This is a genomic window from Deinococcus ficus (assembly GCF_003444775.1).
GTDB lineage: Bacteria > Deinococcota > Deinococci > Deinococcales > Deinococcaceae > Deinococcus > Deinococcus ficus.
On record NZ_CP021081.1, the window covers coordinates 1,193,127 to 1,305,978 of the forward strand.

The following is a 112,852-nucleotide window of genomic DNA, read 5'->3' on the forward strand; positions in this document are numbered from 1 at the left end:
TTGCGCTCGAAGTAGTTCTGCGCCAGGCGGCCCAGTGCGAACGTCCAGCCGTACACGGCGGGCGCGGTGATCAGGCCGCCCACCAGCGGCAGGGCCAGTTTCGCCACGCCGCGCATCACCTGCCGGGCCGCGAGCCCGTACGCGAAGGTGGCGCCCAGTTCCTTGGCGATCTCCAGGGCGCGGTCGGCGGTGAGTTCGTACCCGTAGATCTTGCCGATGTGCAGCACCATCTTCGCCTGCACGGGCGTGATCAGCAGCATGTCCGCAAAGGGAATGGGTTCCACGGCGATCGCGCCGGACAGCAGCGCGGCGCCCTTGATGACCTCATCCACGTTCTCGTCGCGGCTGAGGTCCGGGTCGATGTCGAAATTGAAGTTGTCAAGCACCTGCTTGATCAGGGGGGGCAGCATACGGTCACTGTAGCCGCCGCCCGGCGGCGTGCGTGAGGGAGGGCTGATGTTCGGTTCATGCCGCCCCCACGCCCGGCCGGGCACTCAGCGTTTCCAGCGCACCCCGTCCTTGGTGTCCTCCACGGTCACGCCCACGCGGGTCAGGGTGTCGCGCAGTTCGTCGGCCTGCGCGTACTGCTTTTGCAGGCGGTAGTTCTGCCGGGCCTTCAGGACCAGGTCCATCAGGGCGTCCACGACCTCCGAGTCGTCCTGCGCCGCGGCGCCCGTCTCCGCGAACAGGCCCAGCACGCCGCCGCCCAGCGTGCGGTAGGCGTCCAGCGCCGCTTCCAGACTGGCCCGGCCCACCCGGCCCTGGTTCAGGTTCAGCGCGGCGTTCACGTCCCCGGTCAGGCCAAACAGCGCCGCGACGGCCTTGGGCGTGTTGAAGTCGTCGCGCATGGCGTCCTCGAACGCCCGCACGTGCGCGGCCACCCGGGCGTCCAGCGCGGCGTCCGTGCCCTCCGGGGCGTCCTTCAGGGCGCGTTCCAGGTTGCCCAGCGCCTCGGTGATGCGGCGGTAACCGTTCTTCGCGGACTCGAAGGGTTCCTCGCCGAACTCGGTGACGCTGCGGTAGTGGCTGCTCACCAGCAGGAATCGCACCACCATCGGGTCGTATTTTTTCAGCACGTCCTGAATGGTCGTGAAGTTGCCCTTGCTCTTGCTCATCTTCTCGCCGTTCACGGTGAGCATGTTGTTGTGCATCCAGTACCGTGCGAACGCGTGCCCGGCCGCCTCGGCCTGCGCGATCTCGGCCTCGTGATGCGGGAACTGCAGGTCCAGCCCGCCGCCGTGAATGTCGAAGCCCTCACCCAGGTACTTCAGGCTCATGGCGCTGCACTCGATGTGCCACCCGGGGAAGCCCACGCCCCACGGGGAGTCCCAGCGCATCAGGTGCTCGGGCTCGGCGCGTTTCCACAGCGCGAAGTCGCGCGGGTCGCGTTTCTCCTCGCGGACCGTTTCCCGGGTGCCTTCCTCCTGGTCGTCCAGTTTCCGGCCGGACAGCTTGCCGTACTCCGGCCAGGACCGCACGTCGAAGTACACGCTGCCGCCGGACTCGTACGCGTGCCCGCGCTCGATCAGCTCCTGAATCAGCGCGATCTGCTCCTGGATGTGCCCGGTCGCGCGGGGGTTGATGCTGGGCCGGCGCACGTTCAGGTCGTCCATGTCCTTGAAGAACGACCAGAAGTACTTGTCGGCGACCTCCATGGGCTCCAGTTTCTCCAGCCGGGCGCGGGCGAGCATCTTGTCCTCGCCGTCGTCGCTGTCGTCCTGCAGGTGGCCCACGTCGGTGATGTTCGCCACGAACCGCACCCGGTACCCGAAGTGCTCGAAGGTGCGCCGCACCACGTCGAACGCCACCTCCTTCTTCGCGTGCCCCAGGTGCGCGTCGCTGTACACCGTCGGGCCGCACAGGTACATGCCGACGTGGCCGGGCGTGGACGGCGTGAACGGCACCTTCTGGCGCTGCATGGTGTCGTACAGGACGATGTGCGGATCGGGGGTGCGTGCGGGCTGGCTCATGGAACTCCTTTGAGGGGCAATGAAAAACCGCGCCACTGTCCACAGGGGAAGGGCGCGGCAGGCGTGAAGCGTCGCTTACCGCGGGGGTGGGCAACACAGGGCCGTCATGCGCGCAGCATAGCAGGCCGCGCGCATGACCGGCGACCCTAGTGCAGCTGCGCCGGGTCGGCCGCCCGGCCCGCCGGCTGCGGCAGGGGCGGCCCGCCCGCGCCCGCCGGGGCGTTCAGTGTGCGGATCAGCGTGTCCGTGAACGCCCGGATCACCGGCAGCTGCGCCCGCTGCGGCTGCACCGCCAGCGCCAGCGGCCGCAGCAGCGGGACCGGCAGCGGCAAGGTCAGCAGGCCCGGCGGGAGCGGCAGCAGCGCCAGCCGCGGCATGATCGTGACCCCCAGTCCGTGCGCCACCATGCTCAGAATCACGCTGTCCTGACCGTTTTCTACCAGGTTCGTCAGCGACAGCCCGTGCCCGTTCAGGTACGCCCGGATGCGCAGGTGGCAGGTGTCGCGGCTGGGCGGCAGGAACAGCGTCTGCTGCCCGATCTCCTCGATCACCACCGGGTGCTCCCCCCGCGACTGCGGCGCCACGAACAGGTACTCGTCGTGCGCCAGGGGTTGCAGCGTCAGGTCGCTCAGGTCGTCCCGCACGACCACCGCCACGTCCACCACGCCGCTGCGCACCGCGTGCTCGCCGCCACCGCAGGCGTCCGCCTCGCTGTCCAGCAGCTGCACCCGCACCCCGGGATGCCGCGCGCGGAACGCCACCAGCGCCGGCGGCAGCAGGTGCGTGGCCGCCGACCGGTACGACGCGATCCGCAGGGTGCCGCGCAACTCGTCGGGCTCCTGTGCGGCGAGCATCACGTCCGCCGCCGCCTGCAGGGCCGCCCGGGCGTGCCCCAGTACGCGAGCGCCCGCCCCGGTGGGCACGGTGCCCGCCGGGCCCCGCCGCAGCAGGGGCCGGCCCGCGAGGTCCTCCAGCTTGCCCACCGCCTCGCTCAACGTGGACTGAGACACGCCCAGTTCCGCGGCGGCCTCGCTGAAACCGCCCGCGTCGGTCACGGCGACCAGCGCGCGCAGCTGCGCCAGGGTCGGGGTGGGGGAGACCGCGTCGGGCCTTGGGGAGCGCGCCATGACCCAGTGTACGCATCACTCACCCGGCTGCGCATCGGGAAAACCGATGGGCTCCGGGGTCCGTTCCAGCCGCACCCGATGGTCAGCCGGGCACCCCGCGCGGCACCATGCATCCCATCAGCCCGCCCCGGCCCGACACCCACTCACCCCCAGGAGGCCCCACATGACCTGCCCCGCCCTTGACCTCCACACCGTCCCGGCCGCCCCCACCCTGCCTGCCCTGCGCCTCCAGGCGCCGCACGCCCAAGCCGCCCAGGCCGTTTACGTCATGGAAATCACCACGCCGGACGGCCAGCCCGCCGCGCCTACGCTGCCCGGCTGGACCCTGCGCGTCTGGCCGGTCGCCCGCCTCGGCGACGCCACGCTGGAAGCCGCCGGCCCCGGCAGCCCCGACAGCCTGCGCCTCGCCCTGACCGCCAGCGGGTACGGTGTGCTCGGCCCGATTCGCGCCCGAAGCGCCTAAGAAACCTCCACGCCCGCGCCTGAGTCCCTACAGGGCCGGCGCGGGCTCCACCTTGCCGTTCAGGCCGATCACCTCGGCCACGCCCGCCGCGTCCAGCCGCGCGACGAACCCCGCCTCCTCCCGGTACGCCATGCCGCTGTCCAGGCCCAGGCACGCCCCCCCGGCGTACGGCACTGGCGCGCCCACGTTCGCCTCCGGCAGGAAGTCCTCCCGCAGGATGTACACCGGCGTGTGCCCGTGCGCCAGCCGCTGCCCGCCGAACACCATCAGCGTCCGCGCCGCGATCTCCACGCCGTCCGGCCGCACGAACGCGAACCGGTCCGAGAAGGCGTTCGCAAAGTCCCCCCACACGTCCGGGTCGGCCGAGCGCAGCATCCCCGTGACCTGCGCGTTCACCTCCCGGATGCTGCGCCCCAGCCGCAGGTACATCGAGCTGTCCGCGTGCATCAGCAGCCACGGGCCCGCCAGCACCATCGCCGGCCGGTCTGCCAGCCAAGCCCGGTCCGCGGCGTCCATCCGCTCCGCATCCGCCTCCAGGCCCCCGTTGCGCAGCCAGTACTCCCGGAACCCCAGCCCGTCATGCGGGTCCAGCGGCCGGAACCGCTGCGCCGCCAGGAACATCACCTCATGGTTCCCCAGCAGCGCCGTGACCCGGCCCCCCGCGTCCTCCGCCTGCAACTCCAGCGCCCGGATGAATGCCACCACCCGTGCTCCGTCCGGCCCGCGGTCCAGGTAATCCCCCAGGAACACCAGGTGTGAGTCCTCCGCCGCCCAGCGGCCCCCCAGGTCGATCAGGCCCGCCTGCAACAGCAGGGACCGCAGCTTGTTCAGGGCGCCGTGCACGTCCCCCACCACCCACAGGTCGCGGTCGGCCGCCGCACGCATGGGCGTGCTCGCGGGCCGGACGGGCCGGGCACGGCGGTCGGTCACCCCTCCTCCTGCTCCCGTGCCGCATTGTCCTGCTGTTCCTCGCTGCCGGGGGCGGGCAGGGTGCGCCAGGCGGTCATGCGTTCGGTGATGTCCTCCTGAAGCCGGCGCACGTTGCGTTCCAGGTGCCCCTTGGCGCCGTCCAGTTCGTGCCGCAGGCGCATGATCTCCTCGACCCCGGCGAGGTTCACGCCGAGTTCCTGCGTGAGGCGGCGAATCTCGCGGAGGTGCTCGATGTCGCGCTCGGAATACAGCCGCGTCTTGCCGCTGCTGCGCCCGGGGCGGATCAGCTGCTTGCGTTCGTACAGCCGCAGCGTCTGGGGGTGCATGTCCACCAGTTCCGCCGCGATGCTGATCACGTACACGGGCCGGTCCTTGGGGTCCACGCTGCCGTCCGGGGCGGGCAGCGCCTGCGGCCGCGACTGCTGCTCCCGCAGTTCTCCCTCGATGCGCTGGATCTCGGCCTCGAACTCGCCCTGCAGGTCGTCCAGCTCGTGTTGCAGGCGCATGACCTCCTCGACCCCGGCGAGGTTCACGCCGAGTTCCTGCGTCAGGCGGCGAATCTCGCGAAGGTGCTCGATGTCGCGCTCGGAGTACAGGCGCGTCTTGCCGCTGCTGCGCCCGGGGCGGATGAGGCCCTTGCGTTCGTAGAGTCTGAGGGTCTGGGGGTGCATGTCCACCAGTTCCGCCGCCACCGAGATGACGTACACCGGGCGCTGCTTGGAATCGGAGGGCATAAGCAAGGCTGAGTATACCGGAAGCAGGTAATTGAGCCGGCCCCCCACGAACGCCTCATGCGTCGTCCAGCCCACCGGCCTCCACCCGGCCGCCTGCAAGGGGGCAGCCTCTATCATTCAGGGCGTGACCACTGACCTTTCCAGCCGCCTGAACCGCGAAGAGGCCAACCAGGAACTGTTCGAGCTGCTGCGCATCCCCAGCGTCAGCAGCGACTCCACCCGCAAGGCCGACATGCACGCCGCCGCCGACTTCCTGCGCGCCAAACTCGCCGCGATCGGCTTCACGGCCCGCGTGGACGCCACCCAGGGCCACCCCGTCGTGTACGCCGAACACCTCCAGGCACCCGGTCAGCCCACCGTGCTGATCTACGGCCACTACGACGTGCAGCCCGAAGCCCCACTGGAAGAGTGGGTCACGCCGCCCTTCGAACCCACCGTCCGCGACGGCCGCATCTACGCCCGCGGCAGCACCGACGACAAGGGCCAGGCCTACGCGCACGTGAAAGGCGTGGAACTGCTGCTTCAGCAGGGCCCCCTGCCCGTGAACGTGAAATTCCTGCTGGAAGGGGAGGAGGAGGTCGGCAGCCCCAACCTCGAACCGTACCTGCGCGACCACGCCCAGGAACTCGCCTGCGACGTGATCGTGATCAGCGACGGCAGCCGCTTCGCCGCGGACGTGCCCACCGTCACCTACGGCCTGCGCGGCCTGAGCTACGTGGAAATTCACGTGCAGGGCGCCAACCGCGACCTGCACAGCGGCAGCTACGGCGGCGCGGCACCCAACCCCATCAACGCCCTGTGCGAGATCATCGCCAAATTGAAGGACGAGCAGGGCCGCGTCACCATCCCCGGCTTCTACGACGGCGTGGAAGACCTCACCCCCGAGGAACGCGAGATGTGGGCCAAACTCCCCCACGACGACGCCGAGTTCGCCGCCAGCATCGGCGTGCCCGCCCTGCCCGGCGAGGCCGGGTACAGCACCCTGGAACGCATCTGGGCCCGCCCGACCCTGGACGTGAACGGCATCTGGGGCGGCTTCCAGGGCGAAGGCAGCAAAACCGTGATCGCCGCCAAGGCCGGCGCGAAGGTCAGCATGCGCCTCGTCCCCGGGCAGAACCCCGCCCGCATCACCCGCCTGATCCAGGAGTACGTCCCGCAGATCGCCCCGCAGGGCGTGCACGCCGAAGTCCGCGAGCACCACGGCGGGCAGCCCGTGAAGTTCGACCTGAGCAGTCCCTACATCAAGGCCGCCGACCGCGCCCTGAAACGCGTGTTCGGCCGCGAGGCCGCGTTCGCCCGCACCGGCGGGAGCATCCCGATCGTCGCGGCGTTCAGCGCCATCCTGAAAGCCCCCGTGCTGCTGGTGGACATGGGCCTGAACGAGGACGCCCCCCACAGCCCCAACGAGAGCTTCGCGATCAGCGACTACCACAACGGCATCCTGACCAGCGCCTACCTGCTGGAAGAACTCGCGCAGTAAGGTGCCGCGCCTGAACCTCGGCTTTCTCGCCTCGCACGGCGGAAGCGCCGCGAAGCACCTGGTCGCCGCCTGCCACGCCGGCACGCTGAACGCCACGCCCCTGGCCCTGGTCAGCAACAACAGCCGCTCCCCCGCGCTCGCCTGGGCGCGGGAGGCTGGCCTGCAGACCGCGCACCTCAGCAGCGCCAAACATCCCGACCCCGCCACCCTCGACCACGCCATCCTCGCCTTCCTCACCACCGCCGGCGTGGACACCCTGGTCCTCAGCGGGTACATGCGCGAACTCGGCCCGCAGGTCCTCACGCACTACGCCGGGCGGATCATCAACATCCACCCCAGCCTGCTGCCCCGCCACGGCGGCCGCGGCATGTACGGCGACCGCGTGCACGAGGCGGTGCTTACCGCCGGGGACACCGAGAGCGGCGCGTCCGTGCACCTCGTCACCCAGGGCATCGACGAGGGCCCCGTCCTCGCCCAGACCCGCGTGCCCGTCCTGCCCGGCGATACGCTGGACACCCTGAAAGCCCGCGTGCAGGCCGTGGAAGGCGACCTTATGCTCCGGGCGCTGCAGGACCTGGCGCGGGGGTAAATCACGAGCGGTTTGACCGGAAGACCTGCGCCCAGGCGACGAACGGTAAGGAATGCGTCTGGGAGACGGACGCCGGCTCCTGCGCCGATATCCGCGCCGGGCCGGTCACTCGGCCGCTGGATGTACCGTTCCAGGGGCAGCCCCTGCGTATCCGGGACACCAGCTACCGCTGACTGTCTTTGTACCCGGCCGGTACAGCTGTAAATAGATATCTGCGCAGGCGGTGGCCTGAACCCGGACGTGTACGCCGTGTGTGACGTTCTCCCCAGGGGAACGTGGCCGATTACGGACACTGAGACCATAGACGCTGCTGAGATGGGGGCTGTCCTCCGGCCGGGAGCTTTAGCGTCGGGCAGGCGGCGACTGAGGCCCGGAAGGTGCAGCCGGCCGGTTCTGGGGGCGTGGCCTGGAGGGCCTTGGCAGCGACAACTTGAACCGCGTTCAACAATCTGGTCTTGTGGGGCGCATGACCCCACCCGAGCTCCCCGCCTTCGCCGCCGCCGCCGTGAAGGCGGCCCTGCATGCCATCCCCATGAACGCCACCGTGGGCGTGCGCATCACGGGGGTCGGGGTGGGCTGGGCGGCCGGCGAATGCCCGGACACGCCGCCCTTTCGCAACCACCTGGGCACCATTCATGCCGGGGCGCAGTTCCTGCTGGCCGAGGCGGTAAGCGGCGCGGCCTTCGCGGGCGCGTTCGCGCAGTACCTGAGCACCGCCGTGCCCCTGATCGAGAAACTGGACACGCATTACGTCGGCCGCGCCGTGGGCGACCTGACCGCCCGCGCCGAGTGCGACCCCGGGGACCTGCCGGCCGCGCACGCCGCGTTCGCCGCCGAGGGGCGCGCCCGCCTGACCGTGAAGGTCACCGTCCGGGACGGCGAGGACAAGCCTGTCATGGAAGCCCTGGCCCACTGGTACCTGCGGGACCGGCCGGCCGCCCCGGCGCCGCAGGACTGAAGCGTTCCGCCCGTCCCGACCGGCTGACCTCCCCCCGCGCGGGCCGGCGGGGGAGGTCACACGCCCCCACGCCCCGGCGTAGTCTGCGGGCATGAGCGTCATGCTTCTCGACCACATGGGCATCGCCACCCCCGACCTGGACCAGGGAAGCGCCCCGTACCTCGCGCTGGGCCTCACGCCGGACGGCCCGGACGAACTGGTGCAGTCGCAGGGCGTGAACGTCCGCGTGTTCCGGGTGGGGCAGAGCATGATCGAACTGCTCGCCCCGGCCCGCCCGGACAGCGCCATCGCGCGGTACCTGGAGAAGAACCGGCCCGGGCTGCATCACACCGCGTACCGCGTGGCGCACCTGGATGCCGAGGTGGAGCGCCTGCGGGGCCTGGGCGCCACGTTCCTGAGCGAGCAGCCCGGCCCGGGCCTGCACGGCACGCGGGTGATCTTCCTGCACCCGAAGTGGGGCCAGGGCACCCTGATCGAGCTGGTGGAACACCCGGCCGGCGGGACCGGGCATTGAGTCAGGGCCGCCGGGGCCGCTGGTGGCTGACCAGCGGCCTGATCGCTGCCGGCATCTGGGTCGTGAGCGGCATGAGCGACACGCCCGGCCCGGGCCTCGCGCACCCGTGGGACTGGGCGGCGCACGGCGTGACGTACCTCGCGCTGGCGTTCAGCCTGACCCGGGCGACCGGGAGTGCCGGGGCGGCGCTGGCGTTGGCCGCGTGGTACGGCGCGCTGGACGAGGTGCACCAGTCCTTCGTGCCCGGCCGGGAGGCGGGCCTGCCGGACTGGCTGGCGGACGTGACCGGCGCGTGGCTGGGCGTGACGCTGGCCGGGTGGCGCCGCACTCCCGCGCCCCAGCCGGCCACCCCTGACTGACCCGGGCGGGCCAAGGCGGGTCGGAATTCTGTGCGGCGCGGCCCGCTAGTCTGCTCGCATGTCGTTCTCTCTGTCCGCCGCGTCTGCCCGGCCCCCCGGCACCCCGCCCGACCTGCAGGCCGCCCTGACCCAGTTGGACGGCGTGATCCTGGGCAAGGGCACGCAGGTGCGGCTGGCGGTGGCGTGCCTGCTGGCGCGCGGTCACCTGCTGATCGAGGACCAGCCCGGCGTGGGCAAGACCACCCTGGCGCACGCCCTGGCCCGCACCTTCGGGCTGGACTTCCGGCGGGTGCAGTTCACGTCCGACCTGCTCCCGGCTGACCTGCTGGGGGTGAGCATCTGGGACGCGGCGAGCAGCACCTTCCGCTTCCAGCCGGGCCCGGTGTTCAGCGAGGTGCTGCTCGCCGACGAGATCAACCGCGCCACGCCCCGCACGCAGGGCGCGCTGCTGGAGGCCATGGAGGAGCGGCAGGTGTCCGAGGGCGGCACCACCCGCCTGCTGCCGGACCCGTTCTTCGTGATCGCCACGCAGAACCCGGCGGCGTTCGTGGGCACCTCGCCGCTGCCGGAAGCGCAGCTGGACCGCTTCCTGCTCACGGTGACGCTGGGTTACCCGGACGTCCGGGCCGAGCGGCAGCTGCTGGAAACGGGCGGCCGCGGGCAGCGCGTGCGTGACCTCCCGGCGCTGCTGGGCGCCCCGGACCTGACCCGCATGGCCCGCGAGGTGGACGCCGTGCACGCCGCGCCGCCCCTGCTGGACTACGTGCAGGTGCTGGCCCGCGCCACCCGGGAACACCCGGCGCTGGAGGCCGGCCTGAGCCCCCGCGCGCTGCTGGCCCTGCTGTCCGTGTCGCGGGCGTGGGCGTATCTGCACGGGCGGGCCATGGTGCTCCCGGAGGACATCCAGGCGGTGTTCGCCCCGCTATGCGCGCACCGCCTGCCCCTGCGGGACGCGGGCGTGCGCGTGCAGGACGTCATCGACCGCGTGCTCGCGGACACGCCGATTCCCTGAGATGCGGCCGGCGCTCGGCGGTGTCCGCCCCACCCCGTTCGGGCTGTGGTTCCTGCTGCTGGTGCTGCTCACGCTGGTGGGCTGCATCAACTACAGCCTCAGCCTGGGTTACGGCCTGACCTTCCTGCTGCTGGGCGCATGGATGCTCGCGGGCCTGCACCTGGACCGCACCGCCCGGCTCGTCCGGGGCACCCTCCAGGCGGCCGGACCGGTCACCGCCGGACAGGTCGCGCCATTCACGCTGCAGCTGGCCGGCCTGTCCACCCGCGTGCCGTTGACCCTGACCGTGCGCGGCAGCCAGGGCCAGCGCGCCCGGCTGCGGCAGTCGGCGGGCGGCCCGGACCAGCCCGTCCTCCCCCTCAGGCTGTCCGCTCCGCTGCGCGGCCCGCTGACCGTGACCTCCGCCCGCCTGGTCCTGAGTGACGCTTTCGGGCTGTGGCACGTGGCGCGGCCCGTCACGCTGCCCGGCCCGGTCACCGTGTCCCCGGCCCCCACCCCCTCGGCCCTGCCGCCTGCCACCCCACACGCCGCCGGGGACGGCCAGCTCCGCCGCGTGCCCGGCCCGGACGAGTTCGCAGGCCTGCGGCCGTACCAGCCGGGGGACTCGCCAAGGCAGGTCTCCTGGCGGCACGCGGCCCGCACCGGGCAGCTCCTCACCCGTGAGACGGATGCCCCCGCCGGGCAGGCCCGCGTGCTGGACTGGGCCGACACGCGCGGCCCCACCGAGGCGCGCGTGTCGCAGCTGGCCGGCTGGGTGGAGGCCGCCCGAGTGACCGGCACGCCCTTCGCCCTGCGCGTCCCCGGTCACCCGGGGGCCTTCGGGGCGGGGGAGGCGCACGCGCAGGCGGCCCGCGCGATTCTGGCGCACCTGGACCCCCTGCCCGACCCGCCGAAGGTCGCGCCCGCCTCCACCGACGACCTCCCGGACGCGGGCGCGTGGACGACCACCCTGGCCGCTCTGGCGTTCGCGCTGGCACCACTGGTCCTGCGTCAGCCGCTGCTGATGAGCGTGCTCACGTTCGGGCTGCTGGGGTACACCTTCGCCCGTCTTCGGCGGTCCCTGCCGGCCCCGGGGCTCGCGGTGCTGGCGGGCGCGGCCGTGCTGGGCGGGGCATACCTGAACAGTGTGTACGGCACGCTGCTCGGCGTGGACGCCGGCACGGCCATGCTGGGCCTGCTGCTGGTCCTGAAGGCCGCCGAATCCCGCACCGGCCGGGACGCGCGGCTGCTGATCCTGCTGGGCCTGTTTCAGACCAGTACGCATTTCTTCGCCGGTCAGGGGCCGCTCACGGCGCTGCACACCGTGCTGGCCGCCGCGGGCCTGCTCGGCGCCGCGGCGCGTCTGACCTCGCCCGACGCCGCCTCCGGGCAGCCCGGGCTGCGGGTGGCCGGGCGGATGCTGGCGCTGGCCGTGCCGCTCGCCGCGCTGCTGTTCCTGCTGTTCCCCCGCCCGGACGGCCCGCTGTGGCGCCTTCCGCTGAGCGCCTCGGCGCAGACGGGCCTGGCGAACGAGATCACCGCCGGGGAGTACAGCGCCCTGGCACAGAACGACGCCGTGGCCTTCCGCGCCGATTTCGGCGGCACGCCCCCAGCGCCGGCTGAGCGGTACTGGCGCGGCCCGGTGTACGAGGCGTACGACGGGGTGCGCTGGACCCAGGTGCGCCTGAACGGCCCGAACCCCACGCTCACTCAGACCGGCCCGGCCGTGGGGTACACGCTCACGCTAGAACCGAACGGCACTCCGTGGCTGCCGGCGCTCGACACCCCCGTGGCGGTGCCGGCCGGTGCAGTCCTCACCACCGCTTTCCAGGCGGCCACGCGCCCCACCGGCGCCCGGTCCCGGTACCGCCTGAGCAGCGCGCCCGCCCGGCGAGGCGAACGGGAGGACCCGTTCCGGCTGGACCTGAATCTGCGCCGGCCGGCCGGGGAGAGCCCCCGCGCGGCGCAGTTCGGGGCGTCCTGGGCGGCGCTGCCCGCGCCGGAGCGGGTGCAGGCGGGCCTGGCCTTCCTCCGGCAGGGCGACTTCACCTACACGCTCACGCCGCCCACCCTGCCGGAACGGAACCGCGTGGACGCCTTCCTGTACGGCACCCGCCGCGGCTTCTGCGAGCATTACGCCTCGGCCTTCGCGTTCCTGATGCGCGCGGCTGGCGTGCCGGCGCGGATCGTGGGCGGATACCTGGGCGGGCAGGTGAACCCGGCCGGCAACTACCTGATCGTGCGCCAGCAGGACGCGCACGCCTGGGTGGAAGTCTGGCTGGCCGGACAGGGATGGGTGCGGGTGGATCCCACGGCCGCCATCGCGCCCGCCCGCGTGAACGCGAACGTCGGCACGGCCCTGACCCGCCCGCAGGCGAGCGCCGCGCCGGAACCGACCGCCCTGGCCCGCGCGCGGCTGGGGCTGGACGCCCTGCAGAACCGCTGGAACGACCTGGTCGTCGGGTACGACGGCGAGCAGCAGCGCAGCGCCCTGGCCCGCATCGGCGTGCAGGGCGCCGCCGCGCAGGTGGGCGCGCTGGCGGTGGGCCTGGTGCTGGCAGGCGCGATGGCGCTGTTTTTCCTGCGCCGGCAGACCGCGCCCCGCGACCCCATGCAGCGCACGCTGGACGACCTGACCCGCCGCACCGGGGAACCCCTGGGCCCCGGGGAGACGCTCAGCGCGTACGCGGAGCGGGTGGGGGCCCTGCGCCCGGACATGCGCCCCGGTTTGAGGCAGGTGCGGGACCTGTACCACGCGGCCCGCTACGCCCCGCAGCCGGGCGAGGCGGCCCTGCGCGCCCTGCGGGAGGCGGTGCGAAAGCTCCGCTGACTCCATTCGGGCGGGGACGCTCCGGTAGGATGGGCGGGTGAACGTTCAGCGGCTTCTCCTCTCGTCCGTCGCGGGCCTGTCGTCCGCCCTGATTGCGTACAGCGCGTTTTTCACGGGTGGGAACCTCGCGGGCGTCATGGCGTACCTGCGGCAGCGCGGCGCGGCCCGCCGACTGGAGGCGTCCGGGGCGGACGCCGCGCAGGTGCAGGCGGCCCGGGACCGGCTGCACGACCTGGGCCTGAGCATCGCCGACCCCGCTTACGCCGCGCAGATGATTCCCGTGGCCCTGCTGATCGGCTTGGCGGTGGGCCTGCTGATGTGGTGGCTGTTCGCCGGTCGCGTGAGCGGCGCGGCGCGCCCGGACGTGGAGGAACGCATGGTGCTGCGCCTCGCTCACCGACTTGGGGGGCAGTTCACGCTGACGCAGCTCACGGAGATCAGCCCCCTCAGTGCCGATCAGGCGCACGTGGTGACCGCGCGCATGCTTCAGGAGGGCCACCTGCGCCGCACCGAGGGCGGGTTCACGCTCGCATGAGCGCCTGGACGGCCGATCAGCTCGCGCAGCTGCTGCACGAGGCGAACGCGCATCCCTGGGAGAGCGTGCAGGCGGCCCTGGACGGCATCGAGGGCCAGCCGCACCCGCGCGTGGCGTGGCTCACCACGCACCTGTCCGTCACGAAACGCGAGTACGCCGCCCTGATCGCCGCCGCGGCCGGCGCCCCCACCCCGCCGGACGACGCGGGCCTGAGCGCCCTGATGGCCTGGGAGGTGGAGGCCGTGCGTGCCCTTACCTCCGCGCAGCTGGGCGCCCGCCTCACCCATGCGGGCGCGGACCTGAGCGTCGCGGACCTGATCCGCCTGAACGCCCGGCACACCGCGTGGCACGCCGGGCAGATCGCGGCGCTCAAGCCCCGCACCCGGATGGCCTGAGCGTGCCGGACGACCGCCCGTTCCTCACGCCGCCCAGCGCCGCGGGCCAGGAGGCCGGCGGGGCCAGTCCGGCCCCGCTGTTCGACCTGGCAGTGAACCGAGCGTGGCGCATCGTGCAGACGACCGGCCCGGCTGCCCTGGACGCTTGGCACGCCCGCACGCGGTTCGCGCGCCGGGTGCCGCTCAGCGTGATCCGCGCGCACCTCGCGTCCCGCCCGGCCGAGGGCGAGTGGCACTGGGAGGGCGGGGAGCACGGGGGCTGGGCGCCGGGCCGCTCCCTGTTCCCCTGACCAGCCTCAGCGCATCAGCGTCTGCGCGGCGACCTGCACCGCCCGGGTGATCTCCGCCTGGGGCAGATAGGGGAGACGGGTGTCCTCGGCGGCCAGGAACGCGTTGGCCGGCAGGTGCAGGAACCCGCACGGCACGGCCGCCCGGCCGCTGCGGTGCAGATGGTGCAGCGCGTGGAACATCACGGCGTTGCACACGTACAGGCCCGCGCTGTTGCTGATGCTGCCGGGAACCTCGGCGTCCCGCCACGCCGCCAGGAGGTCCCGCAGCGGAAGGGTGCTCAGGTAGGCGGCCGGCACGGCGGCCCCCTCCTCGCCGGGCGCGCACACGGGCGCGTCCCGGTAGGTCTGCCCGGTGTTGTCCGGAATGGGGAAGTCCATGACGTTCACCGCCACGCGTTCCAGCGTCACCTGCGGCCGGCCCGCTGCGAGCCCCGTGAGCAGCACCGCGCCGGGCTGGAGGCTGTCCAGCAGGGGCGTGAGTGCGGCCGCGGCGCCGCCCGGGTCCACCGGCAGCAGCGCCGCGTGCACCTGCCAGTCCCCCACGGTCAGGCCGTGCAGGGCCTCGGCGGCCTGGGCGCTGGGGTTCACGGGGTGCGTGTGAAACGGCTCGAAACCGGTGAGGAGCAGCGTGGGCATACGGGCCGCAGCATACGCCCACGTTCGCCGGGGCGCGCGCCCGGTATGCTCCCTCCATGCCGGAACTGCCGGAAGTGGAAACCACCCGCCGCAAGATCGAACCGCTGCTCAAGGGCCGCACCATCCTGCGCGTGCAGCACGACGCCCCGCACCGCTACGCGAACACGCACCTCGCGGAGGGCCGGCGCGTGCAGGGCCTGTCCCGTCGCGGCAAGTACCTGCTGCTGCAGCTCGCGGCCGCCGACGCCGCCGAGGACGACCCGCACGACCTGGAATTCATCGTGCACCTGGGCATGACCGGCGGATTCCGGCTGGAGAGCACCCCGCACACCCGCGTGACCCTCACCACCGACGGCGGCGAGCTGTACTTTCACGACCCGCGCCGGTTCGGGAAGATGGCGGTCGTGACGCCCGGCGCGTACGCCGGGATGCCCACCCTGGCCGGCATGGGCCCCGAACCCCTCTCCGACGACTTCCGCGAGGCCGATTTCGTGAAGGCCGCCGCGACCTGCGGCGCGGTGAAGCCCTGGCTGCTGTCCCAGAAGCCGGTGAGCGGCGTGGGGAACATCTACGCCGACGAGGCCCTCTGGGAAGCGAGGATTCACCCCGCGCAGACCCGCCTGAAGCCCGCCGAGGCGAAACGGCTGTACCACGCCATCCGCAGGGTCATGGGGGACGCCGTGAACGCGGGCGGCAGCAGCCTGGGGGACGGGCTGGGCAACTACCGCCAGCACGACGGTGAACCGGGCGGCTTCCAGGACCGCCACCACGCCTACGGCAAGGACGGCACCCCCTGCCCCCGCTGCGGCACGGACATCGCCAAGACGGTGCTCGCGCAGCGCGGCACGCACTACTGCCCGACCTGCCAGGTCCTGCGCCCCTAAACCCATCACCACGAAGAAGGCAGAGGACCAAAGCGGCGCCTCTGCCTTCTTTCTCGCGTCGTCTTAGCCCTGCTGGTGTTCCAGCGCGGCCTTCACGAAGCCCGCGAAGGGCGGGCTGGGCCGCATGGGCCGGCTCTTGAATTCCGGGTGGGCCTGCAACGCCACGAAGTACGGGTGCCCGGGAATCTCGATGCTCTCCACCAGGCCCGCGCCGCGGCCCTCCACCCCCGGGGTCACGCCGCTGATGTTCAGCCCGGCCTGCTTGAGTTCGCCCACGTAGGCGGGGTTCACCTCGAAGCGGTGGCGGTGGCGTTCCTTGACGGTGCCGCCCTGCGGAACGCCGTACAGCTCGGCGATCTTCGTGCCGGCGTTCAGCTGCATGGGCCAGTCGCCCAGGCGCATGGTGCCGCCCATGCCCTCGACTTCCAGCTGTTCGGGCATCAGGTCGATGACCTTGTGCGGGGCGTACTCGTCGAATTCGGCGCTGTTCGCGCCGGCGAGGCCGGCCACGTTGCGGGCGTACTCGATCACGGCGATCTGCATGCCCAGGCAGATGCCCAGGTACGGCACGCCGCGCGTGCGGGCGTACTCGGCCGCCCGGATCTTGCCCTCGATGCCGCGAATCCCGAAGCCGCCCGGAACGAGGATGCCGTCAGCGTCCCCGAGCTGTTTTTCCAGTTCGCCCTCGCCGGCCTCGGCGAGTTCCTCGGCGTTCACCCACTTGATGGTCACGCGGGCGTCGTTGGCGATCCCGGCGTGCGTGAGGGACTCCATCAGGCTCAGGTACGCGTCGGGCATGGCGGTGTACTTCCCGGCGATGGCGATCTTCACCTCGTTCGCGGGCTGCTTGATGGTGCGGACCGCGTGCGTCCACACGCCCAGGTTCGGCAGGGTGCGTTCCAGGCCCAGCAGGTCCTCCACGGCCTTCCCGAGGCCCTGCTCCTCCAGCGCCAGCGGCACCTCGTACACGTGCGCGACGTCGTAGCTGGAAAAGACCCGGTTCTCGCGCACGCTGGTGAACAGCGCGATCTTCTTCGTGATTTCCGGCGGGAGCTTTTCCTTGCTGCGGACCATCACGATGTCCGGCGCGATGCCGTATGAGCGCAGGGCCGCCACGCTGTGCTGCGTGGGCTTGGTCTTGAACTCGTGGCTGGTGCCCAGGTAAGGCACCAGCGTCAGGTGCAGGAACAGGACGTTCTCGTCGCCCTCGTCGAACTTGAACTGCCGGATCGCTTCCAGGAAGGGCAGGGACTCGATGTCGCCCACGGTGCCGCCCACCTCGATCAGCACGATCTCCGCCCCGGCGGTCTCGCCGGCGGCGCGGATGCGGCGCTTGATCTCGTCGGTGACGTGCGGGATGACCTGCACGGTCTGGGAGAGGTAGTCCCCGGCGCGTTCCTTGCGGATCACTTCCTGGTACACCTGCCCGGTGGTGATGTTGCTGCCCGGCGGAATGTCCAGGTCCAGGAAGCGTTCGTAGTTGCCGATGTCCAGGTCCGTCTCGGCGCCCGAGGCGGTCACGAAGCACTCGCCGTGCTCGTAGGGCCGCATGGTGCCCGCGTCGATGTTGATGTAGGGGTCGATCTTGACGGCCGTGACCTTATACCCGCGCGCCCGCAGGAGCGCGCCCAGGGAAGCGCTTGCCACGCCCTTCCCGAGACTGCTGACCACGCCGCCCGTAACGAAGATGTATTTCATGCCTGACCCGAAAGCGCCTGACCCCCGAGCCGGAAACGAGTGGGGCCAAAAACAAAAACCGGGGCGCTTCGGCCTCCGGGATTACAGGATACCACGCCCGCTCACCGATCCGGCTGCGGCACCCACACCACCGCCTCGTCCGCGTCCAGCGGCTCGTAGCGGGGCCACAACCGGTCGTAGGCCTCCGCGGGCAGATGCAGCGCGCCCGGCTCCCGGTTGCGCCGGGCGATGCGCGCCCGCGCCACGTCGGCCGGCACGCTCAGGGCGTACAGGGTCAGGGGAACCCCCAGCGCCGCCGCCTGCGCCCGCAGCGCGTCCCGGTGCCGGCGCGCCCAGAAGCCGTAATCCAGCACGACGTGCAGGCCCAGCGAGGCCGCGCGCGGCCACAGGCGGTCCAGCTCCGCCGTGACGCGGCGGGCCGCCCCGGGAAACTCCTCCGGCCCCAGGTCCGGGCCGTGCAGGGCGACCACCCACTCGTCCGTGTTGAACCGCAGGCCCGGCAGGTCCCGTTCCAGTTGCCGGGCGAAAGTCGTCTTGCCCGCGGCGAGAAAGCCGTGCACTGCGTGGATGTGCCCGGGCGCACTCACCGCGGCCAGAAGTGCCACAGGCCGTACGCGCCCAGCAGCAGGTGCAGCGCGAACTTCGCGCCCAGCCCCGTGAACAGGCCCACCACGGTGCCCCAGGTGGAGGCCAGCGCCTCGTTCACGGGCCGGCGCACCAGCAGCAGTTCCGCCAGGAACGCCCCGGCGGGCGGGCCCAGGAACAGGCCCAGCGGCGGCAGCAGCAGCCCGCCCACGATCCCGCCGGCCAGCGCGCCCCACATCGCCTGCCGGCTCCCGCCGTACTTCCGGGCGCCCCACGCGGACGCGGCATTGTCCACCACCATCGCCAGGACCGTCAGCAGCAGGAAGACCAGCAGGAACAGCCCGTCGGCGCCCCACTGGAAGCCGTCCAGCAACGCGGCCGTGGCCGCCCCCGCGAAGATGATCAGGGTGGCGGGCACCACCGGCAGGAAGGTGGAGCCCAGGCCGACCAGCCACACGATCAGGAACACCCAGAAGGGGAGACTCATACGGCGCAGAGTACGCGGCGCCGGCCCACTAGGTTCCCCACCCAGGGCACAACAGAAACCCCCACCGGGAAGGTGGGGGACTTTGGTTGCAGGGACAGGATTTGAACCTGCGACCTCCGGGTTATGAGCCCGACGAGCTACCAGACTGCTCTACCCTGCGTTACTCTGGTTCCTGTTTTCCGCGTGCCAGAGGCCGTTGGTCTCTTTCGCGCTCAGGAATAGTACCTCGACTTTCCCGGGCTGTCAACTTTGTGTCACGTGCCACCCTGCCCCCACCCGCCCCCGCCCTTACCCTGACCCCATGCCCGACGCCGCGCCCCCCGCGCCCAGCCCCCTGAGCACCCGGAAACTGCGGCACATCGAGGCCTGCCTGCTCCCCGAAAGCCAGTACCAGCACGTCACCACCGGCCTCGAACGCGTGCCCTGGCTGTACCGCGCGCTGCCCGAAACGGACCTGGACGACGTGGACCTCCGCACCACCTTCCTGGGCCGGGCCCTCGCGGCCCCCGTGCTGATCGGCGCGATGACCGGCGGCGCCGAGAAGGCCCGCATCATCAACCGCCACCTCGCCACCGCCGCTGCGCGGCTGGGGATCGGCATGATGCTCGGCTCGCAGCGCGTCATGCTCGAACACCCGGACGCCGCCCCCACCTTCCAGGTCCGCGAGCACGCCCCCGACATCCTGCTCGTGGGCAACCTGGGCGCCGCGCAGTTCCTCCAGGGGTACGGTGCCGCCCAGGCCACCCGCGCCGTGCAGGAGGTAGGCGCCGACGCCCTCGCCATCCACGTCAACCCCCTCCAGGAAGCCCTGCAACCCGGCGGCGACACCCACTGGCAGGGCCTCACCGAACGCCTGAACAGCCTGGTGCCCCACCTGCCCTTCCCGGTCATCCTCAAGGAGGTCGGGCACGGCCTGGACCCCGCCACCATCCACGCCGTGCGCCCCGCCGGGTTCGCCGCGCTGGACGTGGCCGGCGCCGGCGGCACCAGCTGGGCCCGGGTGGAACAGCTCGTGCACCACGGCCAGGTGCTCAGTCCTGACCTGTGCGAACTCGGCCACCCCACTGCCGATGCCCTGCGCGCCGCCCGTCTGGCGGCCCCCGGCACGCCCCTGATCGCCTCCGGCGGCATCCGCACCGGCCTGGACGCCGCCCGCGCCCTCAGTCTGGGCGCCGGGGCGGTCGCGGTCGCCCGGCCCCTCCTGGCCCCCGCCCTGGACAGCGCGGACGCCGTGGAAGCGTGGCTGCGGACCTTCCTTCAGGACCTGCGGGTCGCGCTGTTCGTCGGCGGATTCCCCGACGTGCCCTCCGCGCGCGCGGCGTCCGGCTCGTCCTGAAGCGCCTCCACCACCTCCGGCTCCAGGGAATCCGGCGCGCTCCCTTCCTCCAGCCGGTCCGCCACCACCTCCTCCAGCCGGCCCAGGCGCGTCGTGACCGGGTCCGTCGCCACCAGGAACGCCGCCAGCAGTGTTATGCCGGCCGCCAGCAGGTGCAGCTGCACCGTGTCCAGGTCCAGCGCCGCCAGCCCCGCCGCGGCGCCCGCCGCGAGCAGCATCACCCAGATACTGCGGTCCCGCAGCCGCGCCCGGTGCGTCACGATCAGCGAATTCGCCCGCAGGCCCACCAGCGCGATCAACGCGCCCGCCAGCGGCCACGCGACCCACTGCTGACTCACCGCGTCCTTCTTCGCGTCCACGTCACTGATGCCGTGCCCCAGGCCCACGCCCACCATCACCACCGCCAGCGTGAACGGCAGGTGCCCGTACAGCCACGACAGCATCCGCCCCACCTGCCCCTCCACGTGCGCCGCCAGCAGCGGCAGCGCCCGCGCCTGATCGAAGTACAGCCGCCACAACCCCACCACCGTCAGGATTGCCGCCAGCGCCGGCACGAGGGTCGCCCACGTCAGCGCCTGCTTGCGCCCCCCGGTCACCACCTCCGTCACGATGGCGCCCAGCGCGATGATCTGCAGCAGCCCCACCCGCTCCGGCAGGTGCCCCTCATGCGGCAGCCGCGCATGCGCATGTGCGCGCGTGAACACCGGCGTGAGCACCTCCACGGCCAGCGCTGCCCCCCACAGCCCCAATTGCCCGCCCGAGCCGCCCGGCAACGCCGCCGACGCCAGCCACATCCCGCCCGCCAGCCCCTGCGACCCCGCCAGCCGCCACGGGAACGCCTCGCCCTCCTCCCGCGCCGCATGCAACGACTGCAGCGCCTGCAACACGCGGTTCACGCCGAACGCCAGCGCGAACGCCCGGCCCGTGTCCACCAGATCCCCGCGCAGCGTCAGGGCAATCATGCTCATCGTCACCAGCTGCGCCAGCGTGCCCCACCGATACGCCCGCGACTCGTTCCCATACCGCGAGGCGTACACCGCATTGCTCGCCCACGCCCACCACACCGCCCCGAACAGCAGCGTGAACACCCCCAGCTGCGCCAGCTGCGGTGCGTCCCCCAGCCGCTTCGCCAGCTGATCGAACGCCACCACGAAAATCAGGTCATAGAACAGCTCCAGCCACGTGACCTTCTGCTCCCCATGCCCCCCCTGCTCCTGCGAGGGCGGAACCTGCCCCTCCTGAAGGGTGACGTCGTCCGGCTGGCCGGCCGTCACCTCAGCCGCCCCAGCCCCTTGCGGATCAGCGCGTCCGCACTCGCCTCCGGTTCCGCTGCCACCAGCTCCGACACCAAGGCCCGCACCTGCGCCTCCCGGAACCCCAGCGCCAGCAGCGCCTCCACCGCGTCCCGGCCCGCCGTGCTCGCCACCGGCCGCGCCTTCCCGCCCGCGGCCACGCCCGCCACAGCCAGATGCTCCGGCACCTTGCCCTGCAATTCCAGCACCAGCCGCTCCGCGGTCTTCTTGCCCACCCCGGACACGCTGGACAGCAGCTTCGCGTCCCCGCTCAGCAGCCCCTGCGCCAGCGCCGACACCGGCATCGCCGACAACAGCGCCAGCCCCAGCTTCGGCCCCACCCCGCTCACCCCCGTCAGCAGATCAAACAGTTTCACGCTGTCCGCATCCAGAAACCCGAACAGCAACTGCGCGTCCTCCCGCACCACAAACCGCGTGTTCAGCTCCGCGCTCTCGCCCACCACCAGCTTCGAGAGCGTCCCCGCCGGGCACTGCACCTCATACCCCACGCCGCCCGCCACGACCACGGCACTCTGCTCCCTCACTTCACGCACCACGCCGGACAGGTAAGCAATCACCCGCCGATTCTAAAGGCCCACCCACACGCCCGCCGTGTCCAGCCACCCCAAAGGTCACGCTGCCAGAAGCCACGGTGCTCCAGGCCCTGGCCGGGGAACGTGCGCCGTAACAGTTCAGGCGGACATACGCGGGCGGTGAACCCTCCGCGACAGGTGCCAGGGGAGATCATCAAGTGAGGCAATCCGCGCTTCCCCGCCAGCCTAGACTCGTCCCATGCGACCCGTCCTGCTCGCCCTGCTTATCGCCTCCACAGCGGCCGCACAGACCATCCCAGGCACGCAGGCGGCCACAGCAGTCCAGAAGATGTCCATCAGCCGCAACGCGAAACTCTTCACTGGCCGGACCTGCGCCGCGTGGGGAATCACCACCACTCTCGTCCCAGACGACGTCCCCGACGCCCTTCGCAGGCAGACGACCACCGCCGCCGTGAAGGACATCCTCAACCAGTACGCTTAGGCTGGCGTAAAGGTCACGACCCTGCGCTGGACGGCCGACGGCGGGGTAGAGGTGTACGTGAAAGAGGAAGGCCGTTACCGGCACATCGCCGCCCTGAACGACAGAGGCCGGTGGTACACCGTAACATTCAGCTGCCTGCTCAAGTAACAGATTATCGGAGTTCAGGTTCGTGGTTGCCAAATGGTTGATGTCCTACCCGACCCATCAGCTAGAGGCACGCCGAAGCTGTATGGTGAAAGTCCAGCGCCCATATCGGAAACTCCATACCCCATAGAACTGGAGTATGGGCCGGGCATTGTCCACTTTCGACATCCAGCGGAATCACGAGCGCAAGCATCTAGCACTCGGCTTCCCAGGAATGGCTCATATCTGCCCGCAGACACACAAGAGACAGCTGCGCACTGCGGAAGGCGGCATCATTCACGGCATCACCGTATTGCTGCTTCGCGTTGTTGAGGCTCGTGCCGTCCAGCTCGATGGCGATGACGGCCCGAAAGTCAGGCAGACGGACCACCAGGAAATCCATGTGTTTGTTCCGGAGGCGGGCCTTTGCTCCCTGTTTTTCTCCGTATCGCCGGGTTTTGATGGCGAAGATATCGTTCAGGCGAACATTCGGGAGAACCCTGTAACCTTCCGGCAGGGCCAACTCCAGCACCGTGAAAAACGCCAGCTCACCTCGGTCAGGAAGTACGCTTTTGGTTTGATCGGCAGTGACAGGGGCATGCCCGCAGGAACTGATGTGGCCGGTACGCCCCTAGGAATGGTCAGTAGGGATTACCGCACGAGGTTTTGTTGATGGTAACGAACCTATAGGAGATGATCGAGGCTGCCGCCTGTCCGCCACATGAGACTTGTACTTTCGGGACATAGACCTGGGAGACAATCCTCTACCACGGCTGCGAAACACAAATGTAACCCCCTCACCTTGCGGGCGGGGGGTTACATTTGCCGGAACGTCCCGGCCACTTGAGGGCACCGTCTCTGTCCCTTCAGCGCACCACGATGTTGATGATGCGGCCGGGAACGTAGATTTCTTTGATGACGTCTTTACCTTCGATGTAGCGGGCAACGTCGGGGTTGGCGCGGGCGGCGCTCAGGGCTTCTTCCTGCGTGGCGGTTTTGCTGATGTTCACTTCGCCGCGGACTTTGCCGCTGACCTGCACGCCGATGGTGACGGTGTCGCGGGTGGCGGCCTGTTCGTCCACCTGCGGCCAGGGTTGCGTGTGGACGCTGCCGGATTTGCTCTGCGCGGTCCAGATTTCCTCGGCGATGTGAGGGGCGATGGGGGCCAGCATGCGGTTGAAGATGTCCAGCGCCTCGGTCCAGGCGGGGGTACCGTGCGCGGGGCTGCGTTTGGCTTTGACCAGGGTGTTGGTCAGTTCCATCAGGGCGGCGATGATGGTGTTGAAGCTCAGGCGTTCGAAGTCGCCGCTGATTTTCTTCAGGGTGCTGTGCACGGCGTAGCGCAGGTCGGCTTCGGTGATCTTCTCCTCGGGGCCACTGGTCTTGTCGTCGAAGTACAGGTTCCAGACGCGGGACAGCCATTTGGCGGGGCCGTTGATGCCCTGGGAGTCCCAGGGGCCGCCCAGTTCCCAGGGGGCGATGAACATCAGGAAGGTGCGGACGGTGTCGGCGCCGTACTCGCGGACCAGGTCGTCGGGGTCGACGACGTTGCCGCGGGATTTGCTCATCTTCTCGTTGTCTTCCCCCAGAATCATGCCCTGGTTGCGCAGGCGCGCGAAGGGCTCGTGCTGGGTGGTCAGGCCCATGTCGCGCATGACTTTCGTCCAGAAGCGGCTGTACAGCAGGTGCAGGATGGCGTGCTCGATGCCGCCGGTGTACAGGTCCACGGGCAGCAGGCCGGCCTTGCTGGGGTCGAAGGGGCCTTCGTGGTAGTCGGGGCTCAGGTAGCGGTACATGTACCAGGACGAGTCCACGAAGGTGTCCATGGTGTCCGTGTCGCGTTCGGCGGGGCCGCCGCAGCAGGGGCAGGTGGTGGCCTTCCACGCCTCGTCCAGTTTCAGGGGGCTCTGGCCGGTGGGCGTGAATTCCACGTTCTCGGGCAGTTTCACGGGCAGCTGATCTTCGGGGACGGGCTGCATGCCGCACTTCTCGCAGTGCACGAAGGGGATGGGGGTGCCCCAGTAGCGCTGGCGGGCGAACAGCCAGTCACGCAGGCGGTAGGTGGTCTTGGCAGTGGCGACGCCGCGCGCCTCCAGTCTCTCGATGATGGTGGCGATGCTGGCCTTGCCGCCGGGCAGGCCGTCGAACTCGCCGCTGTTCACGATGACGCCGTCGCCGCTGTAAGGCGCTTCGGCGTCATCGGGCATGGGGTCGGCCCCCTCGGCGCGGATCACCTCGCGGATGGGCAGGCCGAACTTCCGGGCGAACGCGAAGTCGCGCTCGTCGTGGGCGGGAACGGCCATGATGGACCCGGTGCCGTACGTGACCAGCACGTAATCCGCAACCCAGATGGGCAGCTGTTCGCCGCTCAGGGGGTGGGTGGCGTAGCTCCCGGTCCACACGCCGGTCTTCTCGCCTTCCTGCTGGCGTTCCACGTCCGTCTTGCGCCCGGCGGCGGCCACGTACGCCTCGACGGCGCCGCGCTGGGCGTCGGTGGTCAGGGCGGCGACCTTGGCGTGCTCGGGGGCCAGGACCATGAAGGTGGCGCCCATCAGGGTGTCGGGGCGGGTGGTGAACACGGTTTCCGGCCCGGCGGGCGTGGCGAAGGTCACCTCGGCGCCCACGGATTTGCCGATCCAGTTGGTCTGCATCAGCCGGACCTTCTCGGGCATGTCGGTGTGCGTGAAGTCCAGCAGTTCGTCGGCGTAGTCGGTGATCTTCAGGTACCACTGGCTCAGGTTGCGTTTCTCGACGGGCGTGCCGCAGCGTTCGCAGGCGCCGTTCACGACCTGTTCGTTGGCCAGGACCGTCTGGTCTTTCGGGCACCAGTTCACCAGGCCGCCTTTCTTGTACGCCAGGCCGCGCTTGTAGAACTGGATGAAGAACCACTGGTTCCAGCGGTAGTACTCGGGGTCGCTGGTGGCGAACTGCCGGGACCAGTCGATCATGGTGCCCATGCGCCGGAACTGCCCGGTCATGTACTCGATGTTCTTGTACGTCCAGATGGCGGGGTCGGTGCGGTTCTTGATGGCGGCGTTCTCGGCGGGCAGGCCGAACGCGTCGAAGCCCATGGGGAACAGCACGTTGTACCCGCGCATGCGCATCCAGCGGGCCCGGGCGTCCGGGGCGACGTTCGCGTACCAGTGTCCGATGTGCAGGTTCCCGCTGGGGTACGGGAACATGGTCAGGGCGTAGTGCTTCTCGCCGGGGGCGTGCTCGTCGAAGGTGTACAGGCCGCTCTGTTCCCAGGCGTCCTGCCATTTCTGCTCGATGGCGTGCGGGTTGTACCGCTCCGCGCGGGGTTCCTGAATGTCGGGTCTGGTGGATTCGGTGGTCATGGTCGTCACTCCTTGAGAAAGAAAAGCCCCGGCTGACACGCAGCCGGGGACGCACGCACAAGCTGGAGGCTAGGCGAGGCGTCCCCGGGTGAGAAGCGCAGAGCGGATCATGGCTCAGAGTGTACCGGATCACGGCCGGGCGTGCATCCACCGCATGGCGGGGCCCGTACACTGGGGGCACATGCCATCCCGATCCCGCCCGCACTGGCTTCCCCGCCTGCTGACCGGCCTGCTCCTGCTTGTGGGCGTGCTGGCGGGCCTGGTGTACGCCCTGACCGACCACCCGAAACCCGTGCAGGCCGCCGATCTGACCTGCCCCGCCTCGGCCCCCACCCTGAAGGCCGGGCAGGCCGTGAAGGTGCTGAACTGGAACGTGCAGTACCTCGCGGGCCGCGGGTACGTCTTCTTCTACGACACGCTGGCCGGCGACGGCCCCGACACCCGCCCCAGCGCCGAGTCGGTGGCCCGCACGCTGGACGAGGTGGTCGGGGTGATCCGGGAGGAGAACCCGGACCTGATCCTGTTGCAGGAGGTGGACCGGGACAGCGACCGCACCGGCAACGCCGACCAGCTGCAACTGATCCAGGCTGCCCTGGGAGGCGCGTACCCCTGCGCGGCGACCACGTACTACCACCGCGCGACCTTCGTGCCGCACCCGAAGATCATGGGCCGCGTAGGCCTGAGCCTGAGCACCCTCAGCCGCTACCGCCTGGATTCCGCCACCCGGTACGCCCTGCCGCGCATCTGCGGGGACCCGGTCACGGTCGCCTTCAACTTCAAGCGCGCGGTGCTGGGCGTGACCCTGCCCGTGCAGGGGGGCGAGCGGTTGACCGCGTACAGCACGCACATGGACGCCTTCGCGCAGGGCTGCGACACCATGCGCCGGCAGGTTGCGGCCGTGCAGACCCTGCTGGACGGCACGGCCCGGCCCTGGGTGATGGGCGGGGACTTCAACCTGCTCGCCACCCGCGCCGCCTACGACCGCCTGCGGCCCCGCGAGCAGGCGTACTTCAATCCGAACACCGAACTCGCGCCGCTGCTGGACCGTTTCGAGACCTTCCCCAGCCGCGCCCAGGTGGACAGCGGCGACCCGGCGTTCATCACGCACTACCCGAACGACCCGCAGGTGGGCAAGCCCGACCGGACCATCGACTACTTCGTGTACTCCCCGGGCCTGACCCGCCGCGGCGAGCGCGTGCGGCAGGACGACCCGAAGATCAGCGACCATTACGCCCTGGTCACCACCGTTCAGCTGCCGTGAAGGTAAGAAAGGGGCCGGCTGAGTTGCTTCCCGCCGGCCCCAAGCCCTGCCGGTTCAGTGTTCGCCGCGAGCCGTGATGGTCACCAGCGTGTTCCCGTCCAGCCGGTCGGCGACGTACGTGAGCTGCTCGCCGTGGCCGTTCAGCACGGCCGCTTCCTGAATGCCGTCGTCGGGGATGCGGCTCAGGACCGCGTACCCGCCGGCCGTCAGGGCGTCCAGCACGGGGGCCGGCTGCCAGCCGCTCAGCTCGTACTGTTCCACGCGGGTCACGCCGCGCCGCACCTCGCCCCGCACCGTCTGCGAGGCGGGGCAGGTGGCGGTCGCGCCGGCCGGCACGGGTGCCAAGCCCCACACCTGCCCCGGCGTTTCCAGGCAGTAGTCCGCGCGGCTCCAGCGGGCCTCGCGCGACCACAGCACACCCAGCAGCGCCGTGACGGCCAGCAGGGCCGCCAGCAGCGCCCACAGCCACCGCTTCACGCCCTTACTCCTGGCTGGTGATGAACGGCAGGTTCCGGTCGTACTGCGCGCGGTCCAGGCCGTAGCCGTACACGTACGCGTCGGGGATGGTGAACCCCAGGTACTCCACGGGGATCTCCACCTTGCGGCGGCTGGGTTTGCTGAGCAGCGCCGCGATCTTCAGGCTGGCCGGGCCGCGGCCCTGCAGGTAGTGCAGCAGGTAGTTCATGGTGATGCCGGTGTCCACGATGTCCTCCACCAGGATCACGTGCCGGTCGCTGATGGGGAACTGCAGGTCCTTGACGAGCTTCACCTCGCCGCTGCTCTGCTTGGCGTTGCCGTAGCTGCTGGCCTGCAGGAAGTCGATGGTGCACGGCACCCCGAGGGCCCGCACGAGGTCGGTGTGGAACATGAACGCGCCGTTCAGCACGCAGATCAGGTGGGGGTCACGTCCGGCGTAGTCCTGGCGGATCTTCGCGGCGAGTTCCTGAATGCGCGCGCCGATCTGTTCCTGGGTGATCTGAACGGGGCCGTTGCCGGGCGTGAGACTCATAGATCACAAGGCTAACACGCCCCCGAAAGGCCGCCTATACTCCCCCCGTGACCGCGCCCGCCTTCCCACCGCCCCTGGCCCTGGAGCGCGTGCCCGGCGTCCTGGGCCGCATCGTGCATGAGCGCGCCGCCGATTACGCGCACGCCGACCCTGATCCCGGCCCGGCCCGCCCGGCGGCCCGGCGGTTCGAGGCGGCCCTGAGCGGCCCGGCCCTCGCGCTGATCGCGGAGGTGAAACGCGCCAGCCCCAGCCAGGGCGCCATCGCCCCGCTGGACCCGGTGGACGCCGCCCGCGCGTACGAGGCCGGCGGCGCGCACGCCCTGAGCGTCCTGACCGAGCCGCGGCACTTTGACGGCACACTGGACTTCCTGCACCGCATCACCGCCGCTCAGAGCCTGCCGGCGCTGCGCAAGGACTTCGTGGTGCACGCCGCCATGCTGCGCGAGGCCGCCGAGGCCGGCGCGGCCGCCGCCCTGCTGATGGTGAGCGTGCTGGGCGAGGCGACCGGGGCGTACCTGGCGGTGGCCGAGCATCTGGGTCTGGACGCCCTGGTCGAGGTGCACGACGAGGCGGAACTGGACATCGCCCTGGCGACGGAGGCGCGGATCATCGGCGTGAACAACCGTGACCTGAAAACCCTGCACATCGACCTGGACGTGAGTCCCCGCCTGATCGCCCGCGCCCGGGCGGCGGGGTTTACGGGCGTGCTTGTCGCCGAGAGCGGGTACCGCACCCCCGCCGACCTGCGCACCGTGCGCGGGCTGGCGGACGCGGTGCTGGTCGGCACGAGTCTCGCGGCCAGCGGCGACCTCGCCCAGGCCGCCCGCGACCTGATGCGGCCTTGAGCGCCCCAGCAGCCCCACCGGCCACCCTGGCCTTCCTGGGCACCGCCGACAGCAAGGGCGTGCCGCGCTTCTGGTGCGCCTGCCCGGTGTGCCAGGAAGCGCGCCAGGGCGGCGTGAACCGCCGCACCCGCACCAGCCTGCTGCTGCGCGGGGTGGGGGAGAGCGGCCGAGAGGAGGCGGTCCTGCTGGACGCCAGTCAGGACCTGCACGGCCAGCTCGCCCCGCTGGGGCCGCTGGTGCCGGACGCGGCACTCCTCAGCCACGCGCACAACGACCACATCCTGGGCCTCGCGGACCTGCTGGACTACCTGACCTACGCGAAGGGCGCCCTGCCTCTTTACGCCCCCGAGCCGGTCATCCCGGACCTGGAGCGGCGCTTCCACTACGCCTTCCGGCGGCAGGCGCCCGTGCAGCCCGTACCGGCGCAGGGCGTGCCGGCCGCCGGGTTCCGGGTGCGGACCTTCGAGGTGCCGCACGGCGCGAACGGCGTCAGCCACGCCTTCCGCCTGGACCGCCCCGGCTGGGCGGGTGTGGTCATGACCGACGCCCTGGACGTCCCGGACAACGTGGCCCAAATGTGGCTGACCGGCCTGGACCTGCTGGTGCTGGGCACGTCGTTTACCGACGAGTCCGCCCAGCCGCGCACCGGCCGCAGCGTCTATGACGTGCAGGAAGCCCTGGCCGTGCCGTGGGCCCGCGCGGCCCGCCGGGTGGTGCTCACGCACCTGTCGCACGGCGTGGACATCCGGTCCCTGAGCTTGCCCGCGCACTGGCAGGCGGCGCGGGACGGGCTCACCATCCCGCTCTGACGGGCGGACGGGCTGGACAGTCGGGTGCCGGCCCGGCGCGCCGCCCGGAGCACTCGGGTAAACTCGGGAGGCTGCGCGCCGGACGTCACGTCCACCCCGGGGCTTCACGGGCTTTCGCGCGCCACGACTTCAGACATTCATGTCACGCAGGACGCCAATCAGGAGGATCATGACCGACAACACACACGCCGCGCATGCCGGGGCGACCGCACAGCAAGGCAGCGCCTCGGCGTACGAACGCGCCGGGGTGAGCATCGAGGCCGGCCACCGCGCCGTGAACCTCATGAAGGGCGCCGTGGCCCGCACGCACGGCCCCCAGGTGCTGGGCGGAATCGGCGGGTTCGGCGGGCTGTTCCGCCCCGAGTTCACGGGCATGACCGACCCCGTCCTGGTCGCCAGCACCGACGGCGTGGGCACCAAGACCAAGGTCGCCTCCCGCGTCGGCCGTTACGGGGGGCTGGGCGCGGACATCGTGAACCACTGCGTGAACGACATTCTGGTGCAGGGCGCCCGTCCGCTGTTCTTCCTGGACTACGTGGCGATGGGTAAGCTCAGCCCGGAACTCGTCGCGGACGTCGTGACCGGCGCGGCCCAGGCCTGCGAGGCGCTGGGCGTGGCCCTGCTGGGCGGCGAGACCGCCGAGATGCCCGGCGTGTACGTCGAGGGCGAACTGGACATCGTGGGCACCATCGTGGGTGTGGTGGACCGCCCCAAACTCATCGACGGCACGCGCATCCAGGCCGGGGACCGCGTGATCGCCCTGCCCAGCGCCGGCCTGCACACGAACGGCTACTCCCTGGCCCGCATGGCCCTGGACGGCCTGGACTGGAACGAGGCCAGAAGTGACCTGAACGGCGAGCGTCTCGCGGACCTGCTGACTGTCCCGCACCGCGCGTACGTGCCCGCCTTTGACGCCCTGGAAGCGGCCGGGGTGGACGTGCGCGGCATGGCGCACATCACCGGCGGCGGCCTGGTGGACAACCCGCCCCGCGTGTTCCCTGCCGGCATCGGCATGCAGGTGAACACCGCCTCCTGGACCGTCCCGCCCGTCTTCGAGCTGATCGTGAAGCAGGCGCAGGTGGACCGCCACGAGGCCTTCCGTGCCCTGAACATGGGCGTGGGGTTCCTGTTCATCGTGCCGGCCGCGCAGGAGGCTCAGGCCCTGGCCGCCCTGAGCGCCGCCGGGCAGCAGCCCTGGGTGATCGGGGAGATGATCGCCGGACAGGGCGTCACCTTCTCCGGCGGTCAGGGCAGTTGAAACGCCGCCTCGCCCCCTTCGGCTTCACCGCCCCGGATCGCGCCACCGCGACGGAATTCTGGGTGGTGCGCCACGGGGAAAGCACCTGGAACGTGGACGGCCGCTACCAGGGCCAGACGGACGTGCCCCTCAGCCACGTGGGCGTGCTGCAGGCCGCCAGCCTCGCCGAGCGCCTGACGGGTTTGCACTTCGACGCGGTGTACAGCAGTGACCTCGCCCGCGCCATGCAGACCGCCGAGATGGTCACCGAGCGCCTCAGCGGGCACCCGGCGGTGCAGCCCGCCCCGGACCTGCGCGAGATCGACGTCGGGGAACTGTCCGGCCTGACCGTGGCCGACATCCGCCAGCAGTACCCGCAGTACCTTCAGGACCTCTCGGCGGATTCCTGGGGCACCCGCCGGCCCGGCGGGGAGAGCATGGAAGACCTCTTCTCCCGCTGTGGCGTGGCGTTTCACCGCATCCGCGCGCTGCACCCCGGGCACCGGGTGCTGGTGTTCACGCACGGCGGCGTGGTCCGCGTGGCGGTCGGGCTGGCGCTGGGCGGCGTGCCCGCGCATTCCTGGGCGCGTCTGAGCGTCACGAACACCAGCATCACCCGCGTGCTGCTGTCCGAGCAGAGCGGCACCCTGTTGGGCTTCAACGACGACGCGCACCTGGAAAACCTCGCGGAGGCCACCGAGGCCGACGATGTGCTGGGGCAGTCCCCGTGACTGCGCCCGCCGCCTCTTTGCTGGACCGGTACCTCGCCAGCGACCCCCGCGCTCTGGCCCGCGCCCTCACGCTGGCCGAGGCGGGTCTGCCGGCCGCGCGGCCCCTGCTGCGCGCCGCGCGCACCCGAGCGCACCGCGCCACCGTGCTCGGCGTGACCGGCAGCCCTGGCAGCGGCAAGAGCACCCTGACCGGAGCGCTGATCGCCACGCTGCGCGCCGAGGGCAAGCGCGTCGCGGTGCTGGCCGTGGACCCCAGCAGCCCGTACAGCGGCGGCGCGATCCTCGGGGACCGCATCCGCATGCTGCGCCACCACGCCGACCCGGGCGTGTTCGTCCGCTCCCTCGCCACGCGCGGCGCGCTGGGTGGCCTGTCCGCCCGGACCATGCAGGTCCTCGCGCTGCTGGAAGGCGCGGGGTTTGACTGGGTGATCCTGGAAACCGTGGGCGTCGGCCAGTCCGAGGTGGACGTGGCCGCCGTGTGCGACCACACCCTGCTCGTCCTCACGCCGGCCGGCGGGGACGGCGTGCAAGCCTTCAAGGCCGGCATCATGGAGATCGCGGACGTGATCGCCGTGAACAAGGCCGACCTGCCCGGCGCCGACCGCACCGTGCGGGAACTCATGGCCGCGCAGGGCCTCGGCGCCCACGACGAGCACACCTGGTTCGCTCCGATCCGCCGCACCATCGCCAGCCAGGACCAGGGCATGGAGAAACTCGTGGAGGCCGTCCTGAAACACCGCGAGCACCTGGGTGAACCCGGCCTGAACGCCCGCCGCGCCGCCCGCGCCGAGTACGAGGTCCGGTCCCTGGTGCAGGAACGCCTGATGGAACGCGCCCGGGTGCAGAGCCGCGACCTGTACGCCCGCGTCGCCCGCGGGGAACTGGATGCGGACGACGTGGCCGACGCCCTGGTGCAGGGTGACGGCCTGCCCGGCCGCGGCCGCGGGGCCCAGGGGTGAGGGCCCGCACGCTGGCCCCGCTGCTGCTGGCGTTCCTGACCGCGCAGCGCCTCGTGGAACTGCGCCGCGCCCGCGCGAACGAACGCTGGGCACGCGCGCAGGGCGCCGCGGAGTACGGCCGGGCGCATTACCCGCTGTTTTTCGTCCTGCACCCCACCTGGATGCTGTTCACGCTGCTCGAGGGCCGCGCCAGCCGAGGCCGCGTGAACCTGCCCGCCCTGCTGGTGTTCCTCGCCGCGCAGCCGCTGCGCGCCTGGGTGATGCGCAGCCTGGGCCGCTACTGGAACACGAAGATCCTGATCGTGCCCGGCGGGCAGCGCGTCACCGCCGGCCCCTTCCGGTACCTGAAGCACCCCAACTACGCCGTGGTCGCCCTGGAGATCGCCTCGGCGCCGCTGGCGGTGGGCGCGTGGCGCACCGCGCTGGCCTACACCGTCCTGAACGCCGCGCTGCTCCTGCTCGTCCGCATTCCCGCCGAGGAACGGGCCCTGGCGCACTACGCCGCCACGCAGGGCGACCCGGCCGGCCACTGAACGCCCTGCTCCTGGCTCAGTGCAGGCCGTGGGTCCGGGTGTCGCGCCGCTCGAACAGCAGACCCTCGGGCGTGTCGGCCACCTCCAGCACCGGCAGCACCTCCGTGCCCTGAAGTTCCAGGCGGGACCGGCCGCCCGCCCCGGTGCGCTCCACCAGCGCCGCCACGGCCCGCACCCGCACCCCGGAGTGCGCCGCGCGCAGGCACAGGTCCAGTTCCGCCACGCCGTCCGACAGCTGCGTCGTCACGAGGGCCGCGTCCGCCGATCCCGTCAGGGCGTCCACGCCCGAGGCCCGCACGACCGGCAGGCCCCGCCAGGCGCCGAGCTGCTCGGCCACCCCCTCGGCGCCCGGCAGGGGAATCAGCACCCCCACCGGCGGCAGCAGCGCGTCCAGGTGCGCGGCCACCTCCACGACCTCCTCCTGCGGGAGCCGCCGCAGGTGCCCCAGCAGCCCCTCCTCGGAGCTGAGCAGCTGTTTGGTCCGCTGGCGGAAGAGGTGCAGGCCCATAATGCAGTGTAGGGCCGCGTCTGGCACGCCCGCGCGGCGCGTTCCAAGCGCATCGGACGCTCATCGCGCAAGGGGAGTGGGCGGCGCATCTGCACCGGCCCCTGGGCAACCGCGCGCCCCGGGAGTAGGGTAGCGGGCATGTCGGTTCCCCACGCCCACGCGGCCGTGACCAGCGTCTCCCGCCACTCGGCGGCGATTGCCCTCGCCATGACCGCCGGGCACTTCATCAACGACGCCTACGGCGCCATGCTCACCCCCCTGACCCCCGCCCTGCAGAGCAAATTTGGGGTGAGCATCGCCGCCGTGACCCTGCTCTCCAGCGTGTACAGCCTGACCAGCAGCGTCCTTCAGCCCCTGCTGGGCATTCTGGGCGAACGCCTGGACCGCCGGTACGCCGCGGCGCTGGGCCCCCTGCTGACGGGCCTGGGCCTCACCCTGATGGGCTTCGTGCCGTGGTTCGGGGCGCTGATGCTGCTGGTCGCCGTGGCAGGTTTCGGCAGCGGATTCTTCCATCCGGCCGGAGCGGCGTACGTGGCGCAGCACAGCCCCCAGGACAAACGCGGCCTGTGGGCCAGCCTGTTCAGCGCCGGCGGGACCGGCGGCATGGCCCTGGGCCCGGTGTTCGCCGGCGTGGGCCTCACTCACCTCCCGTGGTTCGCCCTGATCGGCGCGGTGATCGCCGCCGTCACGTTCGCGGTCACGCCCAGCGGCACCCAGAAGGCCAGGCGGGTCAGCCTCGCCGAGTACGCCGGGATCTTCAAGGGTCCCCTGGTGTGGCTGTGGGGCATGGCGGTGCTGCGCAGCCTCGCCAGCATGGGGTACAACGCCATGCTGCCCTTCATCCTTCCGCTGCGCGGCTACGGCGCGCGGGAGGTCGGCATCACGCTCGCGGTGTACGCGGTCGCCAGCGCCGCCGGCGGCATCCTCGGCGGGCGGGCCAGCGACCGCTACGGCCGCACCCCGGTCCTGCGCTCCGCCATCCTGACCAGCATTCCCTTCTTCGCGCTGCTGATCCTCAGCCACCCCGGGCAGTGGTGGTTCTACCCCCTGACCTTCCTGGTGGGTGCCGCCGTGAACGCCAGCATCCCGGTCGGCGTGGTCACCGCGCAGGAGTACGCGCCGCAGCACGTCGCGGTCGCCAGCAGCATCATGATGGGCTTCTCCTGGGGCTTCGCGGGCCTGCTGGTGTTCCTGGTCGGCGCGCTCGCCGACGTCACCACCCCCATCATTGCCGCGCTCGCCTCGCTGGCCCTGCTGGTCCCCAGCGCCCTGATCGCCTACCGCCTGCCGGAACCCGGCAAGACCGAGTTCCAGCCCTGAGGCCTCCCATGAACGACCACACCAAAGTCTGGCTCCGCAAATGGCTTCCCGTCATCATGTTCGTGTTCTTCGGCCTGCTCACGCTGGCGCAGCTGTGGCTGGCCGCCAACCCCGGCTGAGGCCACGCGCCCGATCTTTGAATTGCACCCTGCTCGGCTGACCGGGCTCCCCCGGGCGCGTACACTCGTCCGGTGACCCGCAGTTCCGCCCCCACCTCCAAGACCGGCCCCCCGAACCTGAACGCCCTGATGCCCGCGGCGCCCGCAGGAAACCTGCTGCTGCTGCCGCAGGTGGCGCGCGCGGCGCTGTTCGCGGCGCACCCGGGCCCGGCGGTGCTGCTCACCACCCCGGACCGGATCGGCAGTTACGCGTCCGCCGGGGCGCTGGGGGCGCCCGTCAGCGTGAACCCCGGCCTGCGTGACTGGGACGCCAGGCACGAGCACGTCGTGCTGGACGTGAACACCGCTATCGACCTGTTCCCCGCCCGCCCGGAAGACCACGCCCTGAGCCTGAAGGTCGGCGCGAGCTACCCGCGCGAGGCGCTGCTGGCCCGGCTGGAAGCCTTCGGGTACGAGCGGGGCGAGGAACCCGGCTACGAACTGCGCGGCGACACACTGGAACTGCGCCTGACGCCCGGCGCCGGCCTGCCTGCCGAGGCCGAGGAGGACCTGTGGGTGCGCGCCGAGTTCTTCGGGGATGAACTGGACACCCTCCGCACCCTGAGACCCGGCGAGGTGAGCGGCGTGAAGACGCAGGCGTTCACGCTGGAGCCCACCGCCGAGTACCTCACGGAAACGAGGTGGGACGCCACGCGGCTGGACCTGCTGCCCGGGCGGGTGTTCCTGGACTCCCCGGAGTTCTATGCCAGCAGCCTGGGCGTCCTGATCGACACCCTCTGGCCGAAACTGGAGGGCCGGGACGTGACCAGTTTCGGCCGGGCGCCGCTGGACCTCCCGGACCTGGACACCGGCCTGACCGCCCTGCCGTTTTACCGCGCGCGCCTCAGCGACCTGGACCGCGACGTGCAGGAGTGGCGCGGCGCCGGGTACCGCGTGTTCATCCTGGTACGCCACGACCGCACCGCCGCCTACCTGGCGGACAAGCTGCTGAACACCCACGAGATCCCCTGGCTGACCGTGCCGCGCCTTCCGGAAGGCGGCCTGGGCTTCCTGCGCGCCAGCGGCGAGGGCGGCTTCGTCATTCCCGAGTTCAACACGGTCGTCCTGACCGAGGACCTGATCTACGGCTTCCAGGGCGGCAGCGCCCTGCGCGGCAAGAAGCTCACCGGGCGGCCCGTCACGGACGCGCTGGGCCTGCACGTCGGCGACTACCTGATTCACCCGGAGCACGGCATCGGGCAGTTCGAGGGCCTGGAAACCCGCAAGGTGCTGGGCGTCACCCGCGACTACCTGAACCTCCAGTACCGGAACGGCGCGCGCCTGAGCGTGCCCATCGAGCAGCTGCCCGTCCTGCGCCGCCACCCCGGCACCACCGACGATCCGCCGGTGCTGAGCAGCTTCGACAAGAAAGACTGGGCGCGCGCCAAGGAAAAAGCCCGCAAGAACGCCGAGGAAGTCGCCGGGAAGCTCCTCATCCAGTACGCGGCGCGGCAGGTTACGCCCGGCAACGCCTTCCCCCCCAACCCCGAATGGGACGAGCAGGTGGAGAAGAACTTCAAGTTCGACCTCACCAGCGACCAGCGCATCTCCCTGAAAGAAACCCTGCGGGACCTCGAAAAACCCAACCCCGCCGACCGCCTGATCTCGGGCGACGTGGGCTTCGGGAAGACCGAGGTGGCCCTGCGCGCCGCGCACCGCGTCGTCGGGCACGGCAAGCAGGTCGCCATCCTGGTGCCCACCACCCTGCTCGCCGAGCAGCACACCACCACCTTCGTCGAGCGCTTCAAGGACCTGCCCGTGCGTGTGGAGGGCCTGTCGCGCTTCACCACGCCGCAGCAGTCCAAACGCATCCTCGCGGACGTCCGCGCCGGCAAGGTGGACATCTTGATCGGCACGCACCGCCTGCTGTCCGGCGACATCGAGTTCAAGGACCTGGGCCTGATCATCGTGGACGAAGAACACCGCTTCGGGGTGGGCCAGAAAGAAAAGCTCCGCGCGCTGCGCGGCCTGCCCGCCCTCGAAGGCGGCAAGCTGGACCTCCCGGAAGGGCAGAAGGCGGTGGACACCCTGGCCCTGTCCGCCACGCCCATCCCCCGCACGCTGTACATGAGCATGGTCGGCCTGCGCGACATGAGCAGCATCCAGACCCCACCCAAGGGCCGCAAACCCATCCAGACGATCCTGGCGCCCTTCGACCCCAGCACCGTGCGCGACGCGATCATGACCGAGATCGACCGCGGCGGCAAGGTCTTCTACATCCACGACCGCATCGCCAGCATCGGCGCCCGCAGCCTGTACCTGCGCAACCTCGTGCCCGAAGCGCGCATCGGCGTCGCGCACGGCCGCATGAACGAGGAAGAACTCGAGGAGATCATGCTCGGCTTCGAACAGGGCGCCTTCGACGTGCTGCTCGCCACCACCATCGTCGAAACCGGCCTGGACATCCCCGAGGCGAACACCATCCTGATCGAACGCGCCGATCGGCTCGGCCTCGCGCAGCTCTACCAGCTGCGTGGCCGCGTCGGCCGCCGCCAGCAGACCGCGTACGCCTACCTCTTCTACCCCCCACGCATGACCGAGAACGCCCAGCGGCGCCTGTGGGCCATCGCCGACCTCCAGGACCTCGGCAGCGGCCACCTGCTCGCCGAAAAGGACATGGAGATCCGCGGCGTGGGCAACATCCTCGGCGAGGAACAGCACGGGCACGTGCAGGCCGTCAGCATCGACGTGTACACCGAGATGCTCGCCGAGGCCGTCGCCCGCCTCAAGGGCGAGAAACGCGAGGAGCCCGTCAGCATCAGCATCGATCTGCCCGTCAACGCCCGCCTCAGCCCCGAGTACTTCAGCGCCGACGGCCCCGAAAAAGGCGAGGAAGCCCGCATCGCCACCTACGGCCGCCTCAGCGAAGCCCGCACCCTCCAGGCGATCAGCCGCGTGGAACGCGACCTGCGCAAGAAGTACGGCCCGCCCAGCCCCGAAGTGCAGAACTTCATCGACCTCGCCAAACTCCGCCTCACCGCCGCCGCCAAACGCGTGCTGAGCATCGGCGAGACCATGACCCACCTCCAGATCACCTTCGCGTACAAGGCCCTGGACTACGACGCCCCCGGCCTCAAACGCTTCCCCCACCGCACGGAAGTGCAGACCTTCCCGCCCAGCGTGAAACTGGAAAAACGCGGCCTGAAACCCGACGATTACGCCCGCACCCTGATCGATCTGCTCGGCTACTTCGGGTAAGGGGAAAAAGAGGAGGGGATGAAGGGTAAACCGCGCCGGCAGGCCTCATGGTTCAGTCAAGCTGGCCGGCCTGCTGCTGAGCTTTCGTTTCGTTTGAGGGCGGCTAAGCAGCCTTCGGGCTGCACGGCCTGTGTGACTTCCAGGTTCATGCTGCGCTGTGCACCCTCCTGACCGCCGCGACTTGCTCGCCGCCTGCAGGAACACACCGCCAGCGCGGATGGCGGACTCACCGATAACCTCGCTGTCTTTCGGCAGATCGCGCAGCCGCTGTGCCGGTCCGGATCGATCGGTGCATGGGGTAAGTGTTCTTGTTGAGGACCGTCTACCGCAGGTTGAGGACGTGCGTGGAGAGCATCGGCATGCATAGGTTGCAGCCCCTGCTGAAGCCGACGCTACCCTTTCCGAAGAATCTGTTTCTTGCCCCTCGTGCACGCTGGGCTCCGTGGCCCTACATCCATTCGTCCCGCATGACTAGGCCTAACGGGAGCCGCTCGCCGGGCAGGTCCTCCGGCAGGTCCCGCAACACGACTGGAGTGGCGGTCACGTACTGCACGGGGAGGCCTGTGAGCTCACTCACCTGCCGGGTCAGGTCGCAGCCGTTCAGGACGTCCTGCGCGGTAGTGTCGTGGATGGCGTGCGTGTTGCTGATCAACCCCGTGAACCGGAGGCCGGTGGTCAGTTCGATGGCGTGCAGGTGCCCGACCACGCCGTCCACGGTGTTCGTGTCCGGGCGGTAGGCGTTCACGACCAGCAGCAGGTCGTATCCGCGCTGCACGATGTCGCTGGCGAGGGCTGTCAGCGCCCGGGCGCCCACGTTGTCGCCGCCCACGTCCAGGATCACGTCCACGGCCGGGTCGTGCAGCGGTCCGCGCACCTCGGCCGAGATGGCCGGCAGATCGATGGCCGCGCCGTGCCCGGGGGAACTGCTGATTATGCGAATGCTGCGCGCTTCCATCAGGGCCGCCCGTTCACGCGACCGGAAGGAGGGGTTCACCACGTCCAGGTCGGCCAGCGCCACGCGGCGCCCGGCGGCGGCCAGGTGCAGGGCGAGGCTCACGGCCACCTCGGTCTTGCCGCTGCCGGAATGCCCCGCGATGATCCGCACAGTGGACGGCGCGGTCATAGTGTCCTTCCGGGTGGCCCGCGGCGCAGGGCCAGGTGGGGGAGACGGGCTCGGCGGACTTCGGAACCGGGTCGGGTCGTCATGGATGGCCTTCCTTGGGCGCCGCGGCCCGCTCAACCACACATTCGCCTGCGGGTTCCCGGCACTGCCGCCAGCGTAGGAGTGCCGCCGCCTGCGTCTGTCCCTGCCTTTCTGCTCGGCATCAGGTCCGTTCCGACATCGCAGACGGCTAAGATGGGCGTTTCGTGAGCTGGCCTTCATGCGCCCTGTCATGGTCAGCCTTACACTGCCCGCACCATGTCAATTCAGCCGCGCCGCGCGGGCCTGCTGGCCCTCATGACCGTGACCCTGCTCAGCGCCTGCGGACAGCCGCAGCCCGGCCCCAGCTTGACCGTGCAGGGCGGCGCCGGCAAACCCCCCACCGGGCAGAGCACGGCCGCCGCGCGGGTGTTCATGCCCAACCCCCTCCAGACGACCGGAGACCAGACCCTCAGCGACCAGAAGGACAGCGCCGCGGCCGTGCCCGCCAGCGCCTACTACCCGGTCACCCTCACGAACCTGGACGGCAGCGGGTATCTCCGCGGCGACTGGGCGCAGGTGATCACCGAGACCGGCACGCCCGTGTACGGCAGTGGCCCGTTCAACTTCACGCGCGATCAGGACGAGTTCGAGCAGGTCATGGCCTACTACTGGGTGACCGAGGGCCAGAAGTACCTCCAGAGCCTCGGGTTCGGCAGCGAGCTGGGCGCCGTGAACCGCCAGCAGCAGCTCATCAAGGTCAGCCAGCAGGGCATCGACAACAGCTACATGTGGGACAAGCACAACTGGCTGCGCTTCGGGAAGGGCGGCGTGGACGACGCCGAGGACGGCGAGGTGATCCTGCACGAGTACGGGCACGCCATCCACGCCTCGCAGGTGCCGGGCTTCGGGACCAGCGTGGAGGCCGGCGCGATCGGGGAGGCGTTCGGGGACTACTTCGCCATGACCGTCGGGTACGCCGTCTCCCAGCGCGAGGGCGCGCCCATGAACGCCCCGCTGGGCTGCATCATGGACTGGGACGCCACCAGCTACACGACCGCCACGCCCCACTGCCTGCGCCGGGTGGACACCGACCGCCACTACCCGGAGGACCTCACCGGCCGCATTCACACGGACGGCATGATCTGGTCCTGCGCGCTGTTCGATATCTGGACTGCCCTGGGGGCCCGCACCGCCGACCGGATCATCATCAACGCCCAGTTCCGCTTCACGCCCGACACGACCTTCGCGGCCGCCGCGGAGGCCACCGTCGCCACCGCGCAGGACATGTACGGCCGGGCCGCGGCTGGCACGGTCCGCCGCGCCTTCGAGTCCCGCGGCATCCTTTAAGGCTTTCCCGGAGTGTTCCGGCCATCCGGGCCGGGGGGCCGCGCCACAATGCAGGCATGGCGCGCCCCCTGGCCCGACGGCTGCAAGAGGAAGCGACCCGGCGCGGCCTGCGCGCGGGCACGGCCCTCCCGGACGCCCAGGAACTGTTCGAACTGGTGCGCGACTTCCCGTACGCCCGCGCCAGCGCCCATGATCCGGACACCGTCATCCGCGAGTGGCGCGGCACGTGCAGCACCAAGCATGAGCTGCTGGCCGCGCTGTACGCCGAACTGGGCCTGCGCACCACCCTGTACGCCTGCACGCAGGAGATCCGCCTGCCTCCGGGCGCCCCGCCCGAACTGGCCGGCTGGCAGGGCGAAACCGTCATCGACGTGCACAATTACCTCGTGCTGCACGATCCTGGCGGGGACCGCGTGCTGGACGCCACCTGGCCCCTGAGCACCCGCGCCCTGGGGCTGGTGGCGAACGAGTGGGGCCCGGACATGCGGGTGGCCTGCACGCCGCTGGACACCTGGGCGCTGGCCCCCGGGGAGGACGTCGCCGCGTTCAAGGAGGCCCGGCTGCGTGAACGGTACACGCCCGAACAGCGGGCCCGGCGGGACGCCTTTATCCGCGCGGTGGGCGAACTGTTCCTGCGGCCGTAGGCGGCCCGGCGCTCAGCGCAGGTAACCCACGGCAGGCGGGTGCGCGACCTTCAGGTTGAACCGCTCCGCGTAGCGCACGCCGCCCAGGCGCCCCATCTGCGCGTGCATCTCGCGGTAGTGTTCCGGCGTCCAGGTCCACTGGTAGAAGTCGTGATAGTACCGCACCACGCGCTCCCCGGTGTCCAGGGTGTCGGTCACGTCCACCAGCACTTCCGGGTACGGGCTCGCCTGTGAGAAGTACTGGTAGAACCGCACTGGCTCCCGCCACGCCTCCAGGCGCCGCACGTCCTCTCCGCTGGTTACGGTGTCCCCGCCTTCCATGTCCGGGGCGGGGGGCATGGCCTCCGGGGCGCCTGACTCGTTCACGATCTTCGGAATGCGCGCCAGGGTGATCGCGTCGTAGGCGATCTTTGCGGTCATGCGGTGGTCCGGGTGGGGGTGGTCGTCACTCCAGGTGATCACGGCGTTCGGGCGGAACTGTGCGTACAGCCGCGCCAGTTGCAGCGCCTCGGCGCGGCTGCCGGTCATGCGGCTGTCCCCCATGTCGAAGAAGTGATGGAAGGCGCCGATCTGTTCGGCCACCCAGGCGCCGTGCTCGCGGCGCACGCGGGTGACCTCCTCGTGCGTGGCGTCGCCGAACTGGCTGGCAAGTTCTCCCAGTGTGGTCCACACGAGCATCACCTCGTCGCCGCGCGCGGCGTGTTTCGCCAGGGTGGCGGCGCAGCCGATCTCGTCATCCGGGTGGGCAAACACGGCCATGATTCGCATGTGCTCAGCATAGGCGAACACCCCGCCCGGCCGGGGCGTGCCTGTCCTTTGCGGCCGGGCCGGGCGGGGCGAATACTGAACCATGTCCCTGCTCAAGGTGAAGCTGCCCAGTGACCTGGAAATCGCCAGTCAGGCCCCCCTCGTGCCCATCGCGGACATCGCCCGGGCCGCCGGCATTCCCGAGGAGCACCTGGAACCGTACGGCCGCTTCGTCGCCAAGGTGAACGTGAAGGCCCGCGGCGACCTCGCCCGGCAGCCGCGCGGGAAGTACGTGGTCGTCACCGCCGTGACCCCCACGCCCCTCGGGGAGGGCAAGACCGCCACCAGCGTGGGCCTCGCGCAGGGCATCGCGAAGATCGGGAAGAGGAGCATGCTGGCCCTGCGCCAGCCCAGCATGGGCCCCACCTTCGGCATCAAGGGCGGCGCGGCCGGCGCGGGCTACGCGCAGGTGATTCCCATGGAGTCCCTGAACCTGCACCTGACCGGCGACTTCCACGCCGTGACCGCCGCGCACAACCTGCTGGCCGCCATGGTGGACAACCACATCTACCAGGGCAACGCCCTGAACCTGGACCCGCAGACGGTCGCGTGGCGCCGGGTGATGGACGTGAACGACCGCGCCCTGCGCAACGTCATCGTGGGCCTCGGCGAGGCCGCCGACGGCGTCCCCCGCCAAACCGGGTTTGACATCACGGCCGCCAGCGAGGTCATGGTGATCCTGATGCTCGCCACCGGCCTGAAGGACCTCCGCGGGCGCCTGGGCCGCATCGTGGTCGGCTACACCCGCAGCGGCGAGGCCGTGACGGCCGAACAGCTCCGGGCCGCCGGCGCGATGGCGGTCATCCTGAAAGACGCCATCAACCCCAACCTGATGCAGACCCTGGAGCACACCCCGGCCCTGATCCACGCCGGGCCGTTCGGGAACATCGCCACCGGGAACAGCAGCGTGCTCGCCTGCCAGCTCGGCATTCACGCCGCCGAATACCTGATCACCGAGGCCGGCTTCGGCGCGGACATGGGCTTCGAACGCTTCGTGAACGTCAAGTGCCGCGTGTCCGGCATGCAGCCCGACGCGGCCGTGCTGGTCGTCACGGTCCGCGCCCTGAAGATGAACAGCGGACGGCACCGGGTGGTGCCCGGCAGGCCCCTGCCGCCCGCCATGCTGGAGGAGAACCCCGCGGACGTGCTGGCCGGCGCCGACAACCTCCGCGCGCACATCGCGATCGTGCGCAGCGTGGGCGTGTCCCCGGTCGTCGCCATCAACGCCTTCCCCGGCGACCACGACTCCGAGCACGAGGTCATCCGGCAGATCGCCCGCGAGGCCGGCGCCCGCGTGGCCGTGTACCGTGGTGTGGCCGGCGGCGGCGAGGGCGCCCGCGAACTCGCGCAGGCCGTCGTGGAGGCCGCCGACGAACCCCAGGACTTCCGGTACACCTACGACCTGGCCCTGCCCCTCAAGGCCAAGATCGAGGCGGTCGCCACGAAGATCTACGGCGCAGACGGCGTGGACTACACCCCGGAAGCCAGCCGGGCCCTGAAAAACTTCGAGGCGCTCGGGTACGGCGAGTTCCCCGTGGTGATCGCCAAGACGCACCTGAGCATCTCCAGCAACCCCAAACTGCGCGGCGCTCCGAAAGGTTGGCGCCTGCCGGTCCGCGAGGTGCGGCTGGCGGCCGGGGCCGGGTACGTGTACGCCATCTGCGGCGACATGCGCACCATGCCGGGCCTGCCCAGCCACCCCGCCGCCGAGAACATCGACCTGGACGAGGACGGCAACGTGACCGGGCTGTTCTGAACCCGGCCCCGGTCAGCCGGGGAGGTACCGTTCGCGCAGCAGGGCGCGGTGGTGCCGCTCGTGCCCGGCGATCAGGTACGCCAGCGCCCGCACCGTGAACACGCCCCCGTTGGCGGTCACCGTGCGGTCCCACGCGGCCCCGTTCAGGTGCCGCACCAGCTGCACCGATGCGGTCCGCACCGCCCGGAACTCGCCCAGCAGCTCCGGCACGCTCAGGCCGGACACGTCCCACGCCGCTGCCCAGGCCTCGTCGTCGTACCCGGGCAGCGGCGTGCCGTCCCCACGGGCCGCGCGCATCAGGCGGTAGGCGAACACGCGCTCGCTGTCGCAGAGGTGCCCCAGCACCTGCTTCACGGTCCATTTGCCTGGGGCGTAGGAGACGTCGCCCAGGGTCGGCGGCCCGCCGGCCAGCAGCGCCTCCAGGGCGTCCGGGCCACCGGTCAGGGCCGCCAGCAGGTCGTCCGTGCCCACCAGGGCCACGTACCGCGCGTAGTGCGGGGGAAACTCGGTCGCTTCAGGAGGGGTCGCTTGCATGCGCATAGTGTGACGCCCCGCGCCGCCCGGGGGCGGGCGACTACTTCCCGGCGCTCAGCGTGAACCCCGACTTGCGGAACACGAGGTTCACGGCCCGGCCGTCTGCCTTGAACTTCAGCGACAGCGACTGCGTGAACTTCGTGGACGCGATGCATGAGCCCGTGAACTCGTACGTCCGCCCGGCCACCAGCACCGGCAGGTTCGCGTAGTCCTGCCCGCGTTTCACCATGCCGCTCGACTGCACGCTGAACGCCCCCAGCGCCCGGCCGTTCTCCGTGATGTTCAGGAACACCGCCACGCACGGCGAGTCGCCCGCCATGGCGATCACCACCTCACTCGCCTTTGCCGCCCGTGCCCCGCCACTCACGGCCAGGGCGCCTGCCAGCCCGGCCACAGACGCCCACCACGCCCAGCCCCCACGTTGTCCCATGCCCCAGGATGCCACGACCCCCACCCGCCCCGCCCGGCCGTTCCAGGTGCCCGCTGGGGGGGGTGGGGGCATTTCCACTGGGGAATGATGCAGGCATGTCATGTGTGCTGCGGGCCGCCGGAACCGACTTCGACGTGGACGGGTACCTTGCCAGAGTTCAGCTACCGGACATCTTCCGGATTTATAGGAAGGGAACGCGGGACCGGCCCAGCCAGCCGGGGCCCCACGCCTTCAGACCAGCTTTCCCGGGGTGTTGGACGTGGTTCTGGACTTCGGCATCGAGGACCGGGATGTGGGCGCGCAGGCCGACTACTTTCCGCCGGATCTGCTGCGGGCGCTCGGAGACCTCAACATCGGGCTGGTGGTGTCCCGCTACCCACGCTCCGACGCAGAAGACGACGTGCCCGGCCAGGGCACCCTGGCCTGATCCCTGCCCGGCAGGGCCGCCGGTTACGGCTCGGCGTGGGCCGGTTCAGGCTGGGCGGCGTCGCCCTCCGCGGTCACGTGGTCCAGTTCCTCCTCGGTCAGGAGGCGCTGTTGCGGCAGCGTGAAGCTGAAGGTCGCACCGCGGCCCTCCTCGCCCTGCGCGGTGACCTGACCGCCGTGCCGGACGATGATGCGCTTGACGTGCGCGAGCCCCACGCCGTGCCCGTCGAACTCGTCGTGGGTGTGCAGGCGCTGGAACACGTTGAACAGCTTGTGGCGGTACTCCATGTTGAACCCGATGCCGTTGTCCTGCACGTGAATGCGGTGGTCGCCGCCGCAGTCGTCCGCCCAGATGCGGATCTGCGGCCCGCCCTGCGCGTCCCGGGAGTACTTCACGGCGTTCGTGAGCAGGTTCGTGACCACCTGCCGCAGGCTGACCAGGTCCGCCTGCACGGTCGGAAGGGGTTCCACGTTCCAGCGGGTGGGCGGGGCGTCCGGGTCGCGTTCCAGGTCCGCGATGACCTCCTGCACCAGCGTGTTCAGGTTCAGGGCCTGCGGTTTGAGGTCGTGCCGGCCCGTGCGGGCGAAGTCCAGCAGCCCGTCGATCAGGTGGGACATGCGCAGCGCGCCGGTCTGGATGTACTTCAGGTGTTTTTTCGCGTCGGCCGGCAGGTCGTTCACGGTGCGGCGCTCCAGCAGGTCCGCGAAGCTCAGGATGTGCCGCAGCGGCGTGCGCAGGTCGTGACTGATGGAGTAGGCGTACGCCTCGAGTTCCTCGTTCATGTCGCGCAGCTGCGCGGTGCGCTCGCGCACGCGGTCTTCCAGGTGGGCGTTCAGCGCCTGGAGTTCGGCCTCCATGCGCTTGCGTTCGGTGACGTCCTTGCCGGTGGACACGAAGTGCGTGATCTCCCCGGCGTCACTCTGGATGGGCGTGATGGTGCGCTCTTCGTGGTACAGCGTGCCGTCCTTGCGGCGGTTCACGAACTCCCCGCGGTACACCTCGCCGCGCCGGATGGTCGCCCACAGCTGCGCGCGGAAGCCCTCCGGGTGCTCGCCGGACTCCAGCAGGTCCAGAGGCTGCCCGGCCGCTTCCTCCCGCGTGAAACCGCTCACGGCCGTGAAGGCGGCGTTCACGTACTCGATCCGGCCGTCCCGGTCGGTGATGACCACCGGGTCCGCAGACTGCTCGATGGCGCCCGACAGTTTGCTCAGCTCGTGCTGCGCCTGCCGGGCCTCCAGTTCCCGCAGCCGGCGTTCGTGCGCCTGCACGGTCAGGGCGTGACGGTGCAGGTCCACGAACACCTGCACCTTGGCCCGCAGGATCTCCGGCTGGATGGGGGAGTAGATGAAGTCCACCGCGCCGATGCTGTACCCGCCCACCATGTCCGCCTCGGCGCGGTCGTGCGCGGTCACGAAGATGATGGGCGTCTTCTCCGACTGCTTGCGCGCGCGGATCAGGCTGGCCGTCTCGAAGCCGTCCATGTCCGGCATGCGCACGTCCAGCAGGATCACCGCGAAGTCGTCGTTCAGCAGCTGCCGCAGCGCCTCGCGGCCTGAGGCGACCATCACGATCTCCTGCCCGAGCGGTTCCAGGGCCGCGGCCAGGGCCAGGCGTTTGCTGTCCTGGTCGTCCACGATCAGGACCTTGGCGGGCGGAATGACGATGGTGTGCGGCATCAGCCGATCCTCCGGTACAGCTTGTCCGACAGGTTCAGGGTCTCGAAGCGGGGCGCGTGCTCGCTGAACTCCATGCTCTCGTGCAGGCCCAGGCCCAGCACCCCGAACGGCACCAGGCTGTGCCACAGCAGCGCCTTGACCTGCTCCTGGAGGGGCTTGGTGAAGTAGATCAGCACGTTCCGGCACAGGATCAGGTGGAACTCGTTGAAGCTGCTGTCGGTCGCCAGGTTGTGCTGGCCCCAGATGATGTTCTGCCGCAGGTCCGCGCGGACGAGCGCGTGGTCGTACTGCGTGGTGAAGTACTCGCTGAAGTTCGCCGTGCCGCCCGCTTCGCGGTAGTTGCGTTCGTACGCCGCGATCTTCTCCAGCGGGTAGATGCCCTGCCGGGCCGCCTGGAGCGCCGGGGCGTGCATGTCCGTGGCGTACAGCCGCGCGCGGTCCAGCAGCCCGGCCTCGTGCAGCAGGATCGCCAGGGAGTACACCTCCTCACCCGTCGAGCACCCGGCGTGCCACACCCGGATGAACGGGTGCGTGCGCAGCACCGGCAGCACCTGCTCCCGCAGCGCCCGGAAGAAACTCGGGTCGCGGAACATCTCGGTCACGTTGATGCTCAGCGTCTCGCGCAGGCGGGTCATGGCGGCCGGGTCGTGCAGCACCCGGTTCTGCAACTCGCTGATGGTGCCCAGCCCCTCCACCGCCACGGCGTGCTGCACCCGTCTCCGGATGGTGGCGGCCGTGTACTGCCGGAAGTCGTGCCCGGACAGGCGGTACACGCCTTCGAGCAGCAGAGACAGTTCGATGTCCTCCACCGCCTCGGGGGCGTGCGGGGCCAGCGGGCGCGGACTGCTCATCACTTCGACAGCCACACCCGCAGCAGGGACAGGAGCTGCGCGGTGTTCACCGGTTTGCTGATGTAGTCGCTGGCGCCCGACTCGATGGACAGCTCACGGTCGCCGGGCATGGCCTTGGCGGTCAGGGAGATGATCGGCAGCGCCCGGAAGGCCGGGTTGCGGCGGATCAGGCGGGTGGTTTCGTACCCGTCGAGCTCCGGCATCATCACGTCCATCAGGATCAGGTCCAGGTCCGGGTGCTCCTCGAGCGTGCTGATCGCCTCGCGACCGTTCTCGGCGGTCAGGATCTGCACCTGGTGGCGTTCCAGCACGGCCGTCAGCGCGAAGATGTTGCGGATGTCGTCGTCCACGATCAGGATCTTCTTGCCGTGCAGCGCGGGCTCCTGCTGGCGGGCGGCGTCCAGCACCTGCCGCTTGCTTTCCGGCAGGTTGGCCTCCACGCGGTGCAGGAACAGCGTCACCTCGTCCAGCAGCCGTTCGGGCGAGCGGACGTCCTTGAGGATGATGGACTTGGCGGCCTTGCGCAGCTCGGTTTCCTGCGCGCGGGTCAGGTCCTGCGCGGTGTACACGATGATCGGAATGGCGCGGTAGGCGGGCGTGTCGTGCAGTGTCGCCATGAGCTCGAAGCCGCTCATGTCCGGCAGGTGCAGGTCCAGGACCACGCAGTCGAACGCCGTCTGCTCCAACGCGGCCAGCGCCTCGGCGCCGGTGGTCACGGCGGTCGTCTCCACGTCCGTGTCGGCGATCAGGTCCACGATGCTGCCCCGTTGCACCTCGTCGTCCTCCACGATCAGCACGTGCTTCACGCGCCGCGCCAGGAACGCCTCGAGGTTCGTGAACACCTGCGTGAGGTCCTGCCGGTCCCCGGACTTGGTGGTGTGGTCCAGCGCGCCCAGCTTGCGGCTCACGATGCTCGGCTCCTGCCCGCTGATCACGTGCACCGGGATGTGCCGGGTGTGCGGGTCGTGCTTCAGGCGGTCCAGCACCGCCCAGCCGTTCGTGTCCGGCAGCGCCAGATCCAGCGTGACCGCCAGGGGCCGGTACGTCTGCGCCAGGTGCAGCGCCTCGTCCCCGCGGGCGGCCACCAGGCCCATGAAGCCCCGCTCGTGCGCGAGGTCCAGCAGGATCGCGGCGTACGTGGGGTCGTCCTCCACGATCAGCAGCGTCCGGTCGCCGGGCTGCAGGTTCGCGCGGTCGTCCAGCACGCCCGGGGTGGCGTCCGGTTCCTCGGCCGGGAAGGCCAGGGCGGGCGCCGGGGCCGGCGCGCTGACCGGGGTGGCGGGCGTGTTCCAGCTGGTCATCTGGGGCAGCTGGGGTGCCGCGTCGCTCAGTGGGGCGACCGGGGCGGGCGCGCTGTCGGGCTGATACCGCACGGGCAGGAACAGCGTGAAGGTGCTGCCGCGCCCGGGGGTGCTGCTCAGCGTGATCTCGCCGCCCAGAATGCGCGCCAGTTCCCGGCTGATCGCCAGTCCCAGGCCGGTGCCGCCGTACTTGCGGCTGGTGGAGCCGTCGGCCTGCTGGAACGCCTCGAAGATCAGGCGCTGCTTGTCCTCGGGAATGCCGATGCCGGTGTCGGTGACGCGGAAGGCGACCACGTGCCCGGCGCGGTTCAGGACGTGCTGGTCCGGGCTCCAGCCCTGCTGGGCGGGCGCGACCTGCAGCGTCACGCTGCCCTGCTCCGTGAACTTGAACGCGTTGGACAGCAGGTTTTTCAGGATCTGCATCAGGCGCGTGTCGTCGGTCAGGATGGTGCGCGGCAGCGCCGGGTCGAAGTCCAGTTCCAGGCCCACGCCCTTGTCGGCCGCCAGCGGGCTGAAGGTCGTCTCGACCGCCTCGCGGATGTGCGTGAAGGGCACGTTGGTGGGGTCGGCGCTGACGGTGCCGGACTCGATCTTGCTGAGGTCCAGGATGTCGTTGATGAGGTTCAGCAGGTCGTTGCCGGCACCGTAGATGGTCTTGGCGTACATCTTCTGCTGGTCGGTCATGTTCCCTTCCGGGTTGTCGCGCAGCTGGTTGGCGAGCAGCAGCAGGCTGTTCAGCGGCGTGCGCAGCTCGTGGCTCATATTTGCCAGGAATTCGCTCTTGTACTTGCTGGTCAGCGCGAGCTGCGCGGCCTTTTCCTCCAGGGCGTGGCGGGCGGCCTCGACCTGCTGGTTCTTGTGCTCGACCTCGCGGTTCTGGTCGGCGAGCAGGCGGGCTTTTTCCTCCAGTTCCTCGTTCGTCTGCCGCAGTTCTTCCTGCTGGCTCTGGAGTTCCTGCGCCATGCTCTGCGACTGCCGCAGCAGCGTCTCGGTGCGCATGGTCGCCTGAATGGTGTTCAGCACGATGCCCACCGACTCCGTGAACTGTTCCAGGAAGCTCATGTGCGTGGCGCTGAAGCGCTCGAAGGACGCCAGTTCGATCACGGCCTTCGTCTGGCCCTCGAACACCACCGGCAGCACCACGATGGTGGTGGGCGTGGCCGCGCCCAGACCGCTGTTGATCTGCACGTAGTCGGTGGGCACGTCCGTCAGCACGATGGGTTCCTGCTCCAGCGCCGCCTGCCCGACCAGGCCCTCACCCAGCCTGAAGCGGTTGCCCAGACCCTTGCGCTCCCGGTAGGCGTAACTGGCCTGGAGTTGCAGTGCGGGCGGGCTGGCCTCCTCGTCCAGGGTGTAGAACACGCCGTGCTTGGCGCGCACCAGCGGCGCGAGTTCCGAGAGGATCAGGCGGCTCACGGTCAGCAGGTCGCGCTGGCCCTGGAGCATCCCGGTGAACTTCGCCAGGTTAGTCTTCAGCCAGTCCTGCTCGGTGTTCTTCTCGGTGGTCTCGCGCAGGTTCACGATCATCTCGTTGATGTTGTTCTTCAGCGCGTCCAGCTCCCCGCTGGCCTCCACGGAGATGCTGCGGGTCAGGTCGCCCTTGGTCACGGCGGTCGCCACCTCGGCGATGGCGCGCACCTGCGTGGTCAGGTTGGCGGCCAGGCCGTTCACGTTGTCGGTCAAGTCCTTCCAGGTGCCGCTGGCGCCGGGCACGTTCGCCTGGCCGCCCAGTTTCCCTTCGGTGCCCACCTCGCGCGCCACGGTGGTCACCTGCTGCGCGAACGTGGCCAGCGTGTCGATCATGGAGTTGATCGTCTCGGCCAGTTCGGCGATCTCGCCCTGGGCCTTCACGTTCAGCTTGCGGTTCAGTTCCCCGCCGGCGACGGCCGTCACGACCCGCGCGATGCCGCGCACCTGATCGGTGAGGTTGTTCGCCATGCTGTTCACGTTGTCGGTCAGGTCCTTCCAGGTCCCGCCGACGCCGGCCACCTGCGCCTGGCCGCCCAGCTTCCCTTCGGTGCCCACCTCGCGCGCCACACGCGTGACTTCCCCGGCGAAGGCGTTCAGCTGGTCCACCATCACGTTGATGGTGTTCTTCAGGTCCAGCAGCTCACCCTTGACGTCCACGGTGATCTTCTTCGACAGGTCCCCGTTCGCTACCGCGGTCGTGACGAACGCGATGTTGCGTACCTGATCGGTGAGGTTGTTCGCCATGGAGTTCACGTTGTCGGTCAGGTCCTTCCAGGTGCCGCCCACACCGCGCACGTCGGCCTGCCCGCCCAGACGCCCTTCGGTGCCCACCTCGCGCGCCACGCGGGTCACTTCCCCCGCGAAGGCATTGAGCTGGTCCACCATGGTGTTGATGGTGTTCTTCAGATCCAGGATCTCCCCGCGGGCGTCCACCGTGATCTTCTTGCTCAGGTCCCCGTTCGCCACCGCGGTGGTCACATCCGCGATGTTGCGCACCTGACCGGTCAGGTTGTTCGCCATGGAGTTCACGTTGTCGGTCAGGTCCTTCCAGGTCCCTGCGACGCCACGCACGTCCGCCTGCCCGCCCAGCTGGCCCTCGGTGCCCACCTCGCGCGCCACGCGGGTCACTTCCCCGGCAAAGGCGTTGAGCTGGTCCACCATGATGTTGATGGTGTTCTTCAGCTCCAGGATCTCGCCCTGCGCGGCCACGGTGATCTTCTTGCTCAGGTCCCCGTTCGCCACCGCGGTGGTCACCTCGGCGATGTTGCGCACCTGACCAGTCAGGTTGTTCGCCATGAAGTTCACGTTGTCCGTGAGGTCCTTCCAGGTGCCGCCCACGCCGCGCACGTCGGCCTGCCCGCCCAGGCGCCCTTCGGTGCCCACCTCGCGCGCCACACGGGTCACTTCCTCCGCGAAGGCGTTGAGCTGGTCCACCATGGTGTTGATGGTGTTCTTCAGGTCCAGGATCTCCCCGCGGGCGTCCACGGTGATCTTGCGGCTCAGGTCCCCGTTCGCCACGGCGGTGGTCACGTCCGCGATGTTGCGCACCTGACCGGTCAGGTTGTTCGCCATGGAGTTCACGTTCTCGGTGAGGTCACGCCAGACGCCGCCCACGCCTTCCACCTGCGCCTGCCCGCCCAGTTTGCCTTCTGTCCCCACCTCGCGGGCCACGCGCGTCACCTCGGACGCGAAGGCGTTGAGCTGCGCGACCATGGTGTTCACGGTCGTCACGATCTGCAGGAACTGCCCCTGCATCGGCTGGCCGTTCACCTCGGTCGCCATGGTCTGCGACAGGTCCCCGTGCGCCACGGCCGTCACCACGCGCGTCATCTCGGTGGTGGGCCACACCAAGTCGTCCACCAGTTCGTTCACGCCCTCGATCAGGGCCGCCCAGCTGCCGGTGGTGGTGCCCAGCGGGATGCGCTGCTTGACGTTCCCTTCCTTGCCGACCGTGCGGCCCACCCGCGCGGCGTCCTGCGCGATGCGGGCGGATTCCTCCACGACCTCGTTGAAGGTGTCGGCGATCTTGCCTCCCACGCCCTCCCAGGTGACGGGCAGGCGCACGCTGAAATCGCCGCGCCGGTACCCGTTCAGGGCCTGGAGCAGCAGCTGGGGATCGAAGGTTTCGGGATAGGCGGGGGCGGTCACAGCGCGCTCCCGGTCAGGCCGGTGCGGAACGGGCAGTCAAGGGGCGTCACAACCGAGCCAGAATAGCGATCACGGCGACCTCAATCCATGCGCCGAGTTCTCGCGTCCCGAACCCTGGTCCCGGGCCCCCAACCAGCTTTCGGGCGTCCAGAACAACGATTTTTCGGGTTACCCCTGGTGAGCGCCACCTTCAGCAGCCCCCATCTGCCCTTAAGTCTTCATAAAGAAATGGGGTGGAGCCGGGGGAGGGCGGGCCTCAGCTCAGCAGGCGCAGCGTGAGCGGGTAGCGGTACGGCTCGCCGCGGCTCACGCTCACGGCCGCCAGCACCATGAACACCAGCGGCACTACGTTCAGCACCAGCAGCAGTGGCAGCACCAGTCCCAGGAACACCCCGAAGGTCCCCACGAGCGCCACGCCCCCCGCCTCCGGGCGGCCCAGCATGGACCCCGCCACGCCGCCCAGCAGCCCCAGGGCGAACAGCCCGAACAGCAGCACCCCCAGCGCCAGGTTGTACAGCCACACGCTGATCTGGAAGTTCACGGCCTCCTTGCCCTGCTCGTCCAGCATGCGACTGCGGTCCCGGAACAGCAGCCACGCGGCCACCGGCCCGATCAATGCGCCCGCCCCGGGAATCAGCAGGCCCAGCAGCGGCGACAGGTGCACGGCCAGGGCCGGCGTCCGCTCGGGTTCCGGCAGGGTGACGGGCAGGAAGGCGCGGGTCGCGGTCATGCTTGACAGTACGGGCCGGCCCCACCTACAGTTCCCCGGATGACCGGGAACCCCCGCTACCGCCCGGCGAACAGCGCCCAGAAAGCCCAGCAGGCCGCCCGGGACCGCCTGCCCATCCAGGCCGGCATCCAGCCCGCCCAGCCGGTCGCCGGGAACGTCGTGGAACTGTACAGCGACGGCGCCTGCGACACCACCAAGGGGCACGGCGGCTGGGCCACCATCCTGAAAAGCGGCGACCGGGAACTGGTGCTCAGCGGCAACGAGGAAGGCACCACCAACAACCGCATGGAACTCCGCGGCCTGCTCGAGGGCCTCAAGGTCCTCAAGCGGCCCTGCCAGGTACGCGTGATCACGGACAGCCAGTACCTGCGCAAGGCCTTCACCGACGGCTGGATTCTGAAATGGCAGCGCAACGGCTGGAAAACTGCCGGCGGCGACCCCGTGAAAAACCGCGAACTGTGGGAGGAACTGATCGCGCAGGCCCAGATTCACGCGCTGACTTTCCTGTGGGTCAAGGGCCACGCCGGGCACGGCGAGAACGAACGCGTGGACGAACTGGCCGTGCAGGAACGCAAGAAACTGCGCTGAACCGCACGGGCGGCCGGGTACACTGGCCCATGGCACCCCGGCGCCCCCTGATGCCCCTGATGGTTCTCCTGACCGCCGCGGCCGCGCGGGCCGGCGGCCTGGACGCGCCGCCCCCGGTCCCGCCTCCCACCGACCCCGCCCCGGTGCGCTCGGTGGCCGCCGGGACGGACGGCGCGGGCCGCTTCGTGGTCGCCTGGGTTTCCCGGGACCGGGACCTGCCGGAGGGGGGCGGGGACCATCTGCACGCTGCCCGCTGGGACGACACCCGCTGGACCCCGCTGGGGGACGTGGTGAACGAGAAACCCGCCTACAACGCCGCGCAGCCGCACGTGCACGCCGGCCCGGACGGCAGCGTGTGGCTGGACTGGGAGGAAGGCACCGGGCTCGCGCACATCGATTCCTTCCTGATGTCCAACTGGACCGGGGCGCGCTGGACCAGTGCCAGCCCGTACGCCCTGCGCCGCAACCTCTCGGACGCTGGGCGCTCCCGCTCCCTGGCCCTCAGCGCCGCCAACACCCCGCTGGTCGGCTGGACCGACATCGGCACCGGGACGCGCAGCGCCTACCCCAGCGTCGTCTCCCTGTGGCGTTGGCAGGGCAGCGGGTGGCAGACCACGCCCTACGCGAACCTGAACGTGCAGACGCCCGCCTTCATGCCCAGCGTCGCGCAGACCGGCGGCCGGACCTTCATGTCGTTCGTGGAGGGCCCCACCACCCGCTCGGACCTGTGGGTGCGCGAGTGGACGCCCGCCGGGTGGCGCACCCTGGGCGGCCGCGTGAACCGCCGCGCCCGCACGTACCTGTTCAAACCCCAGCTGCTCGTGGACCCGCAGGGCCGCCTGACCCTCGCGTGGCTGGAGGACGCCGGCGGCCAGGACGCCCTGTACGTCAGCCGCTGGGACGGCGCCCGCTGGCAGCCGCTCGGCGCCGGGCCCGCCAGCACGCCCGGGCGGCACGCGTCCTCGCACGCGCTGGGCTTCGGGCCGGACGGGCAGCCGGTCACCGCCTGGAACGAGGGCCCCGACGGCAGCCGCAGCGTGCGTGCCGCCCGCTGGGACGGCGCCCGCTGGCTCCCCCTGGGCGGCACCCTGAACCGCGACCCTAGCGCGGATACCGACCACGCGAGCCTCGCCGCCGGGCCGCGCGGCGTGCTGGTCGCTTGGCGGGAACTCAGCGCTGGCCGCTGGACCGTGCAGACCCGCCGGGTGCAGTAGTCCCCGTGCGCCATTGTGCGTATCGCGCGGTGCGGGCGGCGCGCCTACGCTGAACCGATGACGACTCCCCAACCGGCCCCCGCGCCGGACGCCGGGCACTGGCGCACCTTCCTGTGGCTGTGGGGCTCCCAGGCCCTGAGCGTGCTGGGGGGTGGCCTGACCGGCTTCGCCCTGAACATCTACCTCACGCAGACGCGCTTCCCGCTGGACTCCCAGCGGGCCGAACTGGCCCAGGCGCTGTCCCTGACCGCGCTCGGCTGGACGCTCGCGGCCCTGGCGGGCGGCCCGCTGGCCGGCGCGCTCGCCGACCGCTGGAACCGCCGGCGCATGATGCTCACCTGCGACCTCCTCAGCGCCGTACTGCTGCTCGCCCTGACCGCCGTGATCGTGCTGTCCACCCCGCCCGTGTGGCTGCTGGTGGTGTTCACGGTCCTGCAGGGCCTGGTGGGCACCTTCCACTCCTCGGCCTTCGACACCAGTTACTCCGCGCTGGTTCCGCGCGACCGGCTGCCCCGCGCGAACGGCATGATGCAGACCATCTGGAGTCTCTCCGGCCTGCTCAGCCCCGCCCTGGCGGCCCTGCTGATCGGCCTGCCCGCCCTGGCCCGCCGCGGCGACCCGGGCGGCCTGACCGCCTGGCTGGCCGGCTGGACCGACGGCGTGCCGCTGGCCCTGCTGCTGGACGCCGGGTCGTTCGTGATCGCCGCGGCGGTCGTGTGGCGCCTGAGCCTGCCCAACCCGCCTCGCGCGGACCTGAATGCCGCGCGGCGCCCCAGCCTGCTGGCCGACATGACCTTCGGCTGGACGTACATCCTCGCCCGGCGGCCCCTGCTGAACCTGCTGCTGACCTTCGCGGTGGTGAACCTGATGACCAGCGCCCTGGGCGTGCTGCACCCCCTGCTGGTGCGCTTCACGCTGGCCGGGGACCTGAGGGCGCACGGCATCGGCACCGAGACGGCCCTGGCGACCCTGTGGACCGCCATGAGCGCCGGCGGCCTGATCGGCGGCCTGCTGGTCAGCACGACCGGCGGCCTGAAACGCCGCCGGGTGCTGGGCGTGCTGGGCCCCATGGTGCTGGCCGGCGCCCTGCATGCCCTGAGCGGCGTGGCCGGCACCCTCACCCTGACCGCGCTGTGCATCGCCGGCTTCGGGATCATGACGCCCATCATGAACGCGCACTCGCAGAGCATCTGGCAGTCGCAGGTGCCCACCCACATGCAGGGCCGGGTGTTCAGCGTCCGGCGTCTGATCGCGCAGTTCACCTCGCCGCTCTCCACCGCCGCCGCCGGGCTGCTGGCCGCCACGTACTCCCCGGGCGCCCTGCTGCTGTGGACGGGCGTGGTCATGCTGATCGTGTCGGCCGCGCAGCTGCTCAACCCGGTGCTGCGCCGCCTGGACGACCCCGCCGAGCCCGCCCCCGCGCCCGGCGACGCCCGCCCCGCCATGACGCCGTAGGCTGAGGCGTGGCCCGCAAGAAGAAAGCGAAACCCAAGGACCAGGACGCCCCACCGGTCATCCGCAGCACCCTGCACCTCGTGCTGGCCGGCCGCAAACCCGCCCGGCACCGCCGACGGGACGAGAAACGCGCCGCGCAGAAACTCCGGCGCGACCTGGACCAGGACTGAACAGGGGAGAGCCCGGGCGAATGGCCCGGGCTCCCTGCCTGACCGCGGGTTACGCCTGCCGGTCCGCCGTCTGGTTCTCCTGGCGGTCCAGCCACCCGGCCAGCCAGGGCAGTTTCACCTGCACCTTTGCCCGCAGGCCGCCCCAGTAGCGCCGGGACCAGCCGTCCAGGTTCCGCTGCTTGCCGCGCGCGACCGCCATGGCACCCTCGGGCACGTCGTCGTGCACGGCGCTGCCGGCCGCGATGAACGCCGCGTCGCCCACCACGCGCGGCGCGATGATGGTGCTGTTGCTGCCCACGAACACCCCGGCGCCCAGCCGGGACGGGTGCTTGTTCACCCCGTCGAAGTTCGCCACGATGGTGCCCGCCCCAATGTTCGACTCCGCGCCGATGCTCACGTCGCCCAGGTACGCGAGGTGTCCGGCCTTCACGCCAGCGTCCAGGCGGGCGTTTTTCGTCTCCACGAAGTTCCCGATGTGCACGCCCTCACCCAGGTCCGTGCCGGGCCGCAGGCGCGCGAAGGGCCCCACGTCCGCCCCGGCGCCCACCGAGGCGCCCTCCAGCACACTGTGCGCCTTGACGACGACCCGTTCGGCGAGCACGCTGTCCGTCACGACGCTGTACGCGCCCACGGTCACGCCGTCCGCCACCCGCGTCTGCCCGCGCAGGATCACGCCCGGCTCGATCACCACGTCACGGCCGAGCTGCACGGTGTCCTCGATGAACACCGTCTCCGGCGCGGGAATGCTCACGCCGGCCCGCATGTGCGCCTCGTTGATGCGCCGCTGCACGATACGCTCCAGTTCCGCCAGCCCCAGCCGGTCGTTCGCGCCGAGCACCTCGTCCGCGTCGTCCAGCTTGAACGCGGCGGCCTTCGCGCCCTCCGAGCGGTACAGGCCCAGGAGGTCCGTGAGGTAGTACTCGCCGGCGCGGTTCTCGTTCGTGATGCGCTGCGCCAGTCCGAACGCCCGGGCGTCCATGACGTACACGCCACTGTTGAACTCCCGCACGGCGGCTTCCTCGGGCGTGGCGTCCTTCTGCTCCACGATGCGCTCCACGCCACCCGCCGCACCCCGGATGATCCGGCCGTAGCCGGTCGCGTCCTCCAGCTCGCCGCTCAGGATCGTGAACGCACTCGCTTCCTGGCGGTGGTCGGCGATCAGGGCGGCCAGGGTGCCAGTGCGCAGCAGCGGCGTGTCGCCGTACAGCACCAGGATGTCCGCGTCCCCGTGAGAACCCAGCGCCGCGGCGCCCTGCAGGAAGGCGTGCCCGGTTCCCAACTGCTGCTCCTGCCGGGCAAAGCGCACGCCGCTGCCGGCCAGTTCCTGCTCCACCCGCTCGGCGCCGTGCCCGGTGACCACCACGATCTCCCGCGCGCCCAGCTCCCGGGCGGCCTTCACCGCCCAACTCACCATGGGCCGGCCCGCCACGCGGTGCAGCACCTTCGGCAGGGCGGACTTCATGCGGGTGCCCTGACCCGCCGCGAGAATCACCACGTCCAGCGGACGGTTCTGTTCAGTCATTCGTGTCACCGCCGCCCAGTGTACCCGCCGCGCGCCCCGCAGGCGCGCGGCAACTGAAAAATGACCTTCCGAAGAAGGCCATTCAGGGTGCAGGCGGCGGCGGGGTCACGCGGTGCCGGGGGTGGCGCGGTCCGTGACCAGCGGCGCCGGGTCCACGCGCGAGGCCGCCACGCGGCGCAGCTTCGCCAGCTGAATCAGGCTCACCACGATCAGCACGATGCTGATCAGGTGCGTCTCGGTCAGCAGGCCGATCCCGGGCGCGTCCAGGCCCTGGTTCAGGTACACCTTCGGCAGCAGCGGGTTGAGGCGGAAGGTCTCCTCCCAGCCGGCGCGCAGGATCGAGTACCACAGCCAGAACTGCCAGAACGCCCACCCGGGCTTGCGGGACCGCAACCAGAAGTACGCGGCGACCGCCAGGATGATCCCGATGATCACGCCGTACAGCTGCGTGAAGTGCACGGGCGCGGTCATCACGGCCTGCCCGCCGATCTGCTGGCAGTACTGCGAGAGGTCCATATCGGGGTTCGCGGCCTTGATGCACGCACCCTCGTGGAACGCACGGGCGCTGTCCGGCCAGCGGAACCCGATGGGCCAGCCGGTCACGCGGCCCACGGTGTCCGTGCCGTTCATGATGTTCCCCAGCCGCCCGCCGATGATCCCGAACGCCACGCCCGGCACCGCCAGGTCGGCGTACTCGAAGAAGTTCATCTTGTACTTCCGGGCGTAGTACAGCATGACCAGAATGCCGCCGATCAGGCCGCCGTGAATGCTGATGCCGCCGCCGCGGATGTTGATGATGTCCAGCAGCACCTTCGGGAAGGGCGTGCCCTCGAACTGGTGCCAGGAGGTCGCCACGAACACGGCCCGCGCGCCGATCACGCCCCAGACCATCATCCAGGTGATCATGTCGCTGAAGCGGTCCACGTCCAGGCCCCGCTGCCGCGCCATGCGCAGCGCCAGCCAGATTCCGGCCGCGACTCCCAGCGTGATCAGCACGCCGTACCAGGCGATGGTAAACCCACCGATATTCAGGAAAACAGGATTCATAACGTCCGGGCCAGTCTACCCGCTTCCCGGCCCCCCCCGCGCCGGACGCTGCGGCCAACGCGGGGCTTTGCCCAGGCAAAGCAGACCGGCCCGCGCCAGCACGGCACGGACCGGTGTCCAGGGAAGCACTCATGGGGTCAGGGCGGACTCCTCCGGCTCGGGCAGCGGCTGCACGCGGAAGATGCGCGAGAGCAGCACGCCCAGCTCGTACAGCACGTACAGCGGCACCGCCACCAGCAGCATGCTGCCCGGGTCCGGCGTGGGTGTGAGCACCGCCGCGAACACCATGATCGCCACCAGCGCGATTCGCCAGCCGCGGCGCAGCAGTTCGTGGTTCACCAGCCCGATCCGGGTCAGGATCACCGTCAGGATCGGCAGCTCGAACGCCAGTCCGAACGCCACCAGGAACGTGGTCACCGTGCCGATGTAACTGCCTAGGCTCTGGTTCAGTTCCACCGCGCCGCCCATGAAGTCCGCCATGAAGCGCACCATGGTGGGCAGCACCAGCCGGTACCCGAACACGATGCCCAGCACGAACGCCACCCCGGCCCCCACCACGAACGGCAGCGCCCAGCGCCGCTCCTGCGGGTACAGGCCCGGCGCGATGAACGCCCACACCTGCCACAGAATGAAGGGCAGCGCCAGCGCCAGCCCCGCCCAGAACGAGAGGTTCAGGCTCAGCATGAACTGCTCGGTCAGGTGCAGCGTCACCAGCTGCACCTTGCCGTCCTGGTACGCCTGCGAGTAGGTGAGCGGCACCTTGATCAGTTCGATCAGTCCCATGCGGAACTGAAAGGCCACCACCATGCCCAGCGCCAGGAAAATCAGCGCGAAGATGATGCGCCGCCGCAGTTCCTCCAGGTGATCGAACAGCGGCGCGCTCTGTAGTTCCGGGGTGGAGGTTCGGGTCATGCGGCAGGCTTCCTTCTAGACGCGGAATGCACGCGGCCGCTCAGCGGCGCTCGGTGGTCTGCGTGGTGTGGGTGTGCGTGGTCACCGGCTGCCCGGTCACCGGGTCCAGCTGCCGGGAGGCGACGTCCGTGACCTCGGTGGTCTTGGTGCTGCCGTCCGCATGGACTTCCTTCTTGAACTCGCGGATGCCCTGACCCGCGCCCTTCATCAGTTCCGGGAGTTTCTTCGCGCCGAACAGCAGCGCAATCAGGACGACGATCAGCAGAATTTCAAGGGGGCCAAGTGACATAGGAGTTCCTCCAGAAAAGGGGTCGGGGTGGGGGTGACCGGCGGGCGGGGCAGCGCCTGCCCCCGGACGTTCACCCCCCAGCCTAGCGCCCCTCGGTCAGGGCTGCGTGGGCCAGGCTCACATCCCCGGGGTGGGGCGGGGCCCGGCACCCACACAGTCATATGCGCGCCCGCGCCCGCTGGATCACCCGCGACCTCCATCATCCCTTCATCTGGTTGGCGCGCCGTTAACGCCGCGCGTGGGCCAATCCATTTGCCGGCCGGACGCATATAGCTTCCCGAAGGCCCGGACCGGCTGCCCCACTTCCCGCCGGCCCGGCACCTGAAAGGAGAGACCCATGGGCAACATCGGTGGACCGGAAATCCTGATCATTCTCGTGGCGGCCCTGCTGCTGTTCGGGCCCAGGCGCCTGCCGGACCTGGCGAAAAGCGCCGGGCAGGCCCTGCGCAGCTTCAAACAGGCGACCAGCGCCGTGACCGATGACCTGCGCGCCGGCCTGGACCCCGCGGCTCCCGCGCCGGGCATGGCCCCCACGGCCAGCACGGCTGCGGCCGTCACGCCGGTGGCCGTGACTCCCGTCACCGTGGCCCCGCCGGCGGCCACCGCCCCGGCCGCTGACCCCCTGCGCGCCTGAGGCCGGCGGTCCCGATGGAAGCGGACGCGGCCAGGGGGGTGCTACGCTCCTTCCGGACCATGACCCTACCCATCCATCCGGACCTGCCCGACGAGGACCTGCTGCGCCGGATGGCAGCCGGCGAGGAAGACGCCCTGACGGAACTGCACCGCCGGCACGCCCGGCTGCTGTACGGCCTGGGCCGCCGGATGCTCCGCCACCCCGACGACGTGGACTGCTGCGTGCAGGACGCCTTCATGAACGCCTGGCGGCACGCCGCCCGCTTCGACCCGGGCCGCGCCAGCGCGAAGACCTGGCTGGTCAGCATCGCCCACCACCGCTTCCTGCAGCAGTTGCGCGACCGGCCGGACGCCGCCCTGGAACTCGCCGACTGGGACCAGCCCACCCACGGCGCCGACCCCACCGACCGCGCGCTCGCCGAACGGGCCGTCGCGGCCCTGGACGCCCCGCAGCGTCAGCTGGTGGAACTCGCGTACTACCGGGGCCACTCCCACGCCGAACTGGCTGCCCTGACCGGCCTGCCGCTCGGCACCGTGAAATCCCGCCTGCGTGCGGCGCTGGACCGCATGCGCCAGATTCTGGGCGGACCCCCGAACGGGGACCCGCTGTACGCCCCGCCGCCCGGCGGGGAAGATGTTCCCGGTGGAGACCCCGCATGAGCCGCGACCCGAACCCCCAAGAACGTGACCTGAGCCTCCGGGCGCTGCTCGGTCAGCTCACCCCGGACGAAGAAGCGCAGCTGGCCGGGCAACTCCGCGACCGGCCCGACTGGCAGGCCGATCTGGACGCCGATGCCCGCGCCCTGACCGCCCTGGCCGAATCCCTGGACCTGAGGGACGTCGAGGTGCCCGAGGACGCGTCTGCCCGGCTGCTCGCCCGCGTGCGGCAGGAAGGTCGCACACCGGTCGGGGCGGAGACGGACCTGCCGCTCTCCGCTCGGCTCACGGCGCCTGACGCCGTGACCGTCGCTCCGGAACACGAGGCCGCGCGCGAACCCACCCCGGTGGCATTTCCCCCGCGCCGGCCGCGGGCCTGGTGGCCGCTGGGCCTGGGTCTGGCCGCAGCCCTGCTGCTGGCCGTGCTGATCCGGCCAGGGCCCGCCGACCCGGGTGCCCGGTATGCCGCGGTGCCTGGCGCCGTGCAGCAGCCCGTGCAGGCGCAGGGGGAGGCGCTCGGCACAGTGATCCGCCTGCCGGACGGCCGGGTGTTCGTGCACCTGACCCGCACGCCCGAAGAGGGCCGCACCTACCAGCTGTGGAGTCTGGCTGAGGCAATCCCGCAGTCGCTCGGTGTGTTCGGAGATGAAGGCCTGCTCACGGCCGCCCTGCCGGCCGGTGCGCCGCTGGCCGTGACGGTGGAACCTGCTGGGGGGAGTCCCGGGCCGACCACCCCACCCATCCTCCTCCCGGTGCTCTGAGCGGCAGGAGCGGGGCAGGCGGCGGGCCTTCCAGCAGGGAGGCCCGCCCCTTCCGTCTCTTGGGCGAACCTTCATTGAGATTCGGTGAACGCCCGCGGCTGATCCACTCCGGCCGCCGCCGCATAACAGCACCCTGAAGGACCGCCAGCACCGGAGGCCGCCACTGGCGGGCCACGGCCCGGTCCCTTCCGTCCGCCCGCCATCCCGCCCCTCACTCCCTGGAGGACCTTCCATGACCGACGCCCCCCGCCCCACCGACAGCAGCGACCTGACCGTGCCCACCGCCTCCACCCGCCGCAGCGTGATGGGCATGCTGGGCCTGATGGGCGCCGGCGCGCTCCTGAGCGGCTGCACGCCCGTGCTCGCCAACACGCCCGCCAAGCCGAACCTGGACGCCAGCATCTTCAACTTCGCCCTGAACCTGGAGTACCTGGAAGCGGCCTTCTACCTGGCGGCCGTGGGCAAACTGGAACTGCTGGACGCCGCCGGCGGGGACAGCAGCAAGGTCATCCTGCCTGCGGGCTTCACGGGCCGCGGCGGCAACGGCGTGCCCTTCGCGTCCGCCGCCGTCCGCGCCTACGCCGAGGAAACGGCCATGGACGAACTCGCGCACGTGAAGGTGATCCGGCAGGTGCTGGGCGCCGCGGCCGTGCCTCAGCCGCAGCTGGACCTGGGCCCGGCCTTCGACGCGGCCGGTCAGGCGGCCAGCAAGGGCGCCATCAAGGGCTTCAACCCGTACGCGAACGAACTGTTCTTCCTGCACGGCGCGTTCATCTTCGAGGACGTGGGCGTCACCGCGTACAAGGGCGCCGCGCGCCTGCTGGTGGACGACAAGGCGGGCGGCAACCTGGAGAACGCCGCCGGCATCCTGGCCGTGGAGGCCTACCACGCGGGCATGATCCGCACCCTGCTGTACCAGCAGAAGGACACCGTGGCGGCCGCGGGTCTGACGGTCGCGCAGATCGTGCAGGCGATCAGCGACCTGCGCGACGCCGTGGACGGCAGCGACGACCGCGATCAGGGCATCACCGCCGATTCCGGCTCGAACATCGTCCTGGCCGACATGAACGGCATCGCGTACAGCCGCACGCCCCGGCAGGTGGCGAACATCGTCTTCCTGGACACCACCGGCCGCGCCACCAAGGGCGGGTTCTACCCGACCGGCCTGAGCGGGGACTTCAGCGCGCTGCTCGCCCTCTGATCGAGAGAACAAAAAACAGGACCGGCCCTGTCCCGTGTGGAGGCAGGGCCGGTCCTGTCGTGTCGTTCAGATGCTCCAGCCGCCATCCACCAGGATCTCCTGTCCGGTGATGTACGCCGCTTCCGGCGTCGCCAGGAAGGCCACCGCCGAGCCCACCTCGCGCGGCATGCCGAAGCGCCGGGCCGGAATGCGGGCCGTGAGCTTCTCCGCGTCGGCCGGGTCGGCGTGCAGGGCCTTCAGGCGGTCCGTGGCGGTGTACCCGGGCGCGACCGTGTTGCAGGTCACCCCGTCGGCTGTGACTTCCAGGGCCAGCGTCCGCAGGTGGTTCGTCACCGCGGCCCGCATGGCATTGCTGACCGGCAGGGTGGGTGCCGGGCGGCCCACCGTGAGGCTGGTGACCGCGATGATCCGCCCCCAGCGCCGCTCGCGCATGCCGGGCAGCACGCCCGCCACCAGCCGCACGGTGCTCAGGAAGGTCGTCTCGTACCCGGTCCGCCAGGCGTCCTCCGTGACCTGACTCGGCAGGGAAGGCGGCGGCCCACCCGCGTTGCTGACCAGGATGTCCACCGGACCGGCCGCCTCCAGGGCGGCCTGCACGCCTTCCGCGGTGCCCACGTCGGCGACCACCCAGGCCGCGCCGAGCTCATCGGCCGCGGCCCGCAGCGCCGCCTCACCGCGGGCGGCCAGCACAACCTCCGCGCCGAGTTCCCGCATGGCCCGCGCGGCCTCCAGGCCGATTCCCTTGCTGCCGCCCGTGACCAGGGCGCGTTTCCCGTCCAGCCGGAAGAGCGTCATGTCGCCCAGGGTAGCGCGCCCGACCCGCCCTCCGGGCGCGCTACCCTGGGGCCTGCATGGACGTCCTGATCGTCGTCGCCACCGCCGGGGAGGCCGGGAACCTCCGCGACCTCCCCGCCCGCGTCACCGTGTCCGGCGTCGGCCCGGTCGCGGCGGCCCTCGCCACGCAGCGCGCCCTGCAGGAGGCGCCCGCCCGGCTGGTCGTGAGTGCCGGCATCGCGGGCGCCTACCCCGCTAGCGGCCTGACGCCCGGCGACCTGGCCGTGTCCAGCCACGTGATCCAGGCGGATCTGGGCGCCTGGGATGGCGACGACTGGCTGTCCCTGGAAGCGCTGGGCCTGTCCGTGCTTCCGGACGGGCCGGGAGGCGCGACCTTCCCTGCCTGGGATGGTGCTGAGGTCCTCGCCCGGCGCAGCGGCGCTGCATTTGGCCCGATGCTGACCCTGTCCAGCGTGACCGGCAGCCTGGAGCGAGCCCGGCAGCTGGAGGCGCGGTACCCGGGCGCGCTGACCGAGGGGATGGAGGGGGCGGGCGTGTCGCACGCCGCCCGGCTGGCCGGGGTGCCCGCCCTGGAACTGCGCGGCGTGAGCAACGCCGTCGGGCCGCGCGACCGCAGCGCGTGGCGCATCCCGGAGGCGCTGCGCGCCACCCGCCGCGGGCTGGAAACGCTGCTGAATGGAAGCAGTGGTGGGGGTTGGGGGGCCGGCGCGCCCTAGAGTGGGCGCATGACCATCACCACCGAAGCGGAACGGCGCGGCATGCACAGGGCCGGGCAGGTCGTGGCCGAAACCCTCCGGACGCTGAAAGACGCCATCCGCCCGGGGGTCACGCCGGCCGAACTGGACGCCCTGGCCGGGCAGGTGTTCCGGCGGCACGGCGCGCAGTCCGCGCCGCGCATGACCTACGGCGCGCCCGTGAACGTGTTCGTCAGCGTGAACGACGACATCGTCCACGGCCTGCCCACGCAGCGGCCCCTGGCGGCCGGGGACGTCGTGAGCCTGGACGTCACGCCCTTCGTGGACGGCTTCATCGCCGACGCCGCCGTGACGGTCGCGGTGCCTCCGGCCTCGCCGGTCGCCCTGCGCCTGATCGAGTGCACGGAAGCGGCCTTCGAGGCCGGCATGAACGCCGCCCGGGCCGGCCAGCCGGTGCACGCCATCGGGCAGGCCATCGAGGCCGAGGTGCAGCGCCGCGGGTTCACGGTGCTGCGCGACCTGTTCGGGCACGGTGTGGGCCGCGCCATTCACGAGGACCCCGAAGTCCCGAACTACTACCGGCCGCGGGACCGCCGCAAGCTGCACGAGGGGCTGGTGATCGCGGTGGAACCGATGGTGTCCACCGGTCGGTCCCGCCGCGTCCGCACCCTCCGGGACGGCTGGACGCTGAGCACCACCGACGGCGGGTTCGCCGCGCACTTCGAGCATACGGTGATGATCACGCGCGGCCGCCCGGTCCTGCTGACCGCCTGAACCCCCGGGCCGCCCACAGCCCCGCTGACAAACGCCAGCCGCCCCCGCGCCTTTCCCGGCCCGGCGTAAGGTCCGGGCCGGCCCTCGCCTGCCGTTCTGTTCATCCTGGACGCTTGCCGCGCGGCAGGGCCTAGTCTGGGGAAACTTCAAGTGCCTTTCCCAGGAGAAGACCGCATGACCCAATCCAGCACCGCCGTGAATGCCGCCGACCTTCAGGATCAGGACGTGGTGATCGTGTCCGCCGTCCGCTCACCCATCGGAGCGATCCGCGGGAGCCTCAGCACCGTCCGCCCGGACGACCTGGCCGCCGTCGTGATCCGGGAGGCCGTCACCCGCGCGGGCGTGCCCGCCGACCAGATCGAGGAGGTCATCTTCGGCTGCGCCAACCAGGCCGGCGAGGACAACCGCAACGTCGCCCGCATGGCCGGCCTGCTCGCGGGCCTGCCGGACACCGTGGCCGGCGTGACCCTCAACCGCCTGTGCGCCTCGGGCCTGTCCGCCATCAACCACGCGGCGCGCGCGATCCGCAACGGCGACGGCGACATCTACGTGGCCGGCGGTGTGGAGAGCATGACCCGCGCGCCGCTGAGCATGCCCAAGGGCGCCGGCGCCTTCCAGAACGGCAACGTCACCGTGTACGACACCACCCTCGGCTGGCGCTACCCGAACCCCGCGATGGAAGCGATGTTCCCGCTGGAGGCGATGGGGGAGACCGCGGAAAACATCGTGGAACGCAGCCGCGAGGGCGCCTACGCCGGCGGGGAGATCACCCGCGCCGAACAGGACGCCTTCGCCCTGCAGTCCCAGCGCCGCACCGTGAACGCCATCAACAGCGGCACTTTCCGGGATGAGATCGTGCCCATCGAGGTCAAGTCCCGCAAGGGCGTGACCGTCTTCGACACCGACGAGCACCCCCGCATGAAGAAGACCGGCGAGACGTACGAACTCGCCACCGACGAGGCCACCATGGAGGGCCTGAAGCCTGCCTTCCGCAAGGGCGGGTCCGTGACCGCCGGGAACGCCAGCGGTCTGAACGACGGCGCCGCCGCACTGGTCCTGATGAGCGCGAAGAAGGCCCGGGAACTGGGCGTCAAGCCCCTGGCCCGCTGGGTGTCCGGCGCGGCCGCCGGCGTGGAGGCCCGCGTGATGGGCCTGGGCCCAATCCCCGCCACCCGCAAGGCCCTGGACCGCGCGGGGCTCAGCGTGGACGACCTGGATCTCGTGGAACTGAATGAGGCCTTCGCCGCGCAGGCGCTGGCCTGCATCCGCGAATTGGGCCTGGACCAGGAGAAGGTGAACGTGAACGGCGGCGCCATCGCCCTCGGGCACCCGCTCGGCATGAGCGGCGCGCGGCTGATCACCGCCCTCACGCACGAACTCGGGCGGCGTGGGCAGCGTTACGGCCTCGCCACGCTGTGCGTCGGTGTCGGCCAGGGCGAGGCGGCCATCATCGAGCGGGTGGAGTCGTGAAGACCGTTCCCGTCATCACCGCGCCGGAGGCCGCCGCGCTCGTGAAGTCCGGCCAGACGCTGCTCGTCGGGGGCTTCGGCATGACCGGCAACCCCGTGCACCTCGTGCACGCCCTGGCCGAGACGGACGTGCAGGACCTCACCTACGTCGCCAACAACGTCAGCGAACCCGGCCTCAGCGGCGGGCGGCTGCTGCGCAACCGGCAGCTGAAAAAGGCCGTGGGCAGCTACTTCACCAGCAACCCCGAGGCCGTCAAGGCCAACCAGGAAGGCTGGCTGGACGTGCAACTGCTCCCGCAGGGCACCCTGGCCGAGGCCATCCGCGCCGGCGGGGCCGGGCTGGGCGGGTTCTTCACGCCCACCGCCGCCGGCACCCTGATCGCCGACGGCGCCGATACCCGCACCCTGAACGGCCAGGAGATGGTGTTCGTGCCGGCCATCCGCGGCGACGTCGCGTTCGTCCGCGCGTGGCGGGCCGACACCGCCGGGAACCTGCAGTACCGCCTGACCGAGCAGAACTTCAACCGCGCCATGGCGACCGCCGCGGACCTCGTGATCGCCGAGGTCGAGGAGATCGTCGAGGTCGGGCAGATTCCCCCGGAGCAGGTGCACACCCCCGGCCTGTACGTGGATTACCTGGTGCAGGCGCACCTCAGCCCGGAATTCCTGGGGTCCAGCGCGAACGTGAAGGGCGGCGCGAAGAAGGTGGACGAGGCCCGCATGCAGATGGCCCGCCGCGCCCTGCGCGAACTGAAGCCCGGCGACGTGGTGAACCTGGGCATCGGCGTGCCCACCCTGGTCGCCGACCTGATCACCCCCGGGCACGGCGTGACCCTGCACACCGAGAACGGCATGCTGGGGGTCGGGCCCGCCCCGGAGGACGGCGGCGCCATGGACTACCCCGTGAACGCCGGGAAGATCCCCGTGACCGCCCTGCCCGGCGCCAGTTACTTCGACAGCGCCGACAGTTTCGCCATGATCCGCGGCCGGCACGTGGACGTGGCGATCATGGGCGGCCTGCAGGTGGACGCGCACGGCAACCTCGCCAACTGGGCGGTGCCCGGCAAGCCCCTGCTGGGCGTGGGCGGCGCGATGGACCTGGCAAGCGGCGCCCGGAAACTCATCATCACCATGAGCCACACCGACCCGGACGGCAGCCCCAAGATCGTGCCCGACTGCACCCTGCCCCTCACCACCCGCGGTGCGGTGGACATGGTGATCACCGACAAGGCAGTGTTCGAGTTCGTGGCGGGTCAGCTCACCCTGACCGAACTGATGCCCGGCGCCACCATGGAGGAGGTCCGGGCGGGCACGGGCGCCTCCTTTGTGGAGGCCCTGCCGGCGGCCGCGCCCGCCTGAGCTTTCCCCACGGCAAGCGTGAAGGAAGGGCTCAGGCCGCTTGGGTAGGGCGTTGGTACGCTGAACGCATGAGCCAGGACGACAAGAAGCACACCCCCGACCCCGGCGTGAAGCACGAGGGCGAGATCAGCAACGTGGACCTTCAGTTCATGGGCACCCCGGACGTGCGCCGCGAGATGCGCGCCGAGGAGAAGGCCGAGGCGAAACTCGCCGACGAGTTCAGCGAGCGCGGCCTGGACCCGCAGGACGTCGCCAGTGCCGGCAGCATGATCACCAGCGACCCCGCCAGCCCCCACCTGCACCCCGGGGACCACACCGAGAAAAACGACCAGGACTGATTCCCGCAACTCGCAGGGCCGCCCACCCGGGCGGCCTTCGTGGTGTTTTCCTTCAGGTCACGTCATGCGCCGACCGGCGGGGGGCCTTAGTCTGCCCGGGTGCCCCTCACCGCCCCGCGCTTCCTGGCCCCGCTGCTCGCGCTGACCTGCGGCGCCGCCCTCGCCGCCCCGCCCATCTGCCCCCCTGAACCGCCCGAATCGCCGGAACGTGAAGCCGCCTGGACCCGCGCCCTGGCGAACCTGAGCACGCTGTCCCTGAACCTTCCCGAGAAGGCGGAACCGACCGTGCTGATGCCGGTGGACGGCGTGCGCGTGCGCGACGTGGACGACACCTGGGGCGGCGCCCGCCCGGACGCGCGCCAGCACGCCGGGCAGGACATCTTCGCGCCGCCCGGCACCTTCGTGCGCTCCGCCACGGACGGCATCGTGTGGCGGATCGGGGAGAGTGCCGCCGGGGGCCGCTGGGTGTACGTGCTGGGCGCCGGTGGACGGCGGTACTACTACGCGCACCTGGACCGCGTGAACCGCGACCTGCGCGAGGGCCAGCGCGTGACCGCCCGGACGATCCTGGGCGTGGTCGGGCAGACCGGGAACGCCGTGAACACGCCCGCGCACCTGCACTTCTCGATCTTCACGAAGTTCGATCCGGCGGCGGAGTGCCGGTTCCTGGCGATCAATCCGCTGCCCCTGCTGCGCGACCGCCCCTGACTTTACCGCCTCTGACCTCAGGGAGAACGCGCCGACCGGTCCACGGGGCGGCGCGTTCACGGGGGGCGAAGTGGATCAGCCTTTCACGGCGCCGGCGGTCAGACCGGACACGATGTTCCGCTGGAACACCAGCACCAGGATGATCAGCGGCACCGTCACTACGATGCTGGCCGCCATGATCGGACCCCACGGCTGGTCGAACTGCGTGGCGCCGGAGTAATTTCCGATCACGACCGGCACGGTGCGGTTGCTGCTGGTGAAGGTGAGGGCGAACAGGTACTCGTTCCAGCAGTTGATGAACGCCAGCAGCCCGGTGGTGACCAGGGCCGGCATCATCACCGGGAACAGCACCAGGAACAGCGTCTGGAGCGGTGAGGCGCCGTCCACCAGGGCCGCTTCCTCCAGTTCGCCCGGGATGTCCCGCACGAAACTGGTCAGCACCCACACCGTGAAGGGAATCGTGAAGATCAGGTACGACAGGATCAGCCCGGCCGGGTTGTTGAACAGCCCCGCGCTGCGGATCAGGGTGAAGAGGCCGCCCAGCACCGCGATCTGCGGGAACACGCTGACCGCCAGGATGATGTACATGATCATCTGCTTGCCGCGGAAGCGGAAGCGGCCCAGGGCATACGCGGCGAAACTGCCGATCAGCAGGCTGATGGCGACGCTGCCGATCGCCACCATCAGGCTGAACAGCAGCCCCTTCTGGAAGCTGGGATTGGCAAGCACCAGCTGGTAGTTCACCAGGGTCCAGGGGGCGGTGATGAACTTGTCCGGGGTGAGCCCCAGGTCACTGGAGCGGCGGAAACTGGTCAGCACCGCCCAGAAGAAGGGCAGCAGCAGGTACGCAGCGATGGCCGTGACCAGCAGGTAGAACAGCGTGCGCTGCACGAGGTACAGGGCCGGGTTGGTGCGTTTCAGGTCCACGGGCCACCTCCGTCGGCCTGGTCAGGGAAGCGCCGCATCAGTCGAACCTCACGCGGAAGGCGGTGACGTACATCACCACGATCACCATGATGATCAGGAAGATCGCCACGGCCACCGCGCTGCCCAGGCCCAGCAGGGAATTGTCGATCAGTTGCAGCCGGGCGTACCCGGTCATGCTGGTCGCGGCGGCCGTGTTCGGCCCCAGCATCACGTACATCACGTCGAAGACGCGCAGCGCGTCCAGGCTGCGGAACACCAGTGCCACCAGCAGCGCCGGGCGCAGCAGCGGCAGCGTCAGGCGCCAGAACTGCGTCCACTTGCTCGCGCCGTCCATGTCGGCCGCCTCGTACATGTCCCCTGGCAGGCTCTGCAGCCCGGCCAGGATCAGCAGCGCCATGAAGGACGTGGTCTTCCACACGTCCACGGCGATCAGGGCCCAGATGGCCTTGTCCGGTTCGGCCAGCAGCGCGATGCCGCGCCCGTCCTCGCTGAAGCGCGACAGCAGACCGTTGCCGATCAGCCCGAACGAGTCGTTGTACATGTACGCCCACATCTGCGCGGACACCACCGTGGGAATCGCCCAGGGCACCAGCATGGCCGTGCGCAGGAACGACCGCCCCCGGAAGGCGCTGTTCACGACCAGCGCGATGATCATGCCCAGCACCGTCTCCAGGAACACCGACACCACCGTGAATAGCAGGGTGTTCTTCACCGCCTGCCACCACTGCGGGTCGGCCAGGAACCCGATGGCGCCGTCCTCGGTGCGGAAGTAGAAGTTGTCCAGGCCCGCCCAGGTCGCCTGGTCGGGGGCGGTCAGGTCGGCGCTGTGAAACGAGAAGAAGATCGTGCGGTACAGGGGGTAGCCGGCCACCAGGGCAATGGCGATCAGGGTGGGCAGCAGCAGCCACATCGCCTGCCGGGCGCGGGCGGCCTCGATCCCGCGCCGCCGCCGGGTGGTGGGCACGGTGGGCGGGGGCACGACGGGGGGTGGAATCGGGGGCGTCTGGGTCGTCATCGTGGACCTCCGGAAGCGGGCGGGGCAGTGGGGAAGCAGGCAGGGACCGCCGGCGTGCCGGGCGGTCCCCCACGGACCGGGCTCAGCCGGTCACGCGGCCGCTCACCAGGCGCGGCCCTTGATGCGGGTGATGTCGGCCGACAGTTTCGCCACGGCCGCCTGGCCTTTCTTCTTGCCGGTCAGCACGTCGGTCACGGCGTTCGCCATGGCCTGGGAGACCTGGTTGTACTTGGTCTTGGTGGGGCCGGACGGGCGCGCCACGGCGCTGGTAAACACGCTGTACAGGCTGCCGAAGAAGGGGTTTTTCGCCAGGACGTCCTTGTCCTTGTACAGGCTGACGATGGTGGGGTTGTACGCACCCTCGATCGCGCGGATCTTCTGCTCCTCAGGACCGGTGAGATAGCGCACGAGGCTGATCGCGGCGTCTTGGTTCTTGCTGTACTTGCTCACGCCCAGGTTCCAGCCGCCGAGCGTGGCGGCGTTCCCGGCGCCGCCGCTGGGCAGCGGGGCCACGCCGATCTTGCCCTTGATCTTGCTGTCGTCGCCCTGCCCGAGCGCCCAGGCGTACGGCCAGTTGCGCATGAAGGCGGCGTTGCCGGCCTGGAAGATGCCGCGGGCTTCTTCCTCGCCGTAGGTGGTCACGCCGGCGGGGCTGATGGTGCGGATCCAGCTGGCGGCGGTGTCCAGCGCCTTGGCGGCCTTGGCGTTGTTGATGGTGACCTTGCCGCTGGCGTCCACAACGGTGCCGCCGCCGTGCGACACGATCCATTCCATGGCGTCGCACACGAGGCCCTCGTAGTTCTTGCCCTGGAAGACGAACCCGGTGAAGGCCTTGTTCGTCTTCTGCTCGCCGTCCTGGATCTTCTTCGCCATGGTGGCGAGTTCCGCCCAGGTTTTCGGGGCGCTCTTGTAGCCGTACTTGGCGAGCAGGTCGGTGCGGTAGTACAGCAGGCCGGCGTCGGTGAACCAGGGCAGCGCCATCAGCTGGTTGTCCACGGTGTTCGCGGCGATGATGCCCTTGAAGTGGGCGTTCACCTCGGCGGCCGGGACCTTGGTCTTGAGGTTCACGAAGTGCTGGGCGAGCTGCCCGGGCCAGACGATGTCCAGCTGGTACACGTCGATGTCGCTGCTCTTGGCGGCGAGCTGCTGCTTGTACAGGCCCAGGCGGTCGTTCGTGAGGTTGGGGCTCTCGAAGATGTTCACGGTGTTGCCGGTCTTCTTGGCCCAGCGGGCGGCGCCGTCCTTGCACATCTGGAGTTCCATGCCGACGGTGCCGCAGGCCATGGTGACCGTGACCGCCTGCGACTGGCTGGCGGAGGCCAGGGTGAGGGCGAGGGTGGCGGCGGCGAGACAGCGGGTGCTCTTACGCATAATCACTCCTGGGCGGGGCGCCGGGCCCCACGACTGAATGGAATTCCGGACAACGGACTCCCGTGACGGAAGCGTTTCCAAACCTGTGCTGTTGGTGCCCGAAGGCTACACCCGGCCCCCACACCTGTCAATGACCCACACGAATGGTGCACAAAGAAAAAGGGCGTGCAGGACGCACGCCCCCAGAGCACAGCCGGACTCAGCGGCGCGCGGCCAGCTCGTACGCGGCGTCCCGCGTGCCCGTCCCGGTCTTCACCAGCTGCCCGTCCAGCACCAGCCGCCGCAGCACCCGCCACGCCTGCTGCGTGCTCAGCCGGCAGGTCTCCCGCAGGTCCACGTTCCGCACCCGGCCGCGCTCCCGCGCCAGCGCCAGCGCCACCGCGCGCACCTCCGCCAGGCTCGGCCCCTGCGCCTCCGAGGCCGCCGGCTCGCGCCACGCCCGGGGGGCCGTAGCCCGGGCCGGCGTGCGGCTCACCGGCCCGGCCATGACCGCCGCAGTCTCAGGGGAGACCGGCTCCCGGACCACCGCGGGTGCCTTGTCCTGTCCCGCCGGGCGGCGCTGGCCCAGGGCCACCTGCACCTCCGCGCTCAGCTCGTACGCGATGCCGCGCCCCACGCCCGTGCGCGCGATCAGGCCGTGCTGCTCCATGCCGCGCAGCAGCCGCGGCGTGCGGTCCTCCGGCAGCTGCAGCGCCCGCGCCAGGGTCGCCCGGGTCGCCTCGCCCTCGCGCGCCAGCAGGCTCAGCACGATCAGCATGTCCAGCGACAGCGTCTGCATCTCCTCCTGCTTTCTGGCCACGAACCGCACGAACTCCGCGTCGAACCCCGGGCTGTGCAGCGCCAGCGTCACGGCGTCGGCGTACGACGTGAACTCCGGCGGTTCCTTGCCGTGACGCAGCATCAGGCCGTACATCTTGTCCACGCCCACGCCCGCGCGCTCCACCAGCCCCAGCCGCGACAGCACCTCCGCCAGCAGCGGATTGCGGCGCTTGGGCTGGTGCCGCAGGATGTTCCCCGGCGTGATCCCCCCGGGCAGCCCCCCGGGGTTCATGATCTCCAGCCGGTCCGGGTACAGGTGCACCTGCACGGCGTCCCGCAGGGTGTACTCGCGGTGCGTCAGGGCGTTCAGCAGCGCCTCGCGGTACACCGCCTCGTCCTGGTCCCACACCTCGATCCGGAACAGGCCCACCTGCACCGGCGTGAAGCGGTTCCTGGCCTGAATCAGCTCCTGAAGGCGCGTCAGCAGCGACGGAATCGGGCGCAGCAGGTCCTCCCGGAACTGGAACTCCACGTCCGGCGTCTGGTGGTAGTAGAAGCACACCTCCGCCTGCGGCACGTGCGCCTTCAGGGCCGCCGGCGTGCCCGCCAGCAGAATGGCCGCCAGCGTGGGCCGCAGCGCCCCGCCGCTGTGCACGATCAGGCCCAGTTCCCGCAGGAAGTCCAGGTCCGGCAGGTTCGCCGCCTCCACCCGCCGGCCCAGGTTACGCAGCCGGGCCACCTCCGCCGGGTCCAGGTCCGCCAGGGACGCGTCCGGCGGCACCACCGCCGTGTAATCCTGCGCCGCGACCGGTTCGGCGTCCGCGCCCGCCACCGGCACGAGGTTCTGCCCGTCCCAGGCGATCACCGCGCCGTCCGGCGCGGCCAGCACGTACGGCGCCTGCGGCACGAACACCGCCAGCACCCGCCGCCCCCCCGGCACGCGGTGGTGCTGCACGTTCACGGTAAGGCGCCCGCCGGACAGTTCGAAGATCGCGTGCGTGATCATCAGCGGGTGCAGTTCGCCCGCGTCACCTTGCGAGGCCGGGCTGTCGCCCACGGCGTCCACACCGACCAGGATGGTGCCGCCCCGCGCGTTGGCGAGCCCCACGGCATGTCGCGCGAGGTCCTGCGGCGAGACCTGAAGCGGCAGGTGCACGCAGTTCACGCCGGGCGGGGGCAGCACGCCCAGCGGGGAGAGGGCCTGCGTGGAGGGGTCAGTCACGGCCTGGAAGTATACCCGCCCTCGTCAGTCCGGCGTCCCTGACCGCCTTACCCAGGACCGCTCGGTCCGCACGATTCCGCCCTCCAGCCAGACCAGGGCCACCCGGCCGCCCCGGCCCCACAGCACCGCCCGCTGCCGGAACCTCCGGCCCAGCGCCGCGGCGCCGGTCAGGTCCAGACCGGAAATCAGCCGGGCCTCTTCCTCCCACGGCGCGCTGCCGTTGACCACGGGCCGCGCCGGACGTCCCAGGGCACGCAGCGCTCGGTCCAACTCCGCCGAGGCCGCCCGGTTCTCGGCCTCGGCCTGCGGCTGTCCCGCGGGATTCCATGCGGTCACGATGGCCCACGCCTCCCCGCCCGGCGCCCAGGGGGGACGGCCGTGCCGCACAGGCTCCAGGGTGAACCGCCACCCTGGCGGGCCGTACACCGCCGCCCGGAAGGCCACGTCCTGCCCCGGGTCCGCCACCGGTCAGCGAACGACGGGCGTCATCACGTTCAGCACCTGGCCGTCCCCGAAACGCATGACCAGCGCGACCTTCTGCCCCTTCGTGTACGAGCCGCCCAGCACCACCCGGTACCCGGACAGTTCGTTCAGCGAGAGCTGCCGCTGCACCGGGATGCTCTGCACCACCTTGCAGCGGGGCAGGCACTGCATCAGTCGCGCCTGCCCCGCCGGGCCCCACACCCCACGCAGGGTCGTGAGCTTGCCGGCCGACACCAGCCCGGACAGCAGCAGCACCCCGTTTTTCGTGACCAGCGTGACCTTCGCCGACGGCTGCGCCACCGTCACGCCGCCCATGAGGGCGCACAGCAGCGCCACCCGCACCGCGCGGCCGCTCACGCCTCGTCTCCCGCCATGTCGGCCCCGGTGTCGTCTGAGCCCTCGCCACCCTCCAGGTCCGGCAGTGCGGCGTCCACCGGGACCTTCATGACCTCCCGCAGCACACTCGTGGCGAAACTCCCGCGCGGCAGCGTGAATGCCAGCGTGAAGCCGTCCTCGTGCGCGGTCACGGCCGTGTCCCCGGGGTACACCCGGGTCAGGCGCCGGTCCCCCTTCCGGGACGCGAACGCCTCCGGCGTCAGGTCGAACGCCGCCAGCGCCTCGCGCTCCAGCTCCCCGGCGTCCAGCGTCAGGGGTTTGACCTTCCGGCCGAACAGCGTGCCGGTCGCGCTCACCTCACCTCGCTCCGCCCGGCGCGTCTCCGCAGCGGCGTCCAGCACCTGGAATACGCCGCCGGTGTCGTGCTTCTTCGCCATGTCGCCGGCCAGCAGCGCCGCGAACACGCCGCGTTCCAGGCGCAGGCTCACGAAGCGGTTGAAGATCACGCTCTGCAGGCTGGTCGTCAGAAAGCGCCGCACGCGCGGGTCCCGCACCCGCGACTCGCCCCGCAGGACCCGCAGGCCCTCCTCGGCGTTCACGCCGCCCAGCCCGAAGCGCTGCGGCCCGAAGTAGTTCGGCACGCCCGCCTGCGTCAGGCGCTCCAGCACCCGCGCCGCCCGTCCGGCCTGCCCGGGCGCCTGCCGCACCCGCACCTCGAAGCGGTTGCCGCTCAGGTGCCCCATCGCCAGCTTGTTCCCGTGCCGCGTCACGTCCAGCACACTCACCCCCTCCAGCGAGAACGACCCCAGCCGCCCCTCCACCTTCGCGGGGAGACTCACCCACTGCCGCGTCACGGCGTGCCGGTCCTTCAGGCCGGCCACGCCGATGTCCCGGTCCCGCACGCCCAGCTGCGCCGCGAGCTCCCGCAGGACGTGCGCGGTGGTGTGCCCCCGCTTCTCCAGCTGCACGAACAGGAACTCCCCGTCCCCGGACAGGGGGTAGGCGGGCTGCTCCTCGACCCGGAAATCCTCCGGAGTGACGCGCAGCACGCCGCCCGTCCCGTCCTCTGCGGAGAGCGCCGCCAGGGCGGACCAGTCAAACACCAGACTCACGATGATGCCCACCCTACCGCAGCCGGCCCCCCTGAGGGTGTGAACCGCGCCGCATCCGGACCCGGCGTGGGCGCCCGGCCGCTCAGTTGAGTACCCGTTCCGCGCCGGCCGGGCGCGCCGGCACCCAGTCGGCGCGGAACAGGTGCGGCGGGGCGTCCGGGCGTTCCGGGCGGTACCACACGCGCACGCCGCCGTCCCCGGGGCCCAGCGGCACGAACACCTCCTCGCCCACGCCCAGCACCTCCAGCGGCGTGCCGTCCGGGCGGCGGGGGCGCATCCAGGCGTTCACGCCCGCCGGCGACCACCCCGCCAGCAGCAGCGGGCGCGGCGAGACGTTCCTCAGCTGCGCGCCGTTCCCGGTCAGGGTCACGCTGAGTTCCGGCCAGGCCGGGCTGACCGCCTCGGCCCAGCGGGTCGTGAACCCCACGGTTTTCAGCGGAGGCACCAGAGCCCGCCCGCCCGGCCGGCGCGCCCCGCGCGGCCGGCCCAGCACCGAGAGCAGCACCGCCACGCACGCCACCAGCCCCAGCAGGCCCGTGACGCCCGTCCAGGGGTCCCGCGGCCCCAGGGGCCCCGGCGAGAGGATCAGCGTGCCGGCCAGCACCACCCCCACCAGCGCCCAGCCGACCCGCTCCCACTGCGGCGCGCGGCCCGGAGCAGGGACGAAGGCCGCCGGCCAGAACTCCGCGAGCAGCAGCAGGCCCGCCCCCACCCCGAACAGGGCCGGCACGTCCAGCAGCTGCGCCAGCAGCAGCGCCCCCAGGCCCGGCACCGCCCACCACGCCACGCGCGGGGTGTACCCCAGGCGCGCCTCGCGCCACACCCGGCCCCACCAGTACGCCGCGATCAGGCCCAGCATGACCGCGTACAGCGGGGTCAGCGGCCCGCCCGTCAGCGCCGGAAGCAGCCCGGCCAGCCCCGTGTTCCACCAAGCAGCCTGCATGCCTGTCACTGTCTCACACCTCTCCCCGCGCGCTCAGGCGGCCCGCTTTCATTTCAGCGGCCGCGTTCCCGGTCGTCCGCCCCCGTGTGCCGCCCCAGCCCGCCGGACGCGCCGGGCGTTCCGCCAGCCTGCCGCTCCGGCGACGCGGAGAACCCGGTGGGGGAGAGGCCCACCGTCCCTGGCGCCATCCCGGCGCCGGTGGTGGTGGAACCGACCGGCGGGACCCCGGTGGTCAGGGGCTGCCCGTGTCGCTGCACCTCGTGCGCCACGTGCCCGATCTGGTCTTTCAGGATCTGCTCCCATGCGGTCTGCACGGCGTTCAGGCTGCCCGGCATGCTGAACACCGCCGCGCCCCGCACCAGCCCGGCGGTCGCGCGGGAGAACATGGCCGCGCCGCCCACCTGGGCGTACGAGAGCATCCGGAACAGCTCCCCGAACCCCGGCATGGGCTTGGTGAGCAGCGACTCCACCACCGGCACGGTCACGTCCCGGCCGGTCACGCCGGTGCCGCCCGTCACCAGGACCACCGTCGCCTCGCGGGTCAGGGCCACCAGGGCCGAACGGATCTCCACGGCGTCGTCCCGCACGATGCGCCGCGCCACCACCTGATGCCCGGCGGCCAGCAGCTCGCGGTGCAGGTACGCCCCGCTCTGGTCGGTGGCCTCCTGCCGCGTGTCGCTCACCGTGATTACCGCCACCCGCACCGACGCGGGCGCCGCCGCGCGGTGCTCCTGGGAGGACGCCGAATCGGGGCGGGTGCCGTCGGGGGGCAGCAGGGTCATGCGCTCACGATAGCCAATTCTGGTGCGCCCCAGGGCCGCACATCCCGGGCCTGGCCCGGTTACCGGCCGGCGCTGAGCACCTGCTGCACCCGCTCCGGCAGCGCGGCCCGGTCCGCGCGGGTCACGGCCGCGCGCGGTTTGCGGCCGTGCAGCGCGAGGTACAGCGTGGCCTGCTCGGCCAGGAAGGCGCGGTAGGCGTCCTCGTGGCCGCTGCGCACGCACTCCACGGCCAGCACGTCCAGCTGCTCCGCGAGGTCCCGCAGGGCCAGGAACCGCGCGGCGTTCACGCCACTGTCCCCGAGGCTGTCGGCGTACTCGGTCAGGCGGTGCGGGGCGCGCATCACGACCCGCGCGGCGCGCCGCACGTTCGGGTCCTCCAGCGTCAGGGCGCAGGCCCGGCAGGGCTGCTCCTTGCTGGGCTCTCCGCACACCGGGCAGGGCCGCCAGCCCTGCTCCTCGCGCCACTTGCGGGCCCGCGTGATCGCCTCGGCGGCGCGCAGGGCGGCCTGCTTGAGTTCCGGGTCCTGCACGTCCTGAACGAGTTTCCGGGCGCGGGCCCGGTCGGGGGCGGGCAGCGGCGCGGCGCGCGGCGCATCCGGCGGCGCCTGAATGCTGCCCACGCTGAAGCGGATCTCCGTGACCGGCTGGTCCTTGAGCAGCGCGTTCAGGGCCTTGAGCAGGTGGTGGCGCTGCATGCTGAGGTGGTGCGCGGTGGCGCTGTCCCGCACCTCCACGAACAGCGTCCCGCCCTGCTGCGAGCGGGGCCGGGTGATCCGCGCGAGGTCCGCGCCGACCGCCTGCGGCCACGCCAGGATCGCCTGCGCTTTCTGCACGCCGCGGGCCAGCCGCGCGCTGCTCAGCGTGGCGTTCATGAGTTCGTTCAGGCCGCGCGGGCCGTTCAGGCGGCGCTTCGTCACGAGGTCATCACCCCCGGCACGGCCTCCGCGAGCCCGTCGTCGTGGTCCGCGGGTTCGGGGCCGTCCAGCGTGAAGCGCCCGGCGTGCGCCCGGAAGGTTCGGGTGGCGCCGGGGGCGCGCTCCGTGCCGGTCACGATGGCCTGCGGCACGCTGGCCGCGAGGTCCAGCAGGTACTGGCGCCGCGCCGGGTCCAGTTCCGCGCTGAAATCGTCGATCAGGAGGACCGGTTTCTCCCCGAACTTCTCGGACAGCAGTTCCAGTTCCGCGCGGCGCAGCGCCAGCGAGATCGTGCGGCCTTCGCCGCGGCTGGCGTACTCGGTGGCGGGGAAGCCGCCCAGGCTGAGCAGCAGGTCGTCGCGGTGCGGCCCGGTCACGGTGCTGCCCCGCGCGAGTTCCTCGGCGCGGCGGCCTGCCAGGTCGAAGGCGTACGTTTCCGGCGACGTGGACTCCTGCAGGGTCAGGACCAGCGCCTTGCGGCTGCCGAGCGCGGCGTTCGCGTCCGCGGCGAGTTCCGCAAGGCGGGTCAGGGCGCGGCGGCGGAACAGCATGATGTCGGTGCCCAACTTGAGGAGCGTGTCGTCCCAGACGTGCATGGCCCACTCCTCGCCGGATTTCAGGGCGGCGTTGCGCTGCGAGACGGTGCGCTCGTAGCGCGCGAGCTGCTGCCCGTACCGCGCCGAGAGCTTCGACAGCAGCGCGTCCAGGTACGCCCGTCGGCCCGACGGGGAGCCGAACACCAGTTCGCTGTCCTCCGGGCGGATCCACACGGCGCTGCCGCGCGGCAGGTCCCCGGCGCGCACGCGCACGCCGTCCACCTTCAGCTGCCGCCGCCCGCGGCCCAGCCCGACCTCCTGAATGCTCAGGCTGCCGCCGGACTCCAGGTCGGCCCGCACGTACGCCTCCTGCTCGCCCGCCTGCACCAGTTGCTCCAGGCGGGTCACGTCGGTCAGGCCGGTCAGGGCCAGATACGCGGCCTCCAGCAGATTCGTCTTGCCCGCGCCGTTCTCCCCGTACACGCCGGTCACCCCGCCCGGGAACGACAGGGTGCCGGGCGCGAGGTTCCGGTAGTTCAGGGTGGAGAGGCTGGACAGCTGCACGCCCCGCATTCTACGGTCGCCCGCCCCGGCCCTACTGTCGGTCAGGGCAGGGTGAAGGCGCCGGGCGGCCCTATCCTCGGGGCATGACCCGCACCGGCCGGCTCCTGATCGTCACCCCACACCCCTCCGGCGCGCTGCCCGCCGACGTGCTGCACGACATGCTGGGAGCAGAGATGTTCGAGTCGGGCACCCGCGAGGCGCTGCTGCGCCGCGTGTTCCTGGACGGCGACCCCTTCACGGACCTGATCTTCCACCGGCCCGGCGCGCGGCACGTGCAGGCCCCCTGGAGCCGCTTCACGGTGGACCTCAACCGCGACCGGGACGACCGGGAGGACAACGGCGTGGTCAAACTCACGACCTTCGACCGGCAGGCCCTGTACCCGGAAGGGTTCACGCTGACCGGCGAGGCCCGCGAGGCCCGGCTGCGCCGCACCTGGGACCCCTTCCACACTCTGCTGGACGCCGAGGCCCGCGAGGCGGCCCTGGTGATCGTGGGGCACGCGATGGCGCCCACCGGCCCTGCCCTGGGCCCGGACCAGGGCGCCCCCCGCCCGGCCCTTTGCCTGATGACCGGTACGGCCGGCGAGCCCACCGTGCCGGAGGCGCTCTGGGCGCCGCTTCAGCAGGCGGCCGTGCTAGCCTTCGCGCCGGTGCTGGCGGGCAGCGCCATTCAGGGCGTGACGGTGGGCGTGCCCTGGACCACCGACACCATCAGCCGCCAGCTGAGCCGCGCCGGCACGCCCGCGTTCGGCCTGGAGGTGAACAGCGGCCTGTACCTGGACGGCGGCCAGCCGCGCGACGGCGTGCTGCGGGATCTGAACGCCGCGTTCATCCGGTTCGCGGACGCGGCGCTGGCATTGATCGGGTAATCCAGTTCAGGCGTCGCGGGTGGCGAGGGCGCGCATCGCGCCGATCAGCTCGCGCGCCGCGTCCGGGTTTGCCGCACCCTGAAGGGCCTGCTCCAGCAGCCTGAGGCCCAGCGCCGCTTCCTGCGCCGCCACCGCCTGCGCGTGCGCCACGCTGCCGCTGTCCAGCAGCCAGCGGTGCACGTCCGCGATCACCTGCGGGTCCTTGTCCGGCCGGGGCAGGCGCATCTGCGCCAGGAACGCCTCTCGCTGTTCGGCCGGGGCGTGCTCCAGCCAGTGCAGCGTGATCAGGGTGCGCTTGCCTTCCAGCAGGTCCCCGCCGATCTCCTTGCCGTACTTCTGCGGGTCGCCGGTCAGGTTCAGCACGTCGTCGCGGATCTGGAACGCGGCGCCCAGCGCCCGGCCCGCCGGTTCGAACGCCGCGTGCGGCGCCGCTCCGGCCGCGAGCGCCCCCAGGGCCAGCGGCACGACCACGGTGTAGTACGACGTCTTCAGGCGCACCATGTCCAGGTAGTCGTCCGGGGTGAGGTCCCAGCGGCTGTCCTCCACCCAGCACAGGTCGAGGTGCTGGCCCTCGGCCGTGCGGTGAATCATGCCCAGGAAGGCGTCCATGCCGCCGGGCACGCCGGACTTCCACACCGCTTCCCACATGTAGGCGTGCAGGCCGTCCCCGGCATTGATGGCGAGCGGCACGCCGTGCAGGCGGTGCAGGGCGGGGCGGCCGCGGCGGTCCTCGCTGTCGTCCTCGATGTCGTCGTGGATCAGCACCCAGTTCTGGAACATCTCCACCCCGGCCGCCAGCCACAGTGCGCCGTCCCAGGTGGGCGCGTCCGGATTCAGGCCGTGCGCGCGGGCGGAGGCGAGCACGAGTTCGCTGCGGATGCCCTTGCCGCCGCGCTGCGGGTAGTCGCGGAGCATGGCGGCGTACCCGTCCAGTTCGGGGCGGCGGCCGGGGGCGGGAAGCAGGCTCAGCACACGCGCAAGCAGTTCGGGACGCATCCCGGCCAGTCTACCTGCCTGCCCGGGCGCGTTCCCGCGGCGGGACAGGGTGCAGGTTCGCTGAAGGCCCGCCTGTTCCGGCGGCCGGCCGGGGCGGGCACGCTGAGGGCATGAAGATCGAGCCCCGGATGGACCTGACGGAACTGGCGCAGCACATGGGCCGGGCCACGCCGGCCGAGGCCCGCCGGATGCGGGAGCTGCTGCTGGAGTCCCCGCGTGGCCGCACGGAGGACTTCACCGGGGCGGAATGGGCCGCGCTGGTGCTGCGCGCCGCGGCCGGTGGGGGAGAAGGCGCCCAGGCCGCGGCGCCTGAACCTGATCCTTGAATCAATCCTGACCTAAGACCAACTTTATACCCGGTGAAGTTGCGCTCTATGCGTTCTGAAGGGCGCATCATCCGCGCGCCGGCCCCCCTGGGCAGACTGTCGGCATGACCCTCCTCCTTGCCCTCGGCGCCGTGATCCTGCCCCTGCTGGCCCTGCCCGTCCTGTACCCCGCGAACGCGGAACGCAGCGAATGACCCCCACCTTCCACGCCACCCCGACGCCCCGCCTGTGAACGCGGGGCGTCCGCTTTTTGTCGGCTGGGCAGGCCCAGCAATCTCACGCCGGGGCTGCCTACACTGCCGTATGCCCCGAATCATGTTCGCGCTTCTCGCCTGTGGAGCGGTCACGCTGGCCGCCTGCGCCCCCGCCACCACCCTGGGAAAGACCGCCGCGCCGGCCGCCGTGCCGGACGCCACCGGGCTGTGGACCGGCACGCTGTCCAACCCGGTCGCCGGGACGTACAAGGTCACGGCCCGCCTGACCGAACTGCGTGACCCGTCGGCCGGTGACCTGACCGGCACGGTGGAGGTGGAGCGCTGGGCAGCGCAGCCGCTGCCGGTGCAGGGCAACGTGAACACGGGCGTGCTGAACGCCGAGGGCGCAAACTTCTCGCTGACGTGCACCGGGAAGTTCACGAACCGGACGCTGTTCGAGGGGCGCTGCGAAGCGATCACGAGCACGAACGTGGGCCTGGGCGCGGACCTCGTGCTGGTGCGCCAGGGTTCCCTGTCGTTCTGAGGGCCGGGCGCGGCCCCAGGGGAGCGGAGGCGGAAGGGCGCGTCCGCTCCTTTCGCTGTGCCGGGCGGGCCGGCGGATGTGTGAGGCGGTGCCTGGACAAGGGTCGGGTCTGCCGCTTAAGATTTAGACCGAGTTCAAAATTATAGCGCTGCCCGGAGGTCGCATGCAGAGTCAACCGTACCGAATCAAGAAAGCCGCCGTTATCGGCGCCGGCGTCATGGGCGCCGCCATCGCCGCGCAGCTCGCCAACGCCGGCATCCCCGTCCTGCTGCTGGACATCGTCCTGCCGGACAAACCCAGCGCCGAGAAACCCGACCGCAACTTCCTCGCCAAGGCCGGCATCGAACGCGCCCTCAAGGCCCGCCCGGCCGCCTTCATGGACCCCGCCCGCGCCGGGCTCATCGAGGTCGGCAACCTCGAAGACGACCTGAAAAAACTCAAGGACGCCGACTGGATCCTCGAAGCCATCGTCGAGAAACTGGACGCCAAACGGGAGCTCTGGGAGAAAGTCGAGAAGGTCGCCAAGCCCACCGCGATCATCAGCAGCAACTCCAGCGGCATCCCCATGCACCTCCAGATCGAGGGCCGCAGCGAGGACTTCCAGCGCCGCTTCGTGGGCGCGCACTTCTTCAACCCGCCCCGCTACCTGCACCTGCTCGAAGTCATCCCCACCGCCAAGACCGACCCCGCGGTCCTCAGGGCCTTCAGCGAGTTCGGCGAGAAGACGCTCGGCAAGGGCATCGTCATCGCCAACGACGTGCCCGGCTTCGTCGCCAACCGCATCGGCGTGTACGGCATCGTGCGCGCCATGCAGCACATGGAGAAGACCGGCCTGACCCCCGCCGAGGTGGACCAGCTCACCGGCCCCGCCCTGGGCCGCGCCAAGAGTGCCACCTTCCGCACCGCCGACCTGTCCGGCCTGGACATCATCGCCAAGGTCGCCCAGGACCTGGGAGCGGCCACCCCGGACGACGAGGACTTCACCCTTACGGGCAACTTCCTCGGCATCGTGCAGAAAGGCATCTACGGCGACAAGACCGGCAGCGGCTTCTACAAGAAGACCAAGGAAGGCGGCAAGACCAAGATCCTGAACCTCAACCTCCAGACCGGCGAGTACGAGGACCAGGGCAAGGTCAAGGTCGGCCTGGTGGAAGCGAACAAGGGCAAGCCCCTCGCCGACCGCGTCAGGGCCATGTACGCCGCCGAAGGCAGGGAAGCCGACTTCCTGCGCGGCGCCATGAACGACGGCTTCTGGTACGCCGCCAAGATGGCCGGCAACGTCAGCAACCGCCTCCAGGACATCGACAACGCCCTGAAATGGGGCTTCGGCTGGGAACAGGGCCCCTTCGAGACCATGGACACCCTGGGTGTGCAGCAGGTCATCCAGAACCTCGAAGCCGAAGGCCGCACCCTGCCGCCCCTGCTGGCGAAGATGAAGGAGTCCGGCCGGGACCGCTTCTACGACGGCGACCAGACCGTCACACCCGAAGGCGAGGCCACCCCGTACGAGGCGCCGTACTTCATCCTCACCGACCTGAAGAAGGACGTCACCAAGGTCGTCAAGAAAAAGCCCGGCGCGAGCCTCGTGGACCTCGGCGACGGCGTACTGCTCGTCGAATGGCACGCCAAGATGAACGCCCTCGGCGAGGACCAGCTGCGCATGGTCCAGGAAGGCCACAAGGCCGTGGGGCAGATGGGCTACGCCGGCCTCGTGATCGGCAACCAGGGCGAACACTTCAGCGCCGGCGCGAACCTCCCCCTGATCCTCTCGCAGGCCCAGGCAGACGAGTGGGACGAACTGGACGACATGGTCAAGCAGTTCCAGCAGACCACCACCAGCCTGCGCTTCAGCCCCCACCCCACCGTCATCGCGCCCTTCGGCATGACCCTGGGCGGCGGCGCGGAATTCACCCTGCACGCCGACCACGTCGTCGCCTCAGCGGAACTGTACATGGGCCTCGTGGAAGTCGGCGTGGGCCTGATCCCCGGCGGCGGCGGCACCAAGGAAATGCTGCTGCGCTTCACCGACCAGCTCCACCCCGGCCAGCGCGTCGGCAGTTCCCTGCTGCCCGCCGTGCAGCGCGCCTTCGAACTGATCGGCATGGCCAAGGTCAGCACCAGCGCCCTCGAGGCCCGCAACCTCGGGTTCCTGCGCGACCACGACACCGTCGCCATGAACAAAAACCACATCATCCAGGAAGCCAAGCGCATGGTCCTGGCCCTCGCCCCGGACTACGTGCAGCCCACCCCCCGCCAGGACATCCCCGTCATGGGCGACGCCGCCCTCGCCGCCCTGAAAAGCGCCCTGTACGGCATGCACCGCGGCGGGTACATCACCGACTACGACCTCGTCGTCAGCGAACAGCTGGGCAAGGTCCTCTCCGGCGGCACCGGCAACAACCGCACCGCCAAGGTCAGCGAACAGCACCTGCTGGACCTGGAACGCGAGGCCTTCCTGACCCTGCTGGGCAAGAAGGGCACGCAGCAGCGCATCGACCACATGCTCAAGACCGGCAAACCCCTCCGCAACTGACCCCCGCCGCAGGGAGAATGACCCATGCCCATGACCACGCCCCTGGACCGCCTGAAACGCACGCCCAAACGCCGCCTCGCCCTGTGGGGCCTGGTGGGCTACGGCCTGCTGCTCGGCGCCGCGGCGCTCATCGGCGCGGACATCACCCTGCGCAGCAAGACCAGGTGGGTGAAAGGAACCTTCGCGGTGGTGGGCCGCCGCGGCCGGAACGTGTACCTGCCCGCCAGCCCCGAAACCCTCAGCCGCGGCGTGATCGGCCTCGTGCCCATCCGCCCCAACCGCGGCCACGCGGTGCTGGGGGAAGGCAAGGTGGCCGGCACGCTGGTGCGCCGAGAGATCCTGGAGGAACGCGGCCTGATTCCCAACGGATCGGTCGCCTGGGTGAGCAGCTTCGTGTACAACGGCACACCCGAACAGCTCGGGATTCCTTTTGAGCACACCAGCGTCACGTCCCCCGCCGGGGAGATGCCCGCCTGGCACATCCCCCCGACCGGCCCGGACAAGGACGCCCTGGTGATCGTCGTGCACGGCCACGGCGGACAACGCGCCCAGGGGCTGCGCAGCCTGCGGGCCCTGCAACGCAGCGGCGCCGGCAGCCTGTACGTCACGTTCCGCAACGCGCACGGCGCGCCCCGCAGCGCCAACGGCTACCTCACCCTGGGCGACGAGGAAGCCGAGGACGTCCTCGCCGCCCTGCGCTGGGGACAGGCCAACGGGTACCGCCGCGCCGTCCTGTACGGCTTTTCCATGGGCGGCAACATCGTCCTGAGCGTCCTGCGGGCCCGCTTCCGGCCCCTCCCGCTCCCGGTGCTGGGCGTCATCCTCGACAGCCCCGCGCTGGACTGGCGGGACACCATCGAATGGCAGGGCCGCCGCTTCGGCTTGCCGGCCTTCATGGCCCGGCACGTCGGCACGTTCGTGCAGCACCTCGTCACCCGCCGCAGCGGCCAGAACTTCGACGCGGTGGACCAGCTCAGCGCCGCCCGCCACTTCGACCTGCCCATTCTCCTGTGGCACGGCACCCGAGACCGCACCATCCCCCTCGCGCAGGCCGAGGCCCTGGCCGCCGCCCGCCCCGACCTCGTCGAGTACCACCGCGTGGAAGGCGCCAAGCACATCCGCTGCTGGAACCTCGATCCCGCCCGCTACGAAGCGCAGCTCGAGTCGTTCCTCGGGCGCGTCCTGCACCCCGGGGAAGGCCCGGTATGACCCGCCCCGTGATCGCCCTGCAACGCCTCGCGTACGAGTGGGGCCCGGACGGATGCAGTGCCGCGCTCCTCGCCGCGCGCCGCGCCCTGCCCCGCCACTACCCGCTCCCCACCCTCCTTCCCTCCGGCCTCATGGCGGTCGCGCAGTCCGTGCAGTGGACCGACCAGGACGCCTTCACCCACCCGCACGACACCGTGCAGGTGTACGACGCGGCCACCGCCACCGAGACCGCCCCCCTGCACGTCCCCGGCGTACACGTCACCCCCGACCCGCACGGCCGCACACTCGCCCTGCGGCCCGCCCCCACCACCGGCATTCCCACGGCCGGGCGCCCCTTTCCCCTCCGGCCCGGGCAGACCGCTCGCTTCGAGTGGAACGAACGCCTGGACACCGGCACCGGCCCCCGCTACCGCCACACCATCGTGAACATCGGCCTGTGCGCCCGCGCCCTCACCCCCGACCTGTTCACCCGCCTGCCCGACCTGTACCGCTCGCACATGATCCAGCTGCGCGACCGGACCCGCACCCCCTGACCCCAAGGAGAATCACCCATGCGTGACGCCGTCATTGTTTCCGCAGTTCGCACGCCCGTCGGCCGCGGCGTGAAAGGCACCCTCGCCAACACCCGCCCCGACGACCTCGCCGCCCTCGTCCTCGGCGAAGCCGTCAAACGCGCCGGCGTGAACGCCGACCTCGTCGAGGACGTCTACCTCGGTTGCGCCATTCCCGAAGCCGAACAGGGCCTGAACATCGCCCGCCTCGCCGCCCTGCGCGCCGGCATGCCCGACACCGTCGGCGGCGTGACCATCAACCGCTTCTGCTCCAGCGGCCTGCAGACCATCGCCATGGCCGCCGCCGCCATCCAGACCGGGCAGGCCGACGTCATGCTCGCCGGCGGCGTGGAAAGCATGAGCTTCGTGCCCATGAGCGGCCACAACCCCAGCCCCAACCCGGACCTCGTGGACAGCCGCCCCGGCGCGTACATCGGCATGGGCCTCACCGCCGAGAACGTCGCCGACAAGTACGGCGTGAGCCGCGAGGACCAGGACGCTTTCGCCCTGCGCAGCCACCAGCGCGCCGCCGCCGCGCAGGACGCCGGCAAGTTCGACACCGAAATCGTTCCCGTGCCCGTGCGCGTGGACAAGCTCAAGGGCACCAAGCTGAAATCCGAGACCGTCCAGTTCGACAAGGACGAACTCATCCGCCGCGACGCCAACCTCGCCGACATGGCCAAGGTCCGCCCCGCCTTCCGCCAGGGCGGCAGCGTCACCGCCGCCAACAGCAGCCCCTTCAGCGACGGCGCCGCCGCCGTGCTCCTCATGAGCGCCGACAAGGCCGAGGAACTCGGCGTGAAACCCCTCGCGAAGTTCCTCGGCTTCGCGGTCGCCGGCGTCGCCCCGGAAGTCATGGGCATCGGCCCGGTCGCCGCCGTGCCCAAGGTCCTCAAGCAGACCGGCCTCACCCTGGACGACATCGACCTGATCGAACTGAACGAAGCCTTCGCCGCACAGGGCATCGCCGTGATGCGCGAACTCGGCCTGAACCAGGACATCCTCAACGTCAACGGCGGCGCCATCGCCTTGGGCCACCCCCTCGGGTGCAGCGGCGCGAAACTCACCACCAGCGCCATCTACGAACTCCAGCGCCGCGGCGGCGGCAAGGCCCTGATCACCATGTGCATCGGCGGGGGCATGGGCGCCGCCGGCGTGATCGAGGTGTTCCCCGCCAACGCCGCCGACTGAGATTCAAAGACCGAAGCAACCAGAGGAGGCGACCAGTTTTGGGTCGCCTCCATTCGCTGTCCACCTCAGCTGATGAACTAACCGATCACCGGTCGGTGGGGTCCACCACCGGCGTGTTCTGGTCCTTCTCCCGGGCCACCGGCGACGTGGCCGTCGTCTCGCCCAGCCAGCCCGTCTCCTTCTGCAGGTTCATCTCCCCGTACGCGGTCAGCCACTCGCTCTCGTTCACGCTGTCCAGCGCCCGGCCCGGGTACAGGCGCAGCAGCACGTCACGCATCACCTGCGCTTCGTAATCCGTGGCGTTCTCCAGGCCCAGGCGCTCGTGCACGGCCGTCAGGTCCATCAGGTCAGGTGCGGTCATGCCGGTACTGTGCCGGGCCGCGGCCCAGGCTGGGTGAACGGGCGCCCGGCAGCCCTTCATGGTCCGGGCCCGAAAGGAGAACGCCGGGAACGCCTGTGAGCGGCCCCGGCGTTTCTGTTGCGGCCTTACCGGCCGAGGGCGCTGCGGAAGGTGGCCTGCGCCGACCGGAAGGCGCTGCGGTCCACGCCGGCAAGCCGCTGTGCCGTCAGCTGGTTGCCCACCGAAGCCCGGGCCTGCTCCAGCGCGCGGCGTTTCGCCGTGGCCGTGACCGTCGCGAACGGGTCGGCCGTGACCCGGACCATCAGGAAGTACGTCTGAGCTGAGTTGGCGCTCATCGGGTCGAACCAGGCGGCTCCAGCGAACACCGGCGTGCCTTCCACATTGGTGAATTGGGCGTCGAAATCCTCGGCATACAGGTAAGAGGGTTCGCCCTCCACGTCGGGGAAGAACTGCGTGGCCAGGTACCGCTCGCCTCCGTCTGTCGCCAGGCCGATGGCGGCCAGACCATACTGCTCGGGCTGCGGAGTGAACCGGCCGTACTCGCCCAGACCCAGCACATCGCCCGAGTTCGTTGGGGTCTGCCCGTAGAACACGCTGATGCCCTCGGCGACAAGGGAGGCTTCCAGGTCGTTCGGGTCGGTGAAGGCCACCCACGCGTACTGCCCCTGGTAGGAGGCCTGATTGATGGTGACCGAGGTGCCCCCGACGTTCCCGGCCTCGTCGTACGCCTTGGCGGTCAGGGCTGTCGGCGCGGTGAGGTCCACGTTGAAGCGGCTGGTGGTGTAGGGGGCGGTCGTGTCCGTCTCGATCAGCGTGCTGCCCTGGTAGAACTCGACGCGCTGCACCGCGCTGGCGTCCGACACATTGGCGGTGTAGGTCACGACGCCTGCCTGGGTCAGCGGGCTGCCGGACAGGGTAACGGCGGGCGGGGTGGTGTCGGGAGTGCCGGGCGTACAGGCGGACAGCAGGGCGAGACCGAGCAGCGGCAGGGCAGCGAGGCGTTTCATCGTGGGTCACTCTAGGCCCGGGGCTGGCGCGTGGCGCGCGGATCTGCCCGTCTTGACGGGGGGGTTGGATGGGGGCAGCCGGGAGGGTCAGTCCGTATCGGTGTCGGCCGGCCACCACGTGTCGAACGGCGAGGCCGGCATGGTGCGTTTGTGCCGGGTGTTCAGGTACATGCGCTCCAGGCGCTCGGCGGCGGCCGCGTCCACGGGGCGGCCTTCCAGGTACGCGTCGATCTGGGCGTAGGTGAGGCCCAGGGCGGCCTCGTCGGGCAGGCCGGGGCGGTCGTCTTCCAGGTCGGCGGTGGGGACCTTCTTCCAGGTGCGTTCGGGGGCGCCGAGGTGCTCGAGGAGGGCCGCGCCCTGGTTCTTGGTGAGGCCGGTCAGGGGGGTGAGGTCCACGCCGCCGTCGCCGTATTTGGTGTAGAAGCCGGTGACGGCCTCGGCGGCGTGGTCGGTGCCCACGACGAGGAGGTTGTCCTGCCCGGCGATGGCGTACTGGGCGATCATGCGTTCGCGGGCCTTGATGTTGCCGCGCACGAAGTCCCGCAGCGGCGCGCCGAGCGCCTCGGCGGCGGCGTGGGCGCTGGCGTCCACGGCAGCCCGGATGTTCACGGTCAGGGTGCGGTCGGGGCGGATGAAAGCCAGGGCGGTCTGGGCGTCGGCCTCGTCGGCCTGTTCGCCGTAGGGGAGGCGCACGGCGGTGAACGTGGCGTCGTGCCCTTCGGCGCGCAGGGTTTCGGCGGCGAGCTGGCACAGCCGCCCGGCGAGGGTGCTGTCCTGGCCGCCGCTGATGCCCAGCACGAACCCCCGTGCGGGCGTGGCCCGGAGGTAGGCGGCGAGGAACGCCACGCGGCGGTGGACTTCCTGGGCCGGCTCGATGTGCGGTTGCACGTGCAGGTCGGCGCGGATGCGCTCTTGCAGGGTGGGGCGCTCGGGCATGTGTGAAGTATGCCGGAAGGTGGCGGCGGGGTTCGCGGCGGGGTGCGGCCACTACACTTGCCCGGTGACGGTCCCTACGCCTTCTTCCGCGCCGGTGGGCCTGCCGGTGGACGCCGTGATCGACCGGCTGGGGCTGGGCGCCTTTCAGTGGCGGCTGCTGGCGATCTGCGGGCTGACCTGGGCGGCGGACGCGATGGAGGTCCTGCTGATGAGTTTCGCCCTGCCGGGGGTGAGCGCGGCGTTCGGCCTGACGCCGGGTTCGGCGGACACGAAGCTGCTGCTCACGGCAACGTTTGCAGGCATGCTGGTGGGTGCGGTGGTGTGGGGCTGGCTGGCCGACCGGGTGGGGCGCCGCGCGGTGTTCCTGACGACCGTGACGCTGGGCGTGCTGTTCGGGCTGCTGGGGGCGGCCGCGCCGACGCTGGGGTGGCTGGTGGCCGCGCGGTTCCTGACGGGCCTGGCGATCGGCGGGACACTGCCGGTGGACTACGCGATGATGGCGGAATTCATCCCGACCGCGTGGCGCGGGCGGTTCCTGGTGTACCTGGAGAGCTTCTGGGCGGTGGGCACGGTGCTGGTCGCGGCGCTGGCGTGGTGGGTGAGCACGGCCTTCGCGCCGGAGCTCGGGTGGCGGTACCTGCTGGCGTTTGCGGCGCTGCCCGGACTGATCGGGCTGCTGGCGCGGCTGGGCATCCCGGACTCCCCGAGGTCGCTGCTGGCCAGGGGGGACACGTCGGGTGCGCGGGCAGCCCTGGCCCGGGTGGCGCAGTCGAACCGCGTGCCGCTGCCGGCCGAACCGCTGGCCGGGCCCGTGACGGGTCCTGCGGTGAGCGCCGCCGCGCTGTTCCGTGGGGTGCTGGGGCGCCGCACGGCGTGGCTGGGCGTGGTGTGGTTCACGCTGAGCCTGGGGTACTACGGCATCTTCACGTGGCTGCCCAGCGTGCTGCGGGCGCAGGGCCTGGACCTGGGCGAGGTGTACCGCACGACCCTGCTGCTGGCCCTGGCGCAGGTGCCCGGCTACCTGCTGGCGGCGTGGCTGGTCGAGCGGGTGGGGCGCCGCGCGACCCTGGCGGGCTTCCTGCTGGTGGGCGCGGCCAGCGCGTACCTCTTCCTTCTCGCCGGCACGCCGGGTGCGGTGCTGGGCACCAGCATGCTGCTCTCGGCCGCGCTGCTGGGTGCCTGGGGGGCGCTGTACGCCTACACCCCGGAGCTGTTCCCGACAGCCGTGCGCGCCACCGGCATGGGCGTCATGAGCAGCCTGGCGCGGGTGGCGAGCGTGGTGTCGCCCAGCGTGGGCGCGCTGCTGGTGACCGGGCAACTCGCGGTCGCCCTGACGGTGTTCGCAGCGTGCTTCGCGGTGGGGGCCGCCGCGGCCTGGGCGGTGGGCGTGGAAACGCGCGGGCGGCAGCTGCCCGGCGACGGGCCGGACGCCCGTCCGGAGGTGAACGCATGACACTTTCAACCACGGCCGGGGGCCAACCCGGCGCGCTGTTCACGGACCTGTACCAGCTCACGATGATGCAGGGGTATTACCGGCACGGCCTGCACGAGCAGGATTCGACTTTCGACCTGTACTTCCGGCGCCTGCCGTTCGAGGGCGGGTACGCGGTCTGGGCGGGCCTGGAACCCATGCTGGACACACTGAGCACCCTGCGGTTCAGCGAGGCCGATCTGGCATACCTGGAGACGCTGGGCGACTTCCGCGCGGACTTCCTGGCGGCCCTGCGGGGCTGGCGCTTTACCGGGCAGGTGGACGCTTTCCCGGAGGGGAGCCTGGTGTTCCCGCACGAGCCGCTCCTGACGGTGAAGGCGCCGCTGTGGGAGGCGCAGCTGGTGGAGACCATGCTGCTGAACACCCTGAACTTCCAGACGCTGGTGGCCACCAAGGCCGCGCGCTGCGTGCTGGCGGCCCGCAGCAGCCCGCACGGGGGAGAGGTCGTGGAGTTCGGCGCCCGCCGCGCCCAGGGACCGGACGGCGCCCTGAGTGCCACGCGGGCCGCCGTGGTGGGCGGCGTGACCGGCACCAGCAACGTGGAGGCCGCCCGGCGCTTTGGTCTGCCGGTGACCGGCACGCACGCGCACGCCTGGGTGGAGAGCTTCCCCACGGAACTGGACGCCTTCCGCGCGTACGCGGCCGTGTACCCGGACGCGACGACGCTGCTGCTGGACACCGTGGATACCCTGCGCAGCGGCCTGCCGAACGCCATCACGGTCGCGCGTGAACTGCGCGCGGCCGGGTATGAGCTGCGCGGCGTGCGCCTGGACAGCGGCGACCTCGCGTACCTGTCCCGGCATGCCCGCGCGGCACTGGACGCCGCCGGGTTCCCGGACGTGCGGATCGTGGCGAGCAACGACCTGTCCGAATCGGTGATCGCGGGCGTGATCGCCGAGGGCGGCCGGGTGGACGTGTACGGCGTGGGCACTCAGCTCGTCACCGCAGGCGGGCCGGGCGGAGGGGCGCTGGGCGGCGTGTACAAGCTCAGCAGCCTGAACGGCCGGCCCCGCATGAAGCTCACCGGGGACCCCGGCAAGGCCAGCGTGCCCGGCGAGAAACGTGTGTGGCGCGCCCACGACGGGCAGGGCCTGCTCGCATGGGACGTGCTGACGCTGGGCGACCCGCCGCGGACCGGGGACGCCGTGAGCGACCCGACCAATCCCCTGCGGGCCGCCCGCCTGCCCGCCGACCTGACCTGGACGGACGCCCGGCAGACCGTCCTGCGTGGCGGCCAGCGCACCCGCCCGGAGGAGCCTCTGAAGGCCGTGCAGACCCGGGCGCAGACGGACCTTGCGGCCCTGCCTCCGGAGACGCGGCGCCTGCTCAACCCGCACCGCTACCGCGTGAGCCTCGCGGCGGACGTGGCCGCGCTGCGGGACCGCGTGAGTGCCGAGCTGCGCGACCACGCCGGCCTGTGAGCCCCGCGCGCCCGCCGGGTGGGGCGGTCTTCGTGGGCCGATTCCAGCCGCCGCACGACAGCCACATTCACAGCATCCGGGTGGCGCTGGAGGCCGCGCCGCGGGTGCTGGTGCTGCTGGGCAGCGCGAACCTGGCCCGCAGCGTGAAGAACCCCTTCAGCGCGCCGGAACGGGTCCGGATGCTCCGCGCCGCCCTGCGCGACGCCGGGGGCGATGTGAACCGCGTGGCCTTCCGGCCGCTGGCGGACCGCTTCGACACCGCCCTGTGGGTGCAGGACGTGCAGGCGGCGGCCACCCGGCACTTCGGCATGGGTGCGCCGGTCGCCCTGGTCGGCCACGAGAAGGACGCCAGCACCGCGTACCTGCAGTGGTTCCCGGACTGGGCGCGGGTGACCGTGCCGTTCACGCCGGGTCTGAACGCCACCGACCTGCGCGCCGCCCTGTTCACCGGGGGCGGCTGGCCGCCCGGGACCCCGCCGGCCGTGCAGGCGTGGCTGGAGGCGTTTCGCCGGACGCGCCCGGCTGCCCGGCTGGGCCGCGAGTGGCGGGCCGTGGAGGCCGCCCGCGCCGCCCTGCCTCCCGGCCTGCCGCTGCATGAGGAACGCTGGCTGCACGTGCAGGGCGACGCCGTGTGGCTGCGCGTCCGGCGGGACTCAATTGGGGACGGCCTCTGGGAGCTGCCCGGCCGCGCCCTGCCGCCCGGCGAGCAGCCCGCGGTGTCCACCCCGCATGTCTTCACCCATCCTGCCCGCTCCCTGGTGGCTCCGGCGGCCGCGCACGTGCACCTGGGCCCGCCCCCGGACGACCTGCCGGCCCGCCTTGTGCCGCTCGGGGTGGCGCTCGCCCGGCCGCGGCGCTTCTTCGAGGATCACCACGTGATCCTCACGCGGCTGCTAGCCTTGCGCCGTGACTGAGTCCGTCCCCGCCCGCCCCCGCCTGCGCCTGCGCGTCACGGCCGCCGCCGAAGGCCACCTGCGCTCCGGGCACCCGTGGCTGTACGAATCGAGCGTCCGCGAACAGAACCGCGAGGGGGACGCCGGGGAACTCGCCGTGGTGTACGACCGCCGTGACCGCTTTCTGGCGATCGGACTGTACGACCCGCACTCCCCGCTGCGGCTGCGTGTGCTGCACGCCGGGTCCCCCGTGACCCTGGACGACGCGTGGTGGGCCGGACGGCTGGGCGAGGCGTTCGGGCGCCGCGAGGCGCTGTTCGGTCCCCTCGGGGCGCCGGTGGACACGGACGGGTACCGCCTCGTGAACGGCGAGTCCGACGGCTGGCCCGGCCTGGTGCTGGACCGCTACGCCGGGGTACTGGTCCTGAAGCTGTATACCGCCGCGTGGTTCCCGCACCTGGAGCGGGTGCTGGCCCTGCTCGCGGACCGCGCGCCGGGCCTCGCGGTGGTGCTGCGCCTGAGCCGCAACATCCAGGAGCGGGCGCGCGCCCTGAACCTCCGCGACGGGCAGCTGCTCGCCGGGGAACTGCCTGCGAACCCCGTGCACTTCCAGGAGTCCGGTCTGACCTTTGAGGCGGACGTGCTGCGCGGCCAGAAGACCGGGTTCTTCCTCGACCAGCGGGAGAACCGCCGGCACGTGCAGGCCCTCGCGCGGGACCGCCGGGTGCTCAACGCGTTCTCGTTCAGCGGGGGCTTCAGCCTGTATGCCGCTCGGGGCGGGGCGCGGCACGTGACCAGCCTGGACATCAGCGCGCACGCCCTGCGCAGCGCCGAGGCGAACTACGCCCTGAACCCTGACCTGAAAGCCGTGCACGAGACGGTGCAGGCGGACGTGTTCGAGTGGCTGGGGCGCCCCGGGCGGAAGTTTGATCTGGTGATCCTGGACCCGCCCAGCCTGGCACGGCGGGAAACGGAGCGGGCCGGGGCCATCCGCGCGTACGGAAAGCTCGCGGCGGACGGCATCCGCGCGCTTGAGCCCGGCGGAATTCTGGTGAGTGCGTCGTGCAGCGCGCACGTGAGCGCCGAGGAATTCTGGGGCGCGGTGCGGGAGGCCGCGGACCGCAGTGGCCGGCCGTGGCGGGAACTGCGCACCACCCGGCACGCCCCGGACCACCACGCCTCCTTCCCGGAGGCCGAATACCTGAAATGCATTTATTTGCAGCTCGACTGAACGTTATCTAGGTGGCGTTGGGGGCGGCGGAGCCGTCAAGAGTCGCCCGTCCTGCCCGTCCGGGATTGTAAGAATCATGTGCATTTCTTCTGACTACGCTGAGCCATGTTCAAAACCCAGACCAAGCGGGCGCTTGCCCTCAGCCTCCCCCTGATTCTCGGTTCCGCCTCCGCCGCCACCATCAAGATCGCCACCATCAGCCCCCTCTCCGGCGACCTCGCCCCCATCGGCACAGAAGTGCAGCGCGGCGCGGAACTCGCCATCCGCGAGCAGCAGAAGGCCTTCAAGGCCCTGGGCCACGACCTGGTGCTCACCGCCGTGGACGACAAGGCCACCGCCAACAGCGCTGGCGCCCTCGTGAAGAACCTGATCGCGGACGCCCAGGTGCTGGGCGTGGTGGGCGCGCTGAACTCCAGCGTGACCAACGTGGTCGGCCAGACGCTCGCCGGCTCGAACCTCGCGGTGATCTCCCCGGCCAGCACCAACGACGGCCTGACCGGCAACGGCTGGAAGAACTTCAGCCGCGTGGTCGCGCCCGACAAGGCCCAGGCGGTCGCCGCCGCCGCCTACATGACCGAGAGCCTCAAGGTCAAGAAGGTGTACGTCCTGTCCGACAACACCGCCTACGGCAACGGCCTGACCCGCGCCCTGCTCGCCAGCCTGAAGTCCCGCCCGATCACGGTGGCCGGCTACCGCGGCGCCAGCAGCGACGAGCAGATCCAGGTGGCCGTGCGCGCTGTGGCCGCCGCGAACCCGGACCTCGTGTACTTCGGCGGCACCGACGACGTCGGCCCGAAGATCCTCAAGGCCATGCGCGCCGCCGGCGTGAAGGCCAAGTTCATGGGCGGCGACGGCCTGGATTCCCCCAGCTTCGTGAAACGCGCCGGCATCGACGCCTCCGGCGTGCTGTACAGCACCGGCTTCGGCCCGGTCACCGTGTTCAACGGCTCGCAGGACTTCGCCAACCGCTACCAGGCCGCGTTCAAGGCCGCGCCCAGCGGGGTGGCCGTGTACGCCCACGACGCCACGCAGACCCTGCTGGAAGCCATCCGCATGAGCCTGCCCAAGAACGGCAACCTGCCCAGCCGCGCCGCGGTGGCCGACAACGTCCGCAAGGTGAACTTCGACGCCTGCTTCGACTCCAGCAAGGGCACCTGCCCCAGCATCTCCGGCCCGATCAGCTTCGACTCGACCGGGGAACGCCAGCGCTCCCGCGTGCTGATCATGCGCTTCGACGAGGTGCTGCAGCCCAAGGTCGTGACCCTGCAGACCGTGAAGGCCGCCGACTTTTGAACCGCTGACCCCTGAACGCCCCAGGGCGCCCCACCTCCCGCCGAACCGCGGGGAAGGGGGCGCCCTGGGGCGTTTTTCTGTTCGCGCGGCTCAGGCGCCCGGCTGCTCTCCGGCGAGGTGCAGCCAGGTGCTCAGCACCGAATCCGGGTTCAGGCTCACGGAGTCGATGCCCTGGTCCATCAGCCACTGCGCCAGCGCCGGGTGGTCGCTGGGCCCCTGCCCGCAGATGCCGATGTACTTGCCCTTGGCCTTCGCGGCGCGGATCGCCATGCCCATCAGGGCCAGCACGGCCTCGTTCTGCTCGTCGAACATGTCGGCCACCAGACCGCTGTCGCGGTCGAGCGCCAGGGTCAGCTGCGTGAGGTCGTTGCTGCCGATGGAGAACCCGTCGAACAGGTCCAGGAACTGGTCGGCCAGAATGGCGTTGCTGGGCACCTCGCACATCATGATGACCTTCAGGCCGTTCTCGCCCTGCACCAGCCCGTGCTCCCGCAGGATCTCCAGGATGCGGCGGCCCTCGTCCACGGTGCGCACGAACGGAATCATCAGCTGCACGTTCGTGAGGCCCATCTCGTCGCGGACCTCCTTCATGGCGGCGCACTCCAGTGCGAACGCGTCGCGGAAGTCCTCGCTGCGGTAGCGGCTTGCGCCGCGGAACCCGATCATGGGGTTCTCCTCGGTCGGTTCGTAGGCCGGGCCGCCGATCAGATGCGCGTACTCGTTGCTCTTGAAGTCCGACAGGCGCACGATCACGGGCTTGGGCGCGAAGGCCGCCGCGATGCTCGCCACACCCTCGGCCAGCTTCTCCCGGAAGAAGTCGCGCGGGCTGGCGTACCCGGCGGTCTTCTCCTCGATCTGGGCCTTCACATCGGCGGGCACGTCCGGGTAGTCCAGCAGCGCGCGCGGGTGAACGCCGATCACGTTCGAGCAGATGAACTCCACCCGGGCCAGCCCCACGCCCTCGTTCGGCAGCGCCGCGAACGAGAACGCGCGGTCCGGAGAGGCGACGTTCATCATGATCTTCATGCCCACGGGCGGCATGGCGTCCAGTTCCACCCGGTCCAGGTCGTAGTCGAGGCGCCCGGCGTACACGTACCCGGTGTCGCCCTCGGCGCACGAGACCGTGACCTCCTGCCCGCTCTCGAGTTCCCGGGTGGCGTTCCCGGTGCCCACCACGGCCGGGATACCCATCTCGCGGGCGATGATCGCGGCGTGGCAGGTGCGCCCGCCGCGGTTCGTGACGATGGCGCTGGCGCGTTTCATCACGGGTTCCCAGTCGGGGTCGGTCATGTCGGCGACCAGCACGTCGCCGTCCTGCACGCTGCTCATCTGGGACAGGTCCTTCACGACGCGCACCACGCCCGCCCCGATGCGGCTGCCCACCGCGCGGCCCTCCACGAGCACCTCGCCCTGCCCGGTCAGCGTGAAGCGTTCCAGGGTGCGGCCGGCGCGGCTCTGCACGGTTTCCGGGCGGGCCTGCAGGATGTAGATCAGGCCGTCGCGGCCGTCCTTGCCCCACTCGATGTCCATGGGGCGGCCGTAGTGATTCTCGATGGTCACGCACTGCCGCGCGAGTTCCGTCAGGTCCTCGTCGTTCAGGCTGAACGCGGCGCGCTCGTCCTCGGCGACGTCCACGGTCTGCACGCCGCCCTCGGGCGCGTAGATCATCTTCTTCTGCTTGCTGCCGCGGGTGCGGCGCAGCACGGCCTTCTTGCCCTGGCCCAGCGCGGGCTTGTACACGAAGAACTCGTCCGGGTTCACGGCGCCCTGCACGACCATTTCCCCCAGGCCGTAGCTGCTCGTGACGAACACGGCGTCCCGGAAGCCGCTCTCGGTGTCCAGCGTGAAGGCCACGCCGCTCACGCCCAGGTCGGTGCGGACCATGCGCTGCACCCCGGCGGAGAGCGCCACCTCGCTGTGCGAGAAGCCCTGGTGCACGCGGTAACTGATGGCGCGGTCGTTGTACAGGCTGGCGAACACCAGGCGCACGTGCCTCAGCACCGCCTCGATGCCGCGCACGTTCAGGAAGGTCTCCTGCTGCCCGGCGAAACTCGCTTCCGGCAGGTCCTCGGCGGTGGCACTGGACCGCACGGCCACGTCCGGCTCCACGCCGCCCTCGCCCATGGCGGCGTACGCCTCGCGGATCGCCTGCTCCAGCGGGGCGGGCAGCGCGGCTTGCTCCACCCAGCCGCGGATCTCGCGGCCCGCCTCGGTCAGGGCCTGCACGTCGCTGACGTCCAGGGCCGACAGGCGGTCCCCGATCTTCTGCTCGATCTGGTTTTCCTGCAGGAACAGGCGGAACGCGTCGGCGGTCGTGGCGAAGCCCCCGGGGACGCGCACGCCGGCGCCGGCGAGGCCCTGAATCATCTCGCCGATGCTGGCGTTCTTCCCGCCGACGATCTCCACGTCCGTCATCCTTAGTGTCTCGAACGCACGAATCATATCCATGTGTACTCTCCGTCGCCGAGAGGCTTTTCGCTCACCGGCAGGGGTGGTTTAGTGTTGACGAGCCGCTACTGCTCCCCGGAGTGTAACCGAGTGCACGCCGCCCGCCCCGCCCCCTTGTCTGTGCCCTCGGGACGTGCCGCGCCGCGCCCCGGCGTGCCACCCTGGGGCATGCCGCAGCCGCGCACCGTTCTGATCGTCTCCGACCACACCGGCCTCACCGCCGAGAACATCGCCCGCGCCCTGCTCACCCACTTCCCCGGGCAGACCTTCACGTACCTGCGCCGCCCCTTCACGTCCAGCCTGGACGCCGCCCGCGCCGTCGCCGAAGAGGTCCGCGGGCTGGCGGAGCAGGGCGAGCGGCCCGTGATCTTCACGACCATCACCGCCCCGGACGTGCTGCGCGCCCTGGACGACACGCCCGCCGAGATGTTCGACCTGCTCACCGAGAACGTCACCCGGCTCGGGGGGCTGTTCGGCGAGCGGCCCCGGCTCGCCACCGGCGGGCACCACGACATGCAGGACACCGAGGCGTACCTCAGCCGCATGGAGGCCCTGGACTTCGCGCTCGCCACCGACGACGGCGTCGGCGACCGCCAGTACAACCTCTCCGACGTGATCCTGGTGGGCGTCTCCCGCGCCGGCAAGACGCCCACCAGCCTGTTCCTGGCGTTGCAGCACGGCATCCGCGCCAGCAACTACCCGCTCGCCGAGGACGACTTCGAACGCGACAGCCTGCCCGCGCCGCTCGCGCGGCATCAGGCCAAGCTGTTCGGCCTGACCATCGACCCCCGGCGCCTGCACGCCATCCGCACGCAGCGGCGCCCGAACAGCCGCTACGCCAGCCTGGAACAGTGCGAGTACGAGGCCAAACGCGCCGAGCGGCTGTTCACCAGCCTGGGCATTCCCTGCAAGGAGACGACCTCCGCCAGCGTGGAGGAGATCGCCGCCGGCATCCTGCGGCATCTGCGGCGCGAACAGGGCCGCTGACGCTGGGCCGCGCCGGGTCATTCCTGGCGGCGGGCCCGGTAGCGGCGGATCAGGGCGTTCGTGCTGCTGTCGTGCGCGAGGTCCGGCGTGTCCGGGCCGAGTTCCTTCACGATCCGGCCCGCCAGCACCTTCCCGAGTTCCACGCCCCACTGGTCGAAGCTGTTCACGTCCCAGATCACGCCCTGCACGAATACCTTGTGCTCGTACAGCGCGATCAGCGCCCCCAGCGTGTGCGGCGTGAGCCGGTCAGCCAGCAGCGTGCTCGTCGGACGGTTGCCCTCGAACACCCGGTGCGGCGCGAGGACCTCCGCCACCCCCTCGGCACGCACTTCCTCCAGCGTCTTCCCGAAGGCCATCGCCTCGGTCTGCGCGAACACGTTCGCCATAAGCAGGTCGTGGTGCGACCCGCCGCCCGGCAGCGGCAGCGGATTCAGGGTCTGCGCAAACCCGATGAAATCGCACGGAATCAGCTTCGTGCCCTGGTGGATCAGCTGGTAGAAGGCGTGCTGCCCGTTCGTGCCCGGCTGCCCCCACACCACCGGTCCCGTCTGGTAATCCACCCGCCGGCCGGCCAGGGTCACGGACTTGCCGTTGCTCTCCATGTCCAGCTGCTGCAGGTACGCGGGGAAGTACGCGAGGTACTGGTCGTACGGCAGCACCGCCTGCGTCTCCGCGCCGAAGAAGTTCCCGTACCACACGCCCAGCAGCGCCATCAGCACCGGCAGATTCGCCTCCAGCGGCGCGGTGCGGAAGTGCTCGTCCATCGCGTGAAAGCCCGCCAGCAGCTCCTGGAAGTGCTCGGGGCCCACCGCCAGCGTCAGGCTCAGGCCGATGGCGCTGTCCAGGCTGTAGCGGCCCCCCACCCAGTCCCAGAACCCGAACATGTTCGCCGGGTCGATCCCGAAGCCCTGCACCTCCGTGGCGTTCGTGCTGACCGCCACGAAATGCCGCGCCACCGCCCGCTCGTCCCCCAGCGCCGCCAGCAGCCACGCGCGGGCGCTGCGGGCATTCGCCATCGTCTCCTGCGTGGTGAAGGTCTTGGAACTCACGATGAACAGCGTCTCGGCCGGGTCCAGGTCCCGGGTCTTCTCGGTCAGGTCGGTGCCGTCCACGTTCGACACGAACCGCACGGTCAGGTCCCGCTGCGCGTAATGCTTCAGTGCCTCGTAGGCCATCACCGGCCCCAGGTCCGACCCGCCAATCCCGATGTTCACCACGTTCCGGATGCGCAGCCCGGTGAAGCCCCGCCACTGCCCGGAGCGCACCTCACGGGCGAACGCGAACACCCGGTCCAGCACCCCGTGCACGTCCGGCACCACGTCCTGCCCGTCCACCTGGACCACCGCGCCCCTGGGCTGGCGCAGCGCCGTGTGCAGCACCGCGCGGCCTTCCGTCACGTTGATCCGTTCGCCGCGCAGCATGGCGTCCCGCCGCGCCTCCACGCCCCGCTCGCGGGCCAGGGCCAGCAGGCGCCTCAGCGTCTCATCCGTCACGCGGTGCTTGCTGTAATCCAGGTACAGCCCCGCGCCCTGGGCAGTCAGCCGCGTGCCGCGCTCCGGGTCCTGTGCGAACAGGTCCCGCAGGTGCAGCTCACGAACATCCTGATGGTGCGCCTCCAGCGCCTTCCACGCTGGGGAATCGGTTAGCCAGGCAGTCATTCCCCGAGGATACGCCCGGAAAAACGGCCGCCAGCGTGGACCTCAGGAAAACCCGAAGGCGGCGCCCCGCCCACTCAGGCGGCGTCGCCCTCGCGGTCGAGCTTCGCGAAGATCATCCGCCCCACGTTCGTCTGCACGTTGTTCACCACCAGCACCCGCGCCAGCTTCCCGCGCAGCTTCAGGCCGTCCTCCACGACCACCATCGTGCCGTCCTCCATGTACCCCACGCCCTGCCCGGCCTGCTGGCCGTTCTTGGTGATCACCACCGTCAGCTGGTCCCCGGCCTGCACCTGGGGTTTCAGGGCCACGGCCGCCTCGTGAATGCTCAGGACCGTCAGGCCGTGCAGCTTGGCGATCTTCGTGAGGTTCCCGTCGTTCGTGACGAGCTTCCCGCCCGTCTCCCGGGCAAGGCGGATGAGCTTGTCGTCCACCGTGCTGAGGTTCGCGTCGTCCCAGTCCTCGACTCGCAGCTGCCGCACCTGCCGCAGGTCCTCCAGCACCGCCAGCCCCCGCTTCCCGCGGGTGCGTTTCTGCGCGTCCGGGTGATCGGCCAGCGTCTGCAACTCGCGCAGCACGAACCCCGGCACGACCAGCTCTCCGTCCAGGAACCCCGCCTGCACCAGCGGTACGATCCGCCCATCGATCACCACGTTGGAATCCAGAATCTTGCTGCCCGGCTTGCGGCGCACCTGCGGGAACGACAGGATCCCGAACGCGTCGGCGTGCTGCACCGCGAACCCCACGAAGAACACCGAGAGGATCAGGGTGGTGGTCAGGCTCATGATCCACGAGTAGAACGGCAGGCTGCGCATCAGGTTCCCGATCAGCACGCTCAGCAGGAGCGCCACGATCAGCCCGAAGGTCGCTGCCGCCACCGTCCGCGGCGAGAGGCGGTCATACCAGGTGTTGAAACGCGCCAGCCAGCCCGCCACCCACCGCTCCAGACGGTTCAGGCTCAGGACCGCGGTCAGCAGCCCCGCCAGCATCAGGCTCAGCGTGTTCACCAGGACCAGCGGCCCCGGCGCGGAGCCCAGCAGCAGGCCCGCGGCCAGCCAGCCCACCATCAGGCCCAGAAACAGGATGAACAGCCGTACCACCAGCATCCCCGCCAGTGTACCCGGTTCAGGATGTGAAGAACCCCACCGCACGCACCCTGCGGCCGGGCCGGCTTCTCAACCCCCGTTCGGGGTGCGGGCGGGCACGCCCAGCTGCCACAGCGCTCCATCCAGGGCGGCCGCCAGCTCGGTCAGGTTCCCGGTGTTCTCCAGCACGGCCGTCGCCCGGCGGCGCTTTTCCTCCGCGGGCAGCTGCGCCGCGTCCCGGGCCAGCACCTCCTCGCGGCTCAGGCCGCTGCGGGCCGTCACGCGCGCCACCCGCACGTCCAGCGGGGCGTCCACGACCAGCACGGCGTCCATGCCCCGCTCCAGCCCCCCCTCGAACAGCAGGGGAATGTCCTGCACCACCCACGCCTCCCCACGGGTGAACGCCTCGGCCTCCAGGGCCATCATGCGCCGGCGGACCTCGGGGTGCACCACCGCGTTCAGCGCCGCCAGGGCCTCCGCGTTCCCGAACACCTGCCCGGCCAGCGCGGCCCGGTCCAGCACCCCCCCGGACACCGTGCCCGGAAACAGGGCCGCGAGGCGCGCGACCACGGCCGGGTCGCCCGTCACCTCGCGCGCGACCACATCCGCATCGAGCACCGTCAGACCCCGGTCACGCAGCAGGGCCGCCACGGTGCTTTTGCCCGCTCCTATGCTGCCCGTCAGGCCCAGCCGCCGGACCCGGCCGGTCACGTCAAGGGCCGCCTCGCCAGCCGGGGAAACGCTGCTCATGCCGTGACTGTACCAGCCGCCCGGTCAGTTCCGGGTCACGTGCCCGCCCGAAGCTGACCGGGCGGGGCCGCGCCCTGCCGCCCGTCCTGGAGAGGCTCCGGGCGCGTCGGGGGGGCTCATGCAAAGAACATGTGCGGCGCGGCCCTGTTCCACTATCATGCGCCCAGACTGCTTCAGCCTGACCGGGGTGGGCCCACCTCCTGACGACGCGCCCGTGACCCACCGGGCAAGCCTGCCCCCCACCCCCGATCCACCTCACGGAGGTTCACGAGTGAAACCCAGCCTGCCATCCCTTGCCACCCTGCTGCTCACCGCCGCCCTGACCGGCGCCTCGGCGCAGACCGCGCCCACCACCCCCGCCGCGCCCGCCCAGACGGCCCCGGCCGCCCCGGCCAAACCCGTGCCCGCCGCCAGCTACGTGGCACTGGGCGACATGTACTTCAACCAGGGCAAGTACGACATGGCGTACGTCGCCTACCGCGCCGCCGCGCAGCTGGAGGCGCAGAACCCCCGCGCGCTGCTCGGCCTGGGCCGCAGCCAGACGAAACTGCGCCTGTACGGCCCCGCCATCGAAACCCTGCGCCGCCTGATCAGCGTGGACGCCACCAGCATCAGCGGCTACATCGCCCTGTCGCAGGCGTACCAGCAGCAGTACGTGCAGACCTCCGACCTGGCCTCCGTCGCCCGGAACCTGGAACTGGCGCAGAACGTCCTGACGCAGGCGCAGACCGTCGCGCAGTCCCAGACCGGCACGGACCGCGACCTGAACCTCAGCAAGATCTGGAACGAACGCGGGTACGTCTACCGCCTCCAGGGCCAGATCACGCAGGCCATCGAGGCCTTCAAGCAGGCGAACACCCTGAACCCCGACAACAGCGTCGTGCTGTACAACCTGGGCGACATGTACTACGTCAGCGGCGACCTGCCCCAGGCGCTGAACTACCTGCAGCAGGCCGTGATCGCCGACCCTGCCGACCCCTACAACCGCGCGTACTACGGCAAGCTGCTGGCCCTCAGCGGCAACGTCATCGCCGCCCGGCCGGAAGCCGCGCAGGCCGCGAAGCTCGCGCCCACCAACGCGTACGCCGTCGGGCAGTACGGCGTGGTCAGCTACCTCGCCAAGGACCCCGTCCAGGCCCGCACGCAGCTGAACGCCGCGCTGCGCCTCGACCCCCTGCGTTACCCGGAGTTCTACTACTACCTGGGCCGCCTGAACCTGGACGCCAACGACCTGAAGGCCGCCCGGGACGCCCTGACCCGCGCGGCCGCGCTGGGCAGCACCAACCCCGAGTACCTGTACTACCTGGGCCTGAGCTTCGAGCGCAGCAACACGGTCAGCCCCTCCGACCGCGTGAAGGCGCGCGAGAACTACGAACGCGCCCTGAAACTCAGCCCCAACTACAAGCTCGCGCAGGACGGCCTGAACCGCGTGAAGTAACCGGAAGGTCAGAAGGGACGCCCGATCAATGGGCGTCCCTTCCTTTTATGGGCTTACGTTCGCGCGGCCCGCTGCGCCTGCACCCAGGCCAGGAAGGCCGCCTGATCCAGGGTGTTCAGCACCTGCGCCGGCGTCAGGCCCGCCTTGCGCGCCACGGCCACCCCATAGCGCGCGTCCCGCAGGCCGCTCAGCGTATGCGCGTCGGTGTTGATCGCGAAGGTCAGCCGGTCCCGCCAGCGCAGCGCGTCCCGCCAGTCCAGGTCCAGGCGGTAGGCGTTCGCGTTGATTTCCACTGCCGTCCCCCGCTCCACGCATGCCTCCAGCACGGCGTCCACGTTCAGGGCGTAGGGCGGGCGGCGCAGCAGCAGTCGCCCGGTCGGGTGGCCCAGCACCGTGACCAGCGGGTGACTCGCGGCGCGGATCAGCCGCTCGGTCTGCCGGGCCTCGGGCAGCGTGAAGTGGCTGTGCACGCTGGCGACCACGTAATCGAGTTCGGCCAGCACGTCGTCCGGGTAGTCGAGGGTGCCGTCCTCCAGGATGTCCACCTCGGCGCCCGCCACGACCGGCACGCCGTCGGCCTGCAAGACGCGGACCTCCTGAAGCTGCGCGCGCAGCCGCTCGATGCTCAGGCCGTTGGCGTAATGGGCAGCGCGCGAATGATCCCCGGTGCCCAGGAAGGCGTGCCCCAGCGCCACGGCCGCCCGGGCCATGTCGGCGATGCTGGCCGTGCCGTCCGACCACACGGAGTGCGTGTGCAGCATGCCCTTCAGGTCCGCCACGGTCACCAGATCGGCCGGGGCGGGCAGCGACGTCCAGAGCCCGTCGTGTTCCGGATCGCGGTACTCGGCCGGCCGGAAGGGGAGCCCGAGTTCGCGGTAGACGCTCGCCTCGTCCGGGGTGTCCAGGCGGGCGCCCGCGCGGAACAGGCCCCGGCCGCTGAGGTCCAGGCCCTGCCCGGCCGCGTCCTGCCGCAGGGCGTCGCGGTAGGCGGTGCTGCCGCCCATCATCAGGTCCAGGGCCCCGCGCGCCCCAGGCGGCGCGAAGGCGACCTCCACGGGCACACCCCCCAGCCGCCCGGCCACCACCGGTTTGCCCTCGACCGGGGCGGCGTCCTCCACCGCTGCCCCCAGGCGGGCCAGGACGTCCTCGACCGATCCCGTCACGGTCACGCGGGCGGTCCGCACCGTGTCCAGGCCTCGCCGCACGTCCCCGGAGGGAACGGGGGAGAGGTCCGCCAGGGCGGCCAGCAGGGTTTCCACAGCGTCCACACCGGCACTCAGGTGTTGCCGGTCCTGGTTCGCCAGCACGAACTCCACCGCCTCCAGGAAAGATGCCGCGCTCTTCGCGCCGAAGCCCTTCAGGGCGGCCACGCGGCCGTCCAGGCAGGCTTCACGCAGCACCTCCGGGGAGTCGATGCCGGCGTCCCACAGCGCGCGGATCTTTTTCGGGCCGAGGCCCCGCACGCGGAACAGACCCAGCACGCCGGGCGGCACCTGAGCGGACGCCTCCTCAAGCGGCGGGAAGGCGCCCGACTCCACCAGCGTCAGCAGCTCGGAGGCGATGCCCTTCCCGACCTTCGGCACGCCCGCGAACGCGGAGGTGGCCAGGGACTCCAGTTCCGCGTCCACGCTCTCCAGGCCGCGGGCGGCACTGCGGTACGCCTGAGCGCGGAAGGCGTCGGCGCCCAGCACGTCCAGGAGGTCCGCGGTGAGTTTCAGGATGCCCACCAGGGTCTTGCGGGTCATGGCGGCTTCAGCCATGACGCACCCGTCCCTGGTACGTCACCACGCGGCCATTCACGTCCTGAATCTGCTTCAGGGCCTCACCGAACCGGAACCCTACCTCGGCGGGAGCGTGCGCGTCGCTGCCCAGCACGAAAGGAATGCCCCGCTCGGCGGCCAGCCGTGTCAGGTCTGGGGCCGGGTAGGCCTCGGCCACCGGCTTGCGCCACCCGGCCGTGTTGAAATCCAGGCTGAGCCCGGCGTCGGCGATCACGTCCAGGGCGTGCAGGGCGTACACGCCGTCCGGGTCGCGGTGCCCGAACTTCTTCGGCAGGTCCAGGTGCCCGATGGAGTCGAACAGCCCGCTGCGGGCCGCGCCCTCCACCAGCGCGTAGTAGTCGCGGTACAGGTCAGGCAGGGCCCGCCAGTCGTACTCCGCCACGAACTCCGGATTGTCGAAGCCCCAGGCGCCCAGGTAGTGCACGCTGCCGATCACGTAATCCCAGTCGTACCGGGCCAGCAGGTCCGCCACGAACCGCTCCGTGCCGGGGTGGAAGTCGGCCTCCAGGCCCAGGCGCACGTCCAGCCGCCCGCGAAACGCCTCCTGCACCGCGCGGACCTCCTGCACGTACTCGTCCAGCTGATCGAGGCGCATGCGCCACGGCGCGTCGTACCAGGCGGGCATGGGGGCGTGGTCCGTGAAGCACACGCCGTCCAGGCCGGCGTCCAGGGCAGCCTGGGCGTACTCGCGCGGCGTGCCGGTCGCGTGGCCGCACAGCGGCGTGTGCATGTGCGAATCGAACAGGGGAGAGGCCATACCTCAGGCTAGCGTCCGGACCGGAAGGGCTTCCGCAGGGGCAGGGAGACCTGAAGTTCATTCACGGCGCGGCGGTGAGGTGGTCCTGGCGTGCCTCATGACTCTGACCCGAGATGATCTCCAACGGTCACGTTTTCAGAGAGTGCGCAACCTGATTGCGTCAGCCCGGCGGTAGTCAACCCGGCTGAATCGAGCCTTGTTGAATGAGAGCCATACAGCCGATTCCGATCCGTAGGAGTGGTGTTCGGAATGGCCGAACGATAATTCCGGATGATTGCAAAATTGCGCGCCGCTGCCTACTGTGGAGCTCAAGCACTCAATTTAAAGCCGTCTGCTGCCGCCCACCGGGGGCCGGTCAGTCAGGCCGCCAGCTGGAGGGTTCATGCACAAGCGTCCTCTTTCCGTCCTCATGCTCAGCCTCGGCCTTCTCCTGCCTGCCTGCGGCACCACGCCCCAGGGCGCCCCCACGCAGGCCCCGGCGGCCGGCAGCATCGTCGCCACGCCCGACGAGTGCGCCACCTTCGACCAGTACCCCATGGTCGTCGCCCGCGTCGCGTTCAACACCGAACGCGACTTCTACGACCTCGCCACCACCTTCGAGTTCCTCGGCGGCACCCTGGAGGACCGCTACGTCCTGCTCGACCTCAGCAAGAAGGAGTACGAGCAGCTGAAGGTCACCGGCCTCACCCGCGGCTGGAAGGTGGAGATCGACCAGACCGCCACGAAACGCGAGAGCGCCGCGCTGGACATCGTCGCCGCGGGCGGCACCGTGAAGAACGAACTGAGCGCCCAGTCCATTCCCGGGTACAGCTGCTACCGCACCGTGGAGGAGACGTACCAGACCATGGACCAGCTGGCCGCGCAGTACCCCAACCTGGTCACGGTCAAGAGCATCGGCCCGACGTGGCTGAAAAGCCGCGGGACCGGCGGGTACGACATGAAGGTCATCATCATCGGGAACAAGAACAACACCAGCACCAACAAACCCAAGGTCGTGATGACCAGCAGCATTCACGCCCGCGAGTACACGCCGGCCGAACTGCACACCCGCCTTGCCGAGTACCTGCTCACCAACTACGGCAAGGATGCCGACGTGACCTGGATGCTGGACAGCCAGGAGGTGCACCTGGTGCTGCAGGCCAACCCGGACGGCCGCAAGAAGGCCGAGGCGGGGGCCAGCTGGCGCAAGAACGTGAACAACACCAGCGGGTGCAGCACCAGCGCGTACGGTACCGACCTGAACCGCAACTTCAACACCTTCTGGGGGCAGGGCGGCAGCAGCACCGACCCGTGCAACGAGACGTACATGGGCCGCAGCGCCGCCAGCGAGCCTGAGGTGCAGAACATCCAGAACTACCTGAAGTCCGTGTTCCCGGACCAGCGCGGCCCGAACCTGGGTGACGCCGCCAGCCTGGACACCATGGGCGTGTACATGGACACCCACAGCTACTCGAAGCTGGTCCTGTGGAGCTGGGGCCACACCACGACCGCCGCGCCGAACGGCACGCAGCTGCAGAGCCTGGGCCGCAAGTTCGCGTACTTCAACGGGTATAAGCCGCAGCAGGCGGTGGGCCTGTACCCCACCAGCGGCACCACCGAGGATTACGGATACGGGGAACTGGGCATCGCCAGCTACACCATCGAGCTGGGCAGCGCGTTCTTCGAGTCGTGCAGCAGTTTCACGAGCGACGTGATCCCGAAGAACCAGCCGGCGCTGCTGTACGCCATGAAGGCCGCCCGCGCCCCATACCGCATGGGCAGCGGCGCGGACGTGGTGAACGTCTCCGCGCCCGCCAGCGTGACTGCCGGCAGCGCCTTCACCCTCAGCGCCCGCGCGGACAGCACGCGGTACAACAACATGAACGGCACCGAACCCGGCCGCGCGGTGACGGGCGCCGAGTACTTCGTGGACCGCGCCCCCTGGGAGGGCGGCACGGCCGTGCCCATGACCGCCAGCGACGGCAGCTTCAACGCCACCGCGGAGAACATCACGGCCAGCGTGCCCACGGGCGGCCTGAGCGCCGGGCGGCACACCATCTACGTCCGCGCGAAGAACACCAGCGGCAACTACGGCCCGGTCAGCGCGGTGTTCGTGACCGTGGGCGGCACGGGCGGCAACGTCGCCCCGGTGGCGAGCTTCACGAACACGGTCAGCGGCCTCACCGCGAACTTCACCAGCACCAGCACCGACAGTGACGGCACCATCGCCGGGTACAGCTGGAACTTCGGGGACGGCACGACCAGCACCGCCCAGAACCCCGGCAAGACCTACGCGGCCGCCGGCACGTACACCGTGACCCTGACCGTCACGGACAACGCCGGGGCCACGCACTCGACCAGCAAGGCAGTCACGGTCAGTAATGGCGGCACGGTCACGTACAGCGGCAGCGTGACGTCCGGCGGCACCTCGTACCAGCCGGGCACGGCCGGCCGCAGCTACGCCGCGGGCACCCTGCGGGCCACGCTCAGCGGCCCCAGCGGCACGGACTTCGACCTGTACCTGCAGAAATTCAACGGCACCAGCTGGGTGGACGTCGCCTCCAGCGAGAGCAGCAGCAGCAGCGAGAGCATCACCTACACGGCCACCAGCGGCACCTACCGCTGGGAGGTGTACGGGTACTCCGGCAGCGGTTCCTACACCCTGAACGTCACCGCCCCCTGAACTGAGGGCTCCTGACCCGCACCGATCCCGGGCTTCCCGGGGTCGGTGTTCTCATTGCATAAAAGTGCAATTGTCTGTATTTCCGTGCAGTCGGACTCCGCTCCTGACTGGGAAGCTGGCCCCCGCCTCTGTATACTTCCCACCTATGACGAGTCGCGCCCGCAGCAGCAAGAAGAAGGCGGCCCCCACCCCGCCGCCGGCCGGACCCACCCTGCACACCCCGGACACCCTGCCCGCCCCCGTCCTGGCCGGCCGGGACTTCCTGAGCAACCTGGACATGACGGCCGCCGAACTGCGCACCGTGATGGACACCGCCCACAGCATGAAACGCGGCGAGTGGCGCGCCGTGAAACCCCTGAACGGCCTGAGCCTCGCCCTGGTGTTCGAGAAGGCCTCGCTGCGCACCCGCACCACCTTCGATGTCGGCATGTACCAGCTGGGCGGGCACGCCATCACCCTCAGCAACCAGGAGGTCGGCCTCGGCACCCGCGAGCGCGTCAGCGACGTGGCCCGCAACCTGGAACGCTGGGTGGACGGCGTCATGGCCCGCGTGTACCTCCAGGGCACCCTGCAGGAACTCGCCGAGAACGCCGAGATCCCCATCATCAACGGCCTGTCGGACATGCTGCACCCCGCCCAGCTGCTCGCCGACTACCAGACCATCGAGGCAGAGTACGGCCAGGACCTGCGCGGCAAACGCATCGTGTACATCGGGGACGGCAACAACCTCGCCAACAGCCACATCCACATGGGCATCCTGACCGGCACGGACGTCACCATCGTCACCCCGGTCGGGTACGAACCGAACGCCTCGGTCGCGATGGACGCCGTGAAACGCGGCGCGAACCTCACCATCACCAATGACCTGTCCGCCGTGGAGGGCGCCGACGTGCTGTACACCGACGTGTGGATCAGCATGGGCATGGAAGCCGAGGCCGACATCCGCCGCCGCGCCTTCCGCGGGTACCAGGTCACGCCCCGCATGCTGGACACCATCGCCGGGGACGGCGTGTTCCTGCACTGCCTGCCCGCCCACTACGGCGAGGAAACCGTTCCGGAAGCCACCGAGCACCGCAAGAGCCGCGTGTTCGACCAGGCCGAGAACCGCCTGCACGCCCAGAAGGCCCTGATGTACCACCTGATGGGCGCCATGACCCCCCGCTGGTGAACGGCGACGCGGCAGCGGCTTCGGCAGGTGCCATGATCGGAGGGATGGGCGCCGCACCTGCCGAACCCGTGGAATGGCTGGACCTCGTGAACGAACGCGACGAGGTGACCG

At 70.9% G+C, this 112,852-nt stretch carries 108 protein-coding genes and 1 tRNA gene (2 of these 109 only partly in view); 59 read left to right on the forward strand and 50 right to left on the reverse strand.

Annotation, left to right across the window (positions count from 1 at the left end; translation table 11 throughout):
* From DFI_RS05875 to DFI_RS05885, 3 genes are all read right to left on the reverse strand, one after another.
* Positions 1–410, reverse strand: the 5' portion of a protein-coding gene (locus DFI_RS05875; RefSeq protein WP_022802260.1) for a YcjF family protein. Its footprint begins 172 nt before the window's first position; 410 of the gene's 582 nt are visible here — the first part of the coding sequence; it begins with the start codon at positions 408–410; its stop codon lies off the left edge, out of view.
* A gap of 84 nt (positions 411–494) precedes the next feature.
* Positions 495–1,970, reverse strand: coding sequence for a cysteine--tRNA ligase (cysS, locus tag DFI_RS05880; protein WP_027462494.1), 1,476 nt, complete (start codon positions 1,968–1,970; stop codon positions 495–497).
* A gap of 146 nt (positions 1,971–2,116) precedes the next feature.
* Complete coding sequence (locus DFI_RS05885) at positions 2,117–3,097, reverse strand: LysR family transcriptional regulator (RefSeq protein WP_051307625.1); 981 nt, start codon at positions 3,095–3,097, stop codon at positions 2,117–2,119.
* 163 nt (positions 3,098–3,260) lie between these two features.
* On the opposite strand from DFI_RS05885, the gene DFI_RS05890 reads away from it, so the two are divergent.
* A complete protein-coding gene (locus tag DFI_RS05890; RefSeq protein WP_051307627.1) occupies positions 3,261–3,560 on the forward strand; it encodes a hypothetical protein in 300 nt (99 codons plus the stop codon).
* Between the two features lie 27 nt (positions 3,561–3,587).
* Here the strand turns inward: DFI_RS05890 and DFI_RS05895 are convergent, their stop codons facing one another.
* Positions 3,588–4,490: a metallophosphoesterase gene (locus tag DFI_RS05895; RefSeq protein WP_244940332.1), complete on the reverse strand. Its 903-nt coding sequence runs from the start codon at positions 4,488–4,490 to the stop codon at positions 3,588–3,590.
* Positions 4,487–5,224 (reverse strand): heat shock protein transcriptional repressor HspR, fused homodimer type, encoded by a 738-nt coding sequence (gene hspR, locus DFI_RS05900; RefSeq protein ID WP_027462496.1) that lies wholly within the window; start codon positions 5,222–5,224, stop codon positions 4,487–4,489. Before hspR ends, DFI_RS05895 begins: the two co-directional genes overlap by 4 nt.
* Positions 5,225–5,348: 124 nt before the next feature.
* Between hspR and DFI_RS05905 the strand changes: the two genes are divergently transcribed.
* The 10 genes from DFI_RS05905 (at position 5,349) to DFI_RS05950 (ending at position 14,165) form a co-directional block, all read left to right on the forward strand.
* Positions 5,349–6,704 (forward strand): dipeptidase, encoded by a 1,356-nt coding sequence (locus DFI_RS05905; RefSeq protein WP_027462497.1) that lies wholly within the window; start codon positions 5,349–5,351, stop codon positions 6,702–6,704.
* 10 nt (positions 6,705–6,714) lie between these two features.
* Entirely contained in the window at positions 6,715–7,293 is a 579-nt protein-coding gene (gene purN, locus DFI_RS05910) for a phosphoribosylglycinamide formyltransferase (protein WP_027462498.1), read from the forward strand.
* A 466-nt stretch (positions 7,294–7,759) separates the two neighbouring features.
* Entirely contained in the window at positions 7,760–8,251 is a 492-nt protein-coding gene (locus tag DFI_RS05915; protein WP_027462499.1) for a DUF4442 domain-containing protein, read from the forward strand.
* Between the two features lie 91 nt (positions 8,252–8,342).
* On the forward strand, positions 8,343–8,765 hold the full coding sequence (locus DFI_RS05920) for a VOC family protein (protein WP_027462500.1): 423 nt from the start codon (positions 8,343–8,345) through the stop codon (positions 8,763–8,765).
* Positions 8,762–9,124, forward strand: coding sequence for a VanZ family protein (locus DFI_RS05925; RefSeq protein WP_043777609.1), 363 nt, complete (start codon positions 8,762–8,764; stop codon positions 9,122–9,124). The genes DFI_RS05920 and DFI_RS05925 overlap by 4 nt, the downstream gene beginning before the upstream one ends.
* 58 nt (positions 9,125–9,182) lie before the next feature.
* Entirely contained in the window at positions 9,183–10,136 is a 954-nt protein-coding gene (locus DFI_RS05930; protein WP_022802249.1) for an AAA family ATPase, read from the forward strand.
* 1 nt (position 10,137) lies between these two features.
* Positions 10,138–12,945: a transglutaminaseTgpA domain-containing protein gene (locus DFI_RS05935; protein ID WP_027462501.1), complete on the forward strand. Its 2,808-nt coding sequence runs from the start codon at positions 10,138–10,140 to the stop codon at positions 12,943–12,945.
* A 37-nt stretch (positions 12,946–12,982) separates the two neighbouring features.
* A complete protein-coding gene (locus DFI_RS05940) occupies positions 12,983–13,480 on the forward strand; it encodes a hypothetical protein (RefSeq protein ID WP_027462502.1) in 498 nt (165 codons plus the stop codon).
* Positions 13,477–13,875, forward strand: a complete 399-nt coding sequence (locus tag DFI_RS05945; protein WP_027462503.1) for a DinB family protein — start codon at positions 13,477–13,479, stop codon at positions 13,873–13,875. The genes DFI_RS05940 and DFI_RS05945 overlap by 4 nt, the downstream gene beginning before the upstream one ends.
* A 2-nt stretch (positions 13,876–13,877) precedes the next feature.
* On the forward strand, positions 13,878–14,165 hold the full coding sequence (locus DFI_RS05950; RefSeq protein ID WP_027462504.1) for a hypothetical protein: 288 nt from the start codon (positions 13,878–13,880) through the stop codon (positions 14,163–14,165).
* A gap of 6 nt (positions 14,166–14,171) precedes the next feature.
* Here DFI_RS05950 and DFI_RS05955 read toward each other — a convergent pair whose 3' ends face one another.
* Positions 14,172–14,801 (reverse strand): pyroglutamyl-peptidase I, encoded by a 630-nt coding sequence (locus DFI_RS05955; protein ID WP_027462505.1) that lies wholly within the window; start codon positions 14,799–14,801, stop codon positions 14,172–14,174.
* A 56-nt stretch (positions 14,802–14,857) separates the two neighbouring features.
* Between DFI_RS05955 and DFI_RS05960 the strand changes: the two genes are divergently transcribed.
* Positions 14,858–15,685 (forward strand): DNA-formamidopyrimidine glycosylase, encoded by an 828-nt coding sequence (locus DFI_RS05960; protein WP_027462506.1) that lies wholly within the window; start codon positions 14,858–14,860, stop codon positions 15,683–15,685.
* Between the two features lie 63 nt (positions 15,686–15,748).
* On the opposite strand, the gene DFI_RS05965 is transcribed toward DFI_RS05960, so the two are convergent.
* The 4 genes from DFI_RS05965 to DFI_RS05980 form a co-directional block, all read right to left on the reverse strand.
* Positions 15,749–17,383, reverse strand: coding sequence for a CTP synthase (locus DFI_RS05965; protein ID WP_027462507.1), 1,635 nt, complete (start codon positions 17,381–17,383; stop codon positions 15,749–15,751).
* Positions 17,384–17,484: 101 nt separating this feature from the next.
* A complete protein-coding gene (locus DFI_RS05970; protein ID WP_162145410.1) occupies positions 17,485–17,988 on the reverse strand; it encodes a P-loop nucleotide/nucleoside kinase family protein in 504 nt (167 codons plus the stop codon).
* Complete coding sequence (locus DFI_RS05975) at positions 17,967–18,455, reverse strand: DUF456 domain-containing protein (RefSeq protein WP_027462508.1); 489 nt, start codon at positions 18,453–18,455, stop codon at positions 17,967–17,969. The genes DFI_RS05970 and DFI_RS05975 overlap by 22 nt, the downstream gene beginning before the upstream one ends.
* Positions 18,456–18,538: 83 nt before the next feature.
* Positions 18,539–18,615: transfer RNA gene (locus tag DFI_RS05980), tRNA-Met, on the reverse strand.
* Positions 18,616–18,756: 141 nt separating this feature from the next.
* Between DFI_RS05980 and fni the strand changes: the two genes are divergently transcribed.
* Positions 18,757–19,791, forward strand: coding sequence for a type 2 isopentenyl-diphosphate Delta-isomerase (fni, locus tag DFI_RS05985; protein WP_027462509.1), 1,035 nt, complete (start codon positions 18,757–18,759; stop codon positions 19,789–19,791).
* On the opposite strand, the gene DFI_RS05990 is transcribed toward fni, so the two are convergent.
* Positions 19,713–21,065 (reverse strand): low temperature requirement protein A, encoded by a 1,353-nt coding sequence (locus tag DFI_RS05990; protein ID WP_027462510.1) that lies wholly within the window; start codon positions 21,063–21,065, stop codon positions 19,713–19,715. The two genes, fni and DFI_RS05990, sit on opposite strands and share 79 nt — an antisense overlap.
* Positions 21,062–21,661 carry a Holliday junction branch migration protein RuvA gene (gene ruvA / locus DFI_RS05995; protein ID WP_027462511.1) on the reverse strand — a complete coding sequence of 200 codons (600 nt, stop codon included), beginning with the start codon at positions 21,659–21,661 and terminating at the stop codon, positions 21,062–21,064. The genes DFI_RS05990 and ruvA overlap by 4 nt, the downstream gene beginning before the upstream one ends.
* Positions 21,662–21,875: 214 nt before the next feature.
* Between ruvA and DFI_RS06000 the strand changes: the two genes are divergently transcribed.
* A complete protein-coding gene (locus tag DFI_RS06000; protein WP_027462512.1) occupies positions 21,876–22,118 on the forward strand; it encodes a hypothetical protein in 243 nt (80 codons plus the stop codon).
* Between the two features lie 295 nt (positions 22,119–22,413).
* Positions 22,414–22,914, forward strand: a complete 501-nt coding sequence (locus tag DFI_RS21100; protein ID WP_244940333.1) for a hypothetical protein — start codon at positions 22,414–22,416, stop codon at positions 22,912–22,914.
* 193 nt (positions 22,915–23,107) lie between these two features.
* Here DFI_RS21100 and leuS read toward each other — a convergent pair whose 3' ends face one another.
* Positions 23,108–25,579 (reverse strand): leucine--tRNA ligase, encoded by a 2,472-nt coding sequence (leuS, locus tag DFI_RS06010; protein ID WP_027462513.1) that lies wholly within the window; start codon positions 25,577–25,579, stop codon positions 23,108–23,110.
* A gap of 181 nt (positions 25,580–25,760) precedes the next feature.
* On the opposite strand from leuS, the gene DFI_RS06015 reads away from it, so the two are divergent.
* Positions 25,761–26,840: an endonuclease/exonuclease/phosphatase family protein gene (locus DFI_RS06015; protein ID WP_043777615.1), complete on the forward strand. Its 1,080-nt coding sequence runs from the start codon at positions 25,761–25,763 to the stop codon at positions 26,838–26,840.
* A 54-nt stretch (positions 26,841–26,894) separates the two neighbouring features.
* Here the strand turns inward: DFI_RS06015 and DFI_RS06020 are convergent, their stop codons facing one another.
* Positions 26,895–27,317 carry a hypothetical protein gene (locus DFI_RS06020; protein WP_043777618.1) on the reverse strand — a complete coding sequence of 141 codons (423 nt, stop codon included), beginning with the start codon at positions 27,315–27,317 and terminating at the stop codon, positions 26,895–26,897.
* Between the two features lie 4 nt (positions 27,318–27,321).
* Entirely contained in the window at positions 27,322–27,849 is a 528-nt protein-coding gene (gene hpt / locus DFI_RS06025; protein ID WP_022802225.1) for a hypoxanthine phosphoribosyltransferase, read from the reverse strand.
* A 47-nt stretch (positions 27,850–27,896) separates the two neighbouring features.
* On the opposite strand from hpt, the gene trpC reads away from it, so the two are divergent.
* The 6 genes from trpC to DFI_RS06055 all read left to right on the forward strand — a co-directional run bounded on the left by trpC (position 27,897) and on the right by DFI_RS06055 (position 32,963).
* Positions 27,897–28,694: an indole-3-glycerol phosphate synthase TrpC gene (gene trpC / locus DFI_RS06030; protein ID WP_051307633.1), complete on the forward strand. Its 798-nt coding sequence runs from the start codon at positions 27,897–27,899 to the stop codon at positions 28,692–28,694.
* Positions 28,691–29,503, forward strand: coding sequence for an MBL fold metallo-hydrolase (locus DFI_RS06035; RefSeq protein WP_027462517.1), 813 nt, complete (start codon positions 28,691–28,693; stop codon positions 29,501–29,503). Before trpC ends, DFI_RS06035 begins: the two co-directional genes overlap by 4 nt.
* A gap of 169 nt (positions 29,504–29,672) precedes the next feature.
* Positions 29,673–30,761, forward strand: a complete 1,089-nt coding sequence (gene purM / locus DFI_RS06040; RefSeq protein WP_027462518.1) for a phosphoribosylformylglycinamidine cyclo-ligase — start codon at positions 29,673–29,675, stop codon at positions 30,759–30,761.
* Positions 30,758–31,471 carry a histidine phosphatase family protein gene (locus DFI_RS06045; RefSeq protein WP_027462519.1) on the forward strand — a complete coding sequence of 238 codons (714 nt, stop codon included), beginning with the start codon at positions 30,758–30,760 and terminating at the stop codon, positions 31,469–31,471. Before purM ends, DFI_RS06045 begins: the two co-directional genes overlap by 4 nt.
* On the forward strand, positions 31,468–32,430 hold the full coding sequence (gene meaB, locus DFI_RS06050) for a methylmalonyl Co-A mutase-associated GTPase MeaB (protein ID WP_027462520.1): 963 nt from the start codon (positions 31,468–31,470) through the stop codon (positions 32,428–32,430). Before DFI_RS06045 ends, meaB begins: the two co-directional genes overlap by 4 nt.
* Positions 32,427–32,963 (forward strand): isoprenylcysteine carboxyl methyltransferase family protein, encoded by a 537-nt coding sequence (locus tag DFI_RS06055; RefSeq protein WP_022802219.1) that lies wholly within the window; start codon positions 32,427–32,429, stop codon positions 32,961–32,963. The genes meaB and DFI_RS06055 overlap by 4 nt, the downstream gene beginning before the upstream one ends.
* Before the next feature lie 16 nt (positions 32,964–32,979).
* Here DFI_RS06055 and DFI_RS06060 read toward each other — a convergent pair whose 3' ends face one another.
* A complete protein-coding gene (locus DFI_RS06060; protein WP_022802218.1) occupies positions 32,980–33,471 on the reverse strand; it encodes a hypothetical protein in 492 nt (163 codons plus the stop codon).
* Between the two features lie 138 nt (positions 33,472–33,609).
* On the opposite strand from DFI_RS06060, the gene DFI_RS06065 reads away from it, so the two are divergent.
* Together DFI_RS06065 and DFI_RS06070 are read left to right on the forward strand one after the other, a co-directional pair.
* On the forward strand, positions 33,610–34,791 hold the full coding sequence (locus DFI_RS06065) for an MFS transporter (protein ID WP_027462521.1): 1,182 nt from the start codon (positions 33,610–33,612) through the stop codon (positions 34,789–34,791).
* Between the two features lie 248 nt (positions 34,792–35,039).
* Positions 35,040–38,147, forward strand: coding sequence for a DEAD/DEAH box helicase (locus tag DFI_RS06070; RefSeq protein WP_043777761.1), 3,108 nt, complete (start codon positions 35,040–35,042; stop codon positions 38,145–38,147).
* A gap of 448 nt (positions 38,148–38,595) precedes the next feature.
* Here the strand turns inward: DFI_RS06070 and DFI_RS06075 are convergent, their stop codons facing one another.
* Entirely contained in the window at positions 38,596–39,270 is a 675-nt protein-coding gene (locus DFI_RS06075) for a nucleotide-binding protein (protein WP_027462523.1), read from the reverse strand.
* 297 nt (positions 39,271–39,567) lie between these two features.
* On the opposite strand from DFI_RS06075, the gene DFI_RS06080 reads away from it, so the two are divergent.
* Positions 39,568–40,638, forward strand: coding sequence for a M4 family metallopeptidase (locus DFI_RS06080; protein WP_027462524.1), 1,071 nt, complete (start codon positions 39,568–39,570; stop codon positions 40,636–40,638).
* Between the two features lie 56 nt (positions 40,639–40,694).
* Entirely contained in the window at positions 40,695–41,282 is a 588-nt protein-coding gene (locus DFI_RS06085) for a hypothetical protein (RefSeq protein WP_027462525.1), read from the forward strand.
* A gap of 12 nt (positions 41,283–41,294) precedes the next feature.
* Here DFI_RS06085 and DFI_RS06090 read toward each other — a convergent pair whose 3' ends face one another.
* Positions 41,295–42,050: a PIG-L deacetylase family protein gene (locus tag DFI_RS06090; RefSeq protein ID WP_027462526.1), complete on the reverse strand. Its 756-nt coding sequence runs from the start codon at positions 42,048–42,050 to the stop codon at positions 41,295–41,297.
* Between the two features lie 82 nt (positions 42,051–42,132).
* Between DFI_RS06090 and DFI_RS06095 the strand changes: the two genes are divergently transcribed.
* Positions 42,133–43,845: a formate--tetrahydrofolate ligase gene (locus tag DFI_RS06095; protein ID WP_174234912.1), complete on the forward strand. Its 1,713-nt coding sequence runs from the start codon at positions 42,133–42,135 to the stop codon at positions 43,843–43,845.
* Positions 43,846–43,857: 12 nt separating this feature from the next.
* Here DFI_RS06095 and DFI_RS06100 read toward each other — a convergent pair whose 3' ends face one another.
* A complete protein-coding gene (locus DFI_RS06100) occupies positions 43,858–44,379 on the reverse strand; it encodes a DinB family protein (protein ID WP_043777621.1) in 522 nt (173 codons plus the stop codon).
* A gap of 40 nt (positions 44,380–44,419) precedes the next feature.
* Positions 44,420–44,809, reverse strand: a complete 390-nt coding sequence (locus DFI_RS06105; RefSeq protein ID WP_155864515.1) for a hypothetical protein — start codon at positions 44,807–44,809, stop codon at positions 44,420–44,422.
* A gap of 250 nt (positions 44,810–45,059) precedes the next feature.
* Between DFI_RS06105 and DFI_RS20130 the strand changes: the two genes are divergently transcribed.
* Positions 45,060–45,236 carry a hypothetical protein gene (locus DFI_RS20130; protein WP_155864516.1) on the forward strand — a complete coding sequence of 59 codons (177 nt, stop codon included), beginning with the start codon at positions 45,060–45,062 and terminating at the stop codon, positions 45,234–45,236.
* 23 nt (positions 45,237–45,259) lie between these two features.
* Here DFI_RS20130 and DFI_RS06110 read toward each other — a convergent pair whose 3' ends face one another.
* The 4 genes from DFI_RS06110 to DFI_RS06125 all read right to left on the reverse strand — a co-directional run bounded on the left by DFI_RS06110 (position 45,260) and on the right by DFI_RS06125 (position 53,412).
* Entirely contained in the window at positions 45,260–46,912 is a 1,653-nt protein-coding gene (locus tag DFI_RS06110; RefSeq protein WP_022802206.1) for a sensor histidine kinase, read from the reverse strand.
* Positions 46,912–47,763 (reverse strand): CheR family methyltransferase, encoded by an 852-nt coding sequence (locus DFI_RS06115; protein ID WP_051138576.1) that lies wholly within the window; start codon positions 47,761–47,763, stop codon positions 46,912–46,914. Before DFI_RS06115 ends, DFI_RS06110 begins: the two co-directional genes overlap by 1 nt.
* On the reverse strand, positions 47,763–52,682 hold the full coding sequence (locus tag DFI_RS06120) for a response regulator (protein WP_027462531.1): 4,920 nt from the start codon (positions 52,680–52,682) through the stop codon (positions 47,763–47,765). Before DFI_RS06120 ends, DFI_RS06115 begins: the two co-directional genes overlap by 1 nt.
* Positions 52,683–52,938: 256 nt before the next feature.
* Positions 52,939–53,412 carry a DUF4870 domain-containing protein gene (locus DFI_RS06125; protein ID WP_043777625.1) on the reverse strand — a complete coding sequence of 158 codons (474 nt, stop codon included), beginning with the start codon at positions 53,410–53,412 and terminating at the stop codon, positions 52,939–52,941.
* A gap of 39 nt (positions 53,413–53,451) precedes the next feature.
* On the opposite strand from DFI_RS06125, the gene rnhA reads away from it, so the two are divergent.
* Genes rnhA through DFI_RS20135 form a run of 4 tightly spaced genes read left to right on the forward strand, consistent with a single transcriptional unit; the run spans position 53,452 to position 56,839 of the window.
* Positions 53,452–54,000, forward strand: coding sequence for a ribonuclease HI (gene rnhA / locus DFI_RS06130; RefSeq protein ID WP_022802202.1), 549 nt, complete (start codon positions 53,452–53,454; stop codon positions 53,998–54,000).
* 29 nt (positions 54,001–54,029) lie between these two features.
* Positions 54,030–55,214 carry a hypothetical protein gene (locus DFI_RS06135; protein ID WP_027462533.1) on the forward strand — a complete coding sequence of 395 codons (1,185 nt, stop codon included), beginning with the start codon at positions 54,030–54,032 and terminating at the stop codon, positions 55,212–55,214.
* A gap of 57 nt (positions 55,215–55,271) precedes the next feature.
* The gene (locus DFI_RS06140) at positions 55,272–56,669 is read left to right on the forward strand and encodes an MFS transporter (protein ID WP_043777628.1); all 1,398 of its coding nucleotides are present in this window, start codon (positions 55,272–55,274) and stop codon (positions 56,667–56,669) included.
* A gap of 8 nt (positions 56,670–56,677) precedes the next feature.
* Positions 56,678–56,839, forward strand: coding sequence for a hypothetical protein (locus DFI_RS20135; RefSeq protein WP_155864517.1), 162 nt, complete (start codon positions 56,678–56,680; stop codon positions 56,837–56,839).
* Positions 56,840–56,888: 49 nt separating this feature from the next.
* On the opposite strand, the gene glmU is transcribed toward DFI_RS20135, so the two are convergent.
* The 4 genes from glmU to DFI_RS06160 form a co-directional block, all read right to left on the reverse strand.
* Positions 56,889–58,361, reverse strand: a complete 1,473-nt coding sequence (gene glmU, locus DFI_RS06145) for a bifunctional UDP-N-acetylglucosamine diphosphorylase/glucosamine-1-phosphate N-acetyltransferase GlmU (protein WP_027462534.1) — start codon at positions 58,359–58,361, stop codon at positions 56,889–56,891.
* Positions 58,362–58,466: 105 nt separating this feature from the next.
* Positions 58,467–59,408: a prolipoprotein diacylglyceryl transferase gene (lgt, locus tag DFI_RS06150; protein WP_022802197.1), complete on the reverse strand. Its 942-nt coding sequence runs from the start codon at positions 59,406–59,408 to the stop codon at positions 58,467–58,469.
* A 129-nt stretch (positions 59,409–59,537) separates the two neighbouring features.
* Positions 59,538–60,320 carry a twin-arginine translocase subunit TatC gene (gene tatC / locus DFI_RS06155; RefSeq protein WP_027462535.1) on the reverse strand — a complete coding sequence of 261 codons (783 nt, stop codon included), beginning with the start codon at positions 60,318–60,320 and terminating at the stop codon, positions 59,538–59,540.
* Between the two features lie 40 nt (positions 60,321–60,360).
* A complete protein-coding gene (locus DFI_RS06160) occupies positions 60,361–60,609 on the reverse strand; it encodes a twin-arginine translocase TatA/TatE family subunit (protein WP_022802195.1) in 249 nt (82 codons plus the stop codon).
* A gap of 337 nt (positions 60,610–60,946) precedes the next feature.
* Here DFI_RS06160 and tatA point away from each other — a divergent pair, with 337 nt between their 5' ends.
* From tatA to DFI_RS06180, 4 genes are all read left to right on the forward strand, one after another.
* A complete protein-coding gene (tatA, locus tag DFI_RS06165; RefSeq protein ID WP_027462536.1) occupies positions 60,947–61,243 on the forward strand; it encodes a twin-arginine translocase TatA/TatE family subunit in 297 nt (98 codons plus the stop codon).
* A 59-nt stretch (positions 61,244–61,302) separates the two neighbouring features.
* On the forward strand, positions 61,303–61,902 hold the full coding sequence (locus tag DFI_RS06170; RefSeq protein ID WP_081425792.1) for an RNA polymerase sigma factor: 600 nt from the start codon (positions 61,303–61,305) through the stop codon (positions 61,900–61,902).
* Entirely contained in the window at positions 61,899–62,660 is a 762-nt protein-coding gene (locus DFI_RS06175) for an anti-sigma factor (RefSeq protein ID WP_051307635.1), read from the forward strand. Before DFI_RS06170 ends, DFI_RS06175 begins: the two co-directional genes overlap by 4 nt.
* 232 nt (positions 62,661–62,892) lie before the next feature.
* A complete protein-coding gene (locus DFI_RS06180) occupies positions 62,893–63,861 on the forward strand; it encodes a ferritin-like domain-containing protein (protein WP_043777630.1) in 969 nt (322 codons plus the stop codon).
* A gap of 66 nt (positions 63,862–63,927) precedes the next feature.
* Here the strand turns inward: DFI_RS06180 and DFI_RS06185 are convergent, their stop codons facing one another.
* The gene (locus DFI_RS06185) at positions 63,928–64,656 is read right to left on the reverse strand and encodes an SDR family oxidoreductase (RefSeq protein ID WP_027462539.1); all 729 of its coding nucleotides are present in this window, start codon (positions 64,654–64,656) and stop codon (positions 63,928–63,930) included.
* A 56-nt stretch (positions 64,657–64,712) separates the two neighbouring features.
* Here DFI_RS06185 and mqnB point away from each other — a divergent pair, with 56 nt between their 5' ends.
* From mqnB to DFI_RS06215, 6 genes are all read left to right on the forward strand, one after another.
* Positions 64,713–65,372, forward strand: coding sequence for a futalosine hydrolase (gene mqnB / locus DFI_RS06190; RefSeq protein WP_051307638.1), 660 nt, complete (start codon positions 64,713–64,715; stop codon positions 65,370–65,372).
* A 9-nt stretch (positions 65,373–65,381) separates the two neighbouring features.
* A complete protein-coding gene (gene map / locus DFI_RS06195; RefSeq protein ID WP_027462540.1) occupies positions 65,382–66,125 on the forward strand; it encodes a type I methionyl aminopeptidase in 744 nt (247 codons plus the stop codon).
* A 174-nt stretch (positions 66,126–66,299) separates the two neighbouring features.
* Positions 66,300–67,595 (forward strand): thiolase family protein, encoded by a 1,296-nt coding sequence (locus tag DFI_RS06200; protein WP_051307640.1) that lies wholly within the window; start codon positions 66,300–66,302, stop codon positions 67,593–67,595.
* Positions 67,592–68,953 carry a 3-oxoacid CoA-transferase gene (locus DFI_RS06205; protein ID WP_027462542.1) on the forward strand — a complete coding sequence of 454 codons (1,362 nt, stop codon included), beginning with the start codon at positions 67,592–67,594 and terminating at the stop codon, positions 68,951–68,953. Before DFI_RS06200 ends, DFI_RS06205 begins: the two co-directional genes overlap by 4 nt.
* A gap of 68 nt (positions 68,954–69,021) precedes the next feature.
* On the forward strand, positions 69,022–69,291 hold the full coding sequence (locus tag DFI_RS06210) for a hypothetical protein (protein ID WP_027462543.1): 270 nt from the start codon (positions 69,022–69,024) through the stop codon (positions 69,289–69,291).
* Positions 69,292–69,390: 99 nt separating this feature from the next.
* Complete coding sequence (locus DFI_RS06215; protein WP_081425793.1) at positions 69,391–69,999, forward strand: M23 family metallopeptidase; 609 nt, start codon at positions 69,391–69,393, stop codon at positions 69,997–69,999.
* Positions 70,000–70,074: 75 nt separating this feature from the next.
* Here DFI_RS06215 and DFI_RS06220 read toward each other — a convergent pair whose 3' ends face one another.
* The 11 genes from DFI_RS06220 to recF form a co-directional block, all read right to left on the reverse strand.
* Positions 70,075–70,926, reverse strand: a complete 852-nt coding sequence (locus tag DFI_RS06220; protein ID WP_022802182.1) for a carbohydrate ABC transporter permease — start codon at positions 70,924–70,926, stop codon at positions 70,075–70,077.
* Between the two features lie 37 nt (positions 70,927–70,963).
* Positions 70,964–71,941, reverse strand: coding sequence for a carbohydrate ABC transporter permease (locus DFI_RS06225; protein WP_027462544.1), 978 nt, complete (start codon positions 71,939–71,941; stop codon positions 70,964–70,966).
* A 102-nt stretch (positions 71,942–72,043) separates the two neighbouring features.
* Positions 72,044–73,312, reverse strand: coding sequence for an ABC transporter substrate-binding protein (locus DFI_RS06230; RefSeq protein WP_027462545.1), 1,269 nt, complete (start codon positions 73,310–73,312; stop codon positions 72,044–72,046).
* A 199-nt stretch (positions 73,313–73,511) separates the two neighbouring features.
* The gene (locus DFI_RS06235) at positions 73,512–75,293 is read right to left on the reverse strand and encodes an AlbA family DNA-binding domain-containing protein (protein WP_027462546.1); all 1,782 of its coding nucleotides are present in this window, start codon (positions 75,291–75,293) and stop codon (positions 73,512–73,514) included.
* A 24-nt stretch (positions 75,294–75,317) separates the two neighbouring features.
* Positions 75,318–75,758, reverse strand: coding sequence for a DUF3293 domain-containing protein (locus tag DFI_RS06240; protein ID WP_027462547.1), 441 nt, complete (start codon positions 75,756–75,758; stop codon positions 75,318–75,320).
* 3 nt (positions 75,759–75,761) lie between these two features.
* Positions 75,762–76,133, reverse strand: a complete 372-nt coding sequence (locus DFI_RS06245) for a hypothetical protein (protein ID WP_027462548.1) — start codon at positions 76,131–76,133, stop codon at positions 75,762–75,764.
* Positions 76,130–77,224, reverse strand: coding sequence for a tRNA pseudouridine(13) synthase TruD (gene truD / locus DFI_RS06250; protein ID WP_027462549.1), 1,095 nt, complete (start codon positions 77,222–77,224; stop codon positions 76,130–76,132). Before truD ends, DFI_RS06245 begins: the two co-directional genes overlap by 4 nt.
* A gap of 82 nt (positions 77,225–77,306) precedes the next feature.
* Positions 77,307–78,167 (reverse strand): hypothetical protein, encoded by an 861-nt coding sequence (locus DFI_RS06255; RefSeq protein WP_081425794.1) that lies wholly within the window; start codon positions 78,165–78,167, stop codon positions 77,307–77,309.
* A gap of 53 nt (positions 78,168–78,220) precedes the next feature.
* A complete protein-coding gene (locus tag DFI_RS06260; protein ID WP_051307642.1) occupies positions 78,221–78,949 on the reverse strand; it encodes a MogA/MoaB family molybdenum cofactor biosynthesis protein in 729 nt (242 codons plus the stop codon).
* A 59-nt stretch (positions 78,950–79,008) separates the two neighbouring features.
* Positions 79,009–79,821 carry a DciA family protein gene (locus DFI_RS06265; protein WP_051138572.1) on the reverse strand — a complete coding sequence of 271 codons (813 nt, stop codon included), beginning with the start codon at positions 79,819–79,821 and terminating at the stop codon, positions 79,009–79,011.
* A 41-nt stretch (positions 79,822–79,862) separates the two neighbouring features.
* A complete protein-coding gene (gene recF, locus DFI_RS06270) occupies positions 79,863–80,972 on the reverse strand; it encodes a DNA replication/repair protein RecF (RefSeq protein ID WP_051307644.1) in 1,110 nt (369 codons plus the stop codon).
* Positions 80,973–81,046: 74 nt separating this feature from the next.
* Between recF and DFI_RS06275 the strand changes: the two genes are divergently transcribed.
* The gene (locus DFI_RS06275; protein WP_027462552.1) at positions 81,047–81,832 is read left to right on the forward strand and encodes an N-formylglutamate amidohydrolase; all 786 of its coding nucleotides are present in this window, start codon (positions 81,047–81,049) and stop codon (positions 81,830–81,832) included.
* A 6-nt stretch (positions 81,833–81,838) separates the two neighbouring features.
* Here DFI_RS06275 and DFI_RS06280 read toward each other — a convergent pair whose 3' ends face one another.
* Positions 81,839–82,828, reverse strand: a complete 990-nt coding sequence (locus DFI_RS06280; protein ID WP_027462553.1) for a polyprenyl synthetase family protein — start codon at positions 82,826–82,828, stop codon at positions 81,839–81,841.
* A 110-nt stretch (positions 82,829–82,938) separates the two neighbouring features.
* On the opposite strand from DFI_RS06280, the gene DFI_RS06285 reads away from it, so the two are divergent.
* The 6 genes from DFI_RS06285 to DFI_RS06310 all read left to right on the forward strand — a co-directional run bounded on the left by DFI_RS06285 (position 82,939) and on the right by DFI_RS06310 (position 89,376).
* Positions 82,939–83,154 (forward strand): hypothetical protein, encoded by a 216-nt coding sequence (locus DFI_RS06285; RefSeq protein ID WP_043777633.1) that lies wholly within the window; start codon positions 82,939–82,941, stop codon positions 83,152–83,154.
* Between the two features lie 303 nt (positions 83,155–83,457).
* On the forward strand, positions 83,458–83,892 hold the full coding sequence (locus DFI_RS06290; RefSeq protein WP_022802167.1) for a hypothetical protein: 435 nt from the start codon (positions 83,458–83,460) through the stop codon (positions 83,890–83,892).
* A 163-nt stretch (positions 83,893–84,055) separates the two neighbouring features.
* Positions 84,056–86,425 carry a 3-hydroxyacyl-CoA dehydrogenase/enoyl-CoA hydratase family protein gene (locus DFI_RS06295; protein ID WP_027462554.1) on the forward strand — a complete coding sequence of 790 codons (2,370 nt, stop codon included), beginning with the start codon at positions 84,056–84,058 and terminating at the stop codon, positions 86,423–86,425.
* Between the two features lie 30 nt (positions 86,426–86,455).
* Entirely contained in the window at positions 86,456–87,634 is a 1,179-nt protein-coding gene (locus DFI_RS06300) for an alpha/beta hydrolase family protein (protein ID WP_244940334.1), read from the forward strand.
* Positions 87,631–88,167, forward strand: coding sequence for a hypothetical protein (locus DFI_RS06305; protein WP_027462556.1), 537 nt, complete (start codon positions 87,631–87,633; stop codon positions 88,165–88,167). Before DFI_RS06300 ends, DFI_RS06305 begins: the two co-directional genes overlap by 4 nt.
* 18 nt (positions 88,168–88,185) lie before the next feature.
* Entirely contained in the window at positions 88,186–89,376 is a 1,191-nt protein-coding gene (locus DFI_RS06310; RefSeq protein ID WP_027462557.1) for a thiolase family protein, read from the forward strand.
* Positions 89,377–89,461: 85 nt separating this feature from the next.
* On the opposite strand, the gene DFI_RS06315 is transcribed toward DFI_RS06310, so the two are convergent.
* From DFI_RS06315 to nadE, 3 genes are all read right to left on the reverse strand, one after another.
* The gene (locus DFI_RS06315) at positions 89,462–89,737 is read right to left on the reverse strand and encodes a hypothetical protein (RefSeq protein WP_022802162.1); all 276 of its coding nucleotides are present in this window, start codon (positions 89,735–89,737) and stop codon (positions 89,462–89,464) included.
* A gap of 125 nt (positions 89,738–89,862) precedes the next feature.
* Complete coding sequence (locus DFI_RS06320) at positions 89,863–90,744, reverse strand: Ig-like domain-containing protein (protein ID WP_027462558.1); 882 nt, start codon at positions 90,742–90,744, stop codon at positions 89,863–89,865.
* Positions 90,745–90,831: 87 nt separating this feature from the next.
* A complete protein-coding gene (nadE, locus tag DFI_RS06325; protein WP_027462559.1) occupies positions 90,832–91,680 on the reverse strand; it encodes an ammonia-dependent NAD(+) synthetase in 849 nt (282 codons plus the stop codon).
* A gap of 64 nt (positions 91,681–91,744) precedes the next feature.
* Between nadE and DFI_RS06330 the strand changes: the two genes are divergently transcribed.
* The 5 genes from DFI_RS06330 (at position 91,745) to DFI_RS06350 (ending at position 98,010) form a co-directional block, all read left to right on the forward strand.
* On the forward strand, positions 91,745–93,133 hold the full coding sequence (locus tag DFI_RS06330) for an MFS transporter (protein WP_244940335.1): 1,389 nt from the start codon (positions 91,745–91,747) through the stop codon (positions 93,131–93,133).
* On the forward strand, positions 93,130–94,593 hold the full coding sequence (locus tag DFI_RS06335) for a nicotinate phosphoribosyltransferase (RefSeq protein WP_027462560.1): 1,464 nt from the start codon (positions 93,130–93,132) through the stop codon (positions 94,591–94,593). Before DFI_RS06330 ends, DFI_RS06335 begins: the two co-directional genes overlap by 4 nt.
* Positions 94,594–94,625: 32 nt before the next feature.
* Positions 94,626–95,507: an adenylyltransferase/cytidyltransferase family protein gene (locus DFI_RS06340; protein WP_244940336.1), complete on the forward strand. Its 882-nt coding sequence runs from the start codon at positions 94,626–94,628 to the stop codon at positions 95,505–95,507.
* Positions 95,500–96,717, forward strand: coding sequence for a 23S rRNA (cytosine(2499)-C(5))-methyltransferase (locus tag DFI_RS06345; protein WP_027462562.1), 1,218 nt, complete (start codon positions 95,500–95,502; stop codon positions 96,715–96,717). Before DFI_RS06340 ends, DFI_RS06345 begins: the two co-directional genes overlap by 8 nt.
* Before the next feature lie 105 nt (positions 96,718–96,822).
* Positions 96,823–98,010 carry a branched-chain amino acid ABC transporter substrate-binding protein gene (locus tag DFI_RS06350; RefSeq protein WP_027462563.1) on the forward strand — a complete coding sequence of 396 codons (1,188 nt, stop codon included), beginning with the start codon at positions 96,823–96,825 and terminating at the stop codon, positions 98,008–98,010.
* A 90-nt stretch (positions 98,011–98,100) separates the two neighbouring features.
* Here the strand turns inward: DFI_RS06350 and ppsA are convergent, their stop codons facing one another.
* Positions 98,101–100,458 carry a pyruvate, water dikinase gene (gene ppsA, locus DFI_RS06355; protein ID WP_027462564.1) on the reverse strand — a complete coding sequence of 786 codons (2,358 nt, stop codon included), beginning with the start codon at positions 100,456–100,458 and terminating at the stop codon, positions 98,101–98,103.
* A gap of 168 nt (positions 100,459–100,626) precedes the next feature.
* Between ppsA and DFI_RS06360 the strand changes: the two genes are divergently transcribed.
* Positions 100,627–101,445 carry a pyruvate, water dikinase regulatory protein gene (locus DFI_RS06360; protein ID WP_027462565.1) on the forward strand — a complete coding sequence of 273 codons (819 nt, stop codon included), beginning with the start codon at positions 100,627–100,629 and terminating at the stop codon, positions 101,443–101,445.
* 17 nt (positions 101,446–101,462) lie between these two features.
* On the opposite strand, the gene pgi is transcribed toward DFI_RS06360, so the two are convergent.
* The 3 genes from pgi to coaE all read right to left on the reverse strand — a co-directional run bounded on the left by pgi (position 101,463) and on the right by coaE (position 104,935).
* Positions 101,463–103,103 (reverse strand): glucose-6-phosphate isomerase, encoded by a 1,641-nt coding sequence (pgi, locus tag DFI_RS06365; RefSeq protein WP_027462566.1) that lies wholly within the window; start codon positions 103,101–103,103, stop codon positions 101,463–101,465.
* 74 nt (positions 103,104–103,177) lie between these two features.
* Positions 103,178–104,206: a PIN/TRAM domain-containing protein gene (locus DFI_RS06370; RefSeq protein ID WP_027462567.1), complete on the reverse strand. Its 1,029-nt coding sequence runs from the start codon at positions 104,204–104,206 to the stop codon at positions 103,178–103,180.
* Positions 104,207–104,275: 69 nt separating this feature from the next.
* Complete coding sequence (gene coaE, locus DFI_RS06375; RefSeq protein WP_043777638.1) at positions 104,276–104,935, reverse strand: dephospho-CoA kinase; 660 nt, start codon at positions 104,933–104,935, stop codon at positions 104,276–104,278.
* 271 nt (positions 104,936–105,206) lie between these two features.
* Here coaE and DFI_RS06380 point away from each other — a divergent pair, with 271 nt between their 5' ends.
* Entirely contained in the window at positions 105,207–106,373 is a 1,167-nt protein-coding gene (locus tag DFI_RS06380) for a tetratricopeptide repeat protein (protein WP_027462569.1), read from the forward strand.
* Between the two features lie 53 nt (positions 106,374–106,426).
* On the opposite strand, the gene DFI_RS06385 is transcribed toward DFI_RS06380, so the two are convergent.
* Both DFI_RS06385 and hisJ read right to left on the reverse strand, forming a co-directional pair.
* Complete coding sequence (locus tag DFI_RS06385; protein WP_027462570.1) at positions 106,427–108,133, reverse strand: DNA polymerase/3'-5' exonuclease PolX; 1,707 nt, start codon at positions 108,131–108,133, stop codon at positions 106,427–106,429.
* Positions 108,126–108,911, reverse strand: coding sequence for a histidinol-phosphatase HisJ (gene hisJ / locus DFI_RS06390; RefSeq protein ID WP_027462571.1), 786 nt, complete (start codon positions 108,909–108,911; stop codon positions 108,126–108,128). Before hisJ ends, DFI_RS06385 begins: the two co-directional genes overlap by 8 nt.
* Before the next feature lie 382 nt (positions 108,912–109,293).
* Between hisJ and DFI_RS21020 the strand changes: the two genes are divergently transcribed.
* The 3 genes from DFI_RS21020 to DFI_RS06405 form a co-directional block, all read left to right on the forward strand.
* Entirely contained in the window at positions 109,294–111,573 is a 2,280-nt protein-coding gene (locus DFI_RS21020; RefSeq protein WP_162145412.1) for a M14 family zinc carboxypeptidase, read from the forward strand.
* A gap of 145 nt (positions 111,574–111,718) precedes the next feature.
* Positions 111,719–112,741 carry an ornithine carbamoyltransferase gene (argF, locus tag DFI_RS06400; RefSeq protein ID WP_027462572.1) on the forward strand — a complete coding sequence of 341 codons (1,023 nt, stop codon included), beginning with the start codon at positions 111,719–111,721 and terminating at the stop codon, positions 112,739–112,741.
* A 32-nt stretch (positions 112,742–112,773) separates the two neighbouring features.
* Positions 112,774–112,852: the beginning of an NUDIX hydrolase gene (locus DFI_RS06405; RefSeq protein WP_244940337.1), read on the forward strand. The gene runs 452 nt beyond the window's last position; the window shows 79 of its 531 coding nt (coding positions 1–79); its start codon is at positions 112,774–112,776; its stop codon lies beyond the right edge, outside the window.

Excerpts from the sequence above, each read along its gene's own strand:
- DFI_RS05975 (WP_027462508.1), bottom strand. The coding sequence starts at position 18,455 with ATGAGTCTCCCCTTCTGGGTGTTCCTGATCGTGTGGCTGGTCGGCCTG.
- tatC (WP_027462535.1), bottom strand. The coding sequence starts at position 60,320 with ATGACCCGAACCTCCACCCCGGAACTACAGAGCGCGCCGCTGTTCGAT.
- DFI_RS06015 (WP_043777615.1), top strand. The coding sequence starts at position 25,761 with ATGCCATCCCGATCCCGCCCGCACTGGCTTCCCCGCCTGCTGACCGGC.
- map (WP_027462540.1), top strand. The coding sequence starts at position 65,382 with ATGACCATCACCACCGAAGCGGAACGGCGCGGCATGCACAGGGCCGGG.
- DFI_RS06265 (WP_051138572.1), bottom strand. The coding sequence starts at position 79,821 with ATGAACGCCACGCTGAGCAGCGCGCGGCTGGCCCGCGGCGTGCAGAAA.
- ppsA (WP_027462564.1), bottom strand. The coding sequence starts at position 100,458 with ATGGATATGATTCGTGCGTTCGAGACACTAAGGATGACGGACGTGGAG.
- DFI_RS06090 (WP_027462526.1), bottom strand. The coding sequence starts at position 42,050 with ATGCGAATCATGGCCGTGTTTGCCCACCCGGATGACGAGATCGGCTGC.
- mqnB (WP_051307638.1), top strand. The coding sequence starts at position 64,713 with ATGGACGTCCTGATCGTCGTCGCCACCGCCGGGGAGGCCGGGAACCTC.
- DFI_RS06135 (WP_027462533.1), top strand. The coding sequence starts at position 54,030 with ATGGCACCCCGGCGCCCCCTGATGCCCCTGATGGTTCTCCTGACCGCC.
- cysS (WP_027462494.1), bottom strand. The coding sequence starts at position 1,970 with ATGAGCCAGCCCGCACGCACCCCCGATCCGCACATCGTCCTGTACGAC.
- DFI_RS06225 (WP_027462544.1), bottom strand. The coding sequence starts at position 71,941 with ATGACGACCCAGACGCCCCCGATTCCACCCCCCGTCGTGCCCCCGCCC.
- DFI_RS06280 (WP_027462553.1), bottom strand. The coding sequence starts at position 82,828 with ATGCGTCCCGAACTGCTTGCGCGTGTGCTGAGCCTGCTTCCCGCCCCC.
- tatA (WP_027462536.1), top strand. The coding sequence starts at position 60,947 with ATGGGCAACATCGGTGGACCGGAAATCCTGATCATTCTCGTGGCGGCC.
- DFI_RS06070 (WP_043777761.1), top strand. The coding sequence starts at position 35,040 with ATGCCCGCGGCGCCCGCAGGAAACCTGCTGCTGCTGCCGCAGGTGGCG.
- DFI_RS06255 (WP_081425794.1), bottom strand. The coding sequence starts at position 78,167 with ATGCAGGCTGCTTGGTGGAACACGGGGCTGGCCGGGCTGCTTCCGGCG.
- DFI_RS06370 (WP_027462567.1), bottom strand. The coding sequence starts at position 104,206 with ATGCTGGTGGTACGGCTGTTCATCCTGTTTCTGGGCCTGATGGTGGGC.
- DFI_RS06080 (WP_027462524.1), top strand. The coding sequence starts at position 39,568 with ATGTCAATTCAGCCGCGCCGCGCGGGCCTGCTGGCCCTCATGACCGTG.
- DFI_RS06170 (WP_081425792.1), top strand. The coding sequence starts at position 61,303 with ATGACCCTACCCATCCATCCGGACCTGCCCGACGAGGACCTGCTGCGC.
- DFI_RS05955 (WP_027462505.1), bottom strand. The coding sequence starts at position 14,801 with ATGCCCACGCTGCTCCTCACCGGTTTCGAGCCGTTTCACACGCACCCC.
- DFI_RS06360 (WP_027462565.1), top strand. The coding sequence starts at position 100,627 with ATGCCGCAGCCGCGCACCGTTCTGATCGTCTCCGACCACACCGGCCTC.
- DFI_RS05915 (WP_027462499.1), top strand. The coding sequence starts at position 7,760 with ATGACCCCACCCGAGCTCCCCGCCTTCGCCGCCGCCGCCGTGAAGGCG.
- DFI_RS06305 (WP_027462556.1), top strand. The coding sequence starts at position 87,631 with ATGACCCGCCCCGTGATCGCCCTGCAACGCCTCGCGTACGAGTGGGGC.
- DFI_RS06260 (WP_051307642.1), bottom strand. The coding sequence starts at position 78,949 with ATGACCCTGCTGCCCCCCGACGGCACCCGCCCCGATTCGGCGTCCTCC.
- DFI_RS06310 (WP_027462557.1), top strand. The coding sequence starts at position 88,186 with ATGCGTGACGCCGTCATTGTTTCCGCAGTTCGCACGCCCGTCGGCCGC.
- argF (WP_027462572.1), top strand. The coding sequence starts at position 111,719 with ATGACGAGTCGCGCCCGCAGCAGCAAGAAGAAGGCGGCCCCCACCCCG.
- DFI_RS06075 (WP_027462523.1), bottom strand. The coding sequence starts at position 39,270 with ATGACCGCGCCGTCCACTGTGCGGATCATCGCGGGGCATTCCGGCAGC.
- DFI_RS06300 (WP_244940334.1), top strand. The coding sequence starts at position 86,456 with ATGACCACGCCCCTGGACCGCCTGAAACGCACGCCCAAACGCCGCCTC.
- DFI_RS05935 (WP_027462501.1), top strand. The coding sequence starts at position 10,138 with ATGCGGCCGGCGCTCGGCGGTGTCCGCCCCACCCCGTTCGGGCTGTGG.
- coaE (WP_043777638.1), bottom strand. The coding sequence starts at position 104,935 with ATGAGCAGCGTTTCCCCGGCTGGCGAGGCGGCCCTTGACGTGACCGGC.
- DFI_RS06105 (WP_155864515.1), bottom strand. The coding sequence starts at position 44,809 with ATGGGACAACGTGGGGGCTGGGCGTGGTGGGCGTCTGTGGCCGGGCTG.
- leuS (WP_027462513.1), bottom strand. The coding sequence starts at position 25,579 with ATGACCACCGAATCCACCAGACCCGACATTCAGGAACCCCGCGCGGAG.
- nadE (WP_027462559.1), bottom strand. The coding sequence starts at position 91,680 with ATGCCCGAGCGCCCCACCCTGCAAGAGCGCATCCGCGCCGACCTGCAC.
- DFI_RS06185 (WP_027462539.1), bottom strand. The coding sequence starts at position 64,656 with ATGACGCTCTTCCGGCTGGACGGGAAACGCGCCCTGGTCACGGGCGGC.
- DFI_RS06180 (WP_043777630.1), top strand. The coding sequence starts at position 62,893 with ATGACCGACGCCCCCCGCCCCACCGACAGCAGCGACCTGACCGTGCCC.
- DFI_RS06115 (WP_051138576.1), bottom strand. The coding sequence starts at position 47,763 with ATGAGCAGTCCGCGCCCGCTGGCCCCGCACGCCCCCGAGGCGGTGGAG.
- DFI_RS06065 (WP_027462521.1), top strand. The coding sequence starts at position 33,610 with ATGTCGGTTCCCCACGCCCACGCGGCCGTGACCAGCGTCTCCCGCCAC.
- DFI_RS06160 (WP_022802195.1), bottom strand. The coding sequence starts at position 60,609 with ATGTCACTTGGCCCCCTTGAAATTCTGCTGATCGTCGTCCTGATTGCG.
- DFI_RS06385 (WP_027462570.1), bottom strand. The coding sequence starts at position 108,133 with ATGGCTGAAGCCGCCATGACCCGCAAGACCCTGGTGGGCATCCTGAAA.
- DFI_RS06175 (WP_051307635.1), top strand. The coding sequence starts at position 61,899 with ATGAGCCGCGACCCGAACCCCCAAGAACGTGACCTGAGCCTCCGGGCG.
- DFI_RS06275 (WP_027462552.1), top strand. The coding sequence starts at position 81,047 with ATGACCCGCACCGGCCGGCTCCTGATCGTCACCCCACACCCCTCCGGC.
- DFI_RS05945 (WP_027462503.1), top strand. The coding sequence starts at position 13,477 with ATGAGCGCCTGGACGGCCGATCAGCTCGCGCAGCTGCTGCACGAGGCG.
- purM (WP_027462518.1), top strand. The coding sequence starts at position 29,673 with ATGACCGACAACACACACGCCGCGCATGCCGGGGCGACCGCACAGCAA.
- DFI_RS06060 (WP_022802218.1), bottom strand. The coding sequence starts at position 33,471 with ATGGGCCTGCACCTCTTCCGCCAGCGGACCAAACAGCTGCTCAGCTCC.
- DFI_RS06125 (WP_043777625.1), bottom strand. The coding sequence starts at position 53,412 with ATGACCGCGACCCGCGCCTTCCTGCCCGTCACCCTGCCGGAACCCGAG.
- DFI_RS06230 (WP_027462545.1), bottom strand. The coding sequence starts at position 73,312 with ATGCGTAAGAGCACCCGCTGTCTCGCCGCCGCCACCCTCGCCCTCACC.
- DFI_RS05960 (WP_027462506.1), top strand. The coding sequence starts at position 14,858 with ATGCCGGAACTGCCGGAAGTGGAAACCACCCGCCGCAAGATCGAACCG.
- DFI_RS05890 (WP_051307627.1), top strand. The coding sequence starts at position 3,261 with ATGACCTGCCCCGCCCTTGACCTCCACACCGTCCCGGCCGCCCCCACC.
- DFI_RS05930 (WP_022802249.1), top strand. The coding sequence starts at position 9,183 with ATGTCGTTCTCTCTGTCCGCCGCGTCTGCCCGGCCCCCCGGCACCCCG.
- pgi (WP_027462566.1), bottom strand. The coding sequence starts at position 103,103 with ATGACTGCCTGGCTAACCGATTCCCCAGCGTGGAAGGCGCTGGAGGCG.
- DFI_RS05885 (WP_051307625.1), bottom strand. The coding sequence starts at position 3,097 with ATGGCGCGCTCCCCAAGGCCCGACGCGGTCTCCCCCACCCCGACCCTG.
- DFI_RS05965 (WP_027462507.1), bottom strand. The coding sequence starts at position 17,383 with ATGAAATACATCTTCGTTACGGGCGGCGTGGTCAGCAGTCTCGGGAAG.
- rnhA (WP_022802202.1), top strand. The coding sequence starts at position 53,452 with ATGACCGGGAACCCCCGCTACCGCCCGGCGAACAGCGCCCAGAAAGCC.
- DFI_RS06320 (WP_027462558.1), bottom strand. The coding sequence starts at position 90,744 with ATGAAACGCCTCGCTGCCCTGCCGCTGCTCGGTCTCGCCCTGCTGTCC.
- DFI_RS06100 (WP_043777621.1), bottom strand. The coding sequence starts at position 44,379 with ATGCAAGCGACCCCTCCTGAAGCGACCGAGTTTCCCCCGCACTACGCG.
- DFI_RS06295 (WP_027462554.1), top strand. The coding sequence starts at position 84,056 with ATGCAGAGTCAACCGTACCGAATCAAGAAAGCCGCCGTTATCGGCGCC.
- DFI_RS06095 (WP_174234912.1), top strand. The coding sequence starts at position 42,133 with ATGTCCCTGCTCAAGGTGAAGCTGCCCAGTGACCTGGAAATCGCCAGT.
- DFI_RS06085 (WP_027462525.1), top strand. The coding sequence starts at position 40,695 with ATGGCGCGCCCCCTGGCCCGACGGCTGCAAGAGGAAGCGACCCGGCGC.
- DFI_RS06000 (WP_027462512.1), top strand. The coding sequence starts at position 21,876 with ATGCGACCCGTCCTGCTCGCCCTGCTTATCGCCTCCACAGCGGCCGCA.
- DFI_RS06210 (WP_027462543.1), top strand. The coding sequence starts at position 69,022 with ATGAGCCAGGACGACAAGAAGCACACCCCCGACCCCGGCGTGAAGCAC.
- DFI_RS06315 (WP_022802162.1), bottom strand. The coding sequence starts at position 89,737 with ATGACCGCACCTGACCTGATGGACCTGACGGCCGTGCACGAGCGCCTG.
- fni (WP_027462509.1), top strand. The coding sequence starts at position 18,757 with ATGCCCGACGCCGCGCCCCCCGCGCCCAGCCCCCTGAGCACCCGGAAA.
- DFI_RS06285 (WP_043777633.1), top strand. The coding sequence starts at position 82,939 with ATGAAGATCGAGCCCCGGATGGACCTGACGGAACTGGCGCAGCACATG.
- glmU (WP_027462534.1), bottom strand. The coding sequence starts at position 58,361 with ATGACTGAACAGAACCGTCCGCTGGACGTGGTGATTCTCGCGGCGGGT.
- hspR (WP_027462496.1), bottom strand. The coding sequence starts at position 5,224 with ATGCCCTCCGATTCCAAGCAGCGCCCGGTGTACGTCATCTCGGTGGCG.
- DFI_RS05920 (WP_027462500.1), top strand. The coding sequence starts at position 8,343 with ATGAGCGTCATGCTTCTCGACCACATGGGCATCGCCACCCCCGACCTG.
- hisJ (WP_027462571.1), bottom strand. The coding sequence starts at position 108,911 with ATGGCCTCTCCCCTGTTCGATTCGCACATGCACACGCCGCTGTGCGGC.
- recF (WP_051307644.1), bottom strand. The coding sequence starts at position 80,972 with ATGCGGGGCGTGCAGCTGTCCAGCCTCTCCACCCTGAACTACCGGAAC.
- DFI_RS06200 (WP_051307640.1), top strand. The coding sequence starts at position 66,300 with ATGACCCAATCCAGCACCGCCGTGAATGCCGCCGACCTTCAGGATCAG.
- DFI_RS06335 (WP_027462560.1), top strand. The coding sequence starts at position 93,130 with ATGACACTTTCAACCACGGCCGGGGGCCAACCCGGCGCGCTGTTCACG.
- lgt (WP_022802197.1), bottom strand. The coding sequence starts at position 59,408 with ATGAATCCTGTTTTCCTGAATATCGGTGGGTTTACCATCGCCTGGTAC.
- hpt (WP_022802225.1), bottom strand. The coding sequence starts at position 27,849 with ATGAGTCTCACGCCCGGCAACGGCCCCGTTCAGATCACCCAGGAACAG.
- DFI_RS06290 (WP_022802167.1), top strand. The coding sequence starts at position 83,458 with ATGCCCCGAATCATGTTCGCGCTTCTCGCCTGTGGAGCGGTCACGCTG.
- DFI_RS06110 (WP_022802206.1), bottom strand. The coding sequence starts at position 46,912 with ATGCCGCACACCATCGTCATTCCGCCCGCCAAGGTCCTGATCGTGGAC.
- DFI_RS06350 (WP_027462563.1), top strand. The coding sequence starts at position 96,823 with ATGTTCAAAACCCAGACCAAGCGGGCGCTTGCCCTCAGCCTCCCCCTG.
- DFI_RS21020 (WP_162145412.1), top strand. The coding sequence starts at position 109,294 with ATGCACAAGCGTCCTCTTTCCGTCCTCATGCTCAGCCTCGGCCTTCTC.
- DFI_RS06140 (WP_043777628.1), top strand. The coding sequence starts at position 55,272 with ATGACGACTCCCCAACCGGCCCCCGCGCCGGACGCCGGGCACTGGCGC.